Source organism: Acidovorax sp. GW821-FHT10E04, assembly GCF_059415185.1.
Genome location: NZ_JBWKMT010000005.1, coordinates 339,249 through 453,269, shown reverse-complemented (window position 1 = coordinate 453,269; position 114,021 = coordinate 339,249). Strand labels below are relative to the sequence as shown.

101 protein-coding genes and 2 tRNA genes (2 of these 103 running past the window's edge) are annotated in these 114,021 nt (G+C 67.6%); 44 read left to right on the top strand and 59 right to left on the bottom strand.

Features of this window, described 5'->3' with window-relative positions; all coding sequences use genetic code 11:
* Positions 1-440: the beginning of a LysR family transcriptional regulator gene (locus tag AC07OC_RS18315; protein ID WP_494601879.1), read on the bottom strand. The gene continues 472 nt to the left of window position 1, outside the view; only the first 440 of its 912 coding nucleotides appear in the window; its start codon is at positions 438-440; its stop codon lies off the left edge, out of view.
* A 127-nt stretch (positions 441-567) separates the two neighbouring features.
* On the opposite strand from AC07OC_RS18315, the gene AC07OC_RS18310 reads away from it, so the two are divergent.
* Positions 568-1,170, top strand: a complete 603-nt coding sequence (locus AC07OC_RS18310; protein WP_218339581.1) for a short chain dehydrogenase — start codon at positions 568-570, stop codon at positions 1,168-1,170.
* Positions 1,171-1,284: 114 nt separating this feature from the next.
* Here the strand turns inward: AC07OC_RS18310 and AC07OC_RS18305 are convergent, their stop codons facing one another.
* The 5 genes from AC07OC_RS18305 to AC07OC_RS18285 form a co-directional block, all read right to left on the bottom strand.
* A complete protein-coding gene (locus AC07OC_RS18305) occupies positions 1,285-2,298 on the bottom strand; it encodes a Bug family tripartite tricarboxylate transporter substrate binding protein (protein WP_494601878.1) in 1,014 nt (337 codons plus the stop codon).
* Positions 2,299-2,444: 146 nt separating this feature from the next.
* Positions 2,445-3,176 (bottom strand): SDR family NAD(P)-dependent oxidoreductase, encoded by a 732-nt coding sequence (locus AC07OC_RS18300; protein ID WP_218295968.1) that lies wholly within the window; start codon positions 3,174-3,176, stop codon positions 2,445-2,447.
* Positions 3,177-3,190: 14 nt separating this feature from the next.
* Entirely contained in the window at positions 3,191-4,396 is a 1,206-nt protein-coding gene (gene pcaF, locus AC07OC_RS18295) for a 3-oxoadipyl-CoA thiolase (RefSeq protein WP_492246401.1), read from the bottom strand.
* Positions 4,397-4,468: 72 nt separating this feature from the next.
* The gene (locus AC07OC_RS18290) at positions 4,469-5,119 is read right to left on the bottom strand and encodes a 3-oxoacid CoA-transferase subunit B (RefSeq protein ID WP_218339585.1); all 651 of its coding nucleotides are present in this window, start codon (positions 5,117-5,119) and stop codon (positions 4,469-4,471) included.
* 29 nt (positions 5,120-5,148) lie between these two features.
* Positions 5,149-5,850, bottom strand: coding sequence for a 3-oxoacid CoA-transferase subunit A (locus AC07OC_RS18285; RefSeq protein WP_218295971.1), 702 nt, complete (start codon positions 5,848-5,850; stop codon positions 5,149-5,151).
* Positions 5,851-5,941: 91 nt separating this feature from the next.
* Here AC07OC_RS18285 and AC07OC_RS18280 point away from each other — a divergent pair, with 91 nt between their 5' ends.
* Positions 5,942-6,751: an IclR family transcriptional regulator domain-containing protein gene (locus AC07OC_RS18280; RefSeq protein WP_218295972.1), complete on the top strand. Its 810-nt coding sequence runs from the start codon at positions 5,942-5,944 to the stop codon at positions 6,749-6,751.
* A 102-nt stretch (positions 6,752-6,853) separates the two neighbouring features.
* On the opposite strand, the gene AC07OC_RS18275 is transcribed toward AC07OC_RS18280, so the two are convergent.
* On the bottom strand, positions 6,854-7,075 hold the full coding sequence (locus AC07OC_RS18275) for a hypothetical protein (RefSeq protein ID WP_029413244.1): 222 nt from the start codon (positions 7,073-7,075) through the stop codon (positions 6,854-6,856).
* Between the two features lie 219 nt (positions 7,076-7,294).
* Between AC07OC_RS18275 and AC07OC_RS18270 the strand changes: the two genes are divergently transcribed.
* Positions 7,295-7,729, top strand: coding sequence for a DUF1841 family protein (locus AC07OC_RS18270; RefSeq protein ID WP_218295973.1), 435 nt, complete (start codon positions 7,295-7,297; stop codon positions 7,727-7,729).
* A gap of 125 nt (positions 7,730-7,854) precedes the next feature.
* Here the strand turns inward: AC07OC_RS18270 and AC07OC_RS18265 are convergent, their stop codons facing one another.
* From AC07OC_RS18265 to AC07OC_RS18255, 3 genes are all read right to left on the bottom strand, one after another.
* Positions 7,855-10,623: an Ig-like domain repeat protein gene (locus tag AC07OC_RS18265; protein ID WP_218339587.1), complete on the bottom strand. Its 2,769-nt coding sequence runs from the start codon at positions 10,621-10,623 to the stop codon at positions 7,855-7,857.
* Between the two features lie 27 nt (positions 10,624-10,650).
* Positions 10,651-11,376 carry a helix-turn-helix transcriptional regulator gene (locus AC07OC_RS18260; RefSeq protein ID WP_218339588.1) on the bottom strand — a complete coding sequence of 242 codons (726 nt, stop codon included), beginning with the start codon at positions 11,374-11,376 and terminating at the stop codon, positions 10,651-10,653.
* Positions 11,377-11,520: 144 nt separating this feature from the next.
* Positions 11,521-12,183 carry a c-type cytochrome gene (locus tag AC07OC_RS18255; RefSeq protein ID WP_218339589.1) on the bottom strand — a complete coding sequence of 221 codons (663 nt, stop codon included), beginning with the start codon at positions 12,181-12,183 and terminating at the stop codon, positions 11,521-11,523.
* A 106-nt stretch (positions 12,184-12,289) separates the two neighbouring features.
* Here AC07OC_RS18255 and AC07OC_RS18250 point away from each other — a divergent pair, with 106 nt between their 5' ends.
* The 9 genes from AC07OC_RS18250 (at position 12,290) to AC07OC_RS18210 (ending at position 23,006) form a co-directional block, all read left to right on the top strand.
* Positions 12,290-13,144, top strand: a complete 855-nt coding sequence (locus AC07OC_RS18250) for an AAA family ATPase (RefSeq protein ID WP_218339590.1) — start codon at positions 12,290-12,292, stop codon at positions 13,142-13,144.
* A 10-nt stretch (positions 13,145-13,154) separates the two neighbouring features.
* Positions 13,155-13,391 (top strand): hypothetical protein, encoded by a 237-nt coding sequence (locus tag AC07OC_RS18245; RefSeq protein WP_218339591.1) that lies wholly within the window; start codon positions 13,155-13,157, stop codon positions 13,389-13,391.
* A gap of 16 nt (positions 13,392-13,407) precedes the next feature.
* A complete protein-coding gene (locus AC07OC_RS18240; RefSeq protein ID WP_218295979.1) occupies positions 13,408-14,010 on the top strand; it encodes a GNAT family N-acetyltransferase in 603 nt (200 codons plus the stop codon).
* 18 nt (positions 14,011-14,028) lie between these two features.
* Positions 14,029-15,216, top strand: coding sequence for a vWA domain-containing protein (locus AC07OC_RS18235; protein ID WP_218295980.1), 1,188 nt, complete (start codon positions 14,029-14,031; stop codon positions 15,214-15,216).
* Between the two features lie 126 nt (positions 15,217-15,342).
* Positions 15,343-17,268, top strand: a complete 1,926-nt coding sequence (locus AC07OC_RS18230; RefSeq protein ID WP_494601877.1) for an autotransporter assembly complex protein TamA — start codon at positions 15,343-15,345, stop codon at positions 17,266-17,268.
* Positions 17,269-17,279: 11 nt separating this feature from the next.
* A complete protein-coding gene (locus AC07OC_RS18225) occupies positions 17,280-21,623 on the top strand; it encodes a translocation/assembly module TamB domain-containing protein (protein ID WP_218339593.1) in 4,344 nt (1,447 codons plus the stop codon).
* Between the two features lie 50 nt (positions 21,624-21,673).
* Positions 21,674-21,748 (top strand) — tRNA-Arg (locus AC07OC_RS18220).
* Positions 21,749-22,097: 349 nt separating this feature from the next.
* Positions 22,098-22,433 carry a hypothetical protein gene (locus tag AC07OC_RS18215; RefSeq protein WP_218339644.1) on the top strand — a complete coding sequence of 112 codons (336 nt, stop codon included), beginning with the start codon at positions 22,098-22,100 and terminating at the stop codon, positions 22,431-22,433.
* Between the two features lie 120 nt (positions 22,434-22,553).
* Positions 22,554-23,006: a GFA family protein gene (locus AC07OC_RS18210; RefSeq protein WP_218339645.1), complete on the top strand. Its 453-nt coding sequence runs from the start codon at positions 22,554-22,556 to the stop codon at positions 23,004-23,006.
* Positions 23,007-23,261: 255 nt separating this feature from the next.
* Here AC07OC_RS18210 and AC07OC_RS18205 read toward each other — a convergent pair whose 3' ends face one another.
* Entirely contained in the window at positions 23,262-23,462 is a 201-nt protein-coding gene (locus AC07OC_RS18205; protein ID WP_218339646.1) for a hypothetical protein, read from the bottom strand.
* 290 nt (positions 23,463-23,752) lie between these two features.
* Between AC07OC_RS18205 and AC07OC_RS18200 the strand changes: the two genes are divergently transcribed.
* Complete coding sequence (locus tag AC07OC_RS18200) at positions 23,753-24,586, top strand: hypothetical protein (protein WP_370627770.1); 834 nt, start codon at positions 23,753-23,755, stop codon at positions 24,584-24,586.
* Positions 24,587-24,638: 52 nt separating this feature from the next.
* On the opposite strand, the gene AC07OC_RS18195 is transcribed toward AC07OC_RS18200, so the two are convergent.
* Together AC07OC_RS18195 and AC07OC_RS18190 are read right to left on the bottom strand one after the other, a co-directional pair.
* A complete protein-coding gene (locus tag AC07OC_RS18195) occupies positions 24,639-24,854 on the bottom strand; it encodes a hypothetical protein (protein WP_218295993.1) in 216 nt (71 codons plus the stop codon).
* 330 nt (positions 24,855-25,184) lie between these two features.
* The gene (locus AC07OC_RS18190; protein WP_218295994.1) at positions 25,185-26,075 is read right to left on the bottom strand and encodes an EamA family transporter; all 891 of its coding nucleotides are present in this window, start codon (positions 26,073-26,075) and stop codon (positions 25,185-25,187) included.
* Between the two features lie 88 nt (positions 26,076-26,163).
* Here AC07OC_RS18190 and AC07OC_RS18185 point away from each other — a divergent pair, with 88 nt between their 5' ends.
* A complete protein-coding gene (locus AC07OC_RS18185; protein ID WP_218339647.1) occupies positions 26,164-26,649 on the top strand; it encodes an Lrp/AsnC family transcriptional regulator in 486 nt (161 codons plus the stop codon).
* 4 nt (positions 26,650-26,653) lie between these two features.
* On the opposite strand, the gene AC07OC_RS18180 is transcribed toward AC07OC_RS18185, so the two are convergent.
* The 3 genes from AC07OC_RS18180 to AC07OC_RS18170 form a co-directional block, all read right to left on the bottom strand.
* On the bottom strand, positions 26,654-27,646 hold the full coding sequence (locus AC07OC_RS18180) for a 2-dehydropantoate 2-reductase (RefSeq protein WP_218339648.1): 993 nt from the start codon (positions 27,644-27,646) through the stop codon (positions 26,654-26,656).
* A 196-nt stretch (positions 27,647-27,842) separates the two neighbouring features.
* Positions 27,843-29,228 carry an ATP-binding protein gene (locus AC07OC_RS18175; protein WP_218339649.1) on the bottom strand — a complete coding sequence of 462 codons (1,386 nt, stop codon included), beginning with the start codon at positions 29,226-29,228 and terminating at the stop codon, positions 27,843-27,845.
* Positions 29,225-29,884 carry a response regulator transcription factor gene (locus tag AC07OC_RS18170; protein ID WP_218295998.1) on the bottom strand — a complete coding sequence of 220 codons (660 nt, stop codon included), beginning with the start codon at positions 29,882-29,884 and terminating at the stop codon, positions 29,225-29,227. The genes AC07OC_RS18175 and AC07OC_RS18170 overlap by 4 nt, the downstream gene beginning before the upstream one ends.
* 187 nt (positions 29,885-30,071) lie before the next feature.
* On the opposite strand from AC07OC_RS18170, the gene AC07OC_RS18165 reads away from it, so the two are divergent.
* On the top strand, positions 30,072-31,100 hold the full coding sequence (locus tag AC07OC_RS18165) for an ABC transporter substrate-binding protein (protein WP_218295999.1): 1,029 nt from the start codon (positions 30,072-30,074) through the stop codon (positions 31,098-31,100).
* 51 nt (positions 31,101-31,151) lie between these two features.
* On the opposite strand, the gene AC07OC_RS18160 is transcribed toward AC07OC_RS18165, so the two are convergent.
* From AC07OC_RS18160 to AC07OC_RS18115, 10 genes are all read right to left on the bottom strand, one after another.
* Positions 31,152-32,675 (bottom strand): DegQ family serine endoprotease, encoded by a 1,524-nt coding sequence (locus AC07OC_RS18160; RefSeq protein ID WP_218339650.1) that lies wholly within the window; start codon positions 32,673-32,675, stop codon positions 31,152-31,154.
* A 204-nt stretch (positions 32,676-32,879) separates the two neighbouring features.
* A complete protein-coding gene (locus tag AC07OC_RS18155) occupies positions 32,880-33,869 on the bottom strand; it encodes a catalase family protein (RefSeq protein ID WP_218339651.1) in 990 nt (329 codons plus the stop codon).
* A 76-nt stretch (positions 33,870-33,945) separates the two neighbouring features.
* Positions 33,946-35,058 (bottom strand): aldose epimerase family protein, encoded by a 1,113-nt coding sequence (locus tag AC07OC_RS18150; protein WP_218339652.1) that lies wholly within the window; start codon positions 35,056-35,058, stop codon positions 33,946-33,948.
* A 21-nt stretch (positions 35,059-35,079) separates the two neighbouring features.
* Positions 35,080-36,018, bottom strand: coding sequence for a DMT family transporter (locus tag AC07OC_RS18145; protein ID WP_218339653.1), 939 nt, complete (start codon positions 36,016-36,018; stop codon positions 35,080-35,082).
* A gap of 263 nt (positions 36,019-36,281) precedes the next feature.
* Positions 36,282-37,856, bottom strand: a complete 1,575-nt coding sequence (garD, locus tag AC07OC_RS18140) for a galactarate dehydratase (RefSeq protein ID WP_255591065.1) — start codon at positions 37,854-37,856, stop codon at positions 36,282-36,284.
* 45 nt (positions 37,857-37,901) lie between these two features.
* The gene (locus AC07OC_RS18135; protein WP_218296005.1) at positions 37,902-39,194 is read right to left on the bottom strand and encodes a TRAP transporter large permease; all 1,293 of its coding nucleotides are present in this window, start codon (positions 39,192-39,194) and stop codon (positions 37,902-37,904) included.
* Positions 39,195-39,411: 217 nt separating this feature from the next.
* Positions 39,412-39,900 (bottom strand): TRAP transporter small permease, encoded by a 489-nt coding sequence (locus AC07OC_RS18130; RefSeq protein ID WP_218339655.1) that lies wholly within the window; start codon positions 39,898-39,900, stop codon positions 39,412-39,414.
* Between the two features lie 71 nt (positions 39,901-39,971).
* Positions 39,972-40,949, bottom strand: coding sequence for a TRAP transporter substrate-binding protein (locus tag AC07OC_RS18125; RefSeq protein WP_218339656.1), 978 nt, complete (start codon positions 40,947-40,949; stop codon positions 39,972-39,974).
* 57 nt (positions 40,950-41,006) lie between these two features.
* Positions 41,007-41,903: an SMP-30/gluconolactonase/LRE family protein gene (locus AC07OC_RS18120; RefSeq protein ID WP_218339657.1), complete on the bottom strand. Its 897-nt coding sequence runs from the start codon at positions 41,901-41,903 to the stop codon at positions 41,007-41,009.
* 8 nt (positions 41,904-41,911) lie between these two features.
* Positions 41,912-42,730: an NAD-dependent epimerase/dehydratase family protein gene (locus AC07OC_RS18115; RefSeq protein WP_218339658.1), complete on the bottom strand. Its 819-nt coding sequence runs from the start codon at positions 42,728-42,730 to the stop codon at positions 41,912-41,914.
* Positions 42,731-42,858: 128 nt separating this feature from the next.
* Between AC07OC_RS18115 and AC07OC_RS18110 the strand changes: the two genes are divergently transcribed.
* From AC07OC_RS18110 to AC07OC_RS18100, 3 genes are all read left to right on the top strand, one after another.
* Positions 42,859-43,587, top strand: a complete 729-nt coding sequence (locus tag AC07OC_RS18110; RefSeq protein ID WP_218296010.1) for a FadR/GntR family transcriptional regulator — start codon at positions 42,859-42,861, stop codon at positions 43,585-43,587.
* A 337-nt stretch (positions 43,588-43,924) separates the two neighbouring features.
* A complete protein-coding gene (locus AC07OC_RS18105; protein ID WP_218296011.1) occupies positions 43,925-45,364 on the top strand; it encodes an aldehyde dehydrogenase family protein in 1,440 nt (479 codons plus the stop codon).
* A 366-nt stretch (positions 45,365-45,730) separates the two neighbouring features.
* Positions 45,731-46,048, top strand: coding sequence for a hypothetical protein (locus AC07OC_RS18100; protein ID WP_218296012.1), 318 nt, complete (start codon positions 45,731-45,733; stop codon positions 46,046-46,048).
* 94 nt (positions 46,049-46,142) lie between these two features.
* Here the strand turns inward: AC07OC_RS18100 and AC07OC_RS18095 are convergent, their stop codons facing one another.
* Entirely contained in the window at positions 46,143-47,777 is a 1,635-nt protein-coding gene (locus AC07OC_RS18095) for an ABC transporter permease (protein ID WP_494601876.1), read from the bottom strand.
* Between the two features lie 125 nt (positions 47,778-47,902).
* Here AC07OC_RS18095 and AC07OC_RS18090 point away from each other — a divergent pair, with 125 nt between their 5' ends.
* Positions 47,903-48,967: an ABC transporter ATP-binding protein gene (locus tag AC07OC_RS18090; RefSeq protein WP_494601875.1), complete on the top strand. Its 1,065-nt coding sequence runs from the start codon at positions 47,903-47,905 to the stop codon at positions 48,965-48,967.
* A gap of 24 nt (positions 48,968-48,991) precedes the next feature.
* Here AC07OC_RS18090 and AC07OC_RS18085 read toward each other — a convergent pair whose 3' ends face one another.
* The 9 genes from AC07OC_RS18085 to AC07OC_RS18045 all read right to left on the bottom strand — a co-directional run bounded on the left by AC07OC_RS18085 (position 48,992) and on the right by AC07OC_RS18045 (position 56,346).
* Positions 48,992-49,381 (bottom strand): thiol-disulfide oxidoreductase DCC family protein, encoded by a 390-nt coding sequence (locus AC07OC_RS18085; protein ID WP_494601874.1) that lies wholly within the window; start codon positions 49,379-49,381, stop codon positions 48,992-48,994.
* Positions 49,378-49,938, bottom strand: coding sequence for a DUF4166 domain-containing protein (locus tag AC07OC_RS18080; protein WP_494601873.1), 561 nt, complete (start codon positions 49,936-49,938; stop codon positions 49,378-49,380). The genes AC07OC_RS18085 and AC07OC_RS18080 overlap by 4 nt, the downstream gene beginning before the upstream one ends.
* Positions 49,939-50,148: 210 nt before the next feature.
* On the bottom strand, positions 50,149-51,381 hold the full coding sequence (locus tag AC07OC_RS18075; RefSeq protein ID WP_494601872.1) for a Yip1 family protein: 1,233 nt from the start codon (positions 51,379-51,381) through the stop codon (positions 50,149-50,151).
* Between the two features lie 218 nt (positions 51,382-51,599).
* Complete coding sequence (locus AC07OC_RS18070; protein WP_218339665.1) at positions 51,600-52,337, bottom strand: lysophospholipid acyltransferase family protein; 738 nt, start codon at positions 52,335-52,337, stop codon at positions 51,600-51,602.
* Positions 52,338-52,475: 138 nt separating this feature from the next.
* The gene (locus AC07OC_RS18065) at positions 52,476-53,765 is read right to left on the bottom strand and encodes a dihydroorotase (protein WP_218296019.1); all 1,290 of its coding nucleotides are present in this window, start codon (positions 53,763-53,765) and stop codon (positions 52,476-52,478) included.
* A gap of 79 nt (positions 53,766-53,844) precedes the next feature.
* The gene (locus tag AC07OC_RS18060) at positions 53,845-54,807 is read right to left on the bottom strand and encodes an aspartate carbamoyltransferase catalytic subunit (protein WP_218339666.1); all 963 of its coding nucleotides are present in this window, start codon (positions 54,805-54,807) and stop codon (positions 53,845-53,847) included.
* A gap of 2 nt (positions 54,808-54,809) precedes the next feature.
* Positions 54,810-55,334: a bifunctional pyr operon transcriptional regulator/uracil phosphoribosyltransferase PyrR gene (gene pyrR / locus AC07OC_RS18055; RefSeq protein ID WP_218296021.1), complete on the bottom strand. Its 525-nt coding sequence runs from the start codon at positions 55,332-55,334 to the stop codon at positions 54,810-54,812.
* Positions 55,331-55,750: a Holliday junction resolvase RuvX gene (gene ruvX / locus AC07OC_RS18050; RefSeq protein ID WP_010459507.1), complete on the bottom strand. Its 420-nt coding sequence runs from the start codon at positions 55,748-55,750 to the stop codon at positions 55,331-55,333. Before ruvX ends, pyrR begins: the two co-directional genes overlap by 4 nt.
* Positions 55,747-56,346, bottom strand: a complete 600-nt coding sequence (locus AC07OC_RS18045) for a YqgE/AlgH family protein (RefSeq protein WP_218296023.1) — start codon at positions 56,344-56,346, stop codon at positions 55,747-55,749. The genes ruvX and AC07OC_RS18045 overlap by 4 nt, the downstream gene beginning before the upstream one ends.
* Positions 56,347-56,367: 21 nt before the next feature.
* Between AC07OC_RS18045 and AC07OC_RS18040 the strand changes: the two genes are divergently transcribed.
* On the top strand, positions 56,368-57,858 hold the full coding sequence (locus tag AC07OC_RS18040) for a cryptochrome/photolyase family protein (protein ID WP_218339667.1): 1,491 nt from the start codon (positions 56,368-56,370) through the stop codon (positions 57,856-57,858).
* A 201-nt stretch (positions 57,859-58,059) separates the two neighbouring features.
* Here the strand turns inward: AC07OC_RS18040 and AC07OC_RS18035 are convergent, their stop codons facing one another.
* The 6 genes from AC07OC_RS18035 to AC07OC_RS18010 are packed head-to-tail and all read right to left on the bottom strand — an operon-like array spanning position 58,060 to position 68,121.
* The gene (locus AC07OC_RS18035) at positions 58,060-64,224 is read right to left on the bottom strand and encodes a hybrid sensor histidine kinase/response regulator (protein WP_218339668.1); all 6,165 of its coding nucleotides are present in this window, start codon (positions 64,222-64,224) and stop codon (positions 58,060-58,062) included.
* A 47-nt stretch (positions 64,225-64,271) separates the two neighbouring features.
* Positions 64,272-66,560, bottom strand: coding sequence for a methyl-accepting chemotaxis protein (locus AC07OC_RS18030; protein ID WP_218296026.1), 2,289 nt, complete (start codon positions 66,558-66,560; stop codon positions 64,272-64,274).
* 21 nt (positions 66,561-66,581) lie between these two features.
* Positions 66,582-67,109, bottom strand: coding sequence for a chemotaxis protein CheW (locus AC07OC_RS18025; protein ID WP_218296027.1), 528 nt, complete (start codon positions 67,107-67,109; stop codon positions 66,582-66,584).
* A 15-nt stretch (positions 67,110-67,124) separates the two neighbouring features.
* Entirely contained in the window at positions 67,125-67,490 is a 366-nt protein-coding gene (locus AC07OC_RS18020) for a response regulator (protein ID WP_010459520.1), read from the bottom strand.
* Positions 67,491-67,889: a response regulator gene (locus AC07OC_RS18015; protein ID WP_005796099.1), complete on the bottom strand. Its 399-nt coding sequence runs from the start codon at positions 67,887-67,889 to the stop codon at positions 67,491-67,493.
* Positions 67,890-67,947: 58 nt separating this feature from the next.
* Positions 67,948-68,121 carry a rubredoxin gene (locus tag AC07OC_RS18010; RefSeq protein WP_082836248.1) on the bottom strand — a complete coding sequence of 58 codons (174 nt, stop codon included), beginning with the start codon at positions 68,119-68,121 and terminating at the stop codon, positions 67,948-67,950.
* A gap of 94 nt (positions 68,122-68,215) precedes the next feature.
* Between AC07OC_RS18010 and thiD the strand changes: the two genes are divergently transcribed.
* Positions 68,216-69,175, top strand: a complete 960-nt coding sequence (gene thiD, locus AC07OC_RS18005; RefSeq protein ID WP_218296028.1) for a bifunctional hydroxymethylpyrimidine kinase/phosphomethylpyrimidine kinase — start codon at positions 68,216-68,218, stop codon at positions 69,173-69,175.
* Positions 69,159-70,469, top strand: coding sequence for a glutamate-1-semialdehyde 2,1-aminomutase (gene hemL / locus AC07OC_RS18000; protein ID WP_218296029.1), 1,311 nt, complete (start codon positions 69,159-69,161; stop codon positions 70,467-70,469). Before thiD ends, hemL begins: the two co-directional genes overlap by 17 nt.
* An 81-nt stretch (positions 70,470-70,550) precedes the next feature.
* On the opposite strand, the gene AC07OC_RS17995 is transcribed toward hemL, so the two are convergent.
* A complete protein-coding gene (locus tag AC07OC_RS17995; RefSeq protein ID WP_218296030.1) occupies positions 70,551-71,330 on the bottom strand; it encodes an IclR family transcriptional regulator domain-containing protein in 780 nt (259 codons plus the stop codon).
* A 210-nt stretch (positions 71,331-71,540) separates the two neighbouring features.
* On the opposite strand from AC07OC_RS17995, the gene pobA reads away from it, so the two are divergent.
* Positions 71,541-72,725: a 4-hydroxybenzoate 3-monooxygenase gene (gene pobA / locus AC07OC_RS17990; RefSeq protein WP_218339669.1), complete on the top strand. Its 1,185-nt coding sequence runs from the start codon at positions 71,541-71,543 to the stop codon at positions 72,723-72,725.
* Positions 72,726-72,807: 82 nt separating this feature from the next.
* Here the strand turns inward: pobA and purH are convergent, their stop codons facing one another.
* The 4 genes from purH to AC07OC_RS17970 form a co-directional block, all read right to left on the bottom strand.
* Positions 72,808-74,421 (bottom strand): bifunctional phosphoribosylaminoimidazolecarboxamide formyltransferase/IMP cyclohydrolase, encoded by a 1,614-nt coding sequence (gene purH, locus AC07OC_RS17985; protein ID WP_218339670.1) that lies wholly within the window; start codon positions 74,419-74,421, stop codon positions 72,808-72,810.
* Between the two features lie 95 nt (positions 74,422-74,516).
* On the bottom strand, positions 74,517-74,750 hold the full coding sequence (locus AC07OC_RS17980; protein ID WP_218296033.1) for a Fis family transcriptional regulator: 234 nt from the start codon (positions 74,748-74,750) through the stop codon (positions 74,517-74,519).
* A complete protein-coding gene (dusB, locus tag AC07OC_RS17975; RefSeq protein WP_218339671.1) occupies positions 74,747-75,793 on the bottom strand; it encodes a tRNA dihydrouridine synthase DusB in 1,047 nt (348 codons plus the stop codon). The genes AC07OC_RS17980 and dusB overlap by 4 nt, the downstream gene beginning before the upstream one ends.
* A 151-nt stretch (positions 75,794-75,944) precedes the next feature.
* Positions 75,945-76,526 (bottom strand): M15 family metallopeptidase domain-containing protein, encoded by a 582-nt coding sequence (locus AC07OC_RS17970; protein WP_218339672.1) that lies wholly within the window; start codon positions 76,524-76,526, stop codon positions 75,945-75,947.
* Positions 76,527-76,676: 150 nt separating this feature from the next.
* Between AC07OC_RS17970 and AC07OC_RS17965 the strand changes: the two genes are divergently transcribed.
* Complete coding sequence (locus AC07OC_RS17965; RefSeq protein WP_255591034.1) at positions 76,677-77,159, top strand: YqaA family protein; 483 nt, start codon at positions 76,677-76,679, stop codon at positions 77,157-77,159.
* 97 nt (positions 77,160-77,256) lie between these two features.
* Here AC07OC_RS17965 and AC07OC_RS17960 read toward each other — a convergent pair whose 3' ends face one another.
* The 4 genes from AC07OC_RS17960 to AC07OC_RS17945 form a co-directional block, all read right to left on the bottom strand.
* Positions 77,257-78,492: a GGDEF domain-containing protein gene (locus tag AC07OC_RS17960; RefSeq protein WP_218339673.1), complete on the bottom strand. Its 1,236-nt coding sequence runs from the start codon at positions 78,490-78,492 to the stop codon at positions 77,257-77,259.
* 228 nt (positions 78,493-78,720) lie between these two features.
* Positions 78,721-79,599, bottom strand: a complete 879-nt coding sequence (gene rarD, locus AC07OC_RS17955; protein ID WP_218339674.1) for an EamA family transporter RarD — start codon at positions 79,597-79,599, stop codon at positions 78,721-78,723.
* A 130-nt stretch (positions 79,600-79,729) separates the two neighbouring features.
* On the bottom strand, positions 79,730-80,824 hold the full coding sequence (gene ychF, locus AC07OC_RS17950; RefSeq protein WP_218296038.1) for a redox-regulated ATPase YchF: 1,095 nt from the start codon (positions 80,822-80,824) through the stop codon (positions 79,730-79,732).
* Positions 80,825-80,906: 82 nt separating this feature from the next.
* On the bottom strand, positions 80,907-81,776 hold the full coding sequence (locus AC07OC_RS17945; RefSeq protein ID WP_218339675.1) for an MOSC domain-containing protein: 870 nt from the start codon (positions 81,774-81,776) through the stop codon (positions 80,907-80,909).
* Between the two features lie 89 nt (positions 81,777-81,865).
* On the opposite strand from AC07OC_RS17945, the gene AC07OC_RS17940 reads away from it, so the two are divergent.
* From AC07OC_RS17940 to mdoH, 12 genes are all read left to right on the top strand, one after another.
* On the top strand, positions 81,866-82,999 hold the full coding sequence (locus AC07OC_RS17940) for an FAD-dependent monooxygenase (RefSeq protein WP_218339676.1): 1,134 nt from the start codon (positions 81,866-81,868) through the stop codon (positions 82,997-82,999).
* 52 nt (positions 83,000-83,051) lie between these two features.
* Positions 83,052-83,780 (top strand): DsbC family protein, encoded by a 729-nt coding sequence (locus tag AC07OC_RS17935; RefSeq protein ID WP_218296041.1) that lies wholly within the window; start codon positions 83,052-83,054, stop codon positions 83,778-83,780.
* A gap of 76 nt (positions 83,781-83,856) precedes the next feature.
* A complete protein-coding gene (locus AC07OC_RS17930) occupies positions 83,857-85,668 on the top strand; it encodes a M61 family metallopeptidase (RefSeq protein ID WP_218339677.1) in 1,812 nt (603 codons plus the stop codon).
* A 105-nt stretch (positions 85,669-85,773) separates the two neighbouring features.
* Positions 85,774-86,553, top strand: a complete 780-nt coding sequence (locus tag AC07OC_RS17925; RefSeq protein WP_218339678.1) for an enoyl-CoA hydratase — start codon at positions 85,774-85,776, stop codon at positions 86,551-86,553.
* A 25-nt stretch (positions 86,554-86,578) separates the two neighbouring features.
* Positions 86,579-86,655 (top strand) — tRNA-Met (locus AC07OC_RS17920).
* A gap of 199 nt (positions 86,656-86,854) precedes the next feature.
* Complete coding sequence (locus AC07OC_RS17915; protein WP_218296044.1) at positions 86,855-87,292, top strand: hypothetical protein; 438 nt, start codon at positions 86,855-86,857, stop codon at positions 87,290-87,292.
* Positions 87,293-87,387: 95 nt separating this feature from the next.
* Positions 87,388-88,731 (top strand): tRNA (N6-isopentenyl adenosine(37)-C2)-methylthiotransferase MiaB, encoded by a 1,344-nt coding sequence (gene miaB, locus AC07OC_RS17910; RefSeq protein ID WP_218296045.1) that lies wholly within the window; start codon positions 87,388-87,390, stop codon positions 88,729-88,731.
* Positions 88,732-88,753: 22 nt separating this feature from the next.
* Positions 88,754-90,214 carry a sensor histidine kinase gene (locus AC07OC_RS17905; RefSeq protein ID WP_218339928.1) on the top strand — a complete coding sequence of 487 codons (1,461 nt, stop codon included), beginning with the start codon at positions 88,754-88,756 and terminating at the stop codon, positions 90,212-90,214.
* A 55-nt stretch (positions 90,215-90,269) separates the two neighbouring features.
* A complete protein-coding gene (locus AC07OC_RS17900) occupies positions 90,270-90,902 on the top strand; it encodes a hypothetical protein (RefSeq protein ID WP_218339679.1) in 633 nt (210 codons plus the stop codon).
* Between the two features lie 18 nt (positions 90,903-90,920).
* Entirely contained in the window at positions 90,921-92,336 is a 1,416-nt protein-coding gene (locus AC07OC_RS17895; protein ID WP_218339680.1) for a sigma 54-interacting transcriptional regulator, read from the top strand.
* 238 nt (positions 92,337-92,574) lie between these two features.
* Positions 92,575-94,086, top strand: coding sequence for a glucan biosynthesis protein G (locus AC07OC_RS17890; protein ID WP_494601934.1), 1,512 nt, complete (start codon positions 92,575-92,577; stop codon positions 94,084-94,086).
* A complete protein-coding gene (gene mdoH, locus AC07OC_RS17885; protein ID WP_369643322.1) occupies positions 94,059-96,077 on the top strand; it encodes a glucans biosynthesis glucosyltransferase MdoH in 2,019 nt (672 codons plus the stop codon). Before AC07OC_RS17890 ends, mdoH begins: the two co-directional genes overlap by 28 nt.
* Positions 96,078-96,206: 129 nt before the next feature.
* On the opposite strand, the gene ffh is transcribed toward mdoH, so the two are convergent.
* Positions 96,207-97,586: a signal recognition particle protein gene (gene ffh / locus AC07OC_RS17880; protein WP_218296048.1), complete on the bottom strand. Its 1,380-nt coding sequence runs from the start codon at positions 97,584-97,586 to the stop codon at positions 96,207-96,209.
* Positions 97,587-97,685: 99 nt separating this feature from the next.
* On the opposite strand from ffh, the gene AC07OC_RS17875 reads away from it, so the two are divergent.
* From AC07OC_RS17875 to ampD, 5 genes are read left to right on the top strand one after another with little or no spacing between them, the layout of a single operon-like run.
* A complete protein-coding gene (locus AC07OC_RS17875) occupies positions 97,686-98,483 on the top strand; it encodes a cytochrome C assembly family protein (protein ID WP_218339681.1) in 798 nt (265 codons plus the stop codon).
* A complete protein-coding gene (locus AC07OC_RS17870; protein ID WP_218339682.1) occupies positions 98,480-98,701 on the top strand; it encodes a PP0621 family protein in 222 nt (73 codons plus the stop codon). Before AC07OC_RS17875 ends, AC07OC_RS17870 begins: the two co-directional genes overlap by 4 nt.
* An 8-nt stretch (positions 98,702-98,709) precedes the next feature.
* Positions 98,710-100,413 (top strand): two-component system sensor histidine kinase NtrB, encoded by a 1,704-nt coding sequence (locus AC07OC_RS17865; protein WP_218339683.1) that lies wholly within the window; start codon positions 98,710-98,712, stop codon positions 100,411-100,413.
* A gap of 11 nt (positions 100,414-100,424) precedes the next feature.
* Complete coding sequence (locus AC07OC_RS17860; protein WP_218339684.1) at positions 100,425-101,942, top strand: sigma-54-dependent transcriptional regulator; 1,518 nt, start codon at positions 100,425-100,427, stop codon at positions 101,940-101,942.
* Positions 101,926-102,558 (top strand): 1,6-anhydro-N-acetylmuramyl-L-alanine amidase AmpD, encoded by a 633-nt coding sequence (gene ampD / locus AC07OC_RS17855; RefSeq protein ID WP_218339685.1) that lies wholly within the window; start codon positions 101,926-101,928, stop codon positions 102,556-102,558. The genes AC07OC_RS17860 and ampD overlap by 17 nt, the downstream gene beginning before the upstream one ends.
* Before the next feature lie 21 nt (positions 102,559-102,579).
* On the opposite strand, the gene AC07OC_RS17850 is transcribed toward ampD, so the two are convergent.
* Entirely contained in the window at positions 102,580-102,753 is a 174-nt protein-coding gene (locus AC07OC_RS17850) for a hypothetical protein (RefSeq protein WP_218296054.1), read from the bottom strand.
* A gap of 174 nt (positions 102,754-102,927) precedes the next feature.
* Here AC07OC_RS17850 and AC07OC_RS17845 point away from each other — a divergent pair, with 174 nt between their 5' ends.
* From AC07OC_RS17845 to AC07OC_RS17835, 3 genes are all read left to right on the top strand, one after another.
* A complete protein-coding gene (locus tag AC07OC_RS17845) occupies positions 102,928-105,870 on the top strand; it encodes a ribonucleoside-diphosphate reductase subunit alpha (protein ID WP_218296055.1) in 2,943 nt (980 codons plus the stop codon).
* A gap of 134 nt (positions 105,871-106,004) precedes the next feature.
* Positions 106,005-107,201 (top strand): ribonucleotide-diphosphate reductase subunit beta, encoded by a 1,197-nt coding sequence (locus AC07OC_RS17840; protein ID WP_218339686.1) that lies wholly within the window; start codon positions 106,005-106,007, stop codon positions 107,199-107,201.
* 183 nt (positions 107,202-107,384) lie between these two features.
* Positions 107,385-107,969, top strand: a complete 585-nt coding sequence (locus tag AC07OC_RS17835) for a histone (RefSeq protein ID WP_218296057.1) — start codon at positions 107,385-107,387, stop codon at positions 107,967-107,969.
* Positions 107,970-108,103: 134 nt separating this feature from the next.
* Here the strand turns inward: AC07OC_RS17835 and AC07OC_RS17830 are convergent, their stop codons facing one another.
* From AC07OC_RS17830 to AC07OC_RS17805, 6 genes are all read right to left on the bottom strand, one after another.
* Complete coding sequence (locus AC07OC_RS17830) at positions 108,104-109,000, bottom strand: carbohydrate kinase family protein (protein ID WP_218339687.1); 897 nt, start codon at positions 108,998-109,000, stop codon at positions 108,104-108,106.
* Positions 109,001-109,030: 30 nt separating this feature from the next.
* Entirely contained in the window at positions 109,031-110,470 is a 1,440-nt protein-coding gene (locus tag AC07OC_RS17825) for a zinc-ribbon and DUF3426 domain-containing protein (protein ID WP_218339688.1), read from the bottom strand.
* 55 nt (positions 110,471-110,525) lie between these two features.
* Complete coding sequence (prmA, locus tag AC07OC_RS17820) at positions 110,526-111,440, bottom strand: 50S ribosomal protein L11 methyltransferase (RefSeq protein WP_218339689.1); 915 nt, start codon at positions 111,438-111,440, stop codon at positions 110,526-110,528.
* 79 nt (positions 111,441-111,519) lie between these two features.
* Positions 111,520-112,869, bottom strand: a complete 1,350-nt coding sequence (gene accC / locus AC07OC_RS17815; protein ID WP_218296061.1) for an acetyl-CoA carboxylase biotin carboxylase subunit — start codon at positions 112,867-112,869, stop codon at positions 111,520-111,522.
* A gap of 7 nt (positions 112,870-112,876) precedes the next feature.
* The gene (accB, locus tag AC07OC_RS17810; RefSeq protein WP_218296062.1) at positions 112,877-113,332 is read right to left on the bottom strand and encodes an acetyl-CoA carboxylase biotin carboxyl carrier protein; all 456 of its coding nucleotides are present in this window, start codon (positions 113,330-113,332) and stop codon (positions 112,877-112,879) included.
* A 150-nt stretch (positions 113,333-113,482) separates the two neighbouring features.
* Positions 113,483-114,021, bottom strand: the 3' portion of a protein-coding gene (locus AC07OC_RS17805; RefSeq protein ID WP_218339690.1) for a TlpA family protein disulfide reductase. 46 nt of this gene lie beyond the right edge of the window; 539 of the gene's 585 nt are visible here — the last part of the coding sequence; its start codon lies beyond the right edge, outside the window; it ends in the stop codon at positions 113,483-113,485.

Here is a 114,021-nt window from a genome sequence, read left to right as displayed (position 1 = left end):
TGGCCGATGCGCACGGCCACGTCGAAGCCCTCGCCCGTGAGGTCCACCACGCTGTCGGTGAGCTGCAGGTCCACGCGCACCTGGTCATAGCGCTGCAGGAAGTCGGCCACCAGCGGCGCGATGACGTGGTTGCCCAGCGTGAACGGCGCGCTCACGCGCAGCAGGCCCTGCGGCACGGCGCGGCTGCGCTCCACGGCGGACTCGGCCCAGCGCACCTGCTCCAGCACGCGCTTGCTGTCTTCGTAGAACGCGGCGCCCACCTCGGTCAGGCTGTTCTGGCGCGTGCTGCGCTGGAACAGGCGTGCGCCCAGGTGGGTTTCGAGCTGCTGGATGTGCTTGCCCACCATCACGGCCGACACCTGCAGCTGGCGCGCGGCGGCGGCGAAGCTGCCGGCTTCGACCACGGCCACCATGACTTCCATGTTGCGCAGTTTGTCCATGGGCTGATTCCTAATCAATGGTTAGCACAAGAAGAACTTCAATGTACTTTATGCATTGATTGATTCGCAAAAGAATCGGGGCCTGTCTGTTCCTCCACCCGTTCTTTTTCAAGCAAAGGAAAACACCATGTCCAAGATTCTTCTCATCGGCGCGAGCGGCACCATCGGCCAGGCCGTGCTGGCCAACCTGGGCGCGCGCCACGACGTGATCACCGTGGGCCGCAGCAGCGGCACGCACCGCGCAGACTTTTCCCAGCCGGGCTCGGTCGCCAGGCTGTTCGAGGCGGTGGGCCAGGTCGATGCCATCATCAGCACCGCCGGCAACCTGCACTTCGGCCCGCTGGCCGACATGACGCCCGAGCAGTTCAACCTGGGGCTGCAGGACAAGCTGCTGGGCCAGGTGCAATTGGCTTTGATCGGCCAGAAGTACCTGGCCGATGGCGGCTCCATCACGCTGACCGCAGGCATCCTGTCCATCGAGCCCATCCGCAACGGCGCCAGCGCCACGGCGGTGAACGCCGCCATCGAGGGCTTCGTGGCCGCCGCCGCCATCGAGCTGCCGCGCGGCCTGCGCATCAACGCCGTGAGCCCCACCATCCTCACCGAATCGGTGGGCGTGTACGGGCCGTTCTTCCCCGGCTTCGACACGGTGTCTGCCGAGCGCGCCGCGCGCGGCTACCAGCGCAGCGTGGAAGGCGCGCAGACGGGGCGGGTGTACCGCGTGCAATGATCACGGCCACCTGCACCCTACCCGTCTGGGCATGAAAAGAAAATAGCTGCTGCCGCTTGTCCAGCAAGCGGCAGAAGCTATCAATTTAGTAGCATCAATGATCGAAGGCGCAGATCAGTCCAGACTCGCGCCGGATTCCTTGACGACCTTGCCCCACTTCACGGACTCGGCCTGGATGAAGGCGGCAAACTGCTCGGGCGTTTCGCTGTACGTCTCGGCGCCCTGCTCGTTGATCTTCTTCTTCACCTCGGCCTGGTTCAGCACCTTGGCCAGCGCGGTGTTGAGCCGGGCCAGCACCGGTGCGGGCGTGCCGGCGGGCGCGAACATGCCGAACCAGGACGTGGCCTCGTAGCCGGGCACGCCGGCTTCGGCGATGGTGGGCACATTGGGCAGCTCGGGCGAGCGCTTGGCCGTGGTCACGGCAAGCGGCACCAGCTTGCCGCTGCGCACATGCTGGATGGCCGAGGGCATGTTGTCGAACATGATGCCGATCTGGTTGCCCAGCAGGTCGGTCACCGCCGGTGCGCTGCCCTTGTAGGGCACGTGCACCATGTCCACCTTGGCCAGGCTCTTGAACAGCTCGCCCGACAGGTGGATGGAGCTGCCGTTGCCCGACGAGCCGAAGTTCACCTTGCCGGGGTTGGCCTTGGCGTAGGCGATCAGCTCCTTCACGCTCTTGTAGGGCTGTGCGGGGTTGGCCACCAGCAGGTTGGGCACATTGGCCACGCGCGTGAGCGGCGCGAAGTCCTTGATCGGATCGAAGGGCATCTTCTTGTACAGCGCGGCGTTGATGGCATGCGTGCCCACCGTGCCCATGAAGAGCGTGTAGCCGTCCGCCGGGGCCTTGGCCGCCAGCGCGCCGCCGATGTTGCCGCCCGCGCCCGCGCGGTTGTCCACGATGACCGACTGGCCGAGTTCCGTGGTCAGCGCCTGGCCGATGATGCGCGCCAGGATGTCGGTGGTGCCGCCGGCCGCGAAGGGCACGACGATGGTGACGGGCTTGGTGGGATAGGCCTGGGCCATGGCTGCGCTGCTGCCCAGCAGGCCACCAGCGGCGATGGCGGCGATGCCCGCGCAGGCAGCGGCCGACAGCGCGAAGCGGCGGGTGGTGTGGATGGAACGGGTCATGGTTTGTCTCCTTCAGGAAGGTGGATGAAATGGGTGTCACGAGCGCGGCATCCGCCGCGCCATGGCCTCAACCGGGCGCCAAGGCCTCCGGGCGAGAACAGGGGGTGCGCCCCTTTCAGGGCTGCAGTGAAAATGCGTTCAGGTGGCTAGACAGGTGCCACGCCGAGCGTGGTACCACCGCACACGTACAACACCTGCCCGGTCACGAAACCGTTGTCGGGCGAGAGGAAGAACAGCGCCGCGCGCGCCACGTCGTCGGGCGTGCCCATGCGGCCCACCGCAATACTGTTCAGGATGCGCTCGGTCTGCGGCGCGCCCTCGGGGTTGCTCTGGCGGAACAGTTCGGTGGCGATCGGCCCCGGGCCGATGGCGTTGACGGTGATGCCGTCGCGCCCCAGTTCCATGGCCAGCGTGCGCGTCATGCCGATCATCCCGGCCTTGGTGGCCGAGTAGACGACGCGGTCGCCCTTGCCCAGCGCGGCGCGCGACGACATGTTGACGATGCGGCCCTGGCCGCAGGCCCGCAGCGTGGACAGAAAGGCCTGCACCAGCAGCATGGGCGCGCGCAGGTGCAGGCCCACCACGTCGTCCAGCTGCGCGGTGGTGGCGGTGTCGATGGTGCCGGGGCGCGTCGCGCCCGCGTTGTTCACCAGGGCGGTCACGTTGTGCCTGGCGGCGATCTCTGCCGCGCGCTCGCGGGTCGATGCCTCGTCGGTCAGGTCGCCCTGGTACGAGGTGAGCAGCGGGTGGCTCCACGTGGGCAGCGCGTAGTCCAGATTGACCACGGCGCGGCCCTGGGCGAGCACGGCTTCGGCAATGGCGCGGCCGATGCCGTTGCTGGCACCGGTGACGACGGTGACGGGGGTGGAGGAAGTCACTGCAGAGGCCACGGTCACACGCGCTCCAGGATGATGGCGATGCCCTGGCCCACGCCGATGCACATGGTGCACAGCGCGTACTGGCCCGCATGCTCGTGCAGGCGGTTCACGGCGGTGGTGACCAGCCGCGCGCCGCTGGCACCCAGCGGGTGGCCCAGCGCAATCGCGCCGCCCCAGGCGTTCACCCGCGCGTCGTCGTCCTTGAGGCCCAGGGCGCGCAGCACGGCCAGGCCCTGCGCGGCAAAGGCTTCGTTGAGTTCGATCACGTCCATGTGGTCGATGGTCAGGCCCGTCTGCGCCAGCACCTTCTGCGTGGCGGGCGTGGGGCCAAAGCCCATGATGCGCGGCGCCACACCGGCCACGGCCATGCCCACCACGCGGGCGCGGGGCTTGAGGCCGTACTTGGCGGCATGGGCTTCATCGGCCAGCAGCAGCGCGCAGGCGCCGTCGTTCACGCCCGACGCGTTGCCCGCTGTCACCGTGCCATCGGGCCGCACCACGCCCTTGAGCCTGGCCAGCGCTTCCAGGCTGGTCTCGCGGGGGTGTTCGTCCTGGCTGACGACGATGGCGTCGCCCTTCTTTTGCGGGATATGCACCGGCACGATCTCGCGCGCCAGGTGGCCGTCCTTGATGGCCGCCACGGCGTTGAGCTGGCTGCGCAGCGCCATGCGGTCCTGCGCCTCGCGCTCGATGCCGAAGTCGGTGGCCACGTTCTCGGCGGTTTCGGGCATGGAGTCCACGCCGTACTTTTCCTTCATCAGCTTGTTGATGAAGCGCCAGCCGATGGTGGTGTCGTACACCGCGTTGTTGCGGCTGAAGGCGCTTTCTGCCTTGGGCATGACGAAGGGCGCGCGGCTCATGCTCTCCACGCCGCCCGCGATCATCAGGCCCGCCTCGCCCGCCTTGATGGCGCGCGCGGCGGTGCCCACGGCGTCCAGCCCCGAGCCGCACAGGCGGTTGATGGTGGCGCCGGGCACGTCGATGGGCAGGCCCGCCAGCAGGCTGCTCATGTGGGCCACGTTGCGGTTGTCCTCGCCGGCCTGGTTGGCGCAGCCGTAGAGCACGTCGGTCACCGCGGCCCAGTCCACGCCGGGGTTGCGGTCCATCAGCGCCTTGATGGGGATGGCGCCCAGGTCGTCGGTGCGCACGCTGCTCAATGCGCCGCCGTAGCGGCCGAAGGGGGTGCGGATGGCGTCGCAGATGAAGGCTTGGGTGGTCATGTTTTTTGTCTCCTCGGATCTCGGTGGATCGGCTCGTTGAAAAGGGAAGGGATTCGGGGCGCCCGCGGGTGCTCAGGCCGCCGGACGGATGGGCTGGCCCACCAGGCTTTCGAGTTCGGCGTGGGAAAGGCCCGGCACGGTGTCGATGAGCTGCAGCCCCGTGGGCGTGCAGGCCAGTGTGCACAGATCGGTGTAGATGCGCTTCACGCACGCGACACCGGTGAGCGGGTAGCTGCAGCGCTCGACGATCTTGCTCGCGCCCTGCTTGGTCAGCAGGTCCATCATCACCCAGGTCTGCTTGGCGCCGATGGCCAGGTCCATCGCGCCGCCCACGGCCGGGATGGCGCCGGGCTCGCCGGTGCTCCAGTTGGCCAGGTCGCCCGTGGCGCTGACCTGGAAGGCGCCCAGCACGCAGATATCGAGGTGCCCGCCGCGCATCATCGCGAAGCTGTCGGCGTGGTGGAAGTACGCGCCACCGGGCAGCAGCGTCACCGGCTGCTTGCCGGCGTTGATGAGGTCGTAGTCCTCCAGGCCTGCGGCGGGTGCTGGGCCCATGCCCAGGATGCCGTTCTCGCTTTGCAGGATGACCTCGCGGCCCGCGGGAATGTGGTTGGCCACCAGGGTGGGCTGGCCGATGCCCAGGTTGACGTAGGCGCCGTCGTGGATGTCTTGCGCCACGCGTTTTGCCAGTTCTTCTTTACTACGCTTTTGATAGCTGCTCACGCTTTATCCTTGTGCGGTAGGGGCCGATTTCATGCCGATTTCTTGAAACCGCCCGCCTGCGTGGCCGTGCGGTCGATCTTGACCACATGGCTCACGTAGATGCCGGGGGTGACGATGGCCTCGGGGTCCAGCGCGCCCAGCTCCACCACCTCGTGCACGGTGGCGATGGTGGTCTTGGCGGCGGTGGCCATCACCGGCCCGAAGTTGCGGGCCGACATGCGGTAGGTGAGGTTCCCCCAGCGGTCGCCCTGCTCGGCCTTGATCAGCGCCACGTCGCCGTGGATGGGGAATTCGAGCACGTAGTGCCTGCCGTTGATCTCGCGCGTTTCCTTGCCGGCGGCCAACTCGGTGCCGTAAGCCGTAGGGCAGAAGAAGGCGCCGATGCCCGCCCCCGCCGCCCGCAGGCGCTCGGCCAGGTTGCCCTGGGGCACGAGCTCGAGCTCCAGCTTGCCGCTGCGGTACAGGTCGTCGAACACATAGCTGTCGACCTGGCGCGGAAAGCTGCAGATGATCTTGCGCACCTGCCCCGCCTTGAGCAGCGCGGCCAGGCCCTGGTCGGCATTGCCGGCGTTGTTGTTCACCACCGTCAGGTCCCGGGCGCCCTGGGCGATGAGCCCGTCGATGAGCTCACCCGGAATGCCCGCCGTGCCAAATCCGCCTATCAACACCGTGGCACCATCCTTCACCCCTTGCAGGGCCTGGGCCACCGAGTCCGCCAGTTTGTTGATCATCGAAACGCTTTCGTGATTTGCTTGATCTTCGGTTTCAATTTGTTCGCTTATAGAACAAATGTTCGCATAAAGAATTATAGTAGGCGCACGTATGAATATCCAAACCCCTGACGCCAAAGACCCCAAGCCCAGCGACAGCTATGTGCAGTCGTTCGCGCGCGGGCTGGAGGTGATCCGCTCGTTCAGCGCGGCCACGCCGCAGCAGACGCTGAGCGAAGTGGCGGCCCGTGCGGGCCTCACGCGCGCGGGTGCGCGCCGCATCCTGCTCACGCTGCAGACGCTGGGCTATGTGGAGACGGACGGCAAGCTCTTTCGGCTGAGCCCGCGCATCCTGGACCTGGGATTTGCGTACCTTTCATCGCTGCCGATCTGGAACCTGGCCGAGCCGGTGATGGAGGACCTGGTGGAAGAAGTGCGCGAGTCGTCCTCGGCCGCCGTGCTCGACGGCCTCGACATCGTCTACGTGCTGCGCGTGCCCACGCACAAGATCATGCGCACGAACCTGGGCGTGGGCTCGCGCCTGCCCGCGCCCTGGACCTCGATGGGCCGCGTGCTGCTGGCCGGGCTGCCCGATGAGGAGCTGGAGGCCCGCCTGGCGCAGCATCCGCTGGAGCGCTTCACCGCGCACACCACCACCGAGCTGCCCGCGCTGCTGTCGCGCATCCGCGAGGCACGCCAGCAGGGCTGGTGCCTGGTGAACCAGGAGCTGGAGGAAGGATTGATCTCGATCGCCGCGCCACTGGCCGACCGCACGGGGCGGACGGTGGCGGCGCTCAACATCAGCGGGCAGGCCAACCGCACCAGCGCGGCCATGATGCAGGAGAGCCTGCTGCCCGCGCTGCTGCGCGCCGCGAAGACCATCTCGCGCATGATGGGTGCGCCGCGCGGCCGGGGCGAGTGAAGCCCGGGGCCCGGCGGCCGCCGGGCGGCTTCACGCCGGTGCCAGCCCGGCACCGGCACGGGCATTGCGCGCACAGGGCGCCCACGCTGGGGTGGTGAAGGCTCAGTTCTTGCGAAAGCCCAGCACCAGCACCACGCCGCCCAGCACCATCGCCCCCAGGCTCATCCACTGGGGAATGTTGACGGACTCTTTTTCCTTGACCGTCAGTTCCAGCGGGCCCAGCTTGGCCTGCGTGGTGTCCTTGGTGAAGCTGAAGCCCCCCGTCAGAAAACCTGCCAAGCCCAGCACCAACAAAAGCACACCAACGATTCGCATTGCATTCATGACAGATCTCCCAACACCGGGTATTCAGGGACTGCGGCAGAGCGGGCCCGGCTCCCTGTCCCTGCGCATCGCCAATGTAGGGCAGCTCCCGCCGCGCCCGCGTAGGACACCGCCGCTGCCGCGCGTCGCGCACCCGCCCCGGCGCGCCAGCCGCACTCCGGCGCCGCGTGCAACCCTGCACGCCCTGTGCGCCAGGGCTGCGTGCTACGCTCACGCCCCATGTTCAGCCCCTCCCAAGCCGACGTGCGCCGCTTTCTCTGCGGGGTGCACGCCAAGACCCAGGCCGGCGCGCCCATGGAAGCCATCGAGACGCTGGCCAGCCTGTGGATCGCCGAGCACCCCGAGTACCACACCGACCTGTCCGACGCCGATGCCGCCGTGGCGCGCAACTACGACGAGACGCCGGGCCAGACCAACCCCTTCCTGCACCTGTCCATGCACCTGTCGATCAGCGAGCAGTGCAGCATCGACCAGCCGCGCGGCATCCGCCAGGCGGTGGAGCTGCTGACCGCGCGGCTCGACTCGCTGCACGATGCGCACCACGCCGCCATGGACTGCCTGGGCGAGATGCTGTGGGAAAGCCAGCGCGCCGGCCGCCCGCCGGACGGCGAGGCCTACATCGCCTGCGTGCAGCGGCGGGCCACGCGGGACTGAGACGGATTGGCCTCCAACCGCATGACGTCGTTGGTTCACCTCGCCATGCTGCAGCCCTGTCCTGGGCTTCCCGCCTGGTTGCCCGGCTGCATGCAAATTCGCATGCGGCGCTGAACCCTCCCCGCTCAGCGCCCGGGCTTGCGCGCCTTGTGCGCCAGCGCGGTGCCGGCCAGCAGCAGCACCAGCAGCCCGAGCCCTTCCCGCGAGAACAGGGGCACCGGCACAGGGGTGGGCGATGCGCTCACGACCAGGGTCCCCGCCGCGCTGCTTGCCAGGAAATTGCCGTCGCCGGAGTAGCTCGCGGTCAGCGCCTTCGTGCCAGAGCCCTTCGGCCGCAGTGAGCAGCCTGGCGCCGCCGCGGCCGCCGCGTAGCTGCAGCTCAGGCCGTCGGTGGTGTTCGTGATCGTGATCGTTCCCGTCGGCGTGCCGCCCCCCGGCGCGGCCACCGCCAGCGTCGCCCACACCGTCACCGAACCGCCCAGACCGACCGGCCCCACCGCCCCCAGGGCGATACCCGTCGAAGCTGGCAGGACCTCGATGGCCACCGGATTGGACACCGAAGGCAGCGTGAAGCTGGCGATGTCGCCTGCATAGGCCGCCTGGACGTCGTGCCGTCCAACGGGCAACTGGCGCGCGAGAGCCGCCCTGGCGGAGGCATCAAGCCCCTCATCGCCAAGGTCCGTCGCCGCGCCATCGGAAAAGTGCACGCTGCCGGCCGGCGGCCCCGCTCCCCCCGTCACTTCGGCCAGGAGCGTGATCGCCTGGCCGTAGACGAACGTGGCTCCGGCCAGCGGCTGAGCCAGGCGCACGCTCGACTGCTGTTGCACCGTCGTCTGCATCGATGCCCGGACCGAGGCATCGCCCTGGCTCGTCACGGTCAGCGTCCGCGGCCCGGCCGAGGCAAAGCCGATGGGCCAGCCCACGCTGCCATCGCTCTGCGCGATCACGCCAGGCAGGACGTCGCCCGCCACCGAGCTCGTGATCCTCCATTTCGTCGTGTTGTCGATATGGGCGTTGACGACGGCATCGTCCACCGCCAATACGAATCCTGCGGCAGGATCGGCCGGGGCCGTCGCAGGCAGCGAAACCGCCGTTTGTCCCGCGGGCAGCAGCACGGTGGACGGCCCTTGCAATGCGGGCACCGGAAGCGGCAGGTTGTGAAACTGCAGATCAAAGCGCGCGTTGTGCCCCGGCATCGTGATGTGCACGAGGTAGCTTCCGACGACACGATTGGCCGTGGGCACGACGGGGGTCCAGTTGTCGGAGCCCATCGTCTCGAAGGTATTCCTCCCGGAAGGGAAGGTCGCGCTCGCGCCCGTGCCGGGCGCTGCAACGTTGACGGGCACAGAAAGAAAGCCGATGGCATGGGTGTCGCTCCACACCGTTTGCGGCCGCACTCCAAACGGAGAGGAGGGCTGGCCGATGCGCATGCTGAACGACTGCGAGGCCGGCATGTAGGCGGTCTCCCAGCCCCAGGGGCCCGCGTCGCCGGGATCGAAGAGTCTCACGCCCTGAAAAATAGCCAGCGGACCCTGGAGCGCCTCGGGCGTCTTGTACACCAGTGTTGCCCGCGGCGCGCGCGCAGTGGTGCTGTTCGGCACACCATCGACGGTGGCGAGAGCGCCGGCGTCCGGCTCGAGTGCGGCCGCATAGCCTGGCAGCGCGGAATCCGTCGTGCCGGGGTTCGCATTCTGTTCGTCCGCCAGCAGCTCCGCGTAGTTGCGGCTGAAATCGAACACGCTGACCGCGCCCGGTCCCGCCACAGGCGCCGTCGCCGCCCGGGCGCCGTCCCACGCGGGCTGGGTGTTCCAGGAGACGGTGCCCGCGTCGAAGTCCTCGGCCGGGGAGAGCCGCAGCGTGGCCGGTTGCGAAACGCTGCTGGCATAGGTCACGAGGCTGGCCTGCAGCGGCGTGGAGGAATACTGCATGATGCTGCGGACCACAAAAGGAAGCTCCGGCGTCTTGAGCAGCGCGACGCCGCGGCTTCCGGCCGTGCCGCTCAGCCGCAGATCGGCACTGCCCGCATCCGCCGCACCGGGAGCGTTCTCCTGGATCTGGGACGACGATGCGGCATTCGATGACACCCCCGTCAAATCCGACAGCGTGATCAACAACTGGACGGAATGCGGCACCAGCGTCTTGCCCGGGCTCGATTCCTTCGCCGCGACATCGAAGTCGGCATGGGACGCATCGGCACCTGGGACGCTGACGATCTTGATGCCGTTGTTGGCACGGCTGCCGTCCACCCACGACTTGACGATGTCGGTGGCGTCGAAGCTCCGAAAGCCCGGTTGGCGAATGGCCACCGGCTTGCGCACGCTGCTTCCGGCCTGGTAGTCCGGGTCGACGCCAGGCGTCGGCGGGCCCTCCACGCATGCAGGCGCCACGCTTTCCTGCGGCCAGCAGCCATTGCCTTCGAGGGGAACCAACGCAACGCTGCCGGCCACCCGGACGTTCTGGACATAGACGACGATCCTGGCCCTGGCGATCTTGTCCGCGGTCAGCGCATAGGCGGACGGCCCCACCTGGAGCGGCTGACCGGAGCCCGCCCGCGACACCAGGACCATGTTGCCGTTGGGAAGCGTATCGAGCGAGAAGCGGACGACCGCCTGCTGATGTTCATTGATCCGCAGGCCATCGGGATTGCTCGGTGCGTAATCCGATCCCTGCAGACTCGCGTCCGCGACCAGCGGCGCCTCGATCCATTGCGTCTGCACGACGATGGCACAGCCCCCCAGGACCAGCGTTGCGCACACGGCGGCGAACAGGCACAACGCGCCCTTCAGGTGCCAGACACTCCTGCCCATCTCATCCCCTGTCTTCGGTTTTGGCAGCGGATCACGGCCCGCCGCAGCATCGCGATGGATCGTAGGGGAGGAAAATTCACAGGTCATGTGCCGACGGCACACGACCGCGCGCGCCTATTCGTCAGCCAGCCAACCGGCGAGCTGGTGCCGGCTGCCGACGCCTGTCTTGACGTAGATGTCTTCGAGATGGCGCTTGACGGTACCCGGGCGAATGCCGAGCCTTGCCGCGACTTCGGCGTTGGTCGCGCCATGGGCCACCGCCACGAGCACTTCGCGCTGGCGCTCGCTCAAGGCGCGATCGTGCAGCCGGTGCGCGATGTGGCGGCGCCTGCTGCGGGCCTGCAGGCGGCCCAGCGTCTGGCGGATGTGGCCTTCCAGCAGCGCGAGCGACGTGCGCTCGGGGTCGCCGAAGCCGCGCGTTGCGCGCGTGACATTGAGCGTGAGCATGCGCCCTTCGCCAAGGTCGATGTCCAGGCCCAGCCCATCCTTCTGGCCGACGCGGCCATAGGCCTCCGCGTTCAGCGCACACCGGCTCCACGCCGTCGGCGAGAGTTGGTCGGAAATGCTCATCGGCACGCGGCGCTTGCCGTAGCCGGGATTGTCGCCAAGGTGCTGATGGACGGCCTCGTTGATTTCGCGCGACACGGCGCGCTCCGGCGCATACAGGGTGCGCAGCGTCGGCGTGCAGTTGCGCCAGTCGACAACGAAGATGTCTCCGCCCACCACGCTGCGCAGCGCCTGGAGCAGGTTGTTCGACAGGTCGTTCGGGTCCCGTGTCGAATGCACCAGCAGCGTCGCGTGGCTCAGCCGGTGCAGAGAATGCGAGTCGAGATAGCCCATCGTGTCTCCGCCTGGATCGATGCAACCGTTCAAAAATACCAGCATCCCGTGCCGAAGCTGACCCTCAGCCGCCCGTCATGCCCCGCCACCAACAAAAACGCCCCTCGCAGGAGGGGCGTCTTCTTGGTGGCACACCGCAGCGGCTCAGCGGAAACGCGATTGCGGCACCACGTGCAGGTCGCCGTCGATGCCGCTGATGTAGCCCGACAGCGCCTTCAGCTCCGCATTGGTGAACTGCTTGGCCACGCCGCCCATGATGGCGTTGCTGCGGCCCACGTTGGGGTTCTTCTCGGCCTTGTAGGACTTGAGGGCCACGAAGAGGTAGTCCGCGTGCTGGCCCGCGATCTTGGGGTACGAAGGGTCGATGGGCTTGGCGAAGTTGTCGCCGTGGCACGAAACGCAGGCGCCCTTCTTCAGAAGCTCGGCCACCTGCACGCTGGGTTCGCGGCCGGGCTTGGCGGGCAGTTCGGCCCCCGTCTTGCCATGCTGCTCATAGTAGGCGGCCACGTCGGCGATGTCCTTTTCGCTCAGCGAATCCGCGATGCCGCGCATGGTGGGGTGCTTGCGCTCGCCCTTCTGGTAGGCGACGAGCGCCGAGGCAATGTACTTGGCGCTCTGGCCCGAGATCATGGGCACCTTGTGCACTTCGGGAAAGCTGGCCTGGTAGCCCGGAATGCCGTGGCAGCCAATGCACATGGCAATCTTCTGCTTGCCGGCTTCCACGTCGCCTTTGGCTTCCTGGGCATGGGACAGGGCGGTCACGGAAGCGACAGCCAGGGCAAATAGCATGGTCAGCGTTTTGTTCATTTTGCGCGCACAATCTCGTGGAAGTTCAGCTCTGGGCTCTGATCAACCGCCGATTATAGCCAGCGCCTGTCAAGCCCATTCATCAACGATCCGGTGATTCGCCCCCATGAAATTCCAAGGCTCCCAGAACTACGTCGCCACCCAAGACCTGATGCTCGCCGTGAATGCGGCCATCACCCTGCAACGCCCGCTGCTCATCAAGGGGGAGCCGGGCACCGGCAAGACGATGCTGGCCGAGGAAGTGGCCCAGGCGCTCGACATGCCGCTGCTGCAATGGCACATCAAGTCCACCACGAAGGCGCAGCAGGGCCTGTATGAGTATGACGCGGTCAGTCGCCTGCGGGACAGCCAGCTGGGCGATGGCGACAGCGCCGAGCGCGTCAAGGACATCCGCAACTACATCATCCAGGGCGTGCTGTGGCAGGCCTTCACGGCCGACCGCCCCGTGGCGCTGCTGATCGACGAGATCGACAAGGCCGACATCGAATTCCCGAACGACCTGCTGCGCGAGATCGACCGCATGGAGTTCTACTGCTACGAGACGCGCGAGCTCATCAAGGCCAAGCACCGCCCGCTGGTGTTCATCACCTCCAACAACGAGAAGGAGCTGCCCGACGCGTTCCTGCGCCGCTGCTTCTTCCACTTCATCAAGTTCCCCGAAGCCGAAACGATGCGCCAGATCGTCAACGTGCACTTCCCCACGCTCAAGAGCGAGCTGCTGGGCGTGGCGATGAAGACGTTCTACGACGTGCGCAACCTGCCCGGCCTGAAGAAGAAGCCCTCGACCAGCGAACTGCTCGACTGGCTCAAGCTGCTGGTGGCCGAAGACATTCCGCTGACCGCGCTGCAAAGCGCCGACAACAAGGTGGCCGTGCCGCCGCTGGTGGGCGCGCTGCTCAAGAACGAGCAGGACGTGAGCCTTTTCGAAAAGCTGGTGTTCATGAACCAGCGGAACCGGTAGTCCCCCCGCCATGGCCGCACCCACCACCCCCTCCCTCATGGACGGCATCGCCGACGCCATCGGCTTTGTCGGCGGCGCCCTCGCCGGTTTCTGGCTGGGCCAGTGGCTGGGCCTGGACATCTTCGCGCCGGGCTACGGCAACAAGGCGCTGGGGGGCATTGCCCTCGTGGGCCTGGGCGGCGGCCTGGGCCTGCATGCGGCACGGCGCTGGCAGACGCACCGGCGCAACAAGCCTTCCAAGGACTGATGAAGGGCAACGACACATGGCCTTTGTAGAACCCGTCACCCTGCGCGACCGCGGCATCCGCCTGGAACCCCTGGCGCTGTCCCACGAACACGGCCTGGCCGCCGCCGCCGCCGATGGCGAACTGTGGAAGCTGCGCGTCACCTCGGTGCCCGAGCCCCAGGACACGCGTGCCTACATCGAGACGGCGCTCAGGATGCGCGAGGACGGCAACCGCTTCGCGTTCGCCGTGGTGGAGGATGCCAGCGGCAAGGTCCTGGGCTCCACGAGCTACCACGACATCCTGCCCGCGGTGAAGCGCGTGGAGATCGGCTACACCTGGTACCGCCAGAGCGTGCAGCGCACCCACGTCAACACCACGTGCAAGCTGATGATGATGGGCCACGCCTTCGACACGCTGGGCAGCCATGTGGTGGGCTGGCGCACCGACAACTACAACTTCGCCTCGCAAAAAGCCATCGAGCGCCTGGGCGCCAGGAAGGACGGCGTGATCCGCGGCCACGCCCTGCGCCGCGACGGCACCGTCCGCGACACGGTGATGTACAGCATGCGCTCGGGCGAATGGCCCGAAGCCAAGGCGCAGCTGCTATACCTTTTAGAGCGCCACACGCTTTCCCAGTAACCGCTGGAGGCCAGAACCATGCTCATCGACTTCTTCTACACCCTGCGCTCGGCCAAGCTGCCGGTATCGGTCAAGGAATACCTCACCCTGCTCGAAGCCCTGCAGGCTGGCGTGGTGGGCCCCAAGTCCGACGATGCCTGGAGCCTGGACGACTTCTACAACCTCTCGCGCCTCACGCTCGTGAAGGACGAGAAGCACTACGACAAGTTCGACCGGGCCTTCGGCGCCTACTTCAAGGGCGTGGAGATGGTGGCCGACTTCACCAAGGAGATCCCGGCCGACTGGCTGCGCAAGATCCTGGAGAACGAGCTCACGCCTGAACAGAAAGCAGCCATCGAGAAGATGGGCTGGGACGAACTCATGGAGACGCTCAAGAAGCGGCTCGAAGAGCAGAAGGAACGCCACGAGGGCGGCAGCAAGTGGATCGGCACGGGCGGCACCAGCCCGTTTGGCCACGGCGGCTACAACCCGCAGGGCGTGCGCATTGGCGGCGCGGGCAAGAACAAGAGCGCCGTGAAGGTGTGGGAGCAGCGCGCCTACAAGGACTACGACGACCAGCAGGAGCTGGGCACGCGCAACATCAAGGTGGCCCTGCGCCGCCTGCGCAAGTTCGCGCGCGAGGGGCACGAGCTGGAGCTGGACCTGCCCGACACCATCCGCAGCACGGCCGCCAACGCGGGCTACCTCGACATCAAGATGGTGCCCGAGCGCCACAACAACGTGAAGGTGCTGCTGCTGATGGACGTGGGCGGCACCATGGACGAGCACATCCAGCGCGTGGAGGAACTCTTTTCCGCCGTGAAGACGGAGTTCAAGCACCTGGAGTTCTACTACTTCCACAACTGCGTGTACGACTTCATGTGGAAGAACAACCGCCGCCGCTTCGCGGAGAAGTTTCCCACCTGGGACATCATCCGCAAGTACAACAAGGACTACAAGCTGATCTTCGTGGGCGACGCGACCATGAGCCCCTACGAGATCCTGCAGCCCGGCGGCAGCGTGGAATACAACAACGAGGAGGCGGGGGCGGAGTGGATCCAGCGCCTCACGCACGCCTTCCCCAAGCACGCGTGGATCAACCCCGAGCCCCAGGGCGTGTGGCAATACCGGCAGAGCATCAGCATCATCCAGCAGCTCGTCGGCAACCGCATGCACCCGCTGTCGCTCAAGGGGCTCGAAGAGACGATGCGGCTGCTGTCCAAGTAGGCAGGGGCGCCCGCGGCGCGCACCGGTCCATCGCGCGTAACTGTCTGACACAGGCGGTCTTATTTTCGGTGCATAGTGGCGGGGCAAGGCCTGCGGGCCACGTTCCACTCCATATACCGTCCTGTCGTGCATTTCAGCATCCCGCGCCCTACCGCCACATCTCCAACGCCGGCCCCGTGGCCGGCGTTGCTGCTTTTCGGAGCGCTGGCCCTGCAGGGCTGCAGCCTGCTGCCCCGCGCGGAGGAACGCGACGCCTCGGCGCCCGCGCCGGTCATCGCCGCATCGGATGCGCCGTCGTTCAACGTGCAGGTCAAGGCCCCGGACAGCGTGCGCGAGACGCTGGAGCGCCACCTGGAGCTGCAGCGCTTTCGCAATCTGCCCGACCTGCACGCCAACGAGCTGCAGCGCCTGCTGGGCGCGGCCGACGCCAATGCGCGCGAACTGCTGGGCACCATGGGCTACTTCGCCCCGACCATCACGGTGGAGCTGACCGACACCCCCGACAGCAAGACCGCGCCGCGCACAGTGACGGTGACCGTGGAGCCGGGGCCCCAGACCCGCATCGCCAGCGCGGACATCGACTTCGCGGGCGCCGCCATCGCTGGCACGCAGGCGCAGGAAAACGACGCTGCCGACACGAAAGCCAGCCTGCGCCAGCAGCAGCGCGTGCAGCGCGACTGGTCCCTCTCGCCCGGCCAGCCATTCACCCAATCGGCCTGGGATTCGGCGAAGACCGACGGCCTGCGCCAGCTTCAGGCCCGCCGCCACCCCACCGCGCGCATTGCCAGCAGCCGCGCGCAGGTGGATGCCGACAAGCACGAAGCCAGGCTCAGCGTGATCTACGACCCCGGGCCGGTCTACCGCTTCGGCCCACTGCGGGTCGATGGCAGCCAGCGCTACGACCCTGACGGCGCCCGGCGCCTGGCGCGGCTGCCCACGGGCGCGGTCTATGACGAGGCCGAACTGCTGGACGCCCAGCTGCGCCTGGCCAGCAGCGGCTACTACGACGCGGTGTTCCTCACGCTCGACACCGAGGGCACCGACCCCCAGGCCGCGCCCATCGTTGCCCAGGTGCGCGAAGCCCCGCTGCAAAAGCTCGTGTTCGGGCCCGGCTTCTCCACCGACAGCGGCGCACGCCTGTCCCTGGAGCACATCCACAACCAGCTGCCCGGCTTGGGATGGCGCGCCGTGAGCAAGCTGTCGCTGGACCGGGAGACCAAGCTCGCGGGCACCGAATGGACCGACCTGCCAGACAACCGGGGCTGGCGCTGGTTCGCGGGCGGCCAGCTGCAGCGTGAATCGACGGGCGACTACGAAGTCAACAGCGGGCGCCTGCGCTCGGGGCGCAGCAAGAGCACGAAGCACATCGACCGCAACTACTTCCTGCAGTACGACTACGCCAACAGCCAGGGCCTGAACGCCCCGCCATCGGGCACGGCCGTCAGCGTGAACTACGGGTGGACAGGCCGCTACTTCAACAACCCCACAGCCCCCACGCGGGGCCACGGGATTGCCGTGGAACTGGGACTGGGCACCACGCTGCGGCCCGAGCGCGACCCGTTCGTGCGCACGCTGGTGCGGTGGCAATCGTTCCTCCCGGCGGGGCGCGTGCAGGACGCGGCGGGCGTGGCCCGCAGCGCCCGTGTGGCGCTGCGGGCGGAAGCCGGCGCCGTGGTGGCGCGCGATGGCGCGCAGATTCCCGTCACCCAGCTTTTCCTGACCGGTGGCGACACCACCGTGCGCGGCTACGGGTACCGCAGCATCGGTGCGCGCACGGACAACGGCCAGCTCTATGGAGGCCGCTACCTGGCCGTGGGCAGCGTCGAATGGCAGCGGCCCATCGTCTACGGCGGCGCCATGACCGACTGGGAAAGCACCCTGTTCGTGGACGCGGGCGCCGTGGCGGACCGCATGGGGGACCTGGACCCGCGCGTGGGCGTGGGTGCCGGCGTGCGCTGGCGCAGCCCCGTGGGCCCCTTGCAGGCCGATCTGGCCTACGGCGTGAAAACCAAGGAACTGCGGCTGCACCTGCGGCTGGGTTTCAGCTTCTGATGGCCAAGCGGATGCACCCCGACACCCCCAAGCCCCACGCCCGCTCCTCGGACTTCAGCGCCGGGGCGTCGTCTTCCGGGCCGCGCCCGCCAGCCCGGCGCGCGCGCCGCGCCGCGCGGGCCGCGGGCTGGCTTCTGGTGGCCCTGGTGGCGTTGATGATCGCCGCCGTGGCGGCGGTGTGGTGGTGGACGGGCAGCGGCACCTCGCTGGCCACGGCGCTCGCGCGGGCGGCCCGCTACCTGCCGGCCGGCCAGCAGCTGGAAAGCCGCGAGGTCACCGGATCGCTGCGCCAGGGCGGGCACATCGGCTGGCTGCGCTGGAGCAGCCCGGCCCTGGCCGTCGAGGTCACCGACATCCGCCTGGGCTGGCAGCTGGCCCCCCTGCTGCAGCGGCGGCTGGAACTGGGCGAAGTGCATGCCGCGCGCGTGCAGATCACGCCGCAGGGCAGCCAGCCCGATGCCGAACCCGCCACACCCCTCACGCAGCTTGTGCTGCCGCTGCACATCGGCGTGCCGTTTCGTGTCGACCAGTTGCAATGGGCCGGATCGCCCGCCGTGCAAGCGCTGGGCCTGGCGGGCGACTACCGGTTTGACGGCCGCGAGCACCGCCTGAACATCGACAGCGTGGAGCTGGCCCAGGGCCGCTACAGCGCGCGGGCCACCCTGGGCGCACAGGCCCCCATGGCACTGGATGCCAGCGTGGATGGCACCGTGCACACCGCCGTGCCTGGCGGCGAACCCGCCATGCAGGTGCAGGCGCACGCCACGCTGCAGGGCACATTGGCCACCGCTGCGGCGCGATTGCAATTGCAAGCGCGTGTAAGCCCCTCCCCCGGCACCTCCACGCCCGCGCCAGCCCCGGGCACGCGGGGGCCCCGGGCTCCAGCGCCGTCCACCAAGGCGCCCGCCCCCGCCCCAGCGCAACCCATGCAGGCCGATGTGCAGGCCACGCTCGCGCCCTGGGCGACCCAGCCCCTGCAGGCGGCCAGCGCCACGCTGCACGCCATCGACCTCGCGACGCTCTGGCCCCAGGCGCCGGCGACCCAGTTGCACGGCACCGTGCAGGCGGGGCCAGGACCGGCAGGCGGCGGCACCCACTGGTCGGTGCAAGCGCAGCTACGCAACGAGCTCCCAGGCCCCTGGGACCAGGCCCGCCTGCCCTTGACGGCCCTGCGGGCCGATGCCCGCTATGACGGCACCCGCTGGACCGTGCCTGCCGCCACGGCCTCGGCCGGCGATGGCACGGTGACGCTGCAGGGCCACTACACCCCGGCCACCCACGCGATGGAAGGCGAGGCCCAGGTGCGCAACCTGCGCCCCGATGCACTGCACACCGCCTTCGCGGCCGCCCCTTTGGCAGGCCGCCTCAGCGCGCAGACGGCGCAGGGCGACACCGTGCGCTTCACGGCGGACATCCGCGCCGCCGCGGCGGGCAGCCGGGCGGCGGGCGGCCGGGCTTCCGCCCTGCGCATCAACACCTTCACCGCGCAAGGCCACTGGCAGCCCGCCCCGCCCCCGCAGGCCGGCACTGGCGGCACGTTGCGGCTCGAACGCCTGCTGCTCGACGCCCTGCAGGCGCGCGCCGAGGCCACCGACCTGCGCATCGCGCTCGGCGGGCCGCCTTCCGTGCAGGGCCAGATGGTGCTGACAGTGCCCGGCGCCACCGCCCGTGCCCAGGGCCATGCCGCGCCGCTCGCCGGTGGCGGCGACCTGCAGGTGCAGTGGAGCGACATCGACACCACCCAGCGCTGGCTGGCCAGCCTGCCGCTGGCGGGCGGCACGCTGCAAGGCGCCATGCAGGGCATCTCCGCCAAGGGCGCGGGACAGCTCACCGCCCGCTGGAAAGGTGGCTGGCAGACGCTGGTGCGCCAGCTGCAGGCGGCCGGCGGCGGCAGTGCGCCGCCAGCGGGCAAGGACACCTTCGAGCTGCAGGCCACCCTTGGCACCGCGCACATGGAACTGTCGCTGCCGCCCGCCCCAGGTACCGGCCGGGGCGCCACCGCGGTACAGCTGCGCGCCGTGAAGGCCGAGCTTTCCGGCACCATCGCACAGGCCGCGCTGTCGCTGCAAGGAGAGGCCCGCATGGATGCACCCCAGAGCGCACAGGCCCACCGCGTTGCACTGCAGACCCGCCTGACCGGCGGGCTGGCCGCCCCCGCGCAGTGGCAGGTACAGGTCGGCGAGATGCGCCTGCAGGCACAGGACACACAGCTCCCCGGGCCATGGACCCTGCAGCTGTCCGAACCACTGCACATCACCGCACGAACCCCGGGCACCGCCCCGTTGTCGGTGGAAACCTCCGCAGGCCAGGCCCGCCTGAACGGCCCGCTGCCGGGCACCGTGGTCCTGCGCTGGCAGCCCGTGCGCGTGGCCTCCGGGCCCGCGCTGCGGGTGCAGACCCAGGGCACGCTGCAAGGCCTGCCCATGGCCTGGGTCGACGCGCTGGGCGCGGGGGACACCCCTGCCGCCGCGGGCCGCCCGGCCCAGCCCCTGCTGGCCCGCATGGGCCTGGCCAGCAGCATCGTGCTGGACGGCCAGTGGAACGTGGACACCACCACGGCCAACCCGCGCGCCAGCGCCAGCCTGCGCCGGGCCAGCGGCGACCTGCGCATCCTGGCCGGAGACCCCACCGCCGTGACGGCCGTGCAGAGCAGCGGCCAGGGCAAGGGCGCGGGCGCCGCCACCGCGATCGCCACCGAGGCCTCGGCAGCACCGGCGGGAGCGGGCACGGCAGCGGGTGTGCGCGAGGCCGAGGCCACCCTCGATCTGGAGGGCGAAGCCCTGCGGGCGCGTGTGCGGTGGATGAGCGAGCGCGCCGGAGAGATCGACGCCAGCGTGAACACCCGCCTGTCACTCGCGGGGCCCGCGGCCGCCTCGCCCCCCGCACCCGCTCGGCCGGGCGCGGCAGACGCACCACAGCGCACCGGCACCGCAAGCCTTGCCTGGGCACCGGATGCGCCACTGGCTGGCACGCTGCGCGCGCGCCTGCCCGACGTGGGCGTGTGGTCGGCCCTGGCCCCGCCCGGCTGGCGCGTGCGCGGCACGCTGGACGCGAGCGCCACCCTCTCGGGCACCCGCAACGCGCCGCGCTGGTCGGGAACCCTGGGCGCGGACGACCTGGCGGTGCGGTCCGCCGTGGACGGCGTGGACCTGCAGGGCGGCCGCCTGCGTGCCACGCTGCAAGGCAACCAGCTCGACATCACCGAGTTCCGCCTGCAGGGCGGGCGCGGCAGCGGCGCGCGCATCGCGGGCTTCAGCGGCAACCGCACGGCCGCGCCGCAGGACGGCGGCACCCTCACCGGCACCGGCCGCATCACCTGGGGCGATGCCGCCAACGGCCTCTCGGGCATTGCCATGGGATTTCAGGCGGAGGCCAAGGCCCTGCAGGTGCTCGTGCGCGCAGACCGGCAGATCAGCGTGTCGGGCCAGCTGCAGGCCCAGCTGCAGCAGGGCCAGATCAGCCTGCGCGGCAAGCTCACCACCGACCGGGCCACCATCATCCTGCCCGACGAAAACGCCCCCAGCCTGGGCTCGGACGTCGTCGTGCGCTCGGCCGCCAAGGACCGCGAGGACCAGGCCAGGGCGCAGGCCGCCGCGAAGGCCAGCCAGGTGGCGGCGCAGGCAGAAACCGCCAAGCCGCCCGACATCGCGGTCACCCTCAACCTGGGCCGCGACTTCGCGCTGAGCGGCCATGGCATCACCACCCGGCTGACGGGCGAGGTGGACATCCGCAGCAGCGCCGTGCCCGGCGCCCCACCCCGCGTGACGGGCGAGGTGCGCACCGAGGAAGGCCGCTACCGGGCCTGGGGACAGATGCTGGACGTAGAAACCGGGCTCATCCGCTTCAACGGCCCATACAACAACCCGTCGCTGGACATCCTCGCGCTGCGCCCCAACATCAGCGTGCGCGCGGGCGTGCAGGTCACGGGCAGCGCCCAGGCCCCCCGCGTGCGCCTGTATTCCGACCCCGAACTGCCCGACGCGGAAAAACTCTCGTGGGTGGTGCTGGGCCGCAACGCAGCCGCGGGCGGCGCCGAGGCCGCCGTGCTGCAGCAGGCCGCGCTGGCGCTGCTGGGGAGGGGCGGTAACAACAACACGGCGGCCAACATGGCCAGCCGGGTCGGCCTGGACGAGATCGGCTTCAAGGGCCCCGGCTCCGGCGAAGACGCCAGCGCCGCCGCCCTCACCTTCGGCAAGCGCCTGTCCAAGGACCTGTACGTGACCTACGAACGCAGCCTGTCGGGCACGCTGGGCACGCTGTACATCTTCTACGACCTCTCGCGCCGCCTCACGCTGCGCGGGCAGACCGGCGAGAAGAGCGCGGTGGACATCATCTACACGGTGAAGTACGACTGAGGCCCCACCTCCGGGAAGGCACGCGCGGCCCCACTACAATGCGCGGCTGCCTCCTCGTAGTTCAATGGATAGAACGAGTGCCTCCTAAGCGCTAGATACAGGTTCGATTCCTGTCGAGGGGACCACGAGCCCTTTACGAATCAACGACTTACACCCAACGATCCGTTCCCGGGGACATTGTGGGAGCACGGTACGGCAGGGTGATCGCCCCGTAACCTCCCACCGCTGCAGCCCGCTTGCGCCTGCCCTCGCCGCTTGGCTGGCCCCGCGCCTACGGGCATTGAGACGGCGCTCCTTCCCCCAGCCCGCCATGGATTCATGCGGCGTTGTCTGACAAAAGCAGGCCGTCAGCCCCCGTACGATTGCTCCGTCGCCCTCCTCTGCGACAACCCTCCCCTCCTTGCCTTGAGCAAGTTAAAGCCCGCTGAGTGCGGGCTTTTTTTTCTTCCGGGTTTCATGGGCAAAATCGAACCCATGGCAGCCCAGAACATTGTTGACCTCCCCCCTTATCGCCCAGGCATGCTGGATGTATTCCGCCGCCTCTCGAACGCGTTCCGCACCCACTGGCGTGACCACGAAAACAAGTACCCCCAGAAGATCATCCTGACAGCCCAGCAGGCAGAGGACTTGTACATCACCCGATGCTATGGCGCCGTTGCGGACCAGAATCGGAAGGAGCCACCTCCCAAGACCGAGTTCTGGAGCCGTCCGATTGAGATTTCCGATTCCACGGCAGGCGTGGTGGTCGCTCATGACGGGACGGAAATGCCGCTCTCGGCTTTCGACCAGATGCCGCCAGCTCGAACCTAGGCACGCGGGCGCCGCACCGTTCGTCATCGGGCAGAATCCGGCCAGGAGCGGACCTGGCGTTGCGCCAGTCGATCCGGATGGCTCATCTGTTCATGTGCTGATTCGTTAGTGGAGGCGATTTTGACCCCAGCTGATTTCGACGGCCGCAAAGAGCTTCACGCCAGTTGCCATTGCGGCGCCGTGAAGTTCACTCTGCTGTTGACCGATGGATTGCGCAGCGCGCGCCGGTGCAACTGCTCGTATTGCGGCATGCGGGGCGCGGTAGCAGTCTCTGTCAACCTGGATGACGTTCATGTGCATGCGGGTGAGGACAAACTGACGCTCTATCAATTCAACACCGGACAGGCCAAGCACTATTTCTGCTCCGTGTGCGGGATATACACCTTTCACTCCCGGCGTTCCGTGCCCACGCAGTATGGTGTGAACGTCGCCTGCATCGATGGGCTCAGCCCGTTCGACTTTGACGAGGTGCCTGTGCTGGAAGGTCGCAGCCATCCAAAAGATCGTCCGGGCGGCGTGCCGACCACCGCGGGCTGGATCACTTACCGCGCCAACGCCGATCACCACAGCTGAAGGCCTGCCCCTGCATCAGCCGCCTGGCAGCTGACAGCCCGCCATTCTTCGAGAGCGGGGCCGCTCCCTGCCGCGGTCTACGGTGCAAGATTGCTTTAGGCCTCACCGTACGCATGGCGTCGCCCACACCCAGCGTCACAGTCGCCCGAAGAGAGGCATGTGCCCTGGTTGCCGAGATACAAGCGCCGTCAGGGCTGCGCAGGCTTGGTGGAGCCGGCCCCCTCGCTCAGGCGGAGCGCCAGGGCGGCTATCGGCTCACATCCTCGGCGGCTTGCCGACCGGGTCATCGTCCTCGTTCTCAACTTCGCCCTGGTAGGGATCTGGACCGGAGCCATCGGGCAGCTGCGGTTGTGGTGGCAGGGTCGGCGGTTCGGTGCTGGGCGGCAGATCGCCCGGGGGCAGAGGAAATTCCTCGGGGACTCGGTGGGCGGGGTGTTCGTTGGGGTCTGTGGCCATGGTGCGCTCCTTGGGCAGAAAGCCCATTGGGCGCCGTACCGTGGCCTGCTGCCGTAGGAGGCGGGCCACAAACCAAGCCCGCCAGAGGATGCACTCCGATGGGAGAGCCGTAGCTGAAAGCACCACGCGCCAGGCCGGATGCCGTGCTCGACCCGGCCCATCGCGCGCATTTGAACCCGGACACTCGCAACCAAGGCACGGCCCCAGGCGTGAAAGACGTCCGGGCGGGGGCCGATCTTGGACCACCGCGCCCTGCTTCCGGCCACGAAGGCGTCCTCTAAGATAGCCGCGTGTCCACACCGCCACCATCCCCTCCTCTGCCCGCCGCTTCCTTTTCAGAGCCTTCCGCCAGCGTGCTGGCGCAAGCGCTCGGGTTGCCCGTCTTCACATCGCCCTGGCACACGCCGCACTACCCTGATGGTGCCGTGGGCCCCTGGCGGATCAGGCGTGGCGGCGTCGGGCTGGACTGCGGCTACCACAGCGGCCCGTGTGTCGCCTCGGGTTCAGCCGTGCTGATGCGCGAGAACGACGAGGGCGGGTGGGACACCTGGATGTCGCTCTCGCCCATGGAAATCGAAAGCCAGGAGCTGCCCTTGCGCCATGTCCGCGGCCACGTCGTCGTGATGGGGCTGGGCATGGGCTGGGTTGCGGCCAACATGGCGCTGCAGCCGGCGGTGGACCGCGTGACGGTGGTCGAGCGGGACCAGGACGTGCTGCAGCTGTTTGGCCTGTGCCGTGTGCTGGAGGGGCTGCCCGATGCCGCCGCGCGCAAGGTGGCACTGGTTCAGTCCGATGCGCTGCAATGGCAACCCCAGGGCGCGCCCGTCGATTTTCTGTATGCCGACATCTGGCTCGGGCTGGCCGAACCCCAGGCCCTGGCGGATGTGCAGCGCATGCAATCGAACGTGCACGCGCAGCAGGTGTACTTCTGGGGCCAGGAACTGGTGCTGGCAAAGATGGCCCGCAGCCAGGCAGAACCTGGAACCCCGCAGTGGGCCCCGGCAGTCGGGCACGCGGTGCGAGAGACGGGCTTGCCCTTGCTGGCGCACGCCGAGCCCGGCTATGCCGAACTGGTGGCGCGTGTGCTGCAGTGGCGCGAAGGCCGGGGTTCGGCCACCGGGTGACCGGCGGGCAGGCAGGCCCACCGCAGGCCACCCATCTCCTGGGGCGTGGTCGTCATTTGAGCCACTTGCGCCGGGCACGCGGCTGGACGGTGATGTCCACGGTCTGGTGCACGGCGGGTTTGCCGCTGGCGGTATCGGTTTCCACGACGTCTTCCAGGTCGATGTCCTTGACATCGGAATCGGTGGTTTCTTCGAGGTCTTCCAGGATGGCGCTGACCTTGCGTTCAGCCTCGTCGACTTCGGATTGGGGCAGCGGGGGAATGCGCATGGGCGACTCCTGTAGGGGCTGTGGTGGGTATATCGATCGGTGCAGCGTCCAGCGGACGGCCACCGCTCCTGCCCCCGGCGCGGGGCCGCGCCCGGGCGGGCATCGGGGATGCCAGCGTGCCATCCCTCCATGGCTTCCACGGTAGAAAAGGCGGCGGCGCGATGACGTAGGCCGCCGCGAGGTTCGGGTGTGGGAATCGCGGTAGCACAACCCAGGCATCGCCCGCGCCGGGCCGCCATCGGGTGGGCAAGGGATCGGAGAGAGGGGCCGCGCCCGCCAGACTGGAGCCTGTCCGCGACGGAACCGTCGCGGCGGGCATCGCCCGCCGTGTCAGGCCGGATGCGGCGCGGCGTGCCCCGGTGCGGCGGACCGCCCCGCCGTGAACGCGCTTCCCATCGACGCCGCCACGATGCAGCCGATGGCCAGCCATTGCAGCAGGCTCAGGTGCTCGTCCAGCAGGCCCACGGCCAGCACGGCGGCCACGGCGGGCTCCATGCTGATCATGATGCCGAAAGCCTCCTTGGGCAGGCGCTTGAGCGCCATCATCTCCAGCGAGATCGGAATGGCGCTGGAGACCGCCGCCACCGCCACCCCGATGAGCAGCAAGGCCGGCGACAGCAGCGCAGCGCCCGCATGCGCCACGCCCACCGGCACCACCACCAGCGCCGCCACCAGAAGACCCAGCGATACCGAATGCCCCGCGTGCAGGTGCCCGGCGCGCTTGCCGAACACGATGTACAGCGCCCAGAACACGGCCGCGCCCAGGGCATACAGCACCCCCACCGGGTCCAGCGTGCTGCCGTTGAGCCCCAGCGGCAGCAGCATGCCCAGCCCGGCCATCGCCAGGGCCACCCACACGAAATCCACCGCGCGGCGCGACGACCAGATGGCCACCGCCAGGGGCCCCGAGAATTCGATGGCCACGGCCAGGCCAAACGGCAGCGTGCGCAGCGACATGTAGAACATCAGGTTCATCCCCCCGAGCGCCGCGCCATAGCAGGCAAGGGCTGCGGCATCCGCGCGCGACAGCCGCCAGCGCCACGGCCGCCACAGCAGCAGCACCAGCACGGCGGAAAAACCCACGCGCAAGGCGGTCGTGCCCTGCGCGCCCACGGCGGGAAACAGCAGCTGCTTGGCCCAGGACGTGCCAATGCCCAGGGCGGTGACGGAGCCCAGAACAGCCAGGAAGGGAAAGAATCGTTGAAAGCGCGACGCGGTCATGGGTAAAAATATAGTTCGACCCGTGCGTGCTTTTTTCTCTTATTTCGGGCCGTGCACGCAACTTTCGCTCGCTGCTTGAGAGGATTCCATGCCCACCCCGCCCCCGCTCGACCGCTTCGACCTCGCGATCCTGGACATCCTGCAGACCGACAACACCACGCCCCAGCGGGTGATTGCGCAGGCGGTGAACCTGTCGGCGCCCGCCGTGCAGCGGCGCATCCGGCGGCTGCACGACAGCGGCGTCATCCGCGCCAACGTGGCCGTGCTCGACCCGGTGAAAGTGGGCATGCCGCTGACCATCGTGCTGGAGGTGCACCTGGAGAACGAGCGCCCCGACCGCACCGCCCCGCTGCGCGCGCGCATCGCGGCCGAGGGCGCGGTGCAGCAGTGCTACAGCGTGACGGGGGAGGCCGACTACCTGCTGGTGGTCACCGTGGCGTCGATGGCGGACTACGAGGCCCTGACGCAGCGGCTGTTCGAGGGGGATGACAATGTGCGGCGCTTTCGCACCTCGGTGGCGCTGGGCAGCCTCAAGTCGGGACTGCGGGTGCCGCTGGACAAGGCGCTGGCCTGACTGGTCACAGCCCCAGCGCCTGCCGCATCTGCTTGCCGCTCAGCCGCTGGCGCGGGCCGCCGAGCAGTTCGCACATGCGCGCGTTGAGCGGTGCCCGTGCCCCATGCTGCGCCGCCAGCCGCACCACCGCGCCGCTGAGCGCATCGATCTCGGTCACGCGCCCGGCTTCCAGGTCGTCCCACATCGACGAGCGCGCCTTGGCGTCGATCTGCAGCATGCGTTTGGCCAGCCGGGTGAACAGCCAGTTGGGCAGGCGCAGCACATGGGGCAGCAGCGTGGGCGACACGGCGGTGACCTGGGCGGGGGTGATGCCCGCGCGCGCCATCACGCGCAGCGCCTCGGTCTGCAGGGCGGCGAAGACGCGGCGGCAGTCGCGGTCGAGCAGTTCCTGCCGCAAGGGCAGGTCCGACAGCGCATTGACCGGGTTGTTCAGGTTGAGCAGCAGCTTGCCCCACTGCACCGCGCGGATATCGGCGGGCAGCACGGTGGCCAGGCCCGCCGCATCGAACACCGGCGCGATGCGCTCGGTGGCGGCGTCGCGCTGCAGCTGCAGATGCCCCGCGGTGGCGCGGTGCACCTGGGCGCCACGCAGCACCACGTTGTACGGCACCATGCCCGCCAGCACGTTCAGGCCGGGGGCCAGCGCCGCCACGCAGGCCACGTTGTCCACGCCGTTCTGCAGCGAGATGACGGGGGTGCCGGGCGCGCAGGCCGCCGCCAGTTCGCGCGCGGCGGACTCGGTGGCGCCGCTCTTGACGCACAGCAGGATGATGCTGTCGGCACCGGGGGCGGCGTCGGCCAGCGTGGAGGCCAGCCGCAGCGCAGACACGGGCACGGTGCGGTCGAACCCGTCCAGGTCCGTCACCTTCAAGCCCTGCTGGGCGATGGGCTCCAGCGCATGCGGGCGCCCCACCAGGCAGACCGGCTGGCCGTGCGCTGCCAGGCGCCCCCCCACATAACAGCCAATGGCGCCTGCGCCGAGAACGATGAAGTGCATGCGGGTGCTTCCTTGGGCAATGGGAGACAGGGCGCCACAGTGGGTGCGGCGCCTGCGCATTGTGCGGCGGCGCGCCCACGGGGCCTGGCGCAGAGGCGACGGTGTCTGCAGACACCTCCAGCCTTCAGATTTTGAGTGTTTTTGGCCTCCAGCGCTTATCCACCAAGCGCCAACAGCTATTAAATTTGAAGCACCATCAACCCATGGCGCCTGCGACCAGGGGGTTTGCCGCCAGCTGACCTGCACCAAACCGCACGGTCACCAGCAAGCCGCCCAGGCGCGGCGAGGCCCCCAGTTGCACGGTGGCGCCATGGCTTTGCGCGATGGCCTGCACGATGGCCAGGCCCAGGCCGCTGCCGGGAGCGCCATCGGCGGTTTCGCGCACAAAACGCTGCATCACGCGCTCGCGGTGTTCGGGGGCGATGCCCGGGCCGCTGTCTTCCACCGTGAGCACGGCATGGCCGTTGTCGGCGCGCACCTGCAGGTCCACCCGGCCGCCGGGCGGGGTGTACTTGATGGCGTTGTCGAGCAGGTTGCGCGCCAGCATGCGCAGGGCCTCGGCGTTGCCGGGCACGGTGGCGGCGTCGGAATCGAGCAGGCCCACATCCATGCCGCGCACCTGGGCGGCGGGGGCCACGTCGGCCAGGGCCAGCTGCGCCACGGCGCGCAGGTCTACCGGGTCGGTGGCGGCCGTTCCGGCCTCTTGCCGGGCGAGGGTGAGTAGTTGCTCCACCAGGCGCGTGGCACGGTCGATGCCGGCGGACAGGCGTTCGATGGCGGCGGCGCGCGCCACATCGTCGCCCGCGCGCTGCAGGCCCTGCAGCTGCAGGCGCAGCGCGGCCAGGGGCGAGCGCAGCTCGTGCGCCGCATCGGCCACAAAGTGCTGCTGGGCGGTGAAGGCGCGCTGCACGCGTTCGAACAGCAGGTTGAGTTCGCTCACCAGCGGCTGCACTTCGTCGGGCAGCTGCGCGTCGTTCACCGGCGAGAGATCGTCGGCCTGCCGCTGGGCCAGCTGCCGGCGCACGCGCTCCACTGGGGCCAGCGAGCGGCTCACGCCCCACCACACGGCCAGCACCAGCAGCGGCGCCATGATGGCCAGCGGCGCCAGCGTGCGCAGCGCCAGGCTGCGGGCCATGTCGCGCCGCGCGGCCATGTTCTGCGCCACCTGGATGACCTGCGAGCGCGTCTGCATCGAAAACACCCGGTAGGTGCCGCCGCGCGCCTGCACGTCGGTGAAGCCCAGCACGGCGATCTGCGGCAGGGCCGCGCCCACGGCCGATTCAAAGATGCGCAGGCCCTCGTTGGTCCACACCTGCACGATGAATTCGTGGTTCTCGTCCTCGGGGTCCAGGCCCGGCCCCAGGCCCTGCGCATCCACCGGCAGGCCCGAACGCAGGGCCAGCGCGGTCTGCTGCATGTGGTAATCGAACAGCGCATCGGCCTCGGCCAGCGCGCCCCGGTAGGCCAGCGCGCCCTGCACCGCCCCGGCCAGCACGATGGCCGCGAGCAGAAACACCAGCAGCCGCATGCGCAAGGATCGGGGAAGCAGCCCCTGGAGGGCCTGGGTGAGCTTGCGGGTCATGCCTTGGGTACGAGATAGCCGACGCCGCGCACGTTGAGCAGCACCTCCGCGCCGAGCTTCTTGCGCAGGCCGTGGATGTAGACCTCCACCGCGTTGCTGCTCACCTCGTCGCCCCAGCCGTAGAGCTTGTCTTCGAGCTGCTGGCGCGACAGCACCATGCCGGGCCGGGCGATGAGCGGCTCCAGCACCGCCCATTCGCGCGCCGAGAGCACGACGGGAACACCCTGCACCGTGGCCTCGCGCGTGGCGGGGTTGATGCACACGCCCTTGTGCTCGTACACCGGCTCGGCCCGCCCGGCGGCGCGGCGCAGCAGCGCGCGGATGCGGGCGAGCAGCTCGTCCAGGTCATAGGGCTTGAGCACGTAGTCGTCGGCCCCGGCGTCGAGCCCTTCGATGCGCTGGGCCACGGCGTCGCGCGCGGTGGCCACCAGCACGGGGGTGCGGTTCTTGCGGGCCCGCAGGTCGCGTAGCACGGCCAGGCCGTCGCGCTTGGGCAGGCCCAGGTCGAGCAGCACAAGGTCGTAGGGCTGGGTGCGCAAGGCGGTGTCGGCCGCATCGCCGTCGCGCGCCCAGTCCACGGCGTAGTGCTCGGCGCGCAGCAGGTCCTGCACGGCTTCGCCGATCATGGGGTCGTCTTCAACAAGCAGGAGGCGCATGGCAATGGGTTCAATGGATCGAGGGGAATCGCCCCTCAAAGGATAGCGGTGGCGCCACGGCCCACCGCAATGCGGAGCATCCCGTTCGCCGTTTTTCTGTCACATCACTGTCACAATCATCGTGCGTCGGGCCCACTGCCCGACCCTCAGTTCGATCCATACCAACAGAGAACAAGGAGCAAGATCGATGGCATTCCACAAGATTCGGTTCATTTCCGCCGCGGCCGTGCTGGCCGCGCTGTCGGCAGGCGCCCAGGCACAGGGCGCGGTCAACGCGCTGTGCAGCACCGACGCCCCCTGGTGCGAAGCCGCCGCCAAGGAGTTCACCAGGAAGACCGGCATCAAGGTCAACCAGGCCCACAAAGGCACGGGCGAGATCGCGGCCCAATTGCGCGCCGAGGCCAACAACCCCAAGACCGACATCTGGTGGGGCGGCACGGGCGACCCTTTCCTGCAAGCGGCCGAGCAGGGCCTTCTGGCCGAATACCGCCCGGCCTACCTGCATGACCTGCACGGCTGGAGCGTGCGCCAGTACGCGATGTCGGGCCACCAGGTGGGGGGCTTCTACAGCTCGGCCATCGGCTTTGGCTACAACACCGAGACGCTCAAGAAGAAAAAGCTGCCCGAGCCGCAGTGCTGGGCCGATGTGATCAAGCCCCAGTACAAGGGCGAAGTGGAAATCTCGCACCCTGCTTCCAGCGGCACGGCCTACACGGTGATCGCGGGGCTGGTGCAGCTCATGGGCGAGGAGAAGGCCTTCGACTACCTCAAGGCGCTGCACAAGAACACCACCACCTACACCCGCAGCGGCCAGGCGCAGGCACCCAACGTGGCCAAGGGCGAGGTGGGCGTGGGCATCACCTTCATGTTCAACTTCGAGAAGTGGAAGGCCGACAAGTACCCGGTCAAGACCCAGGCGCCTTGCGAAGGCACCAGCTACGAGGTGGGCGGCATCGCGCTGGTGAAAGGCGCGCGCAACATGGAGAACGCCAAGAAATACTACGACTGGCTGATGAGCCCCGAAGGCCAGGCCGTGGGCGCCCAGGTCGGCAGCTACCAGGTGCCCGCCAACAAGAGCTTCAAGATGGACCCGCGCATCCCGACGCTGGACAACGTCAAGCTCATCAAATACGACTTCGAGAAATACGGCAAGGCCGCAGAGCGCAGGCGCCTGATCGACCGCTGGACCAAGGAAGTGGAGGCGCTGCCGCGCTGATGCGCGCAGCCCGCCGCAGGATCTTTTCCGACGGCGGGCCTCCCCCACGGCTTACCCCAGGCGCACCGGCACGAAGATCTTGTCGCCGTTGCGCTCGATGAGCAGCGCCACCGACTTGCCCGCCTTGGCCATGGCCGTGCGCACCTGCTCGATGTTCCGGGCCGGCGCGCCGTTGATGGCCAGCAGCACGTCGCCCGGCTGCACACCGGCCGCCGCGGCGGGGCCCCGCGCCTGCTCGATCACCAGGCCCTCGCTCACACCCACCTCGCGGCGCTCCTGCGGGTCCAGCGGGCGCAGCGACAGCCCCAGCTGGCCCTTGCCCACGGCATCGTCGTTGCGCGCCTGCTTGCTGGCCTTGTCGCTGGAATCACCCAGCGTGGCGGTCAGCTCCAGCGGCTTGCCCTGGCGCCACACCGAGAGCCTGGCCTGCTGGCCCGGCTGCGCCTGCCCCACCCAGGCGGGCAGGTCGCCCGAGGCCACGATGGGCTGGCCATCCACCTGGCGGATCACGTCGCCGGCCTGCAGGCCCGCCTTGTCGGCCGGGCTGCCCTTGCTGACGCTGGCGACCAGGGCGCCCTCGGGCTTGTCGAGCGCGAACGATTCCGCAAACGCCTGGTTCACCTCCTGCACGGCCACACCGAGCTGCGCGTGGCGCACCTTGCCGGTGGCGACGATCTGGTCCTTGATCTTGGCCGCCAGCTCGATGGGGATGGAGAAGGACACGCCCTGGTAGCCGCCCGAGCGGCTGTAGATCTGCGAGTTGATGCCCACCACCTCGCCGCGCGCATTGAACAGCGGCCCGCCCGAGTTGCCGGGGTTCACGGCCACATCGGTCTGGATGAAGGGCACCAGGCTGTCGTCGGGCAGCGAGCGGCCCTTGGCGCTGACCACGCCCGCCGTCACGCTGTTCTCGAAGCCGAAGGGCGAGCCGATGGCCAGCACCCATTCGCCCACCTGCAGGTCGCGCGTGCTGCCCAGGCGCACGGTGGGCAGGTTCTTGGCGTCGATCCTGAGCACGGCCACGTCGGTCTTGGGATCGGAGCCCAGCACCTTGGCCCGGAACTCGCGCCGGTCGGTGAGCTTGACGATGACCTCGCTCGCGCCCTTGACCACATGGGCGTTGGTCAGCACCAGGCCGTCGGGGCTCACGATGAAGCCCGAGCCCTGGCCGTGCGTGGGCACGTTGGGCTGGCCCTGCGCACCCCCGCCGGGAAAACCGAACTGGCGGAAGAACTCGTAGAACGGATCGTTCGGGTCGATCTGCGGGCCCCGGCGCTGGCGCGCTGTGGGCTGCCCTTCGTCATCGTCCTCGTCGTCATTGGCCATCGCCGTCTTGGTGCTGCCCGTCACGCTGATGTTGACGACGGCAGGGCCGTTCTGCGCGGTGATCTGCGCGAAGCTGGGCAGCGCGCCGCCCGGGGCCGCCGGGGTCTGGGCCACGATGGGCGCGGAGGGGGTCAGGGCCCGGGCCTGGTGCCCCGTGATGAGGCCCGCGCCGGTGGCACCCACCGCGCCTGCGGCCACCAGGGCCAGGATGAGGCGGCGGGGGGTGGAGGTCAGCGTCGTGGTGTTCATGGTGTGGTGCCTTTCCCATCGGAGTTGCGATGGAGGGCAGTGTGGGCACCAACACTTAGACCAAACTTAGAGCCGGGAACGCGCCAGGCTCGGCGCGTCGAACGTTGCCGCCTGTTGTGGTGCTCCTCCTCGTGCTGCCTGCGACACGGCGCCCGGCCAGAACCGCTTCGGCGGGCTTTGCGAGCCGCTTCGGGGCGACCCAGGCTACACCGCCCCGCGCCCCTTCTGGCTCTCGAAGTACACCACCTTGCGGGCGCGCATCACGTCGCCCAGCGGCCGGTGCGCCGCCAGTGCCTGCCAGGGGTCGAACACGGCGGCCTCCACCTCGGCGGCCAGCGCGGGGTCGGCCGCAGGATCCTGCCGGGGCAGGGTCAGCCGGGCCACGGTGGTGTAGGGTGTGGGCCAGTCCACGCTGGCATCTTCGATGGGGGTGGTGGCCTCGTCCACGAAGGGCTGCAGTTGCAGGTCCCACACCAGGTCCTGCTGGCGCAGGCGGGCCGAAAACTCGGCGTTCCAATCGTCCTGCACCTGGGTGACCGGCGCGCCGTTGGAGGCATGGGGCAGCAGGCGCACACGCACCGCATAGGGCCCACACGCGATGGGCGCGGCACTGTGCACGGCATGGGCGGCAAAGCCCCCGAAGGGCCGGCCGAAGGTCTTGACCGTCTTGGCGATCTGCCTGGCGGCCCCCAGCAGCCCGTGGCGCTGCACCAGGAACTTGATCAGCGCGCCGCCGCCATGCGAGGCAGCCACCACAAAGTCCACGAACTCGCCGCTTTGGGGAAAGGCGAACTTCTCCTGGTTGATGAGCGTGAAGTCCTGGCTTTTGGCGGGCCCGTTGCCCAGGGCGGAATCGCCCTTCACCCCCAGCACGCTGAACGAAAAGCCCCGGATGTCGGGCTTGCGGTCGGAGGTCTTGTCCATGCCGCCATTGCTCAGCCGCACCCGCACGTCGTACTGTGCGGGCTGGGCAAACAGCCCGTGGGACGCAAACGCAGGCAGATCGCCCAGCACCTGCAGCTGGCCCCGCGCGGCGGTGAGCTGCTTGCGGTGCAGGCCACGGCCATTGCCGTACTTGTGCGACTTGCGCGCCTGTAGTTCGGCGAACTGGCGGGCATACCCGGCAAAGCGCCGGGCTTCGTCGGGCGCCACCACTTCCTTCCAGTCAGTGCTGGGTGCAACGGTTGTATCCATGAGCGACCTCGGTTGAAAGCCAGGTGGCATGGTAGCGCGACCTGCCGAAAATCGGGACCCTCGCCGGCCACCGCGCTCAGCGGCTGCGAAACCGGTACACGATCGCGCCCCGCACCACCTCCCCGGGCGCCAACCAGCGCATGGGAAAGGCGGCGTGGTTGGGCGCATCGGGGTACTCCATGGGTTCCAGGCAGATACCGTCACCCGGCTGCCAGAGCCAGTTGCCCTGCCGCGCGCCACGGCCCCGGTCCCGCGCCGGGTCCGCCTTCAGGCCATGGCCCGCATAGACCTGCACGCCGGGCGCTGTGCTCCAGACCTCCATCGCACGGCGGCTGACGGGCTCGCTCAGCAGCGCGGCCAGCCGAAGGCCCGACGGGGTGATGGATGACACGGGCGGCGCACGGGATGCATCCGGCTCGTCCAGCACCAGGTAGTGGTCCAGCCCGCCGGCCTGGGCCAGTTGTTCGCTGGGCACCGCCACAGCATCGCCCACGCGGCGGGCCTCGCGGAAGTCGAATGGCGTGCCCAACACGCCAGCCAGCGCGCCCGTGGGGCACACGTCGGCGGCCAGCGGCACATAGCGGCTGGCGGGCACCTGCAGGGTGTGGCCGTGGGTACTGCCACGGCCCGCCAGGTTGAAGAACGCATGCCCGGTGAGGTTCAGCACGGTGGGTGCGTACAGCGCCTCGGCCGTCCAGGCCATGTGCAGCGCGTTGTCGGCCGTGACCTGCAAGCGAAGCTGCAGGCGCACCGTGCCCGGCACACCGTCGTCTTCGGTGCGAAAGGTGTGGCCCAGGGTGAGCGCATCGTCCCGCACCTCCTCCACCGCAAACACCTGGAAGCGGCTGCCCCGTGGCCCGCCATGGTGGTGGTGGGGACCGCTGTTGGTGGGCAATTGCAAAAGCGAACCATCCGGCAGGGTCAGCTTGCCTGCGCGCAAACGCCCGGCCCAGCGCCCGATCAATGCGCCCATGGAGAGCTGGCCGTCCAGGTAGCCCTGCAGGCTGTCGTAGCCCAGCGCCACATCGGCCAGGCCACCCTGCCCGTCGGGCACCGCCACCTGCACCAGGCGGGCGCCGTAGTTGCTCACGGCCACCTGCAGCCCGCCCGCGCCACGCAGGGTGAACAGGTCGGTGCGCTGGCCGTGGAGCTCTTGTTGAAACGCTTCGCGGGAAAGGGAGTAAGCCATGGCCGCAAGTTTAGGGGGCCTCTATTTGGCGGCGGGTGGCGCGGCTGGCGCATCGCGCGTCACCAGCCAGATGCCCGCGCACACCAGCACCAGGGCCAGCAGGTTCTTCCACTCCCACAGCGCCTCGCCCAGGAACAGCGCCGACAGCGCCGCGCCAAAGATCGGCACGGTGAAGTTGAACACCGTGACCTGGCTCACGCGGTTGTGTTTGAGCAGGATGCTCCACAGCGAGAACGCGGCCGACGACAACAGCGCCAGGTACACCAGCAGCGCGGTGGAGCCCCACGTGAAGCCCGTGAGCGACCCGCCCAGACCCCAGCCGATGGCCAGCAGCGCCACGCCACCCAGGCCCAGTTGCCAGCCGGTCATCACCACCGAATCCATGCGCTGCGAAACCTGTTTACCGTAGATGCTGGCGGCAGCCAGCACCAAGGCAGCGATCACCACAAAGCCTTCGCCCAGCAGCGTGAAGTCCATGTCCAGCGTGCCGCGCCCCAGGTTCACCACCATCACGCCCACGAAGCCCACCACGCAGCCCCAGAGCTTGGCGTGGCTCAGGCGGTCGTTGTGATAGACCCAGTGCGCCAGCAGCACGCTGAAGAAGGTGCCGGTGGCATTCATGATGGAGCCCTTGACCCCCGTGGTGTAGGCCAGCCCCACGTAGAAGAACACGTACTGCAGCGTGGTCTGGGACAGACCCAGCACCACCAGCTGGCGTGCGCTGCCCGCCCCCAGGTTCACGATGGGCTTGCGCTGCGCCAGCGCCCAGGCCAGCAAGATGAGCCCCGCCCCCAGAAAGCGCCAGCCGGCGAACACCAGCTGCGAGGGAATGTCGCTCCTGGCAATGCCGAACCAGGCGTAGCCGGTCTTGATGGCGGGATAGGAGCTGCCCCAGAGCAGGCAGCACAGCAGCGCCAGCGCCACCAGGACCTTGCGGTCGGAAAAACGGGTGTGACCCATGTGAGTTCAGCTCTCTCTAGTGACACAGCCCGTGCAAGGACGGGCTGTGTGGGAGGAGGCTCGCAGCTCCAGGACGCAAACTGCAAGACCACGGTTTCTGCTATCCATTGCGCTACGCACCACCCCCAACGCATGCAAAGGGCGCAGCCCAGGCGAGGGCAGCCGCGCAAGGGCCGCCCCGCCGCGCTGGCTGCGTCCCACTCCCGTAGCGCGCAGCGCGTAGAGAGACGGGGAAGGCGCGAAGCGACTCAGGGGGTGTCACTTCAAGTCACCGGCGCGGGGTTGAACAGCACCAGCGCGTTGTGCAGCTTCCACTGCTCGGCCCAGGTCTTCTTGCGGCCGCTGGCCACGTCGAGCAGCAGGTGGAACATCTCCCAGCCCAGGTCTTCAATGCTGGCCTCGCCGTCGGCGATCTTGCCGGCGTTGATGTCCATCAGGTCATTCCAGCGGCGGGCCAGGTCGGTGCGCGTGGCCACCTTGACCACGGGGCATTCGGCCAGGCCGTAGGGCGTGCCCCGGCCGGTGGTGAACACGTGCAGGTTCATGCCAGCGGCCAGCTGCAGCGTGCCGCAGATGAAGTCGCTGGCGGGCGTGGCGGCGTACACCAGGCCGCGCTGGTCACGGTGCAGCTTCTCGCCCGGGGCCAGCACGTGCGAGATCGGAGCAGTGCCGCTCTTGATGATGGAGCCCATGGCCTTTTCGGCGATGTTGGACAAGCCACCGGCCTTGTTGCCCGGCGTGGTGTTGGCGGCGCGGTCCACGCGGCCCCGGTCGAGGTACTGGTCGTACCAGCCCAGTTCGCGCACGATGGACTGGGCCACTTCGGGCGTGGCGGCGCGGCTGGTGAGCTGCTCCACGGCATCGCGCACCTCGGTGTTTTCACTGAACATCACGGTGGCGCCGGCGCGCACCAGCAGGTCGGCGCAAAAGCCCACGGCCGGGTTGGCGGTGACGCCCGAGAACGCATCGCTGCCACCACACTGCACGCCCAGCACCAGCTCGCTGGCGGGGATGGTCTCGCGGCGGCGGGCGTTCAGCCGTGTGAGGTGCGGGCGCGCGCTTTGCACGATGTGGTCGAGCATGGACATGAAGCCCACATGCTCTTCGGCCTGCAGGCACACGGTCTCCGGGCCCAGCGCCGCATCACGCTCGTCGGTGATGGGAAAGCTGCCCGGGGGCAACAGGCGGTCGGGCTGAAGCTTTTCGCAGCCCAGGCTCACCACCATGACCTCACCCCCAAAGTTGGGATTGAGGCTGATGTTGCGCAGGGTGCGGATGGGGATGATGGCGTCGGGCGCATCGATGGCCACGCCGCAGCCATAGGTGTGCTCCAGGCCGATCACGTCATCCACCTGCGGGTACAGCGGCAGCAGCTCCGCCTTGATGCGGCGCACCGCCAGGGCCACGACCCCCGCCACACACTGCACGGTGGTGGTGATGGCCAGGATGTTGCGCGTGCCCACCGAGCCGTCTGCGTTGCGGTAGCCCTCGAAGGTGTAGCCCGTGAGCGGTTCGAGCACGGGCGGCTTCACGGTGGCCATGGGCAGACCTTCGAGCGCGCGGGCCGAAGGCATCTGCAGCAGGCGCTCGTGCACCCAGCTGCCTGCCGGGATGGGCTTGAGCGCGTAGCCGATGGGCACGTTGTAGCGGCGCACCACCTCCCCTTCGGCCATGTCCGTCAACGCCACCTTGTGGCCTTGGGGCACCTTGTCGCGCAGGGTGACGCCCGCGCCCGGCACGCCCTCGGGCAGCACCGTGCCTGCGGGCAGGCCACCGTCGTTGGCGACGATGGCGACGTTGTCGTCCGCGTGCATGCGGATGGTGAGGGGTTCTCGCATCGGGTCGTTCACTTCATGTCCGCTTCGTGTTTTGCACGGCCGTGCTCATCCACCGGCCTTCAGCACCAGGTCCGGCAACCACATCGAAAACTGTGGCACGTAGGTCACCAGCATCAGCGCCACGATGAGTGCGCTGTAGAACGGCCAGATGGTCTTCATCACCTCGCCCACGGAGATGCCGCCGATGGTGCAGCCGATAAACTGCGTGGTACCCACCGGCGGCGTGTTCAGGCCCAGCGCGCAGTTGATGAGCATGACGATGCCGAACTGCTCGGTGGTCATGCCGAATTGCTGGCAGATGGGCAGGAAGATGGGCGTGCAGATGAGGATGGTGGCCGCCATGTCCAGGAAGGTGCCGAGCACGAACAGGATGATGTTCACGCACAGGAAGATCACCCAGGGCGAGGTGCTCATGGACTTGAGCGCATCGCCCGTCAGCTCGGCCACGCCGTACAGGCCGATCAGGTAGCCGAACATGGACGAGATGCCGATCAGCAGCAGCACGGTGCCCGTGGTCTTGACGGCCTTGGAGGCGGCCTTGAGGAACTGTTCGCGCGTGAGCTTCTTGTAGACGAAGACCGACAGCACCAGGGCCCACACCACGGCCACCGAGGCTGATTCGGTGGCCGTGAACGCCCCCGACAGAATGCCCGCGATGATGATGACCACCACCGCCAGCCCGGGGACTGACGCTCTGAAGGAGATCCACACGATCTCCCAGCCGGGGAAGGTGCCCGCAGGGTAGCCGCGCTTGACGGCCACCAGGTAGGCCGCCAGCAGATTGCACACCGTGAGCAGCAGCGCCGGCACGATGCCCGCGAGGATCAGCGCCGCGATGCTCACCTTGCCGCCGGCGGCCAAGGTGAAGATGATCAGGTTGTGCGACGTGGGCATGAGCGCGCCCACCAGCGAGGCGTGCGTGGTCACGTTCACCGCGTAGTCAGCGTGGTAGCCCTCTTTCTTCATCTGCGGGATGAGCACGGCGCCCATGGCGGACACGTCGGCCACGGGCGAACCCGACACACCGCCGAACAGCGTGCAGGCGAGCACATTGCTCATGCCCAGACCGCCGCGCACATGGCCGGCCACGCTCTTGGCAAAGTCCACGATGCGGTCGGCGATGCCGCCGTACATCATGATCTCGCCCGCGAAGATGAAGAACGGGATCGCCAGGAACGAAAACGGATTCATGCCCGAAATCATCTGCTGGAAGCCCACGGCCAGCGGCAGGCCTTCATACAGGATGGTGGCCAGCGACGACAGGCCGATGGAAAACGCCACGGGCACGCCCAGCAGCAGCAGGAGCGTGAAGGTCACGCACAGAATGGTCAACGCCATGATGGTGGAATCTTTACAGGAACGTTAGGGTGCTGGGCGGTACGCAGGGATTGCTTCGATCGTCCCCGGGGCGCTCCGCATGCGGCGGGCGTGACCCAGGCCAGGGCAGCCGAGCCAGGGCCGCCCCGCCGCGAGGGCTGCGTCCCCCTGCTCGCGTGGCGCAGCCATGCGAGAGCGGGGGGAAGCGCTGAAAGCGCTCAGGGGGGTGTGCTTCATCTCAATGCCAGGCGGGCTCGACCTCTGTCCCGCGGACCAGGGCAATGATGTGCTCCAGGGAGAACATCGCCACCAGCACGCCAGCGAGCGCGGGGGGAACGTACTTGAACGCTTCGGAGATGCCGAGCGTGGGAATCTTGTAGGGCGCCACGGACTCGGCCAGCACGCCGCAGTTCCAGGCCATGACCACGCCGAAGACCAGCACCAGCACGTGGATCACGATTTCCAGCTTGTGGCGCAGCCAGTCGGGCGCCAGTACCAGGAACGATTCGAGGCCGATATGGCCCGCGTCACGCACACCCACCGCCATGCCCAGCATGGTGACGTACAACACCAGCAGCACCGCGCCGCTTTCGGCCCAGGTCGGCGTGTTGTTGAAGATGTAGCGGCCGATGACCTGGTAAAGCACGGCGCAGACCAGCAGCACCAGCCCCGCCGCCCCCAGTTGCAGACAAGAGCGCGCGATGAAGGCGCAAAGACGCGTGTACATAGAGAACATTCAGAAGACGGAAGGAGGGACCCGCCACAGGACGCACGGCCCTGCGGCATGGAACGCCAGGATTACTGCACCGCGTCGATGCGCTTGACCATGTCCTGGAGCTTGGGGTCCTTCAGGAACTTGTCATACACCGGCTTCATCGCGGTCTTGAAGGCCGCCTTGTCGATCTCCACGATCTGTGCGCCGCCGGCCTTGACGGTGGCCAGGGACTTTTCTTCACGCTCGTCCCAGATCTTGCGCATGAAGCCCACCGATTCCTTGGCGGCGGCGCGGATGGCCTTCTGGTCGTCGGCGCTCAGCGTGTCCCACACGCGCTTGCTGAACAGCAGGATCTCGGGCGCCATCGAGTGCTCGGTCTTGTTGAAGTACTTGGCCACTTCGAAGTGGCGCGAGCTTTCGTAGCTGGGGTAGTTGTTTTCGGCGGCGTCCACCAGGCCGGTCTTGAGCGCGGTGTAGACCTCGCCGAAGGGCATGGGGGTGGCGTTGGCGCCCATGGCCTCGAGCAGGGACACCCACAGGTCGCTCTGCTGCACGCGCACCTTCAGGCCCTTGACGTCGGCCAGGGTCTTGACGGGCTTCTTCACGGTGTAGATCGAGCGCGCGCCGCTGTCGTAGAAGGCCAGGCCCACGAAGCCCTGCGATTCGCAGTCCTTCAGGATCTCGTCGCCGATGGCGCCATCGAGCACCTTGCGCATGTGTTCCTTGTCGCGGAACAGGAAGGGCATGGTGGGCACCATGGTGGCGGGGCAGATGTTGTTCATGGGCGCGACGTTCACGCGCGTCATGGCGATGGCGCCCAGCTTGGTCTGCTCGATGGTGTCCTTCTCGATGCCCAGGGAGCCCTTGGCGTACACCTTGATGCCGTGCTTGCCGCCCGTGGCCTTGGACAGCGTCTCGCCCATGTGGCGCACGGCCAGCACGGTGGGGTAGTCCTCGGGGTGGATGTCCGACGAGCGGAATTCCGTGGCCTGCGCGGTGAGGCCGCCGAGCACGATGCTGGCGGCAAACGCCACGCGGCCCATCAATTGGGGAATTTTCATGGTTGTCTCCTGGGTTGAAGTGTTGTGAATGGGGGAGAGTTCCGAAGCCTGTTGTCTTCAGGCGCTCCGATAGGGTGTTTCCGGCAACCCCGCCACGCCGGGGCGGGTGGCAAAAATGGCGCCGCCCAGCGCCACGTCGTCGCCCTGGGGCTGCCCGGGGCGGATGGAGGTGATGAACAGCACGTCCAGCCCCGGGCCGCCGAAGCTGCACATCGAGGGCTTGCTGGTGGGCACGGCGATGGACCGGTCCAGCCGGCCGTCGGGCGTGAAGCGGTGCACCACGCCAGCGTCGTTGCCGCAGATCCAGTAGCAGCCGTCGGCATCCACCGCGCCGCCGTCGGGCCGGCCGGGCAGATCGCGCATGTCCACGAACAGCGAGCGTTCGCCCAGGGACCCATCGTCGTGCAATGGCAGCTGCCAGATCTGCTGCACGCTCGGGTGGCTGTCGCTCAGGTACAGGGTCTTGCCGTCGGGGCTGAAGCCCAGGCCGTTCTGCGTGACCAGTCCCTGCACCTGCGGTGCCGACAGGCCGCGCTGTCCGTCCATGCGGTACAGGCTGCCCGCGGCCTGCGCCAGCGACATGTCGCGCACCATGGTGCCCGCCCAGAAGCGGCCCTGGCGGTCGCAGCGGCCGTCGTTGAAGCGCATGCCGGGCCGGGGGTGGTCCACGCCGGCCAGCAGGGTGGCGGCCAGGGTGCCTCCCACTTGGGGCTGCAGGTGAAAGACGCCCGTGTCCATGCCTGCGATCAGCCCGCCGGCCGCATGCAGCGCGATGCAGGCGGGGCGCTCCACCGTCTCCCAGCTTTGCACGCGCTGGTCCGCATAGGTCCAGCGGTGCAGCTGGCGGCCTTCGATGTCCACCCAGTAGAGCGCCTGCTCGGCGGGGTTCCAGACGGGGCTTTCGCCCACCTGGTCGCGGTGGTCGGGCAGCAGCAGGTCCACGGGGGGCGTCATCGGGGCGCTCATTCGAAGGGACCCGTGCGCACGAACGGGCCGCCCTGGTAGATCACGGCGGGGTCGGTCAGGTCGGGGTGCGGGTCGGCCGCCTCGACCTTGGCGCGGAAGGGCTCGGAGCTGTCCTGCGGCCGGTAGCCGATGTGGCGCGCCAGCGTGTTGTCCCACCAGGTGGTGGTGTTGTCGCCCATGCCGTAGATGGTGCTGTGGCCCACCACCGGAGCGGTCAGGCTGGCGACCACCAGGCGCTCCAGGTCGTCATAGCTCATCCAGGTGGCGAGCATCCGGCGGTTGCGGGGTTCCGGGAACGAGGAGCCGATGCGCAGGCACACCGTCTCGATGCCATGGCGGTCGAAGTAAAAACGGGAGAGGTCTTCGCCAAACGCCTTGGACAGGCCGTACAGGCCGTCGGGCCGGGCCGGGTCCTTGAGGCCCACCACCTCGTCTTGCCGGTAGAAGCCGGTGACGTGGTTGGAACTGGCGAACACCACCCGCTTGACGCCCTGCTTGCGCGCCGCCTCATACAGGTTGTAGGCACCGATGATGTTGGCCTGCAGGATCGGCTCCCAGGGCTGTTCGGTGGACACGCCGCCCAGGTGCACCACGGCATCGACCCCCTCCAGCAGCGCGAGCATGGCACCGGCATCCTCCAGCCGCGCGGGGCGCACCTCTTCCCCCGCGCCTTCCTGGCCCAGGTCGGCCACGTCGGACAGGCGCAAGGTGCCGCAGTAGGCCTTCAGGCGCGTGCGCAGCTCGCGCCCCAGCCCCCCGGCCGCCCCGGTCAGTAACAAGCGTTGGAAACGGATGGCGGTGGGATGGCAAGGCATGGCGGTTACAAAGGCGGGGGTTCTTGGTACAGTGGCAACAGATTCTGTTGAACGTCATCAGTTGTCGTACAACAAAAATGCAATGTACTGCTTCTCCCCACGGCGCCACATAGGGATAACACCAAGAGATGAACACCGATACCGCGCTTCGCCGCAAGCCTCGCACCCTGGCCCTGGAACTGGTCGATTCCCTGGGGGACCGCATCCGCGATGGCAGCCTGGCACTGGGCGACAAGCTCCCCACCGAAGCGGCCATCATGGCCGAGTTCAGCGTCAGCCGCACCGTCGTGCGCGAGGCGATTTCCAAGCTGCAGGCCTCCGGCCTGGTGGAAACACGGCACGGCATCGGCACCTTTGTGCTGGGGCTGGGGCAGGCACCGGGCTTCAAGATCACCCCCGACCAGTTCAGCACGCTGCGCGACGTGATCGCGGTGCTGGAGCTGCGCATCGGCGTGGAAACCGAGGCGGCCGCATTGGCCGCCCAGCGCCGCACCGAGGCCAACCTGAAGGCCATGCGCGAGGCGCTTGATGCGGTGGCCGCCGCCGTGGATGCCGGCCGCGACGCGGTGGCGGCGGATTTCCAGTTCCACCTGGAAATTGCGCGCGCCACGCAGAACAGCCATTTCGCCGAACTGATGGGCACGCTGGGCAGCATGATCATCCCGCGCGCGCGGCTGGCCTCACCGGATTCGGGGGACGATGAACGGCGCCAGTACCTGCGCCGCGTCAATGGCGAACACGAAAGCATCTACGACGCCATCGTGGGCCAGGACCCCGACGCCGCGCGGGCCGCCATGCGCACCCATCTGGCCAACAGCCGCGAGCGCAGGCGGCGCGCGCAGGCCGAGGCGAGTTGACGCGCCCGCGCCGTGGGCATCGGCCCTCTCGCCTGTCTGATGCGAAGTATCCGGTTGTCTCATCAGTACTAACCCGCAGGTCTGAGAGGTCTCAAATGTTGTACGATGACATACAACAAGGCTTTCAAGCCCGTTTGCCGCACGACGGCAGATGGCGGCGGGCACCTGCGGGCGAGCTGCCCGCGCCGCGCCACCGCCACCCGGCCTTGCGGTACGCTGCGCAGCCACAGCCCGTCGGCGCCCCGCCACGGGCCCTGGGCGCGGCGCGGCATTCCGCCGAGGGCAGGCACTGCCTTCCGCACACCCTTTTCACTTCACTCACCAACCCACCACAGCCATGCATGCAAACCTGATCGGCGGCGCCTGGACAGACGGCGTCCGCACCTATAGCAACACCAACCCCTCGGACACCCGCGACGTGATCGGCGACTACGCCGTGGCCAGTCGCGAGCAGGCGCTGGAGGCCGTGTCGGCAGCCCACGCGGCCTTCCCGGCCTGGAGCGTGTCCACGCCCCAGCAGCGTTTTGACATCCTGGACGCGGTGGGCAACGAGATCATCGCCCGCAAGGCCGAGCTCGGTGACCTGCTGGCACGCGAAGAAGGCAAGACCCTGCCCGAGGCGATTGGCGAAGTGGGCCGCGCGGCCGCCATCTTCAAGTTCTTCGCCGGCGAGGCGCTGCGCCCCGGTGGCGAAGTGATGCCGTCCGTGCGCCCCGGCGTGGGCATCGAGATCACGCGCGAGCCCCTGGGGGTGATCGGCATCATCACGCCGTGGAACTTCCCCATCGCCATCCCGGCCTGGAAGATCGCCCCGGCACTGGCCTATGGCAACTGCGTGGTGTTCAAGCCCGCCGAAGTGGTGCCCGGCTCCGCCTGGGCGCTGGCCGACATCCTGCACCGCGCGGGCCTGCCGGCCGGCGTGTTCAATCTGGTGATGGGCCGCGGCTCGGACGTGGGCCAGGTGCTGCTGGAAGATGAGCGCATCGCGGGCGTGAGCTTCACCGGATCGGTGGGCACGGGCCAGCGCGTGGCGGCGGCCTGCGTGCCGCGCGGCGCCAAGGTGCAACTGGAGATGGGCGGCAAGAACCCCTTCGTGGTACTGGACGACGCCGACCTGGCCGTGGCCGTGGGCGCTGCGGTGAACAGCGGCTTCTTCTCCACCGGCCAGCGCTGCACCGCCAGCAGCCGCGTGATCGTGACCGAGGGCATCCACGACCGTTTCGTGGCCGCCATGGTCGAGAAGATGAAGACCCTGAAGGTGGACGACGCGCGCAAGGCCGGCACCGACATCGGCCCCGTGGTGGACGACCGCCAGCTGGCGCAGGACCTGGAATACATCGGCATCGGCCGGCAGGAGGGGGCCAAGCTCGCCTACGGCGGCGAGGCCCTGGAGAAGAACGCCGACGGCGCACCCGGCTTCTACCTGCGCCCGGCCCTGTTCACCGAGACCACGCCTGGCATGCGCATCAACCGCGAAGAGATCTTCGGCCCCGTGGTGAGCGTGTTGCGCGCGAAGAACTACGACGAAGCGCTGGCCCTGGCCAACGACACGCCCTTCGGCCTGGCCAGCGGCATCGCCACCACCAGCCTCAAGCACGCCACGCACTTCAAGCGCCACGCGCAAGCCGGCATGGTGATGGTGAACCTGCCCACGGCGGGCGTGGACTACCACGTGCCCTTCGGCGGCCGCAAGAGCAGCAGCTACGGCCCGCGCGAGCAGGGCCGCTACGCCGCCGAGTTCTACACGACGGTGAAGACCGCCTACACGCAGGCCTGAACCGGGGGCCTTCCCGCATCACCGGCCCTGCGGACGGTGGTGCGCGGGCACGGCGCACCACCCGCCGGGTTTTGAGCAAAATGGCTCGCAAGCGCTCATGGGTAAAACGCCGACAGCTATTCTATTGATAGCAACCAATGCCTATGCTGGTGGTGGTGTGCCCGGCAACCGGGAGCGAGAACATGCCAGGGGCGGCACGCCCACCGTCCGCGAGCCGCCACGCGGCAGGGCCCGGCAAAGATAAAGCCGCAGGGCGGACTCCAAAAATGTATCCAATGGTTACACTGACGATGCCGCCTTGTTTCACGGGCGGCAGTGTCCATCCCTGCCCTCTCTTCTTCATCCCCCGCACGGGGAATCTGCGCCATGAAAATCTCCCCCCTCTTCGCCGCCCTGGCCCTTGTTCTTTCGGCCAGCAGCGCGGTGCACGCCGCAGATGACTACAACCGCCCACCCGCGGGCGACGCGCAGTTTCGCCAGTGCCTGAGCCATTCCGCCAAGGTCTACCAGGGCGGCAACGAAGCCAGCCCCATCAAGGGCCAGACCAAGGCCCAGGCGTGGTGCACCTGCATGTGGAACGAAACGCCCGAGGACTTCAAGGGCAACCTGGTGACCTTCTCCGAAACCCGCAAGGGCAAGGAAACCAACAAGCTGTGCGAGAAGCACGCCGACTGGAGCGAATGAACGAGCGCCCGGGCACTGCTCACAGGCCCCATGAACAAAGCCGCCCTCGGGCGGCTTTGTTCATTGCGCAGATGACCGGAACATGCTGACGGTCTCAGGCCCGGCTGCGCAGGGTGCGGCTGAGCAAAATCACGGGAACCAGCCCCACCGCCACCAGCGCCAGCGACGGCAAGGCCGCCTCGCCCAGCCGCTCGTCGCGCGCCAGCTGGTAGGCCACCACGGCGAGGGTGTCGCTGTTGAAGGGGCGCAGCACCATCGTGGCGGGCAGCTCCTTCATCACGTCCACGAACACCAGCAGCGCGGCGGCGGCGGTGGAACGCTTGAGCAGCGGCCAGTGCACGCGCGCCAGCAGCCCGCGGCTGCCGACACCCAGCATGCGGGCCGAGTCGTCCAGGCTGAGCGGAATGCGCGCGTAGCCGCTCTGCATGGACTGCAGGGCCACCGCGCAGAACCGCACGAGGTAGGCCCAGACGATGCCAAACGCCGTGGCGGTGACGAGCGCGCCCACGCCCCACTGCGGCATGGCCGCCTGCAGCCAGCCCACGGGCAGCAGCAGGCCCACCACGATGACGGCGCCCGGCACCGCATAGCCGACGCTGGCCAGCTGCACCACGCCGCGCGTGACGGGGTCGGGCTGGCGGCGCACCGCAAAGGCCAGCGCCAGCGCGATGGCCACCGCCAGCGCGGCCGTGATGCCGCCCAGGCGCACGCTGTGCCAGGCCCATTCCATGAAGCGCTCCCACGGCAGCACCGACCAGTCGGCCGCCAGCGGCCGCAGCATGAAGGCCACTGGCGCCACGAAACCCATGACCACCGGCACCGTGCAGACCGCCCATGCCGCCCAGCGGCGCGCTCCGCGCAGCGCCAGGGGCTGCGCCTCGGCCGAGCCCGCTCGCCCGCCGCCGGTGGCAAAACGCATGCGCTTTTGCGCACGGTGCTCCATGTGCAGCAGCACCATCACCACCACCAGCAGCATGGTGGCCAGTTGCGCGGCCGCCAGGCGGTTGTCCATGGACAGCCAGGCCTTGTAGATGCCGGTGGTGAAGGTCTGGATGCCGAAATAGCTCGCCACGCCGAAGTCGGCCAGGGTTTCCATCAGCACCAGCGCCACGCCGGCGGCGACGGCGGGGCGCGCCAGCGGCAGGGCCACCGCGCGGATGCGGCGCGGCAGCGGCGCGCCCAGCAGGCGCGCGGCCTCCATGAGGTGCGCGGCACGCTCGCCCAGCGCCGTGCGCGCCAGCAGGTAGACATACGGGTACAGCGAGAAGATGAACACCCACACCGCGCCGCCCAGGCTGCGCACTTCGGGCAGGAGGCGGCCTTCGAGGCCAAAGGTGCTGCGCAGGCCCACCTGCAGGGGGCCGCTGAACTGCAGGAAGTCGGTGTACGCGTAGGCCGTCACATAGGCGGGCATGGCCAGCGGCAGCAGCAGCAGCCACTCCAGGGTGCGGCGGCCGGGAAAGTCGAACAGCGTCACGGCCGCCGCGGCGCTGGTGCCCACGATGGCGGCGCCCAGCGCTACCATCACGCTCAGCTGCAATGTGGTCCACACATAGCCGGGCAGCACGGTGGCGGCCATCTCGCGCAGGATGGCCCCGGCCTGGGCGTCGCCCTGGCCCGAGGGCGAGAACGGAAACCACGAGGCCAGCACCGCCAGCACGGGCAACGCCAGAAAGCCTGCGAACAGGACCAGGGGAATGGTGCGAAAGGCGAAGGGCGTGCGACGCAAGGGGCGGGAGCTCGGCAGAGGGGGTGGGAAGAAAACGCACACCCGCACGGACGGCAACCGGGCAACGCTCAGGAATGCAAATGCGAATTTTAAGCATTCACTCCCCTACCCCATAAAATGCAGACATGTTTCTTGAGGTCTCCCAACTCGAAGTGCGCTATGCGGGCCGTGCGCAGGCCGCGGTGCAAGGTGTCACGCTGGGCCTGCACGCAGGCGATATCGGCGTGCTGATCGGCCCCTCGGGCTGCGGCAAGACGACGCTGCTGCGCGCGGTGGCGGGGCTGGAGCCGGTGAGCGGCGGCGAAATCCGGCTGACCAAGGGCCTCGTGAGCAGTGCCGCGCTGAGCGTGCCGCCCGAACTGCGGCGCATCGGCATGGTGTTCCAGGACTACGCCCTGTTTCCGCACCTGTCGGTGGGCCGCAACGTGGCGTTCGGCATCCACGCGCTGCCCCGGGCCGAGCAGGCCGCGCGCGTGACCGAGGTGCTTCAGCTGGTGGGGCTGGAAGGCAGCGAGAACCGCTTTCCGCACGAACTCTCCGGAGGCCAGCAACAGCGCGTGGCGCTGGCACGCGCCCTGGCGCCGCGCCCGCAGCTCATGCTGCTGGACGAGCCCTTCTCCAACCTCGACGTGGACCTGCGCGAGCGCCTCGCGCACGAGGTGCGCGGCATCCTCAAGGCCGCGGGCGCCACGGCGCTGTTCGTCACGCACGACCAGTTCGAGGCCTTTGCCATCGGCGATGTGATCGGCGTGATGCACGAGGGCCGCCTGCACCAGTGGGACGACGCGTACACCCTGTACCACCGCCCCGCCACGCGCTTCGTGGCCGACTTCATCGGGCACGGCGTGTTCGCCCCCGCCACGCTGGTGCAGCGCGGCAACAACGTGGTGGCGCAAACGCCCCTGGGCGAACTGACCGACCTGGACGAATGCCCCCTGCCCGCCAGCTACCCCGGCGGCGAATGCGATGTGCTGCTGCGCGCCGACGACATCGTGCACGACGACGATGCGCCGGTGCAGGCGCAGATCGTGCGCAAGTCGTTCCGGGGCGCCGAATTCCTCTACACGCTGCGCCTGGCCAGCGGCCAGACCATGCTGGCCCACGTGCCCAGCCACCACGACCACGCCCTGGGCGAATGGATCGGCATCCGCGCGCAGGTGGACCATGTGGTGACCTTTCCCCGCGAGTGACGGCGTGCGCGGCCCGATGCCGCGTCAGTCCAGGAACCGTGCGGCCATCCCGGGCACGGGCACCAGGCAGGTCTCGGAGCGCCCCCATATCCGGTAGCGGTTGCGCGCCACCCGGCGGTATATCGCGTCGCGCACGGGCGCGGGCACCAGCCATCCCAACCAGGCCAGGCGCCAGGGCCACCCCAGGCGGTGCAGCACGCGCAGGATGGCCGCCGTGTGCTGCCAGCTGCGGCCATCCTCCATGACGAGCAGGGTCTGCAGCCCATCCACCTGCAGGCCCGCGCCGGCCAGCAGCCGCCGGCCGGTGGCGCCCTGCATGGAGGCGAAACGGATGCGCCCCGCGCGGTCGTGCCGCAGCAGGAACCGCACCCAGCCGTTGCACAGCAGGCACTGCGCGTCGAACACCACGATCATGGAGGAAGCCCCTCTGTGGCTGGCACGACCAGGTGGCCCCGGTAGTGAACCACCCGCCCCACCCACGGCATGGTGGCCTGCACGTGGAAATGCAGGGTATCGCCCCGCCCGGTCTCCTCGGCCACCACGCGCGGGCGCAGCCACGCGGGGCAAGGGATGCCCAGGAAATGCAGGTGCTGCAAGCGCATGACCAGCCGGCCCTGCTGTTCATCGAGCACGAAGCCCAGCCGCGCGGCCCCCAGATGCTCCACCACCCGGCCGCCGGATTCGCGCAGGGTGGAGCGCATGGTCCGCGCGGGGAAGCAACGCGTCCACACCTCGGCGCCGGGAGTGGCATCCAGCTCGAAGACGATGTCGCCCTGGACCGGGCGCAGTGGCGCCCCCAGCGCCCACGCGAGCAGGCGGCCCATCGCGCCCGCCGGAGCCTCGACCACCACCTTGCCCCGAAGCCTGTGCCGGCCCGACAGGCTGTGAAACCGCGCCAGCGCAGGCGCCAGGCGCCCGAAGGCCGGGCCCATGGCGCGCTGGTACAGGGAAGCAGGGGTGGGAGCAGGCATGGGAAGGGGCAGGAAGATCTGGCGGCGCGCAGCGTCCGGCCGCACCGGCAAGGGAAACGAACCGGCAGGGCCCGCGCCTGCCCGCCAGTCTAGCGCGCGGACACCGGTTGCTTCGCAGGCCCGGACACGAAAAAAAGCCGGCGCGTGCCGGCTTGCCTGTGCAGGGGCACGGTGCCCATGCCCGGGGCGTGGGCCGCGTACGCCGGGGCGTCAGGACTTGCCCTTGCGCTGCAGGCCCTCCAGACCATTGAGGTCCACCTGGCCCAGGATGCCCCGCAAGTCCTTGACGCCCATGTGGTCGCCCTCGACGCTGACCACCAGCCCGTTCTTCAGGATGGCCTTGAACTCGGCATGGCTGCCGTCCTTCTCGTAGCGCTGGTGCAGCGTGCGGCCGCCCTCCTGCCACGTCTTCTCGGCGCTGATCTGGTCTTCCTTCTCGCCCTGGGCCATGCCCATGGCCATCACCGCCATCTGGCCCAGGCCGCCGATGTCGGTGATCTCCAGGCGGACCTGCTTGCTGCCGCTGCCGTATTGCGCGCTGGCCTGCCTGGTGGGCAGGCCCAGCGCCGCGCCGTCCTGCACGTCGAAGCCGGTGCGCGGCAGGCCCGCCAGGCTTTCGGGCAGCGCGGCCTTGAGCGATTGCGCGGCAATGGCCTGGCCGCCCCCCAGCGCGCCCGCCGCGGCCGCTGCGGCCTTGCCGGTGGCGGCCGCGATGGCGGCGGGGTCCTGGCCCTTCTGGGCCTGCTCCAGCTGGCGCGCGGCTTCTTCCATCTTCTTGCCGGCAGCTTCCAGGCCGGCGGTGTCGATGGACACCTGCCCCTTGGGCGTGTTCAGGGTGACGGCAGGCGCCGCGGCGCCGCCGAACAGGCTTCCGCCACCGGGCATGAAGACCGAGCTGACGGCACCGATGACCACGCCCATGACGATGGCCGCGATGATGACGACCACGGTGTATGCCACCGACTTCTCCGGTGCGCTCTTCATCAGCACGGGCAGGCCGGTGTAGAGCAGGTAGATGGAATACAGCGCCGCCAGCAAACCCAGCATGGCCAGCGCCGGCAGCAGGCTGAACACCCCGCCCAGCATGGCGGCCGTGCTGGCATAGACCGCCACCTTGAGGGCCTGGATCTGGTTCTTCTGCCCCCCGAACGCAGGGGCGAGCGCATCAATGATGAGCGCGAGCACGAACACGCCCACCAGGCTAAGCACGTACGACACCACCATGTTCACCAGGCCGGAAACCAGGGGCACGCGAACGGTCACGCCAAAGCCGCCGAAGCCGATCAGCGACAGGCCGATGAAGCCGCAGACCACCGGGATCGCGGCCAGGATCATGTAGTAGCGGGTGAACAGGGTCGCCGCATCGGTGGATTCGGATTCGATGGCGACCCAGGTCTCCTTGGGTTGCAGAAGAATGCTCTTGGCGCGCTCAATCAGGTTCATGGTGCCCTCCCGGCAGTGTGAGTGGTGCCTGCTGCCGCCGTGCCGCAGGCCGAAAGACGCGGACGATACGGGAAATTGCCCGCAATTGGGCGCTGTTGCCACACCGTCGCCGCCGCAAACGTGGAATATGCACGTTTTTGGGCCGCAGAACCACCCCGCTTGCGCGCCGCGCACGCGGGAGGAGCGGCGCGCCTGGCCCGCCCGCCGCTGCCGCCGCCTCAGGTTTTCCGCAACTGGTCGACGGTGTCGTGCAGGTGCTGCGCCCATGCGCGCCGGTCGCGGCCTTCGGCCGGCTGCGGGTCGCCGTAGTGCACCACGGCGTCGATGGACGGCGCGCACAGCGTGCGCCAGATCGAGCCCACCAGGGTCTCGTCGCCGATGTAGCTGGGCGCGAAACTGGTGGCGCCGGTGGCCCTGTCGGCAAAGCGCAGGCCCACGGGCTGCACCGGCGCGCTGGCGGTGACGGCGGCCTGCAGCAGGTTGGCATGAAACGGCAGCATCTCGCGGCCATCGCCCGTGGTGCCCTCGGGAAACACCGCGAGCACCTCGCCGCGCTCCAGCGCCTCGTGCATGGACCGCACCATGCGCAGCGCATCGCGGCGCGAACTGCGCTCGATGTAGAGGGTGCCGGCGGCGGTGGCCAGCGTGCCGATCAGCGGCCAGCCCTGCACGTCGGACTTGGACACGAAGCGGCAATGCCGGGCCGCGTGCATCACGGGAATGTCAAGCCACGAGATGTGGTTCGCGACCAGCATCACCGGCCCCGCCACTGGCGGCTGCCCCACGATGCGCAGGCTGATGCCGGCATGGGCCAGCAGTTGCAACGACCACACCTGCACCCGCGCGTGCTGCTGATCGGGTGACAGCGCCGGAAAACGCAGCGCCACGATGGCCAGCCCCTTGGCGATGTGGCCCAGCAGGCGCAGCAGGCGCCAGCAGGCGCGCAGATGCCTCATCTCAGCCGTCCGTGGCGATTCGCCATGTCCACGGCCCACGCAACGGGCCTGGCCGATACGGGTGCCACCGTGGAACCGGCCCTGCCGGACCACCGGTGGCGTCCCCCTCGGGGGATGGCGCGAAGCGGCACAGGGGGGTCACCCGTACGCTACCTGCCCGCCCACCAGCGTCATGCGCACCCTGCCTGGCAGCTCGTAGCCGGAAAACGGCGTGTGCTTGCCCTGGCTGCGCAGCGCATCGTCCTGCACGGTCCACGCAGCCTGGGGGTCGAAGATGCACAGATCGCCCACGCCGCCTTCGACGATCTGGCCCACGCTGGCCTGCAGCGTGCCCAGGGCACTGCCCAGCACGCGCGCGGGTTCGGACGTGACCGTGGCCAGCGCGCGCACGAGCGGCACGCCGCTGTCCTGCGACCACTTGAGCGCCAGGCTCAGCAGCAGCTCCAGACCCGTGGCACCGGGTTCGGCCTCGGCGAACGGCAGGGTCTTGGCGTCTTCATCAACAGGGGTGTGGTCGGACACCAGCGCATCGACGGTGCCATCCAGTAGCGCCGCGCTCAGGGCATCGCGGTCGCGCTGCTGGCGCAGCGGGGGCGTCAAGCGCGCACGGCTGTCGAAGAAGCCAATGTCGTTTTCGGTCAGGTGCAGCGTGTTGATGCTGATGTCGCAGGTCACGTTGAGTCCCTCGGCCTTGGCCCGGCGCACCAGCTCGACACCGGCCGCGCTGCTGAGGCGGCACAGGTGCACGCGCGCACCAGTGGTCTTGAGCAGCTCGAAGATGGTGTGCAGCGCAATGGTCTCGGCTGCCACGGGCACGCCCGACAGGCCCAGGCGCGTGGCCAGCGCACCGCTGGCGGCCACGCCTTTGCCGAGGTGCATTTCCTGCGGGCGCAGCCACACGGTGTAGCCAAAGGTGGCGGCGTACTGCAGCGCGCGCTGCAGCACCTGGGTGCTGGCCAGGGGCACTTCGGCCTGGCCGAAGCCCACGCAGCCCGATTCGGTCAACTCGGCCATCTCGGTCAGCACCTCGCCGGCGAGGCCACGCGTGAGCGCACCCAGCGGGAACAGGCGCGACTGGTGCAGCTTCTCGGCACGGAACTTGAGCATCTCCACCAGGCCCGGTTCGTCGAGCACGGGGTCGGTATCGGGCGGGCACACCAGGCTGGTCACGCCTCCGGCCACGGCGGCCGCCATCTCGGATTCGAGCATGCCCTCGTGCTCGTGGCCGGGCTCGCGCAGGCGCGCGGCCAGGTCCACCAGGCCGGGCAGCACGATGCAGCCCGTGGCGTCCACCACGCGCTTGGGCGCAAAGTCGGGCGGCACGCGGTTGACGCCGACGATGCGGCCCGCCGCGATGGCGATGTCACAGGTCTGGTCGAGGCCCGAAGCGGGGTCGATCACACGGCCGTTCTGGATCAGTATCTTCATGATTTGAAGCCAAATTGGCTGCTAGCGCTTATTGGATAAGCGCTAGAAGCTATGAAAACAGGAGCATTCATTCCGGGCATCACGCCTCGTTCCCCGCCACTATGGACATGACGGCCATGCGCACAGCGATGCCGAAAGTCACCTGCGGCAGGATCACGCTCTGCTTGCCATCGACCACGGCGGAGTCAATCTCGACCCCCCGGTTGATGGGGCCGGGGTGCATCACGATGGCATCGGGCTTGGCCAGCTGCAGCTTGTCCTGCGTGAGGCCGAAGCTCTTGAAATACTCCTGGCTCGACGGCAGCAGCGCGCCGCTCATGCGCTCGTTCTGCAGACGCAGCGTGATGATCACGTCCGCGTCCTTGATGCCTTCTTCGAGCGTGTGGCACACACGCACGCCCATCTGCGCCATGTCGGACGGCACCAGGGTGCGCGGCCCCACCACGCGCACTTCGGCGCAGCCCAGCGTGGTCAGGCCGTGGATGTCCGAGCGCGCCACGCGCGAGTGCAGCACGTCGCCCACGATGGCCACGGTGAGGTTGGAAAAATCCTTCTTGTAGTGGCGGATGGTGTACATGTCCAGCAGCCCCTGCGTGGGATGGGCATGCCGGCCGTCGCCCGCGTTGATCACGTGCACATGCGGTGCCACGTGCTGGGCAATGAGGTAGGGCGCGCCCGATTCGCTGTGCCGCACCACGAAGATGTCAGCCGCCATCGCGCTGAGGTTGGCGATGGTGTCGAGCAGGGATTCGCCTTTGCTGGCCGAGCTGCGCGCGATGTCGAGGTTGATCACGTCGGCCGACAGGCGCTTGGCCGCGATCTCGAACGTAGTGCGCGTGCGCGTGCTGTTCTCGAAGAACAGGTTGAACACGCTCTTGCCGCGCAAGAGCGGCACCTTCTTGACCTCGCGGTCGTTGACGGAGACGAAGTTGGCGGCCGTGTCGAGGATGTGCGTGACGATGTCGCGCGGCAGGCCCTCGATGGACAGCAGGTGGATGAGTTCGCCGTTGCCGTTGAGTTGGGGGTTGCGCTTCTTCAGCACGGTCAGGCCTCTTTGACTTGGAAGTGGAAGGTACCGCTGTCGCCACGCGCCAGGGCCAGCGACTGGGCGGCGGGCAGGGCCACGCGGGCCGCGGCGAAGTCGGCCTGCACGGGCAGCTCGCGCCCGCCCCGGTCCACCAGCACGGCCAGGCGCACGCTGGCGGGGCGGCCGTAGTCGAACAGCTCATTGACCACCGCGCGGATGGTGCGGCCCGTGTAGAGCACGTCGTCGAGCACCAGCACGTCGGCGCCGTTCACGTCGAACGGCAGCGAGGTCTGCGCGCTGGCCGAGAGGCCGCGCTGGGCGAAATCGTCGCGGTGCATCACGGAAGACAGCACGCCGGGCGCGCCCTCCAGGCCCAGGTCCTTCTGCAGGCGCTCGGCCAGCCAGGCACCGCCCGAGGCGATGCCCGCCAGGCGCGTCGTGGGGGTCCACAGGCTGCGCACGCCGCGCAAAAGCTCGCGGTACAGGGCCTCGGCATCCAGCACGAGACTGCCGGACGCGCCGGGGGATGGGTTGCTGCTCATGGGAGGTTCCTCAAAAACTGTTCCAGGATGATGCAGGCCGAAGCGGCGTCCGCATCCTTGGCACCGCCGGCGATGGCCTCGGTGGTGCTGTAGCGCTCGTCCACCTCGAACACCTGCAGGCCGAAGCGGCCGCGCAGCTGGCGCCCGAACTTGAGCGCACGTTCGGTGTTCTCGTGGCTCGCGCCGTCGGGGTGGTAGGGCACGCCGATCACCAGCGCGTCGGGCTGCCATTCCTTGATGCGCTGCGCGACCTGAACGAAACGCGCGTCGCCTTCGGCCTTGATCGTGGCTTGCGGCGTGGCGCTGCGCAGCATGCGGTTGCCCGTGGCCACGCCCGTGCGCTTGAGGCCAAAGTCGAAAGCAAGAAAGGTCTGGAAGTGCGCGGGAACGGCGGGCTGAGCGGGCAAGCCGGTCATGCGTGCCCCGCCTCGGGCGACAGCATCCAGGCCTTGAGGCCCAGCAGCGACAAGGCGCGGTCGTAGCGCTCGGGCACCGGGGTGTCGAAGATCACCGACAGGTCGGCCGCCACGGTGAGCCAGGCGTTTTCGGCCAGCTCGGACTCGAGCTGGCCCTCGCCCCACGACGAGTAGCCCAGCGTGATGAGCACCCTGCGGGGCCCCGCGCCCGTGGACAGGGCCTCGAGCACGTCCTTGGAGGTCGTCATCTCCAGCCCGCCCGGAATGGTCATGGTGGAAGCGTAGGCGGATTCGTCCGTTTCGGCCGTGTCCATGAGCATGGGCTCGTGTAGCACGAAGCCGCGCTCGGTCTGCACGGGGCCGCCTTGGAACACGGGTTCCCGGCTCAGGTCCTCGCGCCGCAGGGACAGGTCGACCTTGTCGAAAAGTCCCTTGAGCGTGATGTCGGTCGGCTTGTTGATGATGAGCCCGAGCGCGCCGCGCTCGCTGTGTTCGCACAGGTAGACGACGCTGCGCGCAAAAGACTCATCCTCCAGACCGGGCATCGCGATCAGGAAGTGATGCGTCAGGTTGATGGGCGCAGAATCGGAAGACATCTGCCAATTTTAACGGTGAACATGGCGCACTCTCCAGAGCCTTCCTACCCCAGCGGCCTTGTCTGGTTCCGGCGCGACCTGCGGGCCCATGACCAGGCGGCCCTGCACCACGCGCTGACGCAGTGCCGGCAGGTGCATTGCCTCTTCGTTTTCGACCGCGAGATTCTCGATGCCCTGCCCCGGGCCGACCGGCGCGTGGAGTTCATCCGGGAGGCGCTGGTGGAGCTGGACGAGGCCCTGCGCGCGCTGTCGGGCCACGCGCAGGGAGGGCTCATCGTGGCCCACGCGGCGGCCAGCGAGTCCGTTCCCGCATTCGCGCGCGCGCTGAACGTGCAGGGGGTGTTCGCCAACCACGACGACGAGCCGCAGGCGCTCGCGCGCGACAGCCTCGTGCGCACCCGGCTGGCGGCCATGGGCAAGGCCTTCCACACGTCCAAGGACCACACGATCCTTGAGCGCAGCGAGGTGCTGACACAGAGCGGCACGCCCTACAGCGTGTTCACGCCCTACAAGAACGCCTGGCTCAAGAGGATCGACGCCTTCCAGCTCAAGAGCTACCCCGTGGAGCGCCACGCGCACCGGCTGGCGCCCCGGCCCGCGGAACACTGCAAGCCCATTCCCGGCCTGGCGGCACTGGGCTTCGTGCCCGCCGCAGGCACAACAGCGCAGCCAGGGCTGCCCACCGGCGCCAGCGGGGCCCGGCAGCTGTTCGACGACTTTCTGGGCCGCATCGCGCGGTATGGGGCCACCCGCGATTTCCCGGCGGTCAAGGGCCCGAGCTACCTGAGCGTGCACCTGCGGTTTGGCACCATCTCGCCGCGCCTGCTGGCGCACGCGGCCCACCAGCTCGCGGCCCAGGGCAATCCGGGCGCCGCCACCTGGCTCAACGAGCTGATCTGGCGGGACTTCTACTTCCAGATACTGCACCACCACCCGCACGTGGTGGGGCATGCCTTCAAGCCGGCCTACGACGCCATCGACTGGGAAACCGGCCCCCACGCGGACGCCCTGTTCGCGGCCTGGTGCGCGGGCCGCACCGGCTACCCGCTGGTCGACGCCGCCATGGCGCAGATCAACCAGACGGGCTACATGCACAACCGCCTGCGCATGGTGGTGGCCAGTTTTCTGGTGAAGGACCTGGGGATCGACTGGCGCCGGGGCGAGGCCTATTTTGCAACCCACCTCAACGACTTCGACCTGGCCGCCAACAATGGGGGATGGCAATGGGCCAGCTCCAGCGGCTGCGATGCGCAGCCGTACTTCCGGATCTTCAACCCTGTCAGCCAGAGCGAAAAGTTCGACCCGCAGGGCAAGTTCATCCGCCGCTACCTGCCGCAGCTCGCCGGATTGCCCGACAAGGCCCTGCATGCGCCCTGGACGGCGCGGCCCCTGGAGCTGCAGGAGGCGGCCGTGCAACTTGGCCAGAATTACCCCCTGCCGATCGTGGACCACGCGGCGGCACGCCAAAGAACGCTGGAGCGCTACGCAATGGTCACCTCGGCGGCGGCCTGAGAGGCCGCCCCGCGCCAGCGCGGCCCAGCCCCCGCGCGGCGTGGCGTGGCATAGCGCACACGGTCGGCTCTGCCATGTTCAGGGGGTGCAGCGCTCTGCCGGGCGCCGCGGCTGCCCCGGAAGAGGCAGGAAGTGCGCCACGGGCCCGCCCCGGGAAGGGCAGGCCTGCCCGCGGCCACAGGCCGCGAGACGCGCGATGGGTCAGGCCTCCACCGCGGCTGCGATGCGTGCGTAGTGCTGAATGAGGCTCAGCAACTCTTCGTCGGAGTACGGCTTGCCCAGGTAATGGTTGACGCCCAGCTCCATGGCATGTTCGCGGTGCTTCTCGGCGATGCGCGACGTGATCATGATGATGGGGAGGTCGCGCAACGCACCGTCCGCGCGGATGTTGCGCGCCAGGTCGAAGCCGTCCATGCGGGGCATTTCGATGTCCGACAGCACCACCGTGGGACGCTCTTCCTGCAGCCGCTCGAGCGCCTGCAGGCCGTCGGCGGCCAGCGCCACACGGTAGCCTTCGCGCTGCAGCAGGCGCTGCGTGACGCGGCGCACCGTGATCGAATCGTCCACCACCAGCACCAGGGGCACCTGGCTGGGGCCCGCCAGCTGGAGCGACACCACGGATTTGCCGCCAGCGCCCGAACCATCGGCCTCCAGCACGGGAGGCAGATCCACATGGGCTGCCCGCACCTGATCGCCGTACACCGTGGCCAGCGCCACGGGGTTGTAGATCAGCACCACGGCACCCGAGGCGAGCACCGACATGCCCGCCAGGCCCGGCAGGCGGGACAACTGGGGCCCGAGGTTCTTCACCACGACTTCCTGGTTGCCCAGCACTTCGTCCACGTGCATGGCGATGCGCTGCGATGCGCTGCGGAAAATCACCACAGGTCGCGTCTTGCCAGCCGGCTCGTTGCTGCGCGCAGAAGCCTGCAGCAGCGCCCCGGCCCAGAAGAACGGCAGCTGCTCCGTGCCATCGTCGAAATGGCCGGTACGGTATGCAACTTCAAGGTCTGCCGCCGAGGTGCGCCGCACGATCTCGACCACGTTGGCGGGCACGCCGATCGCCAGATCGCCGGCACGCAGCATCACCACCTGCGTCACCGCCGTGGTCAGTGGCAGCACCATGCGGAAGGCAGCGCCCTTGCCGGCCTCGGTCGAGGTCTCGATGCGCCCGCCCAGTGCATTGATCTCCGAGCGCACCACGTCCATGCCGATGCCCCGGCCCGCCAGGCCGGTCACTTCGCTGGCGGTACTGAAACCGGGCGTGAAGATCAGGTTGGCCGCTTCGGCATCGCTCAGCTGCGCATCAGGTTCGATCAAGCCCTGGGACAGTGCCTTTTCCCGGATGCGCGGCAGGTTCAGGCCAGCGCCATCGTCACGGAACTCCACCGACACGTCGTTGCCTTCGTGGTGCAGATCCACCGTGATGGTGCCGGACGCCGGTTTGCCCGCGGCGACCCGGTCCTCGGGGTTCTCGATCCCGTGGGCCACGCAGTTGCGCAGCAGATGTTCGAACGCCGGGGTCATGCGGTCCAGCACGCCACGGTCCATCTCGATGGAGCCGCCGGTGATATCGAGCTTGATCTGCTTGCCGGTTTCCTTGGAGGCCTGGCGCACCACGGCGTACAGGCGCTCGGCAATGCCTTCGAACTCCACCATGCGGGTGCGCAGCAGGTCGCGCTGCAGTTCGCGCGCCTGGCGGCCCTGGGCGATCAGGTCGTCTTCGGCGCCTTCCATGGTGCGCTGCAGGTTGCGCTGCACGGTGGCCACGTCGTTCACCGACTCGGCCATCATGCGCGTGAGTTCCTGTACGCGGGTGAAGCGGTCGAACTCCAGCGGATCGAAACCAGCGGCCGAATCCTTGGACAGGGCCAGGCGCGACTGCATCTGCGATTCGGCCTGCACCTCGATGTCCCGCAGCTGCTGGCGCAGGCGGTCCAGATTGCCCGACAGGTCGGCCAGCGAACTGCGGAACTGGCCCAGCCGCACGTCCAGGCGCGATCGGCTGATCATCACTTCGCCCGCCTGGTTCACCAGGCGGTCCAGCAGCTGCGCACGCACACGCACCGACTGGTTGGACGCCACGCGCAGCGGCGCAAGCTGGGAGGGTGCCGGCAGGCGCACGGCAGGCGCCGATGGCGGCGTTGCCAGCGCCTGTGCCGGCGCATCCACCGGCACTGCCGACAGGTCCACCGGGGAACTGGCGCGCACGGCCTCGACCGGCAGCGACACCACCGTGTCGGCGGGGCTCTGCCCAATGGTCCGCAGGGCTTCGAAGTTGGCCTGCAGGCCGTCAAAGCTGGCCTGCAGGGGCTCGATCTGGTCGGAGGTGACGGTCTCGGCGTCCAGTTGCTCGATGGCGGATTCGAGGCGGTGGGCCATTTCGCCCAAACGCATGGCACCCGCCAGGCGCGAGCTGCCCTTGAGGGTGTGCAATGCCCGCAGCACCTCGCTGCGTGCACCCAGGTTGTCCGGGCGCGAAGCCCACTGGCGCAGGGCTCCACCGAGCTGCGGCAGCAGTTCCGCGGCCTCTTCCTCGAAGATCGGGAACAGGTCCGGATCGATGACGTCGATCGCATCGATGTCGTCATCCACGTCCGAACCCAGCGCCACGGCATGGGCAATCGCGTCGTCGACCATCTGGTCGTGGTCGTGCACCACGGCGGACAACGCGGGCGCCACATGCCCCTTGGGAACCGGCACGGGCGTCAGCTCGGCGGGGACATCGGGTACGGGTTCGGCTGGGGGCAGCGGCTGCGCGGCTTCCGCGCCGATCGGTGCCACCGGCTCCACCGCCAGCCCGTCTGCGGCTTCCGCATCTTCTTCGGGCGGCGACAGGGTGTTGTCCACCTCGGTCTGCAGGATCTGGCGCAGTTGCTCCAGCACTTCCTGGCTGGGCTCCTTGAGGAAACCGGCCGCGAACTGGTGCAGCAACCGGCGGATATCTTCCGCCGCCGCCATGAAGGCCTGGGCCTGTTCCTGGGTGCCGCCAGACTGCAACGTCACGTGCTGGAGCGCATGCTCCAGTACGCGCGCCATTTCGGACAGGGCATTGAAGCCCACGGTGGCGGAGCTGCCCGCGAGCGAGTGCGACAACGCCACCGCGATGTCCGGCAGGGGCTCGTGCAGTTCCAGCGACCATTCCTGCAGGCAGGTCACCAGGCGGCGGGACCATTCATCGGCTTCGTTCAGATAGACGTTGTAGAGCGGAATGCCAATGCGCAGCGTGTCAATCACCTTGACCGCTTCGTCGCTGCTGCTGTCTTCCAGCGGCAGGGCCTCGGCCAGTTCCGGCGTTGCAGCAACGGGCTCGGGGTCCACGGTTTCCACCGCTTCGGCAGGCACGAGGGCTTCGGGCTCGGGCGCACCGGCCTCCGGCAATGGCTCCAGCGCCTCCAGTTCCACCGGCTCCGGTGCTTCCAGCGGCTCGGCGGCATCCAGGGATTGCGCCGACAGCAGCCCGGCCACTTCGTCCTCAGTCAGTTCGTCGGACAACGCGGTCGCTGGCGCCGGAAGTTCGGCTTCAGGCGCCGCCACGGCGGGTTCCAGGTCGGGCAGTTCGAGATCCAGCACGAAGTCGGCACTGGAAGGATCGATCACCGCGGCGTCTGCGGGCGCTTCGTCCAGCGCGGCTGCAAACACGGAGAAATCGATCTCCTCGGCCACCTCGGGGGAGGCCACGGCCTGATCCGCCGGCACTTCGGGTGCGTGGTCGAAGATTTCGGTGGCTTCGAAGTCGGGGATGGCCAGCGCCTCTTCCACCGCCTGTGGTGCGTCTGCAGCTTCTGGCTCCAGCGATTCGATGGGCACGCCGTCCAGGGCCGCAGCTTCCTGCATCTGCTCCTGCACGGGCGCAGCCTGCGGGGGGCTGTCCTCGCTGGCGAACGGGGTGGCCAGCGGCAGCAAGGTGCCGTCGAGCCGCATGGCATCCGCGGACTTGCGGAATGCGTCTGGCTGCCAGCCCGAAGCCTGGCCCGCGGCGATATCGTCCGCCCAGCGGCTGAATGCCCGCAGCGCGTCCGAGGACAGCTGCAGCAGGCTGGGCTGCATCGGCTTTTGCTCTGCCAACCAGGCGTTGAGGACCTGTTCCATGGACCAGGCCGCTTCACCGAAATCGTTCAGCCCGACCATCCGCGAACTGCCCTTGAGCGTGTGGAAGGCACGGCGCAGCGTGGTCTGTTCGCTGAGGTTGCCCGGCTCATCCTGAAGCACGTCGATGGCGGCCAGGCCATTGACCACCACTTCGCGGGCCTCCTCCAGGAAGACCTCCAGCAGTTCATCCTCGATCTCCGGTGCCTGCGCCGCTGCGGGCGCGGGCGCTGCCGCCTGGGGCACCGGCGCGCCGCCGCCCTCTGTGGCGACGGGCAGATCAAAGGAAATGTCGGGTGCGAGCGACCCCGGATCCACCGGCGCCAGCTGCGCAGGGGCCACCTCGGACGGCATGTCCGGCAGGGAAGGCAGGGATCCGAAATCCGTGGGCTCGCCGAAGGGTTCCGGCACGGGAAAACGTGGCACCACGTCGGGCAATGGGATGGCGGCCCGCTCTTCCAGCTTGGCCGGCGCCTCTTCCACGGCATCCGACGCACGCGGACGGGTCTTGCCCATGAGGATGCGCAGTTCACCGAGCTCTTCGTCGTACACGAACAGCTTGCGGGCCATGGTGCGCTGGTAGCTGAGCATGTCGATCAGGAACCCCAGCGCGCCGAGGCTGTTGCCCAGCTTCTCGAAGACACCCTGGCGATCGGCCTCGGGCACCTCGTTGATGAGCAGGCGCTCCACCATGTCGCGCATGCGAACCACCGCGAGCGACGCCTGGTCCAGGCCCAGCACGGACAGCACACCGCGCATCTGCGCGAGATGGCCGGGGACGGTCGCCAGGACCGCCGTGTCCTGCGGATTGCGGAAAAACTGATCCAGCGCCTTCTCGGCTTCGCCGAGCGTGGAGCGCAGTTCGTCGACAACGCTGCCCATGGTCTGGTTGTCGCTGACCCGGCGGTACAGCTCCTCCATCCACTGTTCCAGGGGCTCGGGCTCCGCGCCCGCGCCGACGGCATCCAGGCGCTGCGCGAGCCTGCCCGCGCGGATTTCCATCTGGTCGTCGCCCGCATCCAGCTCTTCAAAGGCCGCCTGCAGGTACAGGACCGAGGTTGCCACTTCCATGGCCAAGGCGGCCGAGGGCGGTTCGCCGGAACGGGTGGTGGATTCCAGTGCGCGCGTCAGGGCCTGCGCAAGGCTTTCGCTTCCGGGATGCAGCTTGCGCAGCGAGTCGCACACCAGGCTGAATTGATCTGCTGCGGGCTTGAGCTTGTTGCGGTCCCCGCCGGCCAGCGCGGACCAGGTCTCGGTGGCCGCGGCGATCCGCTTGCGTGCCTGCGCCAGCATGGCGGGGTCAAAACGGCCGAACCGCGCAGCTTCATAGTCGACCGGCTTGAACCGGTCCAGCGCGAAGGCCTGCCGCACGGCCTGCAGCGAGGGCACGTCGCTGGCGGCCGCATCGGCCGGCCTGGCCTGGGAACAGAAGAACAGCAGGTCCTGCACCAGGCGGTCTGCAATGGTCGTGTCGCCCTTGGCCAGGGTGGCGTACTGCATCAGCACACGGGACGCCACGCGCTTGACGTAGACATCCGCGGGCAGCAGGCCGGAGCCAAAGGCCTCGAAGAAGCCCGCGCAGATCTTCCAGAAAGCGCGGGACTGGCGGTCCGGCTGGGCCGCCACGAAGCCCAGGCAGGTGTCCCTCAGGCTCAACGAGGCCCGCAGATCACCGGATTTGACGATTCGCAGCACCGCGGCGTCCAGGCGCGCGCGCGCTTCAGGACCGTACGGCAGCGGCGTGACCGACACTGCACCCTCGGGCTCGCGAAACCTGCGCTCCACAGGCCACAGGTCGGCAGGATGGACGCGGTCCGCGCCGGCCAGCGCCTGCGCGTCGCGGTACTGGGGGAACAGCGCAACAGGCGAAGCCGCCTTGCCAGCCAGAACGGTTTCCAGGTATTCGATCAGCGCAAAGCTCGCACGCTCGATGACGGCCGCGGCGTCGTCGCTGCAGGTCTCGGGCCGCTGCACGAACTTCTGGACGGCAGACTCCATGGCCCGCAGGACCAGCGCCGGCGGGCCCATGCCCACCATTTCCAGGGCGCCGCACGCCTGGTGCAGCTGCTGCCGGGCAATGCGCAGCGGGCCGGCATCGAGCGCCGCGAGATCCGACTCGCGGGCGGCTTCCGCATCGCGCACAAAGCGGCGCATGGCCTTGACAGCACCGTCAAGGGATTTGCGCAGTTCGTCAAGCACCCACGCCAAAGGACCCAGGTCCTGATCTCCCTGGGTCCCATCCGCGGCCGGTGCATTGTTGACATCAATAGATGACATGGATTCGTCCCCGGCTGCTATGAGCCAGCTGGTTGATGACTACAGCGTCAGGCGATCTTGAACCGTGCCACCGATTGGCGCAGTTCTTCAGCCATGTGCGAGAGCTCGCGCACCTGCTGCGCTGTGGTTCGGGTACCTTCACCCGTTTGCTCGGTCACCGCAAAAATGTGCTGGATGTTGTCGGCCACTTCGTTGGCCAGAACGGCTTCCCGGGATGTTGAGGACGAAATCTGCTCAATCAGTTCGGCAAGGCGGCGCGACACGCGGTCGATCTCGGTCAGTGCGGTACCGGCGCTGTCGGACAGGCGCGCCCCTTCCACCACACCCTGCGTGGAGCGTTCCATAGCGGCCACGGCATCCTGCGTGTCGGTCTGAATCGCCTTCACGAGCGCCGAGATCTGGCGCGTGGCGTCTGCGGAACGTTCAGCCAGCCGCTGCACTTCTTCGGCCACCACCGAGAAGCCTCGGCCGGCTTCACCGGCGGACGCTGCCTGGATGGCGGCGTTCAGGGCCAGAACGTTCGTCTGCTCGGTAATGTCCGAAATCAGTTCGGTGATTTCACCGATCTCCTGCGAGGATTCGCCCAGGCGCTTGATCCGCTTGGAGGTGTCCTGGATCTGGTCGCGGATGGAGTTCATACCGCCGATGGCGTTCTGCACGGCCTGCAGGCCCGAGTCGGCAGCTTGCAGCGATTGACGGGCCACCGTGGCGGACTCTTGCGCTTGTGTGGACACCTCGTTGATTCGGGTGGCCATGTCGAGCACCGAGCGGCCGGTTTCGCGAATTTCGCGCAGCTGCTCGGTGGATGCCGCCAGCAGCTCCGTGGACGTGTTGTCCACCTGGGCCGTCGTCTGCGCCACCCGCGTGGCCGTGTTCTGCACGCTGCCCACCAGCTGGCGCAGTTCTTCCACCGTGTAGTTCACCGAGTCGGCGATGGCGCCCGTGATGTCTTCCGTCACGGTGGCTTCCTGGGTCAGGTCACCTTCAGCGACCGACTGCAGTTCGTTCATCAGCCGCAAAATGGCGGCCTGGTTGGCGTCATTGACGCGCTTGGCTTCCTGCTCCTGGCGCTTGGCGTCCTTCTGCTGCATTTCGGCAGCAGCCTGGCGGCCACGGCTGTCCAGCAGCTGCACGCGCGAGATGCCCACGCCGCAAAAGATCACGAACAGGCCGGCGAGGGCCAGGGCAGCGAGCTGTCCACCGCCCACACCCGTCTGGGCGGACAGCTTGCTCTGCAGGCCTTCGAGCTGGCGGCGCAGGGGCTCGCTGTCGGCAATGATCGCCGACTGGGCTTCACGGGCAGACACCAGACCTTGCAGGTTGCCCAGAATGGCGCTGGCTTGCGTGCGGGTCTGCTCATAGAGCTTGACCAGGGCTTCGAGCTGTTCGCGGGTCTGGGCATCCTTGGTGGCGGCCAGGCGCAGTTCAGGGCTGCCATCGAGCAGGCCCTGGGCGATTTCCTTGAACGAATTCAAGTCCTTGCCCAGCAGGAACACGGCCTCGGGGCTCACGCCTTCCATGGTCTGGAATTCGTTGGCCGACTTGCCGATACGCTGTGTCAGCATCACGAGCTGGCCGGCGGCGGAGATCTCGGCGGCAGGCGCGTTCTGCTGCAGCTTGAGGGACGACACCGTCTCGGCGATTTCCAGCAGGTCGGACGATTGGCGGTTGATGGTGCGCAGAGCGTCCCCCACCTGCGTCAGGATCTTCTGCTGGCCCATCACCACGCTGGCATTGCGCTCGGCGCGTTCCATGAGCGGGTTCACGGCGTCCAGATCGGGCTTGTAGGGCTCGCCCAGCGATTCCACGCCGAGTTCGCCATCACCCGCATTCAGGGCGCGCACATTGCGCGCCAGCACGCCGGAGCTTTCCACCACGTCCGGGAAGGCCTGCGGACTTCCCACCAGCGCCTGCGACACCGACTTCGCCAGGCGCTGCGACTGCATGAGGGACTGGCCCGTTGCAGCAAGCTGCTGCGCGGAGCGGTCGGCCTGCCGCAACACCCAGGCAGCGATCAAGGCCAGGACGATCACGCCCACAGCCAGCAGGCCGAGCAGGCGGCGCTGGTGGGCTGCAGCGGTCGAGCGGCCCAGCAGTGGCAGGGAGATGAGGTCTTCCTCCGCGTCCTGGGCAGACTGCTCGGGGGCATAGCCGTCCGGGTCACCCTGAACACTGTTCATGGCTTCGGCCTGGTACGCGTCGCGCAATTGCGCGCCGTCCAGCGAACCCGTGGCAAGAATATCCTGCCCGTCGTCGGCCGTGCCGGCAATCGCGCCTGCATCCGGTGTGGCAGGTTTCCGGTTGAACAGTTTTCCAAATTGATTGACGACGGACATGGTGCAGCCTTACAGAAAAACTCAAGCACTGATGCTCAGGAAAGCGGGATGTTGGGACAGGATCTGCAAGTTCAGTTCCTGCCAGCGCGCGCCGCTGGAATCGATATACGTGGTGCCGAAGAATGCAGGGGAATCCTCGGCCGGAGGCTCGGAGGACACGAACGCATCGGTCCCGCGCAGGCCGGCCAGGCGGTCCACCAGCAAAGCGGCATTGACTTCGAGGGCCGCGTTGAAAGCCAGGAGGCTGGCCTCCGACAGGGCCTGTTCGGTACGGGGCGCCGCGGAGCCCAGGAGCCCCGCGAGATCCACCACGCCGACCAGCCCGCCGCGCAGGTTGGCAACGCCCAGGAACCAGCTTTGGGTATAGGGCACCGCCTGGATCGAGACCCAGGGGAAAATCTCCCCCGACTGTCCAAGGGGCAGCAAATAGAAACTCCCGGCGGACTCGACAGCCAGCCAGGATGACACAGAGGTCCCTTCGGTTCTTGCGGCCTGAAGGCGGCTGGCAAGTCGGGTCTGGAGCTCTCGCAGGGCTTCGCGGTTGGCCATGAACGCGCCGCAGCCTCAGTTCAGGGCGTCGATTTTGGCCTGCAGTTCGGCGGGATCGACGGGCTTGGTGATGTAGCCCCGCGCACCCTGCCGCATCCCCCAGACGCGATCCGTTTCCTGGTTCTTGCTGGTGCACATGATGATGGGCACGTCGGCATACAGCGGGTCGCGGGTGATGGCGCGCGTGAGTTGAAAGCCATTCTGGCCGGGCATCACGACATCCATGAGGATCAGATCGGGCTTTTCTTCCGCCAGGCGGCGAAAGGCTTCATCGGCATTTTCAGCGGTGCGTACCTGCATGCCTTTTTTCTGAAGCAGGTCCGTCAAAAACATCAACTCGGTCTTCGAGTCGTCGACGACCAGTACTTTCTGGATGGGCATTTACATCGCTCCTTGTTGGGAATTGCCAAACTGCTGCACTGCTTGCAGCAGCTGGTCTTTGGTAAACGGTTTGGTGAGATATTCCTGGCAGCCGACCATGCGCCCGCGCGCCTTGTCGAATACGCCGTCCTTGGAAGACAGCATTACCACCGGAGTATCTGCAAAACGGGCGTTGCGCTTGATGATGGCGCAGGTCTGGTACCCGTCGAGCTTGGGCATGAGGATGTCGCAGAAAATCAGCTGAGGCTGGTAATCGTTGACTTTGGCCAAAGCATCAAAGCCGTCGTCGGCCAACAAGACTTCGTGCCCCCCCTGCTTGAGAAAAATCTCGGCGCTTCGACGGATGGTGTTGCTGTCATCCACCACTAGCACTTTGAAAGATGCGCCTGTTGTAGTCAATTGTTACTGCTCCCGATGGAAAAATAAACAACGCGGCAGCACATGATGCTGGTGCGCCTCAAATCTGAACCATCTCGAAGTCTTCCTTGCGGGCGCCACATTCAGGGCAGGTCCAATTCATGGGAACCTGATCCCATGGAGTGTTGGGTGCAATGCCGTGCTCAGGTGAACCCTCTGCTTCGTCATAAATCCAACCGCAAATCAAACACATCCAAGTTTTAGAGTCGGTCACAGCTTAAAGGGCCTTCACATAGAATGCAACGATTGTATCTAGTCATCTCCGCGGGCCACGGCGCCGGTGCCGCCCCTCAAGCAGGATCTGGTCCATGACCGCCAAAGCATCCCCTCCCCCCCCAGAAATCATAGATCTCGAAGATGACGGTTCGGAGGACGCAAGCCCTGCGTGCGTGCTCGTCTTCAACGCCAGCGACCCCAGCGGCGCCGGCGGACTGACGGCCGACATCACCACCATCGCCTCCGTGGGCGGGCACCCGATCGCCGTGGTCTGCGGCGCGTACGCCCGCGATACCGCGGAGATTTTCGACCACTTCAGTTTTGACGACGAGGCCGTGGCCGAGCAGGCCCGCGCCGTCCTGGAGGACCTGCCGGTACAGGCCATCAAGGTCGGTTTCGTGGGCAGCCCGGAGAACATCAGCACCATCGCCGAGATCACGACCGACTACGACGAAGTGCCCGTGATCGCCTACATGCCCAACCTGTCCTGGTGGCGCGACGAGCTGATCGACGAGTACCTGGACGCCTTCCGGGAATTGTTGTTACCGCAGACCTCGGTGTTGGTTGGAAACCACAGCACCCTGTGGCGCTGGCTGCTGCCGGACTGGACCAGCGACCGCAGCCCGACCGCGCGCGACATCGCCCGGGCCGCCTCCGAGATGGGTGTTCCCTACACCCTGGTCACCGGTATTCCGCTGCCCGAACAGTTTGTCGAGAACGTGCTGGCCTCGCCCCAGACCGTGCTGGGCAGCGGCAAGTTCGAACTGTTCGACGCCACCTTCTCCGGCGCTGGCGACACCTTGTCCGCCGCGCTCACCGCCCTGGTGGCCAGCGGCAACGACCTGGGCGAGGCCACCAGCGAGGCCCTGGGCTACCTCGACCGCTGCCTGGACGCCGGCTTTCGCCCCGGCATGGGGCACATCGTGCCCGACCGCATGTTCTGGGCCCAGCCCGACGATGACGAGGCCGACGGCGATGAAGAAGAACCCCCGATTGACGAAGCACAGGCCCTCGAAGGCTTTGTGATGCCACCCCATGACACCAAGCACTGACCTCAACATCCCCCTGTTCGAACGCGCCAAGGCGCTGATCCCCGGCGGCGTGAACTCGCCCGTGCGGGCCTTCAAGGCCGTGGGCGGCACGCCGCGTTTCGTGAAGCGCGCCCAGGGCGCCTACTTCTGGGACGCCAACGACCAGCGCTTCATCGACTACATCGGCTCCTGGGGCCCGATGATCCTGGGCCACGGCCACCCCGCCGTGCTCGAAGCCGTGCAGAGCGCAGCGCTCGAAGGCTTCAGTTTTGGCGCGCCGACCGAGCGCGAAGTGGAGCTGGCCGAGGAAATCCTGAGCCTCGTCCCTTCGATGGAGATGATCCGCCTGGTCAGCTCGGGCACCGAAGCGGGCATGAGCGCCATCCGACTGGCGCGCGGTGCCACGGGCCGCAGCAAATTCATCAAGTTCGAGGGCTGCTACCACGGCCATGCCGACTCCCTGCTGGTCAAGGCCGGTTCGGGCCTGGCCACGTTCGGCAACGCCACCAGCGCAGGCGTGCCGCCCGAGGTGGTGCAGCACACCCTGGTGCTCGAATACAACAACGTCGCCCAGCTGGAAGAAGCCTTTGCCCTGCATGGCAAGGAACTGGCCTGCGTGATGATCGAGCCCATCGCGGGCAACATGAACCTGGTGCGCGCCAGCGTTCCGTTCATGAAGCGCTGCCGCGAGCTGTGCACCGAATACGGCGCGCTGCTGGTGCTCGACGAGGTGATGACGGGCTTTCGCGTGGCCCTGGGCAGCGCCCAGAGCGTGTACGCCCGGAGCATCCCGGGCTTCAAGCCCGACATCACGGTGCTGGGCAAGGTGATCGGTGGCGGCATGCCGCTGGCCGCCTTTGGGGGCCCGCGCGCCATCATGGAACACCTGGCACCGCTGGGGGCCGTGTACCAGGCGGGCACGTTGTCGGGCAACCCGGTGGCCACGGCCTGCGGGCTGGCCACGCTGCGCGAGATCAGGAAGCCGGGTTTCTTCGACGCCCTGTCGGCCACCACGCGCTCGCTGGTCGATGGGCTGGCTGCCGCGGCGGCGGCCGAAGGCGTGCCCTTCAGCACCGACAGCGAAGGCGGCATGTTCGGCTTCTTCCTGATGCCCGAGCTGCCCCAGAACTACGCCCAGGTGCTCAAGACCGACAGCGCGCGTTTCAACCAGCTGTTCCACGGCCTGCTCGATCGCGGTATCTACATCGCGCCGGCGCTGTACGAGGCGGGCTTCGTGAGCGCGGCACACACCGCCGACGACATCGCCGCCACCGTGGCAGCCGCCCGCGAAGTCTTCAAGGAACTATCAAAATAATAGCTACCAGCGCTTACCCATCAAGCGCTATCGGCCATTTTTATGAATATTCCTGCTTGCTAACTCGACGTTGGCATTCGTTCACAGCAGCCCCCGCAGCTCGCGGGCGGCCTCCTGCAGCAGTGGCAGCATGTCGCGTTGCAGGCTGCGCTCGTCCACCTGCTTGGGCGACGCCACCACATTGAGCGCGGCCACCGTGTCACCCTGCAGATTGCGCAGGGGCACTGCCAGCGCGTGCACGCCCAGCTCGTGCTCCTCCACCGCCAGGCAATGGTCGTCGCGCCGCGCCTTGGCAATCACCTGCCGCAGCGGGCCGACCTGGGTGATGGTGTGGGGCGTGAGCCGGTGCAGCGGGCAGGCCTTGAGCCACGCCGTCAGCGCTGCCGGTGGCAACGCGGCCAGCAGCACGCGCCCCGTGGACGTGGGGTGCGCCGGCAGCCGCGCCCCCAGGTGCAGGCCATAGGCCAGCACGCGCGAAGGCGCGCCGTACACGCCGCTGCGCGCCACGATCACCACCTCGCCGCCATCCAGCACCACGGCCGAGAATGACTGCTGCGTCTGTGCCGCCAGCCGGTTGAGCGTGGGCTGCAGCACCCGCGGCAGCCGGGCCGATGCCAGGTAGCTGCCCGAAAACCGCAGCACCTTGGGCGCCAGCCAGAAGTAGCTGCCATCCGTCTCCAGATAACCCAGGTGCGCCAGCGTGAGCAGGTGGCGGCGCGCCGCCGCGCGCGTGAGGCCGGTGCGCTGCGCGGCCAGCGTGGCATTGAGCCGCTGGCGCTCGGTGTCGAAACTCTCCAGCACCGCCAGGCCCTTGGCCATGCCTTCGATGAAATCTGCCTTGGCGATGGGAACGGTGGTCATGCGGGGGTCCATGGTCGGCCGGTCGATGCCCGGGGTGCGGGCGCCCGATGCGCCGGGGCTGTGGAAGATTGCGCGATGATCGCACATCACGTCCACCCACCGCGCGCCAGGGCGCCGGGCGGGCGCCGCATTGACATGGATCAACCTACGCTTGGCGCTGTTGTCTTAGCGCTTTCCAGCGCCCTTGTTTGCTTTGTGAGGTTGTCCACCATGCGTACCCAGGTTGCCATCATCGGCGCAGGCCCCGCCGGCCTGCTGCTCGGCCAGTTGCTTTACAAGTCCGGCATCGACGCCGTCATCATCGAACAGCGCAGCCCCGACTACGTGCTGGGCCGCATCCGCGCCGGCGTGCTGGAGCAGGTCAGCATGGACCTGCTGGACCAGGCGGGTGTCGGCGCCCGCGCCCATGCCGAAGGACTGCCACACGACGGCATCGAGCTGCTGTTCAAGGGCGCGCGGCACCGCATCGACCTGCACGCGCTGACCGGCGGCAGCCGCGTGACGGTGTACGGCCAGACCGAAGTGACCCGCGACCTGATGGACGCCCGCGCCGCCGAAGGCCTGACCACGGTGTACGACGCCCAGAACGTGAGCGTGCACGGCTTCGACGGCCAGCAGCCGCGCGTGACCTACGAGAAGGACGGCCAGACGCACGAGGTGCTGTGCGACTTCATCGCAGGCTGCGACGGCTACCACGGCGTGTGCCGCGCCAGCGTGCCCGAGGGTGCGCTGCGCACCTACGAGCGTGTCTACCCCTTTGGCTGGCTGGGCGTGCTGGCAGACGTGAAGCCCGTGTCCCACGAGCTGATCTACGCCAACACCGAGCGGGGCTTTGCGCTGTGCAGCATGCGCAGCAACACGCGCAGCCGCTACTACCTGCAAGTGCCATCGACCGACAAGGTGGAGCAGTGGAGCATCGAGCAGTTCTGGGCCGAACTGGGCAACCGCCTGGACCCCGAGGCGCGCGAGAACCTTGTCACCGGCCCGGCGCTGGAGATGAGCATCGCCCCGCTGCGCAGCTTCGTGGCCGAGCCCATGCGCTTTGGCCGCCTGTTCCTGGCGGGCGACGCGGCCCACATCGTGCCGCCCACCGGCGCCAAGGGCCTGAACCTGGCGGCGAGTGACGTGGGCTACCTGTGGAATGCGTTCGCCGACTATTACGGCGAGAAGTCGAGCGCCGGCATCGACACCTATTCCGACCGCTGCCTGCGCCGCGTGTGGCGCGCCGAGCGCTTCTCGTGGTGGTTCACCTCGTTGATGCACCGTTTTCCAGAGACTGGCGAATTCGGCCAGAAGATTCAGGAAGCCGAGCTGGAATACCTGGTGCACTCGCGCGCAGCCTCGGTCTCACTGGCCGAGAACTATGTAGGGCTGCCGATGAACTTCGGAACCTGACTCTCTCCCCGTTCCGAGAGTACCTCCCAAAAAAAGCGGCTTCCCAGGAAGCCGCTTTTTGCATGGCGCCCCGCCGCCCGAATCAGTGGCGGAAGTGGCGCACCCCGCTGAACACCATGGCCACGCCGCGCTCGTTGGCGGCATCGATCACTTCGTTGTCGCGCATGGAGCCACCGGGCTGGATCACGCAGGTCGCACCTGCATCGACCACCACATCGAGGCCGTCGCGGAAGGGGAAGAATGCGTCGCTGGCCACCACGGTGCCCTGCAGCGTGAGGCCCGCGTGGCCCGCCTTGATGCTGGCGATGCGGGCCGAGTCCAGGCGGCTCATCTGGCCGGCGCCCACGCCCATGGTCATGCCGCCCTTGCAGAAGACGATGGCATTGCTCTTGACGTACTTGGCCACCTTCCAGGCGAACAGCAGGTCTTCCATCTCTTCCAGCGTGGGCTGCTTGTGCGTGACCACCTTCAGGTCGATGAGCGACAGCTCGTGGTTGTCCGCGGTCTGCAGCAGCAGGCCGGAGCCGATGCGCTTGGCATCCATGGCGTTGCGGCCCCGCTGCCAGTCGGTGAGCTGCTGCGCCTTGCCGGCATGCGGCGGCAGGGCGATCTTGAGCAGGCGCACATTGGCCTTGGCCTTGAACACCTCCAGCGCCTCGGGCGTGAACTCCGGCGCCATCAGCACTTCGACGAACTGCTTGGCGATCTGCTGGGCGGCGGCGCCATCCACCGTGCGGTTGAAGGCGATGATGCCGCCGAAGGCGCTGGTGGGGTCCGTCTGGAAGGCCTTGCCGTAGGCATCGAGCGCGTCCAGGCCCACAGCCACGCCGCAGGGGTTGGCGTGCTTGACGATGACGCAGGCAGGCGCCTCGAAGCTCTTGACGCATTCCCACGCCGCATCGGCGTCGGCGATGTTGTTGTACGACAGCTCCTTGCCCTGCACCTGCTCGGCCGTGACCAGCGAGCCGGGCGCGGGGTACAGGTCGCGGTACAGCGCGGCCTGCTGGTGCGCGTTCTCGCCGTAGCGCAGGTCCTGCACCTTGGTGAAGATGCCGTTGCTCTGGCCGGCGAACTGGGCACGCGCGGGCACGTAGGTTTCGGACAGCTTTTCCTCTTCGAAGGTGACGGACGAGAGGTAGTCGCTGATGGCGCCGTCGTACTGCGCGATGCGGTTGAACGCGGCCACCGACAGCGCGAAGCGCAGCTTGTCGGAAAGCTTGCCGTTTTCCTTCAGCTCGGCCAGCACGGCGGGGTACTGCGAGGCGTCGGTCAGCACGCCCACGTCCTTCCAGTTCTTGGCGGCACTGCGCACCATGGCCGGGCCGCCGATGTCGATGTTCTCGATGGCGTCGGCCAGCGTGCAGCCCGCCTTGGCCACGGTGGACTCGAAGGGGTACAGGTTGACCACCAGCAGGTCGATGGTGTCGATGCCATGCTCCTGGAGCGCGGCCATGTGCTCGGGCAGCTCGCGGCGCGCCAGCAGGCCGCCGTGCACCTTGGGGTGCAGCGTCTTCACGCGGCCGTCCAGCATCTCGGGGAACTGGGTGACCTCGGCCACCTCGGTCACGGGCAGGCCCTGGTCGGCCAGCAGCTTGGCGGTGCCGCCGGTGGACAGCAGCTTGATGCCCAGCGCATGCAGGGCCTGTGCAAATTCGACGATGCCGGTCTTGTCGGAGACGGAAAGAAGTGCGTTCATGGCAGTGGTGGTGGGGAGAGTTTGAATAAAAACAGGGCCTGGCGCTTTATGGATAAGCGCCAACAGCTATACATTTAATAGCAATCGTGCGCCGGTCAGAGCAGCTTGTGCAGGGCCAGCTTCTTGCGCAGCGTGTTGCGGTTCAGGCCCAGCCATTCGGCGGCGCGGGACTGGTTGTTGTCGGCATGGGTCATCACCACTTCCAGCAGCGGTTTCTCGACCACGCGCACCAGCATGTCGTACATGCCGTCGGGCGTCTCTCCGCCCAGGTCGCGAAAATAGCCTTGCAGGCTCTCGCGCACGCATTCTTCTATGTGTTTCTTGCTCATGCAGCCATTCCCTCTTGTTCTTCTGGTTCTGCGTCCGTGCCGGTGGCGGCGGGCAGCCGGTCCATCTGTTGCGCAAGGGCATCCAGGTGGTCGGCCACGGCCTGCCACTGCGCGGCGCAGTCCTCGATCGTATTGATGTGTTGCCTGAAGGCCTCGCCGCCGGGCAGCGCACGCAGGTACCACGCGATGTGCTTGCGCGCACTGCGCACCCCGGTCAGCTCGCCATACAGGCTGTAGTGGTCTTGCAGGTGGTCCAGCAACAGGCGCCGCACCTCGGCCACCAGCGGTGGCGCCAGGTGCTCGCCCGTGGCCAGGAAGTGGCCGATCTCGCGGAAGATCCACGGCCGGCCCTGTGCGGCACGGCCGATCATGATCGCGTCGGCCCCGGTGGCGGCCAGCACGTCGCGCGCCTTCTCGGGCGAAGTGATGTCGCCATTGGCCACCACGGGCACCCTCACCGCCGCCTTCACCGCCGCGATGGTGTCGTACTCCGCATGGCCCTTGTAGCCTTGCTCGCGCGTGCGGCCGTGCACGGTGAGCATCTGGATGCCCACGCCCTCGAACGCGCGGGCCAGCGCCACGGCGTTCTTGTGCTCCTGGCACCAGCCGGTGCGCATCTTCAGCGTGACGGGCACGTTGAAGGGCGCGCACGCCTGTACCACGGCCTCGGCGATCTCCACGGCCAGCGCCTCGTTCTGCATCAGGGCGGAGCCCGCCCACTTGTTGCAGACCTTCTTGGCCGGGCAACCCATGTTGATGTCGATGATCTGCGCGCCGCGCTCCACGTTGTAGACCGCGGCCTCGGCCATCATCGGCGCATCGGTGCCTGCGATCTGCACGGCGATGGGCCCGGGCTCCCCTTCATGGTTGGCCCGGCGCGAGGTCTTGAGGCTGTTCCACAAGTCCTTGCGCGAGGTCACCATCTCGCTCACCGCGTAGCCCGCGCCCAGCGCCTTGCACAGCTGGCGAAACGGCCGGTCCGTGACGCCCGCCATCGGGGCGACGAACAAGCGGTTCGCCAGAGGAATGTGGCCGATGTGCATGAAGGGGCGCGGTAGGTGCAGCAGCGAATGCTGAAAAAGGAGGCAGGATTGTACCTGCTCAAAATTTCAGCAAATGAAATGTTCCGCCCACTGAAATGACGCCCCTGTCCACCCCGATGCTCTCCGGCGCGGCGACGCGCGGCCGCCACGGTCAGCGCGCGGCGAGGTCGGTTTCCGCCGTCGGTGCAGGAACCCGGGCACGTTGCGCAAAGCGCCACCAGGCATCGGCGGCATTGTCGAATTCATGGCGCGCCATCAGCGTGCGCAGCCACTGGCGGTTGTGCAGCACATCCGGCGAGAAGCCCCGCGCGGCCAGCTCCGCGCCCCCCTGCCTCACGCCGGCGGGCGTGCCCATGTCCACATCGTGACCATCGGCCAGGGGGCCGCGCACGACCTTGCTGGCCTTCATGCCGTCCACCACCCGCACCCGCACCACCCATTCGCCGGCGGCGACGGGGCAGGTGGCTTCAAGTGCCATGCCTTGCGCCTGCAGCTCCCGGGCCACGCCATCCAGCGCGGCGCGCCCACCGGGCATCTCGCTGCAGCCGCTACCGCTGCCGGCATGCGCGTGCGGAGCCGGCGGCAGCGAAGAAGACACAGGGGGCACCGCCGCCTGCGGGCTGTGCACGCAGGCGGCCAGCAGCAGCGCCAGGGCCGCTGACGACCAGCGGGTGCCCACCGGCACGGCGGCAGGTGCCGGGCGGGCGATGGCAGGGATTGCGAAACAATGCATGAAGCCTCCCGGGGTAAGTTCATTCAGGGACGGTGTTGCTTCACGATACAAATAGGCGCCGCCCACGGCCATGCGCGGATGGCGCACCCCTGCGTAGGACAGCGCCCCCTGGCATGAAAGCGATGCCGCCGCCGCCCTACACTTCCTCCCATGGAAATCTGGATGCACCAGCTGCTGGAATGGCTTGCGCTGCCGCAGTTCGGCCTGAGCACGGTCTTTGTCGTTTCGTTCATCTCGGCCACGCTGCTGCCGCTGGGCTCGGAGCCGGCGGTGTTCGGGCTGATCAAGATCAACCCCGAACTGTTCTGGCCCGCGATCCTGGTCGCCACGGTCGGCAACACGCTGGGCGGTGGGGTGAGCTGGTGGATGGGCCTGGGGGCTCACAAGGTCGTGGACAAGGCCCGTGGCAATGCCACCGACGTGCGCGCGCTGCACTGGCTCCAGCGCTTTGGCGCACGCGCCTGCCTGATGAGCTGGCTGCCCGTGGTGGGCGACCCGCTGTGCGCCGTGGCCGGATGGCTGAAACTGCCGTTCTGGCCCTGCCTGGCCTATATGGCCGTGGGCAAGTTCTTCCGCTATCTGCTGATGACGAGCGTGCTGCTGCACTTCATGCCGGGGCACTTGGCGCTGTGACTTCTCACCCGGTGTTTCGTTGAGGCCGCTTGGCGCCAGCAATGACAAGGGTGTGCAACTGCCGTCCCCAGGCGCCCCTCTCCCTCATGCCCACGTCTCACGACAGCGGTGCGTGTGCGCCGATGTCGGACAACAGCGAATCGCCACGGGCCACCGGCTCCTCGACCACCACCTGGTTGCGCCCGCCTTCCTTGGCCATGTACATCGCGGTATCGGCCCGCGAGAAAAACTCCAGCACCGACTCTCCCAGCACGTACTGGGTCACGCCGATCGACACCGTCACCCGCCCCTTGAGAAGCCCGGCCCATGCATGGATCTCGACCTGGGCGCGGATGCGCTCGCAGGTATTGAGCGCAGGCAGCAGGGATGTGGCGGGAAAGATGAGCAGGAACTCCTCGCCCCCATAGCGCCCGAACACATCGCCTGCGCGCACCCCCTGCTGTGCCACGCGGGCGAACGTGCGCAGCACCTCGTCACCCCCCAGATGCCCCAATTCATCATTGATGCGCTTGAAGTGGTCGATATCCACCACGGCGAGGCACAGGGGAATGCCGCTTTCATCCGCCAGCTGCTTTTGCTCCTCCAGCGCGGCCAGCACGTAGCGGCGGTTGAAACATCCGACCAGGGGGTCGCGCTGGGCGTCTTCCTGGATGTTCTTGATCTTCCGGCTGGCGTGGTACAGGCTGCGGTAGAGGCGCTGGACCCTGCCCATCAGGAGGATGTAGGTGGGCAACGATAGCGCCAGGGCCAGCCAGTGCAGCGCTTCCAGGCGCAGCAGCGCGTCATTTTTCTGCTCCACGTAATGGAGCCCCACCACCACGGCGTACAGGCACAGCATGCAGGCCGCCAGCGCCAGCAGCGCGGGCCGCGGCACGGTGAAGATCCCGTAGGCCACCGCCACGAAGGTGAACGGAACCAGCAGGATCTGCGTGACCGGCGCCAGATAGAACACCCCGACCATGCAGGCCAACGCCGTGGCCACAATGGCCAGCTTCAGGTGCCTGTGCCGCACCTTCTTGTGCAGGCCCGAACTGAAAATCCCCCAGAAGGCCCCGCATCCCAGCACCACCAATACGGCCAGGACGGCGAGCACCTGCACATCCACCATGCCCAGCGCATAGAACCCGGCCATCGCCAATACATACAGGCCGATCAGCCCCCCGGCCAGCCGCCATTTCTGCCCCGCGCTGCGCCCGCTTCGCGGCCCCAGGCCATCCATGGCCCTGCGCGCGGGACGCGCCATGGCCGACGATGAGTCATCGAATTCCATGACGGCGTCGGACAGCGGAAAGGCGTCCGTCGCCGAAAACGGATTCTTGCGGCCAAAGAACATGCGGAGGCAGGCGTGGGCCCGGGTTCGTTCGGGTGACAGGTTCACCGAAATACACAGTCCGCCAGCGCTGACGCCCGGCAGACGGGCCCGCGCATCTTACGCAGAACTGACACGGAAGCGCTCCGTGTTTTCCAGTAGCTCGCGCGCTGCAGCGCACCCTGCGGGCGGCGTTTGGCGCCGCGCACCCCGCCTTGCGGCCACTGTTTGCGCCCGGAAAAAGATGCCTCTTCAGGCCGCCGCAACCTGCCGGCGTGTCCACCAGCCTTCCAGGCTGTAGACCAGCAGCGCAGTCCAGATCAACACAAACCCCACGAGGCGCGCAGGCTGGAAGGGTTCATGGAACAGCCACACGCCCAGCGCAAACTGCAGGCTCGGGGAGATGTACTGCAGGATGCCCAAGGTGGACATCGGGATCAGGCGGGCACCCGCGGCAAACAGCAGCAGCGGAACGGCCGTCATGGGGCCCGCGAGCAACAGCCATCCCACGGCGGCTGGCGACCCCTGGACCAGTGCGCCCTCGCCCTGCCAGGCCCACCAGCCCAGCATGATGGCGGCCACCGGCGCGAGCACCAGGGTTTCCAGCGCCAGCCCCTCCAGCGCGCCCAGCACGGCAAGCTTGCGCAGCAACCCGTAGAAGCCAAAGCTCAGGGCCAGCACCAGCGCAATCCAGGGCAGGCGGCCCGCCTGCACCGCAAGCCACAGCACTCCCGCGGCAGCCACGGCCACCGCAAGCCACTGGCCCGGGCGAGGCCGCTCTTTCAGGAACACGAAGCCCAGCGCCACGTTCACCAGCGGCAAAATGAAATAGCCCAGGCTGGCATCCACCACATGCTGGTTCTGCACCGCCCACACATAGGTGAGCCAGTTGCCCGACAGCAGCATCGCCGACAGCGCGAACGCGCCCAGCACACGGGGCTGGCGCAGCACGGCGCCCATCCAGGACCATTGCCTGCGCACCATCAGCACGCCAAAGACAAACACCAGCGACCACACCGTGCGGTGCATCACCACCTCCAGCGAGGGCACATCCGCCACCTGCTTGAAATACAGCGGGAACAGGCCCCAGGCGGCATAGGCCAGCGCGGCGTAGAGGATTCCAGTGTTCATAGAAATCGGTGGTGCCAGGGGCGCGCAGGCCCCTTCGAACGGTCGAAAAAAATCCCTGCATGCCAGGGGCCGTGCAGGGATGCGATGCCATCGGGCCCATGGCCCGGCGGAGCTTTCAGCCTCCCAACCCCTAGACGTTGAACAGGAAGTTCAGCACGTCGCCATCCTTGACCACGTACTCCTTGCCTTCGGCGCGCATCTTGCCTGCATCCTTGGCGCCCTGCTCGCCCTTGAGCGCGATGAAGTCCTCAAACGCAATGGTCTGTGCACGGATGAACCCGCGCTCGAAGTCGCCGTGGATCACGCCGGCCGCCTGGGGCGCCGTGTCGCCGATGTGGATGGTCCAGGCGCGCACTTCCTTCACGCCCGCGGTGAAGTAGGTCTGCAGGCCCAGCAGCTTGAAGGCGCCGCGGATCAGCCGGGCCAGGCCGGGCTCCGTCTGGCCCATCTCGGCCAGGAACATGTCGCGGTCCTCGTCGCTCATCTCGGCCATCTCCGCTTCCATCTTGGCGCAGATGGCCACCACGGGCGCGTTCTGGCTGGCGGCGTATTCCTTCAGGCGGTCCAGGAAAGGGTTGTTCTCGAAGCCGTCCTCGCTCACGTTGCCCACGAACATCGCGGGCTTGGCGGTGATCAGGCACAGGGACTTGAGCAGGGGCTGCTCTTCCTTGGTGATCTCCACCGAGCGGGCGGGCTTGCCCTCGTTGAGCGCGGCCTGGATGCGCGTGAGCAGCGCCACCAGCTTGGCGGCATCCTTGTCGTTGCCCGACTTGGCGGCCTTGGTGTAGCGGTTGAGCGCCTTCTCCACGGTGCCCATGTCGGCCAGGCACAGCTCGGTCTGGATGACTTCGATGTCGGAGATCGGGTCCACGCGGCCGGCCACGTGGATCACGTTGTCATCCTCGAAGCAGCGCACCACGTTGACGATGGCGTCCGTCTCGCGGATGTGGGCCAGGAACTGGTTGCCCAGGCCTTCGCCCTGGCTGGCGCCCGCCACCAGGCCGGCGATGTCCACGAACTCGACGATCGCAGGCACGATGCGCTCGGGCGAGATGATGCTGGCCAGCTGCTGCAGGCGGGGGTCCGGCACCTCCACCACGCCCACATTGGGCTCAATGGTGCAGAAGGGATAGTTTTCGGCGGCGATACCGGCCTTGGTCAGCGCGTTGAAAAGGGTGGACTTGCCGACGTTGGGCAGGCCCACGATGCCGCATTGGAGGCTCATGGCAGGGCTTTCTGGAATTCGGAGACAAACCGCCGATTTTACGGGCCCGCCGGCAACCGCCGTTCGGGGGCCGGTTCACGCCTCAATCGAAGCGCAGATCCGCCCCCACCCGCTGCCCCACGCGCAGCATCTGGCCCGCGCCCCGGGCCACGATGGCATTCATGCCGAAGGTGATCGCACCATCGAGGCGCTTGTCCTGGCGGTAGGTCCGCAGCATGTCGCCCACCGCGGGGGTGCTTTCGGCCGTGGCGGGGTCGATGTCGGGGATGGGGCATCGTGAACACGGCTTCACGGGCTGCAGGTGGATCCCGCCTTCCGGGGCCTCCACCCGAATCATGTCCACACGGTCTTCGTCATGGGCATCCACGCCGGCCAGCACCACATTGGGCCGGAACCGCTCCATCCCCACGGGGGCATGGCCTGCCGCCTGCAGCCGCGCATTCAGCTCCTGCATGGAAGCCTCGCTGGCCACCAGCACGGGAAACCCGTCGGCGAACTGATTGGGCGCCTCGATCCCCCCCGTCCACTCCATGCTGGACAGGCGGCGGTGCTCAGGGTCGAAACGGACAAGCCGGCACGGCTGACCCAGGAAATCCGTGAACCACTGGGCGGCCACCGCGCCCATGTCCCAGGCGGGCACCGTATCCCGCCACACGGTCACGGTGGCAGGCGCCTCGACCGCATCGATGGACACGTGCAGGGCCAGCATGCCGGGCGCGCGCAAAACCATTTCGTCGCTCTTGAGCTGCGGCCGGATGAGCGCCATGCGGGGCAGGACGCGCTGGGTCAGGAACATGCCCTTGGCATCCACCACCATCCAGGCGCGGTCCAGGTCCAGCCCGGTCTCCGTGAGCAGCGCCTCCTGCACTTCAATGCCGGCGCACGACTTGACGGGATAGACGAACAGCCGTGCGATGGTGCCCGACAGATCGGAATCAGGGTTGAAGCTCACGCCGGGGTACTCCTTGAAAAACGGGCGGGGATGCGGGCCCCGATTCTGCACTGCGCGCGCGGGCACAAGCCCCCTCCTACAATGCCGCCATGGCCCAAACCTTTGATATCTGTATTCGCGGCACCGGCATCGTGGGCAAGACCCTGGCGCTGCTGCTGGCCCGCGAACGGCTGAAAGTGGCCCTGCTGCCGGCCCCCGGCCCCAGAGGCGCCGCAGCCGCCGATGTGCGGGCCTACGCGCTGAATGCGGCCTCGCGCCATCTGCTCGAATCGCTGCGCAGCTGGCCGGACGAGGAACACGCCACGCCGGTGCGGACCATGCAGGTGCAGGGTGACCACGACGGCGCCGTCCATTTCGACGCGGCCACCCAGGGGGTGGATGCCCTGGCCTGGATCGTTGACGTGCCCGCCCTGGAAGCACGCCTCACGGAAGCCGTGCGCTACCAGCCGCAGGTGGAATGGGTGGAGTCGCCCGTGCCCGCGGCGCTGACGGTGGTGTGCGAGGGCCGCGCCAGCAGCACGCGGCAAGAATTTGGCGTGGATTTTCAGGTGACGCCCTATCCCCAGCACGCCATCGCCACCCGCTTGGAGTGCGAACGTGCGCATGGACAGGTGGCGCGCCAGTGGTTCTTGCCCGACGGCATCCTGGCTTTTTTGCCCTTGGGCGGCCCCCAGGGGAACTCCGTGGCGGTTGTATGGTCCGTCTTGCAGGACCAGGTAGCGCCGCTGATGGCCTTGCCGCCTGAACAATTCGCGAAAAAGCTCCAGGCGGCCAGCCAGGAGGTGCTGGGAAAGTTGGTGCTGAGTGCGGAGCGCGCAGCCTGGCCCCTTCAGCTTGCCAAGGCGGACCGCTGGTGCGGGGCCCTGCCCGCCAGCGGCAAGAACCCGCGCAGCTGGGTGCTGGCCGGCGATGCGGCGCACAACGTGCACCCGCTGGCGGGCCAGGGGCTGAACCTGGGCCTGGCCGATGCGCAGGCCCTGGCAGGCATGCTGCAGGGACGCGACTACTGGCGCAGCGTGGCGGATGTGCGGCTGCTTCGGCGCTATGAAAGGGAGCGCAAGGCCGCGCTCCTGCCGATGGGTTTGGCGACGGACGGGCTGCAGCAGCTTTTCTCCCGCCACGAGGGCCCCCTGCAGGCATTGCGCAACTGGGGAATGAAGGGCTTTGAGCTAAGCGGCCCCTTGAAGAACTTCGTGGCCCGCCAGGCCATGGGAATACATTGACCACATTGCGGCCTCCACCGGGAGGCCGACAGATCTCCGGAACAAGAACACCATGAAACTGATTCCCACCCTGCTCGCCGCAGCCGCCCTGGCTTCAGGCATTGCCGCCTCCGCGCAGGAGGCAGATATCCGCAAGGCCCTCGCCGAGCGCATTCCGCAAATGGACAAGATCGACGAAGTGCGCCCCACGCCCATGAAGGGCCTGTACGAAGTGCGCATCGGGACGGATCTGTTCTACACCGATGCCAAGGGCAACTATGTGATCCAGGGCGAGCTGATCGATGCGAAGGCGCGCCGCAACCTGACGGAAGACCGCATCGCCAAACTCACCGCGGTCGAGTTCTCCGCCCTGCCCCTCAAGGATGCCTTCACCATCGTGCGGGGCGACGGGAAACGCAAGGTGGCCGTTTTTGAAGACCCCAATTGCGGGTACTGCAAGCGCTTCGAACGCGACCTGCAGAACGTGGACAACGTGACGGTTTACCTGTTCCTGTACCCCATCCTCAGCCCAGACTCCGCCGAAAAATCGCGCAACATCTGGTGCGCCAAGGACCCTGTGACCGCCTGGCAGGACCTGATGGTGCGGGACAAGCCCGCGGCTGCGGCAAGCTGCGACACCAGTGCCTTGCAGCGCAATCTGGCCTTTGGGCGCAAGCACAAGATCACGGGCACCCCCACGCTGATCTTTGCCAACGGGGCCCGCGTGCCGGGCGCGATCGGTGCGAAGGAAGTGGAAAAGCGCCTGGCCGAGGCCAGCAGCGAACCCTCCGCAGCGAACTGACCCGCGTTGCGCCGCCGTTGACGCCCTCTCCCACGGGCTGTGCCATCTGCCCGCAAGCCTGAACCTGCAGCTGCCCATGCCCTCTTCCCGCACGCCAGAACCCGCCGCCATCCACTACCGCGTCGAGCCCTCGGACCTGTACGCCCATCTCTTTCGCGTGGCACTGACGGTCACCCGTCCCCAGGCCCTGCAGGAGGTCTCGCTGCCGGTCTGGATTCCGGGGAGCTATCTGGTGCGCGAATTCTCCAAGAACCTGCAGGAGCTCAAGGCCCACCAGGGCAAGCGCGAGGTGGCGCTGATCCAGTTGGACAAGCACCGGTGGCAGGCGGACTGCAGCGTGGACAAACCCCTGGTGCTGACCTATTGCGTCTGCGCCTACGACACCTCCGTGCGCACGGCCTGGCTCGACACATCCCGGGGCTTTTTCAATGGCACCAGCCTGTGCCTGCGCGTGCATGGACAGGAAAAGCAACGCCACACCCTCGACATCGCCAGCACGCCCGCCACGGCCGGATGGTCGGTCGCCACCGGGCTTGCCGCGCTCAAGGCCGACAAAAAGGGCTTTGGCCTGTATGCCGCCCAAGACTACGACGAGCTGGTCGATTGCCCGGTGGAGATGGGCATGTTCTGGATCGGCCGGTTCACGGCCGGCGGCATTGCGCACCGCTTTGTGGTGGCCGGGGCGGCGCCATCGTTTGATGGCAAGCGCCTGCTGGCGGACACCCAGAAGATCTGCGAAACCACGATCCGCTTCTGGCATGGCGATGGCAAGGCTCCCTTCAGGAGCTACCTGTTCATGCTCAATGCCGTGGGGGACGGCTACGGGGGGCTGGAGCACCGCAACTCGACCGCGCTCATCTGCGGGCGCCGCGACCTGCCGCGGCTCGGGGAAACACGCGCCGCGGAAGGCTACACCACCCTGCTGGGCCTCATCAGCCATGAGTACTTCCACACCTGGAACGTCAAGCGGCTGCGCCCGTCCGAGTTCACCGAGCACGACTACTCGCGGGAGAACTACACGCAGCTGCTCTGGTTCTTCGAGGGCTTCACCAGCTACTACGATGACCTGCTGCTGCGCCGCGCGGGGCTGATCGATGAGTCCACATACCTGAAGCTCGTCACCAAGACCATCAACCAGGTACTGCAGACCCCCGGCAGGGCCGTACAGACGGTGGCACAGGCCAGCTTCGATGCCTGGGTCAAGTACTACCGCCAGGACGAGAATACGCCCAACGCGACCGTCAGCTACTACACGAAGGGCTCGCTGGTGGCCCTTTGCCTGGACCTCGCCCTGCGCCGCGAAAGCAAGACCAGCCTGGACGAGGTCATGCGCGCGCTCTGGACACGCTGCCATGGCGGCCCCATGGCCGAGGACGATCTGCGCGCGGTATTGGAAGAGCTGGCCGGCCGATCCTTTGATGCTGAACTGGCGCAGTGGGTGCATGGCACCACGGAGCTTCCGCTGACGGAACTGCTGGCGGCCCACGGCGTGCACCTCAAGGCCGAAACACCCCAATGGGCCCAGCGGCTCGGGCTGCGGGTGGGAGAAAGCCACAGCGTGCACATCAAGACCGTATTGCGCGGCGGTGCCGCGGAAAAGGCGGGCATGACGCCAGGCGACGAATGGCTGGGCATCGAGGTGAACCAGCAGGGATGGCGCATCAGCAAGCTGGAGGACGTGGCGTTCTATGCAGGCACCGAGACGGCATTGACGGCCCTGGTGGCGCGCGATGGCCGCCTGCTGCGCCTGGCGCTGGAACTCCCGTCCCGGGGCCCGTCCTCCGCGCCCAGAAAAACCGCCCGCGGCCCCGTGCCAGCCCCTGCCGTTCCTGACACGATCAGCCTGTCGGTTGCCAACGCGGCCGCGGTGGGGCGCTGGCTGAACTGATTCCCGCTGCGCGGTACGGTGTTCTACCTACCTCCGCGCGCTGCAGCCTCGCTTGGGTATATTCGTTCACGCCGTCATAACCACCTATAAATCCAGGAGATTTCCATGTCCTACGAAACCATCGAGGTCCGCACCGAGGCGGACAAGGTTGGCATCATCACGCTCAACCGCCCCAAGCAGCTCAACGCGCTGAATGACCAGCTCATGAACGAACTGGGCACCGCGCTGAAGGCCTTCGACGCGGACGAGAAGATCGGCTGCATCATCGTCACGGGAAGCGAAAAGGCGTTCGCGGCGGGCGCGGACATTGGAGCGATGGCGAAGTACAGCTTTGCGGACACCTACAAGGGCGACTACATCACCCGCAACTGGGAGGCCATCCGGTCCATCCGCAAGCCCGTGATCGCCGCCGTCAGCGGCTTTGCATTGGGGGGCGGCTGCGAGCTGGCCATGATGTGCGACTTCATCATCGCCGCCGACAACGCCCGGTTCGGCCAGCCTGAAATCAAGCTGGGTGTGATCCCTGGCGCGGGTGGCACGCAGCGGCTGCCGCGCGCCGTCGGCAAGGCCAAGGCCATGGACATGGCCCTGACGGGCCGCATGATGGACGCCGCGGAAGCCGAGCGCGCCGGGCTGGTCAGCCGCGTGGTGCCCTACGACAAGCTCATGGACGAGGCGCTGGGCGCCGCGATCATCATTGCAGGCTTCTCGCAAATCGCCGTGATGGCGGCCAAGGAGTCCGTCAACCGCGCCTTCGAAGGCAGCCTGTCGGACGGCGTCATGTTCGAGCGCCGCCTCTTCCACGCCCTGTTCTCGACCCAGGACCAGAAGGAAGGCATGGACGCTTTCATGAACAAACGCACAGCGAACTTCACACACCAATAATTTTTGTTCTATAATCTGGGGCTACGGTCGTATAGCTCAGTTGGTTAGAGCGCAGCATTCATAATGCTGATGTCGGTGGTTCAAGTCCACCTACGACCACCACATCCAACCCACAGTGCGGCAACCCACTGTGGGTTTTTCTTTGGTGCCGGGCTTTCGTGTTGCCTGGGCTGGCCCTGACAATGCGCAGGCCCCTCCACAGCCGATGGGGTCATTTCCCGCCTCGGACGGTTTGCTGGCTCACGCACCCCCAACGGCAGGTCCGCCCTAGAATTCTCCCTTCAGCCCCTGGATGTAAACCATGAATCGCTGCACTGTTCCCCACCGCGTTCCCGCACGGAACCTACGCCACCACATCGTCGCCGGGCTCGCTTGCGCCCTCGTGTACGCCGCTCTGCCCGCCACCGCCCAGGTACAGCCTGGCCTCGGAGGCATGCGCACGTTCCCTGATGCGGCCCTGCGCGGCACCTTGACCCTCAATACGGTGTCGGAAGCCACGCTCAACGGCCGCACCATCCGCATGGCACCCGGCATGCGCCTGCTGAGCCCGCAGAACACGCTGGTGATGGCGCACACGGTGCTGGGCCAGAGCTACAAGGTGAACTACGTCATCGAAAACAGCACCGGCATGCTGATCACCGCCTGGATCCTGACCCAGGGTGAAGCCGAACAACCCCGCAAGGGCAGTGACACGGTCGAGCGCAACTACCGCGCGGAATCCGACCCCATCAAGAAGTAACACGGCGGCTGCGCCCTGCGCAACCGCGCAGCCGAATGCATGCTTGCGGAGCGCCGGGCGCCCCGCCTTATCCCTTTCCTGATCGCGAGCCCGCCATGGCCAAAAAAGTCTTTATCAAAACCTTCGGCTGCCAGATGAACGAGTACGACTCGGACAAGATGGCCGACGTGCTCAATGCCGCCCAGGGCTACGAGCCCACGCAGAACGTGGACGAAGCCGACCTCATTCTGTTCAACACCTGCTCGGTGCGCGAGAAGGCGCAGGAGAAGGTGTTCAGCGACCTGGGCCGCATCAAGCACCTGAAGGCGCGCGGCGTGAAGATCGGCGTGGGCGGCTGCGTGGCCAGCCAGGAAGGCGCCGAGATCATCAAGCGCGCGCCCTATGTGGACGTGGTGTTCGGCCCGCAGACCCTGCACCGCCTGCCCGAGATGCTGAACCAGCGCGAACGCCTGGACAAGCCCCAAGTGGACATCAGCTTCCCCGAGATCGAGAAGTTCGACCACCTGCCCCCGGCGCGGGTCGAGGGCGCGAGCGCCTTTGTCTCCATCATGGAAGGCTGCAGCAAATACTGCAGCTACTGCGTGGTGCCCTACACGCGCGGCGAAGAGGTGAGCCGCCCGTTCGACGATGTGCTGGTGGAAGTGGCGGGCCTGGCCGACCAGGGCGTGAAGGAAATCACCCTGCTGGGCCAGAACGTGAACGCCTACCTGGGCAAGATGGGGGGCACGGCAGAGATCGCCGACTTCGCGCTGCTGCTCGAATACGTGTCCGACATCCCGGGCATCGAGCGCATCCGCTACACCACGAGCCACCCCAACGAATTCACGCCCCGCCTGATCGAGGCCTACGCCAGGCTGCCCAAGCTGGCCAGCCACCTGCACCTGCCCGTGCAGCATGGCAGCGACCGCATCCTGATGGCCATGAAGCGCGGCTACACCGCCATGGAATACAAGAGCACGGTGCGCAAGCTGCGCGCCATCCGCCCCGACCTGGCCATGAGCAGCGACTTCATCGTGGGCTTTCCCGGCGAGACGGAGGACGATTTCAACAAGATGATGAAGCTCATCGACGACATCCACTTCGACAACAGCTTCAGTTTCATCTTCAGCCCGCGCCCCGGCACGCCCGCCGCCGGCCTGCACGACGACACGCCGCACGACGTGAAACTGCGCCGCCTGCAACACCTGCAAGGCGTCATCAACGCCAACATCAAATCCATCAGCGAAAGCCGCGTGGGCTCGGTGCAGCGCATCCTGGTGGAAGGCGCCTCCAAGCGCGACGCCACCGAGCTCATGGGCCGCACCGAATGCAACCGCGTGGTCAACTTTGTGGGCCAGCCCCGCCTGGTGGGGCAGATGGTGGATGTAACGATCACCGAGGCCAAGGCCTATACCCTGCGCGGCGAAGTGCGCACCCACGAGGCGGCATACGCCGCCTGAGACGCAGCAGACACCCGTGGCAATGCCTGAACACCTGCCACACGCGGATTCGCAGAAGGTCGACGGCCCTCTGCATGGCCTCTCGTTTCAGCAACTGCTGCTCCTGGCGTTCCTGCTCATAGCGGGCCTGCTGGGCGTGAGCTCCCTGCGGGCGCTCTATACGCTGGAACAGCTCATGGTGCAAAGCCGCCACGGCGGCGCGGAGGCAACAGCCCTGAGCACGGCCGCCCAGGCGCTGAACCAGCGTGGGCAGGCGCTGGAGCGCGCGGCCCGCCAGTCCCTGGTGCTGCGGGATGCGCCGCTGCGCCGCAGCTTCAACGAGATGTCCGTGGAGGCGCTGGCCGTTCTCGACCAACTGCACAAGGGCGGACTCCCCGAAGAGCAGTCCGCGCAATGGCGCAGGCATCTGGACGCCGTCAAGGATCTGCTCGATGCCCCGCCAGAGCGGGCGCTGGAGAACGAGCGGCTGGTGGCGGAAGAATTCATCACGCTGGAGGCGCTGCACACCACCATTGCGCAATCGGTGCAGGACATCAATGCCCAGCGCAACCGTGAACTGCAGGACCGGGTCGAGGCGAGCCGCCGCAGCGTGACCCACCAGGTGGTGGGGGTGATCGTCCTGGCCCTGGTGCTGGCCCTGGCGCTGGGCATCTGGCTCGCCCGCCCCTTCAAGCGGCTCGAAGGCACGATCCGGCGGCTGGGAGAGAACCAGCTCGAGGCGCCCGTGGTGATCTCGGGCCCCGACGACGTGCGCCGGGTCGGTCAGCAACTGGAATGGCTGCGGCTGCGGCTGCTGGAGCTGGACGCCGACAAGGCCCGCTTTCTTCGCCATGTCTCGCACGAGCTCAAGACCCCCCTGGCCGCGCTGCGGGAAGGCGTGGCGCTGCTGCAGGACGGCGTGACCGGCGAGCTCAACGCCGGCCAGCGCGAAGTGACGCAGATCCTGCACCACAACACGCTGGTGCTGCAGGGGGAGATCGAAGCCTTGCTGCGCTTCAATGCCGCGGCGTTCGAGGCACGCCAGCTGCAGCGGCGCGACACCGATCTGCTTGCGCTGCTGGAGGCCCAGGTGGAGGCCCAGCGCCTGCAATGGCAGGCCCGTGGCCTGCGCGTGCTGATGGAGGGACCGGCTGTGTCCCTGCAGATCGATGCCGACAAAATCGCCTCGGCCGTCAGCAACCTGCTGTCCAACGCCATCCGTTTCTCCCCCAAGGGCGGAACGGTGCGGCTGTCCCTCTCGCGCCACGCCGACCACGTGCGCGTGGATGTCTCCGACCAGGGGCCCGGGGTGGCCAGCGCCGACCGCGACCGCGTGTTTGAACCCTTTTACCGGGGCATACGCCAGCCCGACGATGCAGTGCGAGGCACCGGCATCGGGCTTTCGATCGTCCACGAGTACGTTGTTGCCCACGGTGGCCGCGTGCGGCTGGTGGAAGACGGCGTCCACTCCTTTTTTCGCATGGAACTACCACATGCCGCCTAGTTATGTCCCTTGCCGCCCTGCCGGCCAGCAAGCCCTGAATTCCCCTGCATGGATCTTGCCGCTGGCCGCAGCGCTCGTGCTGACGGGCTGCAATGCCACCTCGCCCAAGGCGGCAGCAGCGGCGGCAGGAGCGCCCGCCCCCGTCGTGGCGGTTGCCGCCCCGGCCCCGGACGCACCGGAGTCCTTCCCGGCGGGCGAGGCCGCGGCCGCCGGCACAACCCAGGCCGCCGAACCGGTGCTGCAGGTGCTGGCCCAGGCCGACCGGACGCTGCGCATGCCCGCTGCAGAACTGGCCAGGGAAATCGCCCGCCTCGGCGAGGCGGAAGACGCGACGGCGGAAACCCCGCTTCTCCTGGCTGTTGCGCTTGCGCAGACACGCCAGCCCGTCGATACGGCACGTGCCCTCGGGCTGGTGCAGCGCGTGATGGGCAACACCGCTGCCGCGGCGCAGCCCCTGCATCCCCTGGCGCGCCTCATGGAGGCACGGCTGCTGCAGCAACGCCGGCTTGAAGACCAGCTGGAGCGGCAGGCACAACAACTGCGCGATGCACAGCGCCGCAACGACCAGCTCAACGAACGGCTGGAGGCCGTGCGCGCCATCGAACGCAGCCTGACCACGCGCCCCGCCCCGCTTCCTGCCACACCGGCATCAACCCCGGGCAGCAGCCCGCAGCGCCCGGCCCCCTGAGCTTGCGAGACAACGACCATGGCAGCCACTCCCCGCCCCTCCCGCGCAACGCCCGCCGCCCGCATTCTTGTGGTGGACGATGACGCCGACATGCTGCGGCTGCTGTCCCTGCGGCTCCATGCCGCCGGATACGACGTGGTGGCCGTGGGCTCGGCCGAGGCCGCGCTGGCCCAGCTCGACATGGCGCGCCCCCAGCTCGTGCTGAGCGACGTGCGCCTGCCAGGGCGCGACGGACTCGCGCTGTTCGACGAAGTGCGTGCACGCCACCCCTCGCTGCCGGTCATCCTGCTCACCGCCCACGGCACCATTCCCGATGCGGTGGAAGCCACGTCGCGCGGGGTGTTCACCTACCTCACCAAGCCCTACGACGGCAAGGAGCTGCTCGAGAAAATCGCCCAGGCCCTGGCGCTCAGCGCCCCTGCGGTGGCACATGCCCATGCCAACGAGGCATGGCGCGCCGAGATCGTGAGCCGCTCCAACCGCATGACCGACCTGCTGGCCGAAGCCTACATGGTGGCCCAGTCGGATGCGAGCGTGCTGTTGCTGGGCGACAGCGGCTCGGGCAAGGAGCTGCTGGCCCAGGCCATCCACCGCGCCAGCCCCCGTGCGAGCCACCCCTTTGTGGCGGTCAACTGCGGCGCCATCCCCGAGGCCCTGCTGGAGTCCGAACTGTTTGGCCACGTCAAGGGCGCCTTCACCGACGCGGTGAGCAACCACAAGGGGCTGTTCCAGGCCGCCGAAGGCGGCACCTTGCTGCTGGACGAGATCGGCGACATGCCCCCCGCACTGCAGGTCAAGCTGCTGCGGGTGCTGCAGGAGCGCGCGGTGCGCCCCGTGGGGGCCAGCCAGGCGATCCCGATCAACGTGCGCATCATCTCGGCCACGCACCGCGACCTGGAGGCGGCGATGGCCACGGCCCAGTTCCGCGAAGACCTGTACTACCGCCTGAACGTGGTCACGCTGATGCTGCCCACCCTCGCAGACCGGCGCGAGGACATCGCGCTGCTGGCCAACCACTTTCTGGACAAGCTGGCGCGCAAGTACGACAAGCGCCTGTCAGGCTTTGCGCCCGAGGCGCTCAAGGCCCTGACCCTGGCCGCCTGGCCCGGCAATGTGCGCCAGCTCTACAACGTTGTCGAGCAGGTGTGCGCGCTGTCCACCACCCCTCTGGTGCCCCTGACGCTGGTGCAGCGCGCACTGCGCACGCCGTCCACCCAGGTGCTGAGCTTTGCCGAAGCCCGGCAACGCTTCGAGCGCGAGTACCTGGTGGGCCTGCTCAAGATGACGGACGGCAACGTGGCCGATGCGGCGCGCCTGGCGCAGCGCAACCGCACGGAGTTCTACCGGCTGCTGCAAAAACACGCGCTGACCCCCGGAAACTTCAAGAATGACGCCACGGACAACGACGACGTCGCCGATGGGCGACACGACTAAGTATTTGATTTATCTTGGTTTTTTAGCAGCGACCCCATTCGCTGTCGCCAGATGGCGACAAAAAACCGGTATTTCGGCTCCCATGGCGGGGCTGCACATCTGCTTACATGCAGTTGATGGCCTAAGCATTTGATTTAGAACAGTTTTTTCAAGCTGGCACAGGGTTTGCCCTAGTTCCAGCATGCAAGCTGTTTTTTCTCTCCGTTCACGCGCCATCGGCCGCCTCCCGCGGGCCGTGATGGCGCTGGCCGCCGCCCTGCTCGCAGGCACTGCGCAGGCGCAAGGCTTCGATTTCGACAGCGTCACCCGCCTCGCCCGGGAGCGGGCACAGAAGCCGTATCGCGCATCCAGCGACAAGCTGCCCGCCGACCTCGCAAAACTCAACTACGACCAGGTGCGCGACATCCGCTGGCGCCCCGACCGTGCCCTGTGGCGCACCGAGAAGCTGCCGTTCGAGGCCATGTTCTTCCACCTGGGCCTGTACCAGAAAGAGCCGGTGCTGATCAACGAAGTCACGCCGCAGGGCGCGCGCCACATCGGCTACAGCCGTGCGGACTTCGACTATGGCAAGAACCAGGTGCGGCCTGAGGCCTGGGGAGACCTGGGCTTTGCGGGCTTTCGCCTGCACAACCACCTCAACTCCAGCGCCTACAAGGATGAGCTGGTGGTCTTCCAGGGCGCGAGCTACTTCCGCGCGCTGGGCAAGGGCCAGCAGTACGGCCTGTCGGCCCGGGGGCTGGCCATCGACACCGTGGGCGGCAACGGCGAGGAGTTCCCGCGCTTCACCGAGTTCTGGCTGGTACGGCCCGACCCCTTGTCCACACAGGTCACGGTGTACGCGCTGCTGGATTCGCCGCGCGCCACCGGCGCCTACCGCTTCGACATCCAGCCCGGCGCGCAGACCACCACCACCGTGCGCAGCCGCATTTTTGTGCGGCCCGGCTCCGGCAAGCCCATCGCCACGCTCGGGGTCGCGCCGCTGACCAGCATGTTCTTCTTTGGCGAGAACCAGCCCCGCAAGGACGACTTCCGGCCCGAAGTGCATGACTCCGACGGCCTGATGATCGCCACGGGCGAGGGCGAATGGCTGTGGCGGCCGCTGCAGAACCCCAGGCAGACACTGGTCACATCGTTTGCCACCCAAAACCCCAAGGGCTTTGGCCTGATGCAGCGCGACCGCCAGTGGTCGAACTATGAGGACGTGGAAGCCCGGTATGAGCGCCGCCCCAGCGCCTGGGTGCGCCCCCTGCACGACTGGGGCGCTGGCCGCGTGGAACTGGTGCAGCTCCACACCCCCGACGAAACGCATGACAACATCGTGGCGTATTGGGTTCCGGCCCAGATGCCGGCCCCCGGCCAGCCCCTGGAATTTGCCTATGAGCTGAGCTGGCAGGGCGACGAGCAGCAGCGCCCCCCCGGGGCCTGGGCCACGCAATCGCGCCGGGGCATGGGCTACACCAAACAAACCGCCGAGGCCCTGCGCCAGCAGGCCCAGTACGTGGTCGATTTCGACGGCCCCGCCCTCAAGGCCCTGCCCGCCGACGCCACCGTGAAGGCCGTGGTGACCAGCGACGCCAACGGCAAGGTGCTTGAAAACATCGTCTACCGCAATCCCGCCACCGAGCAGTGGCGCATGACCGTTCGCGTACAGCGCCAAAAGGCCGATCGCCCGATCGAGCTGCGCGCTTTTCTTCAACACGACAACCACGCTGTGAGTGAAACATGGACGCACATCATTCTTCCCGAGTAAGCCCCCTACAGCAGCACCGGACTGTCGGCATCCCCCGCAGCACGCTGCGCGAGGAACGGCACCCCAATGCCGTGACCGCGCCCCCGGTCAACCGGGGCTCCATGGCACCGCTTCCCTGGCGCGGCTTCTGGAACAGCATGGGCACCGCCCTCCTGCTGCGCCTGACAGGCCGCAGCGCAGCGCCCCACCCGGCCCTGCCCGCGGCCCCCGCCGTGGCCCAGGCCTGGGAGGGCGCCGCGCAGCGCCGCCGCTGGACCTTTGCCGTGCTGACCGCGTTGACCACGGCCCTGGCCAGCTTTCTGTTTGCGGGCGTGCAGCCCGACTATGAAAACGCCTGGCTGGGGTACGGCCAGATCGCGCTGTTTGCGCTGCTCTCCGCCTGGGTGGTCACCGGTTTCCTTACCGGCCTGATGGGTTTCTGGGTGATGCTGCGCGGTGACCGGCACGCGCTGTCCGTGCGCAGCGTGCTGGAGCACGAACTGGCGCCCGACGCACGCACGGCCATCATCATGCCGATCTGCAACGAAGATGTGGCCACGGTGTTTGCCGGGCTGCGGGCCACGTGCGAGTCGGTCGCATCCACCGGCCACGGTGCCACCTTCGACGTGTTCGTGCTGTCCGACAGCTACGACCCCGCCATCGCCCAGGCCGAGCGTGCCGCATGGGAGGCGCTGCGCGATGCCCTCGCCCAGCACGGCCAGCAGCCGCAAGTGCAGGTGTACTACCGCCTGCGCACCCGCCGCACGCACCGCAAGGCCGGCAATGTGGCCGACTTCTGCCGCCGCTGGGGCAAGGACTACCGCTACATGGTGGTGCTGGACGCCGACAGCGTGATGAGCGGCGACTGCATCGTCTCGATGGCCAAGCTGATGGAAGCCAACCCGGGCGCCGGCATCATCCAGACAGCCACGCAGGCCATCGGCCACGTCACGCTGCACGCCCGCGCGCAGCAGTTCGCCTCGCGCGTCACAGGCCGCCTGTTCACCCTGGGCATGCAGTACTGGCAGCTGGGCGAATCCCACTACTGGGGCCATAACGCCATCATCCGCGTAGCTCCTTTCATGGAGCATTGCGCACTCGCACCCATCAAGGGCAAGGGCGGTCTGGCGGGCGGCATCATGTCGCACGATTTCGTGGAAGCAGCCCTGATGCGCCGCGCGGGCTACCACGTGTGGCTGGTGGCCGACCTGGTCGGCAGCTACGAGCAACAGCCTCCCGACCTGCTGGCCGAACTGCAACGCGACCGCCGCTGGTGCCAGGGCAATCTGCAGAACGCTCGCCTCATGGCCGAGCCCGGCCTCCACGCCGTGCACCGCTCGATGTTCATCACGGGCGCCATGGCCTACCTCTCGGCCCCATTGTGGCTGGCCTTCCTCACCCTGGGCACGGCGCTGTGGCTCTCGGGCGCCAAGCTCGTGGCCGACTGGCACATCCTGCCGGCCGAACTGCTCTCGCTGTGGGCATGGACGCTGTGCATGCTGTTCCTGCCTCGCATCCTGGGCGTGGCCGCGGTGTTCATGCGCCGCGAGCAAAAGGAGTATGGCGGCGCCTTCAGCCTGCTCAAGAGCGCCGCGCTCGAAAGCGTGCTGGCCATCCTGCAGGCCCCCATCCGCATGCTGGCGCATTCGCTGTTCGTACTGATCGCGCTCACGGGCCTGAAGCTGGAATGGAAATCGCCTCCGCGCGAGGCCCACGCCGTGCCCTGGCTCCATGCCGTGCGCCAGCTGGCCCCCATGAGCGTGGTGATCGGCCTGCTGGCGCTGGGTGTTGCGCTGATCGACAGCAGCGCCCTCCTGTGGCTGATGCCCGTGGGCCTGCCGCTGGCGCTGGCGATTCCGCTGGCCGTGCTCACCAGCCAGATCGCGCTGGGCAAGGCGATGCGCGCACAGCGCCTGCTGCTGATTCCCGAGGAGTCCTGGTCGCCCCCCGTGCTGCGCCGCGCATGGCTGCATGCCAGCCGCCTGGCACAGCCGATGCTGAAGGCAGCCTAGTCCGTCGCCTCCTCGCGATCACATCGCCCACAAAAAAAGCCGGCATGCATGCCGGCTTTTTATTTTGCTATATTTTTTATAGCTTTTCGCGCTTTATCCATCAGCGCCAGAGGCCAAAATTTCTCTATCTCAGAAGGGCATCTTGGGCATGCCGCCCCCGCCCAGGCCCTTCATGCCGCCCATCTTCTTCATCATCTTCATCAGGCCGCCGCCCTTCATCTTCTTCATCATGCCCTGCATCTGCTCGAACTCCTTGAGCAGGCGGTTGACTTCCTGCACATGCACGCCCGCGCCGTTGGCGATGCGTTTCTTGCGCGTGGCCTTGATGAGGTCGGGCTTGCGCCGCTCCAGCGGCGTCATGCTCTGGATGATGCCCTCCTTGCGCTTGATGTCCTTCTCGGCCTTGTCCATGTCCATGGCGCCGGCCTTGGCGGTGAGCTGGGACGGGAGCTTGTCCATGAGGCTGGAAAGCCCGCCCATCTGCTTCATCTGCTGGATCTGGGAAAGAAAGTCGTTCAGGTCGAAGCCGTCACCGCTCTTGACCTTGGCCGCCAGCTTTTGCGCTGCCTCCATGTCCACGCCCGCCGTGACCTGCTCCACCAGCGCCACGATGTCGCCCATGCCCAGGATGCGGCCCGCGTGGCGCTCGGCATCGAACACCTCCAGGCCGTCGAGCTTCTCGGACACGCCCGCGAACTTGATCGGCGCGCCCGTGATCTGCCGCACCGACAGCGCCGCACCGCCGCGCGAATCGCCATCGAGCTTGGTGAGCACGATGCCGGTGAGCGGCAGCGCCTCCTTGAAGGCCTTGGCCGTGTTGATCGCATCCTGGCCCTGCATGGCATCGACCACGAACAGGGTCTCGACCGGGTTCAGCGCCGCATGCAGGTCCTTGATTTCCTTCATCAGGGCTTCATCGATGGCCAGGCGGCCAGCGGTATCGACCAGCAGCACATCGAAGTAGTGCTTCTTGGCGTAGTCGAGCGCGGCATGCGCGATATCGAGCGGCTTCTGGTCCGGTGTGCTCGGGAACCACTCGGCACCGGCCTGCTTCGTCACCGTCTTGAGCTGTTCGATGGCCGCCGGGCGGTACACGTCGCCCGAGACGGTGAGCACCTTCTTCTTGCGTTTTTCGATCAGGTGCTTGGCCAGCTTGGCCGTGGTGGTGGTCTTGCCCGCCCCCTGCAGGCCGGCCATCAGGATCACGGCCGGCGGCTGCGCAGCCAGGTTGATGTCGGCCACGCCTTCGCCCATGGTGGCGGCGAGTTCGCGGTTGACGATGCTCACCAGCGTCTGGCCCGGCTTGAGCGAGCCCAGCACCTCCTGGCCCAGTGCCTTTTCCTTGACGCGCGCGATGAAGTCGCGCACCACGGGCAGGGCCACGTCGGCCTCGAGCAGGGCCATGCGCACCTCGCGCAGCATGTCCGTGACGTTGGACTCGGTGATGCGGGCCTGGCCACGCATCTCCTTGACGAGGCGCGTGAGTTTGTCGGTAAGGGCGGAGGCCATAGGAGAAGTTCCGGTATTGCCTGCGCGCCATCAACGCTGTCGTTGTGCACGCGGGCCCGCCAGGGCGCTGGCGGTGGGGCGAAAGGCTAAACTGTACCCATGATTTTACCCAGTGCTTCCCCCGTCAGCTGGCTGCTGGCCCTGGCCGCGGCCGTGGCATACGCCGTGCCCGCCGCAGCCGCCTCGCGGCTGGGGGCCGCGGCAGCACGCAATGCGCTGCTGGTCGCCTGGATACTGCATGGCGCGGTGCTGGTGTGGGGGCTTTGGGGCGAGGCGCCCCGCTTTGGCTTTGCCCCGGCCCTGTCGATGACGGCCTGGCTCGTGCTCACGGTGTATGCGGTGGAACGGCAGCTGTTTCCGCAGATGCAGGCCCGGTGGATCCTGGCCGCGCTCGGCGCCATCGCCGTGGTGCTGGCCTTGGTTTTCCCGGGCCAGCCCCTGCATGTCGCGGCCTCCGCCTGGCTGCCCCTGCACCTGGCGCTGGGCATCGCCTGCTACGGCCTCTTTGGCGCCGCCGTGGTGCATGCATGGCTCATGACCCGCGCCGAGCGCCATATCCGGCAGGCCGAAGACCCGCACAGCGGCATTCCGTTGCTGACCCTCGAACGCCTGACCTTTCGCTTCGTGACCGCGGGCTTCATCCTGCTGACCGCGACCCTGCTGGCGGGCTGGCTGTTTGGCGACACGCTGTATGGAAGGGCCTGGCGGTGGGACCACAAGGCTGTGTTCTCCCTGCTGTCCTGGCTCACGTTCGCCACCCTCCTGGTGGGGCGTGCGCGCTTCGGGTGGCGGGGCCGCAATGCGGTGCGCGTGCTGTACGCAGGCTCGGCGTTGCTGCTGCTGGCCTACGTGGGATCCCGCTTTGTCATGGAAGTCGTTCTGGGCCGCAACGCATGAAATACCTGGTCTTGCTGGTGGTGCTGGTCGTTGCCATCGGTATCTGGCGCGGACGCCGCGCGACCGGCGCGGAGTCTTCCAGACCCCCGCCCCTGGCGCTTCCGCAAGACATGCTTGCCTGTGCCCACTGCGGCGTTCACGTTCCCCAGGCCGAAGCGCTGATGGTCGGCCCCCAGGCCTACTGCTGCGCCGAGCACCGGCGCTTGGGTCCGGCCTGAGACCGGCCATGCCAGCGCTGTCCGCCAGCACCTTCACATCCGTGGTCGAGGCGCCGTTCGTGCGGCTGTGGCGGGGATTCCTGACCGGCCGCGTCATGGTGGCTCTGGCTCTCCTCGTGCTGCAAGGTGCGGGCCAGGCCATCAACCAGGCCACGGAGCCGGTCGTGCTGGTGGTGTGTGCGCTGTATCTCGCGGCCACCACCTTGCTGCGCATCCTGGCAAGGCACCGCCCGCCGTCGCCGGGGGCCGGCCCGCAATGGCTGCCCTCCATCGGGGTGGACCTCGCCGCCATCGCCGCGCTGCAATTGCTGCATGCGGGCACCATGAACTACACCCCCCTGTTTGGCCTGCCCATCCTGATGGCGGCCGTGCTGGGGACCCTGACCCTGGCACTGGGCACCACGGCGGGCGTGACGCTGCTGCTGCTGGGCTGGGCCTGGTGGATGGGCTCCGGCACCGCGGGCGACGATGCGCCGCGCTACCTGCAAAGCGCGCTGACTGGCACGGGCTACTTCATCGTGAGCTACCTCGTGCACCAGCTCGCGACCCGCCTGGCCCGCGAGCAGGAAGTGGCGCAGCAAAGCCAGGTCGCCGCCCGGGTGCAGACCCAGGTCAGCGCGCTGGTCATCCAGAACCTCACCGACGGGGTCCTGGTGGTGGACGAAAGCGATGTGGTGCGCATTGCCAATCCCGCCGGGCTCCAGCTTCTCGGCGGCTCGGCCCTGCCCGAACTGCCCTTCATCCTGTCGTCCGAGACGCCCTGGAACCCGCTGGTCACGCTGGCACGGAGGACTTTCCGCCAGGAACATTCCCAGACCGCGGACGTGGACCTGCTCCATCCTGGACAGAGCCCCACCGGACTGCATGTGCGCACCTGGCTGACCTCGACGCGCGAAGCCGCGCGCCAGGCGCAGACCGAGCGCCTGTGCGTGATGTTCCTGCACGATCTGCGGGAGATGGAAGCCCGGCTGCGCACGGAAAAGCTCGCCGCCATGGGCCGCATGTCCGCCGCCGTGGCGCATGAGATCCGCAACCCGCTGGCCGCCATCGTGCAGGCCAACGCCCTGCTCGAGGAAGACCTGCACGACCCCGCCCAGAAACGCCTGGCGCGCATGGTGCAGCAGAATGCGGACCGCCTGGCCCGCATCGCCGAAGAGGTGCTGGACATCGCCCGCGTGCAGCACCAGATCAGCCACGCGCCGGCATCCACCTTACCGCTGGACGAAACCGTGGCGCTGGTCTGGAATGACTGGCAGGCGCAGGACCCCCTGCAGCGCCGCGCGGTGGTGATGCTCGAAGCGGGCAATACCCAGGTGGAGTTCGACACGGAGCATCTGCGCCGCGTGCTCGTGAACCTGCTGGACAATGCGCTGCGCTACATGGGCCAGGAGCCCGATTCGCTCACGGTGACCACCCGGGCCCTGCCGTCGGGACAGATCAGCCTGCAAGTCTGGAGCGACGGCGCCCCCATGGACAAATCGGTGGAGCGCCACCTGTTCGAGCCCTTCTTTTCATCCGAAAGCCGCTCCAGCGGCCTGGGCCTGTATATTTGCCGCGAGCTGTGCCAGCGCCATGGGGCGTCCATCAGCTACCAGCGGCTTACCCGCACCACCCTGCGGGGCGAGGTGGGAGGCAACGCCTTCACCGTGGGCTTTCGCCGCACCACACGCCCCACCGAAGCCGCCACGCTGTTTGACACCATCGTGGTCTGAAACGCATTGCCATGAACGCCCCTGCCGCCTCCATCCTCGTCGTGGACGACGAACCCGACCTGCGCACCTTGTACGAGCTGACGCTGCTGCGCGAAGGCTATCGTGTGGAGACTGCGTCCAGCGTGCAGGAGGCACGCGAGCAGCTCAAGGCCCACCGGTTCGATGCCGTCATCACCGACATGCGCCTGCCCGACGGGTTCGGCATGGAACTGCTGCAGGACCTGCGCGACCAGCAGCGCCGCGAACGCTGCGTGGTCATGACGGCCTACGGGTCGGCCGAGAACGCCGTGGAAGCCCTGCGCTCCGGCGCGTTCGACTACATGACCAAGCCGGTGGACCTCAAGCAGTTCCGGTCGGTTGTCGCCTCCGCGGTGCAGGGCACGGGTGGTGTCCCCGCGCCCCGGGCCGCGCGCAGCGGTGGAGTGCAAGGCCGGCCGGCGCCGGCCGGCGCGGATCCCCTGGCGGCGGGCACCGCCCTGGACCGGCTGGTGGGCACCTCCGAGGCGATCCGCAACGTCAAGCAGCGGGTGGCCAAGGTCGCGCGCGGCATGGCGCCCGTGCTGATTCACGGTGAATCAGGCACGGGCAAGGAACTGGTGGCGCAGGCCCTGCATGCCAGCAGCCAGCGCGCGGATGGCCCGCTGGTGGCCGTGAACTGTGGTGCCATTCCCGAGAACCTGCTCGAGGCGGAGTTCTTCGGCGCCCGCAAGGGCTCCTACACCGGCGCCGCCCAGGATCGCGACGGCTACTTTCAGGCAGCCCGTGGCGGCACGCTGTTTCTCGACGAGATCGGCGACCTGCCCCTGGCCATGCAGTCCAAATTGCTGCGTGCGATCCAGGAGCGCAGCGTGCGGCCCCTGGGCTCGACGCAGGAGGAGACGGTGGATGTGCGCATCGTCAGCGCCACGCACCGCGACCTGGCCGCCGATGTGCAATCGGGCCGCTTCCGGCAGGATCTGTACTACCGGCTCAACGTGATCGAGATCCTGATCCCCCCTTTGCGCGAGCGGCGCGAGGACCTGCCGGTGCTGTGCGCCGCGCTGCTCTCGCGCATCGCGCAGGAATCGGGCATGCCGGTCCCCCCGCTGACCGACAGCGCGCTCCACGCCATCGCCGCGCACCCGCTGACCGGCAACGTCCGGGAACTTGAAAACCTGCTGCACCGGGCCGTGGCGCTCAGCGATGGGGAAGAGCTGCATGTGGACGGGCCCTCGGGGGGGACCGCCGAGTCCCCGAGGACACGGGCGGCGCCAGCGCCCGCGATGCCGTCCCCCGCCGACCCGCAGAGCACCTACCCGGCCGCGCCGCCGCCCGGCGCGGGCAGCCTGGTGACGCTGCCCAGCGATCTTCAGGCATGGCTTGACCAGCAGGAGCGCGACATCCTGATCCGCGCCCTGCGCGAGGCGGGCTTCAACCGGACCGCCACCGCCGCCCGGCTGGGCATCAGCCTGCGCCAGATACGCTACAGGATCGCCCGGCTGAACATCGCCGTGCCCAACGACCAGGACCCGCATGACGACGTGGGCTGAGGAGGCAGCGCCGGCGGACCCACCGCCGTGGGACGGCGGATGGCACCGCGCGGCCACGAGGCTCCCATCCCCCAACCATGGCACGCGCCCGGCACCGGCCAGGTCCGCCATCGACCTGATCGTGGTGCATTCCATCAGCCTGCCGCCGGGCGAGTACGGGGGGGGTGCAGTACAACAGCTGTTCACCAACACCCTGGACTGGGATGCCCATCCCTACTACCAGAGCATCCGCGGACTGGCGGTGTCGTCGCATTTCTTCATCGAGCGCACCGGTGCGCTCTGGCAGTTCGTGGATTGCGATCTGCGGGCCTGGCACGCAGGCCAGTCGGCCTACCGCGGGCGCAGCCAGTGCAATGACGACTCGATCGGCATCGAGCTGGAGGGCCTGGAGGGCCTGGCGTTCGAACCCGCCCAGTACCGGACGCTGGCCACTCTCTGCCAGGACATCGCGCGGCGCTATCCCATCGCGCACATTGCGGGACATGAGCACATAGCGCCCGGGCGCAAGCAGGATCCCGGCCCCGGCTTCGACTGGGTGAAGGTACAAAAGGCGTTGCGCTGGCCTCCGCACCGTTTTCCCGCGGCGACCCGGCCCGCCATCCTGGCCGCCAGCTGAACGCGCTGTCGCAGCGCCGCGTCACAGCAACTTTTTCTTTGTGCAACCGCACAAAGCCGCATCGCCAAGCTCCACGCGGCCTCGCGAAGAAAAACCGCCCGAATCGCCCGCCGCGGCGCGGATTCGCTGCTGCTTTTTCGGTGGGACAAGGGATTCCAGCGGGGTCATCGCAAGAACTCGCAGCATTGAAAACATGCTGTTTCCCTTTTCCCAGGGGTTTGGGGCGGTACACTACCGGTAGTGTCTTGAATGCACCTGACACACCATATATAGTGTGCGGCAGACAGAAGTCCGGCCCATCACTCACACCTTGCGGCGGCTTCACGCCCCGCGCCACACATCCCAGACAGCCCACAGAAGAGGACACCCATGCAAGCTGCTTTGACTACGCCTTCCACCACCCACGCCAACCCAGCGCAAGCTCCGGCTTCGCAGCCCGCGCCAACGTCGGCGGCCAACTCGCTGGCGCACTACCAGATCATCCGCCGCAACGGGGCGGTGGTGCCGTTTGAGCCGCAAAAGATCGCGGTGGCGATGATGAAGGCCTTCCTGGCGGTGCATGGCACACAAGGCGCCGCGTCCGCCAGCGTGCGCGAAGTCGTGGACACCCTGACCCAGAATGTCACCCGCGCCCTGGTGCGGTCGCGCCCCGGAGGCGGCACCTTTCATATTGAAGATGTGCAGGACCAGGTGGAACTCGGACTGATGCGTGGCGGCCACCATGAGATTGCCCGCGCCTACGTGCTGTACCGCGAGCGCCGCACCCAGGAGCGTGCACGCCAGGTCGAGCAGCAGGCTCCGTCCGCCCCCGCTCCGCTGCTCCACGTGCTGGACGGCGGAGAACGCGTTGCCCTCGACCTCCACCGGCTGCAGGCATTGATCGAGTCGGCCTGCGTGAATCTTGGCGCGGACGTCAGCGCAGACCCCATCGTTGCCGAAACCATGCGCAACCTGTACGACGGCGTTCCCATGGACGAGGTCTACAAGGCCTCCATCCTGGCGGCCCGCACGCTCATCGAAAAAGACCCCGACTACACCTACGCCACCGCCCGCCTGCTGCTGCACACGATCGTGCGCGAAGTCCTGGGCCGCGAGGTGACCCAGAGCGCGATGGGACAAGCCTATATCGACTACTTCCCCGAATTCATCAAGAAGGGCGTGGAAAACGAGCTGCTGGACGAGCGCCTGCTGCAATATGACCTGCAGCGCCTGGGCGCCGCCCTGCAGGCGGACCGCGACCTGAAGTTCGACTACCTCGGACTGCAGACCCTGTACGACCGTTACTTCCTGCACGTCAAAAAGACGCGCATCGAGTTGCCCCAGGCTTTCTTCATGCGCGTGGCCATGGGCCTGGCCCTCAACGAAGTCGACCGCGAAGCCCGCGCCATCGAGTTCTATGAAGTGCTCTCGTCGTTCGACTTCATGTCCAGCACGCCCACGCTGTTCAACAGCGGCACGCTGCGCTCGCAGCTGTCTTCGTGCTACCTGACCACGGTGCCCGACGACCTGGACGGCATCTACGAGTCGATCAAGGAAAACGCACTGCTGTCCAAGTTCGCGGGCGGCCTGGGCAACGACTGGACCCGGGTGCGCGCGCTGGGCAGCCACATCAAGGGCACCAACGGCGAATCGCAAGGCGTGGTGCCTTTCCTCAAGGTCGTCAACGACACGGCCGTGGCCGTGAACCAGGGCGGCAAGCGCAAGGGCGCTGTCTGCACCTACCTGGAATCCTGGCACCTCGACATCGAAGAATTCCTGGAGCTGCGCAAGAACACGGGCGACGACCGCCGCCGCACGCACGACATGAACACGGCGAACTGGATTCCCGACCTGTTCATGCGCCGCGTGATGGAAAAGGGCACCTGGACCCTGTTCTCCCCTTCCAACGTGCCCGACCTGCACGACCTCTTCGGCGCCGACTTCGAGAAAGCCTACGTGGCCTACGAGGAAAAGGCCGCGCGCGGCGAGATCAAGCCTTCCAAGACGGTGCAGGCCACCGACATGTGGCGCAAGATGCTGACCATGCTGTTCGAGACCGGCCACCCCTGGATCACGTTCAAGGACGCCTGCAACGTGCGCTCGCCCCAGCAGCACGCCGGCGTGGTGCACTCGTCCAACCTGTGCACCGAGATCACGCTGAACACCAGCGACACCGAGACCGCCGTGTGCAACCTCGGCTCGGTCAACCTGCTGCAGCATCTGAAGGACGGCCAGATCGACCATGACAAGCTCAAGAGGACCATCAAGGTCGCCATGCGCATGCTCGACAACGTGATCGACATCAACTACTACGCCGTCAAGAAGGCGCGCGACTCCAACCTGCGCCATCGCCCGGTGGGCCTGGGGGTGATGGCGTTCCAGGACAGCCTGTATGAGCTGCGCATTCCCTACGCGTCGCAAGAGGCCGTGGAGTTCGCCGACAAGTCGATGGAAGCCATCTGCTACTACGCCTACTGGGCCTCCACCGAACTGGCACGGGAACGCGGCCAGTACTCCAGCTACAAGGGCTCGCTGTGGGACCGCGGCATCCTCCCGTTCGACACGCTGGACATGCTGTCGGATGCCCGGGGCGGGTATGTGGAAGTGGACCGCTCTTCCACCCTGGACTGGGACGCCCTGCGCAAGAAGATCGCACAGGACGGCATGCGCAACTCGAATTGCGTGGCCATCGCGCCCACCGCGACCATCTCCAACATCATCGGCGTGGATGCATCGATCGAGCCCTCGTTCGGCAACCTGTCCGTGAAGTCCAACCTGTCGGGCGAATTCACCGTCATCAACGGCGGCCTGGTGCGCGACCTCAAGCGCCTGGGACTGTGGGATGACGTGATGATCATGGATCTCAAGCATTTCAAGGGCTCCCTGCACCCCATCGATCGCGTGCCGCCAGACATCAAGGCGCTGTATTCGACCGCCTTCGAGGTGGAGCCCCACTGGCTGGTGGAGGCCGCATCGCGCCGCCAGAAATGGATCGACCAGGCGCAGAGCCTGAACATCTACATGGCTGGCGCATCGGGCAAGAAGCTTGACGACACCTACAAGCTGGCCTGGGTGCGCGGTCTGAAGACCACCTACTACCTGCGCACGCAGAGCGCCACGCACGTCGAGATGAGCACCGTGAACACGCGCCAGCTCAACGCGGTTTCGTCCGGCAACGACGGCGGTGCGCCACAGGCCTCCGCGTCCCCGCAGGCCAAGCCCAGCGCGCTGGAAGCCGCCGCGGCAGCGGCCGCCGCGCAGGCCGCCGCGCTGCCCGCCACGGACATCAAGTTCTGCGCAATCGACGATCCAACCTGCGAAGCCTGCCAATAAGGACTTCGCGCGCAACGCCTCGACACATCCGAGGCGTTGCGCATGTGCTGTGAAGCAACAAATCGTTGCCACACAACGCTTCAGTGCTTTTCTTTTCGCAGCACTGCTTTCATAATCCGAACACTGGAAAATCTATGTTGACCTGGGACGAAGAAGTCAAGCCCTCATCGCAAAATCAACTGGACGGCGGTCTGCAAAACAACCGCCCGGCGGGGCAACCGCCTCTGTCTTTTCAGTCCCCCTCGCTGCAACCCGTTGCTGCGGCCGCAACGGCCGCGGCCGGCCCGCAAGTGGCGGAGTCCACTGCAGTGCATCGGCGCGTCAATGCCGCCGACAAGCGCATCATCAACGGCCAGACCGACGTCAACCAGCTGGTCCCGTTCAAGTACAAGTGGGCGTGGGAAAAGTACCTCGCCACCTGCGCCAACCACTGGATGCCGCAGGAAGTGAACATGACGCGCGACATCGCGTTGTGGAAGGACCCGAACGGCCTGACCGATGACGAGCGCCGCATCATCAAGCGCAATCTCGGCTTCTTCGTGACCGCCGACTCGCTGGCCGCCAACAACATCGTGCTGGGCACCTACCGCCACATCACGGCGCCCGAGTGCCGCCAGTTCCTGCTGCGCCAGGCCTTTGAAGAAGCCATCCACACGCACGCCTACCAGTACATCGTGGAGTCGCTCGGACTGGACGAGTCCGAGATCTTCAACGCCTACAACGAAGTCCAGTCGATCCGTGACAAGGACCAGTTCCTGATCCCTTTCATCGAAGCGATCATGGACCCCAACTTCCACACCGGCACCCCCGAAAACGACCAGACGCTGCTCAAGTCGCTGATCGTTTTCGCCTGCCTGATGGAAGGCCTGTTCTTCTATGTCGGCTTCACGCAGATCCTGGCACTGGGCCGGCAAAACAAGATGACCGGCGCTGCCGAGCAATACCAGTACATCCTGCGCGACGAGTCGATGCACTGCAACTTCGGCATCGACCTGATCAACCAGCTCAAGCTCGAGAACCCGCACCTCTGGACCGCCGAATTCAAGGCCGAGATCAAGGCGCTGTTCCTCAAGGCGGTCGAGCTGGAATACCGCTACGCCGAAGACACCATGCCCCGCGGCGTGCTGGGCATGAACGCGTCCATGTTCAAGGGCTACCTGCGCTACATCGCCAATCGCCGTGCCACGCAGATCGGACTGGAAACGCTGTTCCCCAACGAAGAGAACCCGTTCCCGTGGATGAGCGAGATGATTGACCTCAAGAAGGAACGCAACTTCTTCGAGACCCGGGTTATTGAATACCAGTCCGGTGGTGCGCTGTCCTGGGACTAGCGCCTTTCGCATCACACCACCATGGATTTTTACACCACGCCCCACACAGACAGCGCCGCAGAGCGTTGCCGTGCGGGGCGTTCCCGTGTTCATGGCGATGGGGGTTTTCTCCATCGCCATGGATCGCTTCGTGTCCACTGCAGACACGAAGTGCTCTTTGCAAATTGACCCAAGGAGAACATGATGGCAACTGCGAAAAAAACGGCCGCCAAGAAGGCAGCCCCAGCGAAAAAGGCCGCATCGGCAAAGCCCGTAGCGGCAAAGAAGGCTGCACCGGCCAAGAAGGCCGCTCCCGCCAAGAAGGCAGTAGCAGCGAAGAAGGCTGCACCTGCCAAGAAGGCAGCAGCGCCAGCCAAGAAGGCCGCGCCCGCCAAGAAGGCAGTAGCAGCGAAGAAGGCTGCGCCCGCCAAGAAGGCAGCAGCACCAGCCAAGAAGGCCGCTCCCGCCAAGAAGGCAGTAGCAGCGAAGAAGGCTGCACCTGCCAAGAAGGCAGCAGCACCAGCCAAGAAGGCCGCTCCCGCCAAGAAGGCAGTAGCAGCAAAGAAGGCTGCGCCTGCCAAGAAGGCAGCAGCACCAGCCAAGAAGGCCGCTCCCGCCAAGAAGGCAGCAGCAGCAAAGAAGGCTGCACCCGCCAAGGCCGCCCCCGCGAAGAAAGCTGCACCGGCCAAGAAGGCCCCCAAGGCGCCTGCCCCTGCGGCCGCTCCTGCAGCACAGACTACCCTGAACCCTCAGGCAGCCTGGCCCTTCCCTACGGGCAACAAGCCGTAATCAGCACGTATTACGCGCTCAACCCGGTGCCGTTGCACCGGGTTTTTTTATGCCTGCCGAGACACGCGCTTCGGGCAAAGCGGCACCTCGAACCGAAGCCGCCCCCACCCGCCTGCCCCGCAGGCACCACCCCCTCACGCGGGGGTGAAATCCAGCGTGTAGTTCTGCGGGCCGCGCTGCGCAATCTTGAGGGCCCCGACCCGGTTGCCCAATTCGGCGCAGCGGGCCAACGGCCAGCCCTTTTCCAGGCCGAACAACAGCGCGCCACGCCAGGCATCGCCACAACCCGTGGGCTCGACCACGGCAGCCGGCTTCGCGGCGGGCACATGCTCGCGCTCGCCGTCAATCCAGACTTCGCAGCCTTCCGCAGCCAGGGTCACGACCAGCCCGCGCACACGCCGGGAGATGTCGGCCAGGCTCCAGCCCGTGCGCTGCGAGAGCATTTTCCCCTCGTAGTCGTTGACCACCACCCAGCTGGCAAGATCCACGAAATGCGCAAGCTCCTTGCCGTCGAACATGGGCAGGCCCTGGCCAGGATCGAACACAAAGGGAATATCCGCCGCCCTGAATTGCTCTGCATGCTGCAGCATCGCCTCACGCCCGTCGGGTGCGACGATGCCAAGGCGGATGTCTCCGCGCGCGGCAACGCGCGTGATGTGCGCCTGCTGCATCGCCCCGGGATGGAAAGCCGTGATCTGGTTGTTGTCACGGTCGTTCATGATCATGGCCTGGGCCGTGAAGCTGTCGTCCACTTGCCGCACAAATTCGGTGCTGATGCCCAGCGTTCGCAGCCGCTGCAAGTAGTCCGCGCCGTCGCTTCCCAATGTCGCCATGGGCAATGGTTCCCCGCCCAGCAGCTTGAGGCTGTACGCGATGTTGCCCGCGCACCCCCCGAAATCACGGCGCAACGAAGGCACCAGGAAAGAGACATTCAGGATGTGCAGCTGGTCCGGCAGTATCTGCTCGGCGAAGCGGCCCTCGAAGGTCATGATGGTGTCGAATGCCAGGGAACCGCAAATAAGGGCAGCCATATCAGAAAAGTAGGTTGGTAGAAATCAGTATCAGGGATAGAACGCCAGCAGCCGATAGCCGGCCACACGCGCCCCGCCAGTGGTCACGATCACCGACACCGAGGCGCTCCATTCACCGCGCGCCGGCAGCTCCATCGGAGCCCCCAGATCGGCCGGCAGCAGGACACGCCGGAGAACGGGCTGGTCCTGCGCGTCCGTCAGGGTCAGCTCCACGGCGGGCATGGCCAGGGGTATCGAGGCCTTGCTCTTCATGGCCAGGGCCAGCTGATAGCTGTCACCCCGGGCCTTGTTGAAGGAGGAGCTGTCGATGACCACATCCGCAATCTGGCGTTGCGGCGCAATCTGGCATTGCAACGGAACGCACAACGCCATCAACCATGGCCTTGTGCGCGGATCCATCGCCGCCACGCGGTCACGCTCCTGAATGGCGACCTGCAGCGCGAGCGCCGCGACCGACAACAACAGCACGAGGGCAAGCCCCACGCGCACCATCGGCTTGCGCCAGAACGCCTTTCGCCGCGCCGCGACGACAAAGCTGACCTCCTGCCCGGCATCCACTCCCTCGTCTTCGTCGTCATCCAGGTCTGGCGCATCCCGGGGCGAATTGCGCGAGGGCGCTAGCAAGACGGCTGCGGGAGAACGGTCCTCCACGAGCGCCAAGGCTTCCGGCCCGGGCACCACGGACTCCCGCACAAACTCCACTGGCGGCAGGGGCTCTGCGGTGCCCTCCGGCGCGGCGGGTGCCACCTCGAAGCCACCGTCATCCTCCGGCGCGGAGGCGGCCGCCGGTTTCACAGGCAACTCGAGCGCTGGATAGCCCATGTCGGTCAGGGCCGCTGGCGAAACCGGTTCAGGCTCCTCCTCGGGGTCTCGCAACGCGGCGTACGGCAATTCATACCCGCCCGGCACGGACTCAACGGCCACATCCGGCCGTGCGGCGGGCAAGGGATCCGAGACCACGGCGGCGGGAGGCGGCACCGGAGCCGGAGCCGCGCCATCGGGACTGCCAGGCGACGAAGAATCTTCCGGACGCCACGCAAATCGCGTCAGGCGCGCCATGCGGGCGTCCTCGCCGTCAGCCACGTCCCCGCTTGCCGCGGCAAGAAAGGCAGGCACCGCCGGCTGAGGGACATCCAGGACAGGGGTCGCGGGCAATTGCGGAAGCGCGGCCGGCGCGGGCCCGCTTGCCGGCGACACCGCCGGAGACGGTGAAGCAGGCGGTGGAGAGAAAGGCTCGCCCCATGCGCGCTCGGCATCCGCCCTGCGCGCCACGGGCACCGGCGGCGGACGCACGTCGGTCAAGGACACATCCGGCAAAAGCGCGGGAGGGGCCGCTGGCAGCAGATGCGCCGACGCATCGAAAACCTCTTTGCATTGGCCGCAGCGCACCCATCCTTCGGAGATGCGCAATTGGTCTGCCACCACCTTGAAGGAGGTAAGACAGGACGGGCAGCGAGTGATCTGGCTCATCAGCGATGGATTGTAGATAGCGGCGCACGCAACCCCGCCGAGCGTGTGGCTCTGCCTACGCCGCCTCGTCGCGCCGTGCGGTCATCAGGATCCAGCCGTCCTCCAGGTCGGCCACCTCGAGCCGAACCCAGGGTGCATAGGCTTCTTTCAGCTCATCGGCCTGGCGCTCCAGGATGCCCGCCAGCACCAGGTGCCCGCCCGGCATCACATGCCCGCACAGGAGGGGCGCGAGCACCCGCAAGGGGGTGGCAAGTATGTTCGCCAGCACGGTCTGGTATGCGCCCCGGGCCTTGTCGGGCAAGCCGGCATGCAGCTGCACCTCATTGGCTTGCGCGTTCAGCGCCGTGGATTCCACGGCGGCAGGATCGATATCCACCGCATCAATGTCCGTGGCGCCAAACTTCGCCCCGCCAATCGCCAGGATGCCGGAGCCGCAGCCATAGTCCAGAACCCGGCCCAGCGGATTGCCCATGGACGACTCGGTGGCACCGTTGCGGGCAATCCAGCGCAGGCACATGCGTGTCGTGGGATGGGTGCCGGTGCCGAAGGCCAGGCCCGGGTCCAGCCGGATGCTGCGCTTCGCCTGCGCCGGCAGTTCATGCCAGGTGGGAACGATCCAGAAGTCCGGGGTGATGTCCACGGGTGCGAACTGCGATTGCGTCAGGCGCACCCAGTCCTGGTCGGCCACCTGGGACACACCCAGGACCTGGCAGCCGGCAAAGAAGTCCTGCACGGCCAGCAGCTGCTGCGCATCGCGCGCAGCCCCCTCGGAGGGGAAGAGCGCCGTCACCCGGCTGCGCTGCCAGCCATCCTTGGGCGGCGGCATGCCAGGCTCGCCGAACAGGGCCTGTTCGGCATCGGTCTGCGCATCGGCATCCTCCACCGACACGCTCAGTGCATCCAGTGCATCCAGGGCATCGCTGACCGCTTCGATCCGGTCCTCGGGGCACATCAGGCTCAGCTCAAACATAGGCGCCTCTCAGAAAAAATGAAATGCTGGCACCCGTCGCCAGGAGCCAGCATGCGAATGACCGTGCGCAGCCGCAATCTCAGCGCTTGTGCTGCGACAGCCACTCTTCCAGATAGTGGATGTTGGTGCCGCCGGCCATGAACTTGGCGTCCACCATCAGCTCGCGGTGCAGCGGCACGTTGGTGTTGATGCCTTCGATCACGGTCTCGTTCAGCGCCGTGCGCATGCGGGCCAGGGCCTGCTCGCGCGTGTCGCCGTGCACGATGATCTTGCCGATCATCGAGTCGTAGTTGGGCGGCACGAAGTAGTTGGTGTACGCATGTGAATCCACGCGCACGCCGGGGCCGCCCGGTGGGTGCCAGGTGGTGATGCGCCCGGGCGAGGGGATGAACTTGTAGGGGTCTTCCGCATTGATCCGGCACTCGATGGCATGGCCCCGGATCTCGATCTGGCGCTGGGTGAACGGCAGCTTCTCGCCCGCGGCGACCATGATCTGCGTCTTCACGATGTCCACGCCGGTGATCCACTCGGTCACGGGGTGCTCGACCTGCACGCGCGTGTTCATCTCGATGAAGTAGAACTCGCCGTTCTCGTACAGGAACTCGAACGTGCCCGCGCCGCGGTAGCCGATCTTCTTGCAGGCCGCCACGCAGCGCTCGCCGATCTTTTCGATCAGCTTGCGGGGGATGCCGGGTGCCGGCGCCTCTTCGATGACCTTCTGGTGGCGGCGCTGCATGGAGCAATCGCGCTCGCCCAGGTAGACCGCGTTGCGGTGCTTGTCGGCCAGGATCTGGATCTCGATGTGGCGCGGGTTCTGGAGGAACTTCTCCATGTACACCGCAGGATTGCCGAAGGCGGCGCCCGCTTCGGCCTTGGTCATCTGCACGGCATTGACCAGGGCGGCCTCGGTGTGCACCACGCGCATGCCGCGGCCACCGCCGCCGCCGGCGGCCTTGATGATCACGGGGTAGCCCACGGCCTTGGCGATGCGGCGGATCTGCACCGGGTCATCGGGCAACTCGCCCTCGGAGCCGGGCACGCAGGGCACGCCCGCGCGGATCATGGCCTGCTTGGCCGAGACCTTGTCGCCCATGATGCGGATGGACTCGGGCGTGGGGCCGATGAACTGGAACCCGCTCTTTTCCACGCGCTCGGCGAAGTCCGCGTTCTCGGACAGGAAGCCGTAGCCGGGGTGGATGGCCTCGGCATCGGTCACCTCGGCGGCGGAGATGATGGCGGGCATGTTGAGGTAGGACAGCGGGGACGGGGCGGGGCCGATGCACACCGCTTCTTCCGCCAGCTTGACGTACTTGGCGTCGCGGTCGGCCTCGGAGTAGACCATCACCGCCTTCACGCCCAGCTCATGGCAGGCGCGCTGGATGCGCAGCGCGATTTCGCCGCGATTGGCAACAAGAATCTTCTTGAACATGAGCGCCTTATTCGATCACGAACAGCGGCTGTCCGTATTCCACGGCCTGGCCGTTTTCGCCCAGGATGCGGGTGACCGTGCCCGACTTGTCGGCCTCGATCTCGTTGAGGATCTTCATCGCCTCGATGATGCAGATGGTCTCGCCTTCCTTGACCTGGCTGCCCACTTCGACAAAAGCCTTCGCCCCGGGGCTGGAGGAGCGGTAGAACGTACCGACCATGGGCGACTTGACGATGTGGCCCGCAGGGGCTGCGGGTGCGGAAGGCGCAGGCAGCTCGGCCACCTGCGCGGCGGCGGGTGCGGGGGCGGCAGGCGCCTGCACCGGGGCGGGCACATACTGCTGAACCACGCCCCCCACGCTCTTGACGATGCGGACTTTGCCCTCGGCCTCCGTGATTTCGAGTTCGGATACGTTCGACTCGGACACGAGATCGATGAGGGTTTTGAGTTTTCGCAGATCCATGGGAGCTCCAACGGCTATAAAACTGAATAGGGCGCGAATTTACTCCAATTTCGGCCTATCACCGTCTTCCACGGGTATTTTTCATGAACTACATCATGCCAATAACCGCCGGATATCCCAGCGGAACCGCCAGACGGCCGGTGCGAGGGGTCAGCGCAAGGCAGCCCAGCGCTGCAGGTCCTGCGGGGTGATCTGCCCCATTTTACGGTGCAGGACACGGCCGCTGCCGCCCAGGACCACGGTGAACGGCAAGCCTCCCGTGAGATTGCCCAGCGATCTGCCCAGGTCCGTGCCGCCCAGGCCGGCCAGCCCCACAGGGAATTCCAGCGGGATGCGCTGCAGGAATTTGCGCACGGCGGACGGCTGGTCGATGGCCAATCCAAGAACTTGCCATCCGTTCGCTCCATGTTCGCGGTAGAAGGCATTGAGCATGGGAAGCTCCTCCACGCAAGGCGGGCACCACGTCGCCCAGAAGTTCAGCAACAAGGGTTTGCCGGCCAGCGACTTGAGCGCCACCGAGCCGCCTTCCGGTTTTTCGAATTCCATGGTCCAGAGCGCTTGCTCGGCCCCCTGCTCCATCGCGTGGGGCTGGAATTTCCACCAGGCCAGGCCCGCGCCGCCCAGCGCGGCGGCGCCCGCCACGCCCGCATAGAGCAGGCGCCTGCGCGAGGCTGCGGGCGCAATGCCAG

Coding starts and splice junctions, on each gene's coding strand:
- AC07OC_RS18180 (WP_218339648.1), bottom strand. CDS start 27,646: ATGCACTTCATCGTTCTCGGCGCAGGCGCCATTGGCTGTTATGTGGGG.
- rarD (WP_218339674.1), bottom strand. CDS start 79,599: ATGAACACTGGAATCCTCTACGCCGCGCTGGCCTATGCCGCCTGGGGC.
- AC07OC_RS18120 (WP_218339657.1), bottom strand. CDS start 41,903: ATGACGCCCCCCGTGGACCTGCTGCTGCCCGACCACCGCGACCAGGTG.
- AC07OC_RS18110 (WP_218296010.1), top strand. CDS start 42,859: ATGAACACCGATACCGCGCTTCGCCGCAAGCCTCGCACCCTGGCCCTG.
- AC07OC_RS18250 (WP_218339590.1), top strand. CDS start 12,290: ATGAAATTCCAAGGCTCCCAGAACTACGTCGCCACCCAAGACCTGATG.
- AC07OC_RS18160 (WP_218339650.1), bottom strand. CDS start 32,675: ATGAACACCACGACGCTGACCTCCACCCCCCGCCGCCTCATCCTGGCC.
- AC07OC_RS18040 (WP_218339667.1), top strand. CDS start 56,368: ATGGCGCACTCTCCAGAGCCTTCCTACCCCAGCGGCCTTGTCTGGTTC.
- AC07OC_RS18125 (WP_218339656.1), bottom strand. CDS start 40,949: ATGAAAATTCCCCAATTGATGGGCCGCGTGGCGTTTGCCGCCAGCATC.
- miaB (WP_218296045.1), top strand. CDS start 87,388: ATGGCCAAAAAAGTCTTTATCAAAACCTTCGGCTGCCAGATGAACGAG.
- AC07OC_RS17845 (WP_218296055.1), top strand. CDS start 102,928: ATGCAAGCTGCTTTGACTACGCCTTCCACCACCCACGCCAACCCAGCG.
- AC07OC_RS18045 (WP_218296023.1), bottom strand. CDS start 56,346: ATGTCTTCCGATTCTGCGCCCATCAACCTGACGCATCACTTCCTGATC.
- AC07OC_RS18260 (WP_218339588.1), bottom strand. CDS start 11,376: ATGGGCTATCTCGACTCGCATTCTCTGCACCGGCTGAGCCACGCGACG.
- AC07OC_RS18100 (WP_218296012.1), top strand. CDS start 45,731: ATGAAAATCTCCCCCCTCTTCGCCGCCCTGGCCCTTGTTCTTTCGGCC.
- AC07OC_RS17825 (WP_218339688.1), bottom strand. CDS start 110,470: ATGAGCCAGATCACTCGCTGCCCGTCCTGTCTTACCTCCTTCAAGGTG.
- pobA (WP_218339669.1), top strand. CDS start 71,541: ATGCGTACCCAGGTTGCCATCATCGGCGCAGGCCCCGCCGGCCTGCTG.
- ychF (WP_218296038.1), bottom strand. CDS start 80,824: ATGAGCCTCCAATGCGGCATCGTGGGCCTGCCCAACGTCGGCAAGTCC.
- AC07OC_RS17995 (WP_218296030.1), bottom strand. CDS start 71,330: ATGACCACCGTTCCCATCGCCAAGGCAGATTTCATCGAAGGCATGGCC.
- AC07OC_RS18035 (WP_218339668.1), bottom strand. CDS start 64,224: ATGTCATCTATTGATGTCAACAATGCACCGGCCGCGGATGGGACCCAG.
- dusB (WP_218339671.1), bottom strand. CDS start 75,793: ATGCACATCGGCCACATTCCTCTGGCGAACCGCTTGTTCGTCGCCCCG.
- AC07OC_RS18170 (WP_218295998.1), bottom strand. CDS start 29,884: ATGCGCCTCCTGCTTGTTGAAGACGACCCCATGATCGGCGAAGCCGTG.
- AC07OC_RS18255 (WP_218339589.1), bottom strand. CDS start 12,183: ATGAACAAAACGCTGACCATGCTATTTGCCCTGGCTGTCGCTTCCGTG.
- AC07OC_RS18090 (WP_494601875.1), top strand. CDS start 47,903: ATGTTTCTTGAGGTCTCCCAACTCGAAGTGCGCTATGCGGGCCGTGCG.
- hemL (WP_218296029.1), top strand. CDS start 69,159: ATGACACCAAGCACTGACCTCAACATCCCCCTGTTCGAACGCGCCAAG.
- purH (WP_218339670.1), bottom strand. CDS start 74,421: ATGAACGCACTTCTTTCCGTCTCCGACAAGACCGGCATCGTCGAATTT.
- AC07OC_RS17830 (WP_218339687.1), bottom strand. CDS start 109,000: ATGGCTGCCCTTATTTGCGGTTCCCTGGCATTCGACACCATCATGACC.
- AC07OC_RS17930 (WP_218339677.1), top strand. CDS start 83,857: ATGCCCTCTTCCCGCACGCCAGAACCCGCCGCCATCCACTACCGCGTC.
- AC07OC_RS18155 (WP_218339651.1), bottom strand. CDS start 33,869: ATGGATACAACCGTTGCACCCAGCACTGACTGGAAGGAAGTGGTGGCG.
- AC07OC_RS18190 (WP_218295994.1), bottom strand. CDS start 26,075: ATGACCGCGTCGCGCTTTCAACGATTCTTTCCCTTCCTGGCTGTTCTG.
- AC07OC_RS18165 (WP_218295999.1), top strand. CDS start 30,072: ATGGCATTCCACAAGATTCGGTTCATTTCCGCCGCGGCCGTGCTGGCC.
- prmA (WP_218339689.1), bottom strand. CDS start 111,440: ATGTTTGAGCTGAGCCTGATGTGCCCCGAGGACCGGATCGAAGCGGTC.
- AC07OC_RS17875 (WP_218339681.1), top strand. CDS start 97,686: ATGATTTTACCCAGTGCTTCCCCCGTCAGCTGGCTGCTGGCCCTGGCC.
- AC07OC_RS18270 (WP_218295973.1), top strand. CDS start 7,295: ATGTTCAGCCCCTCCCAAGCCGACGTGCGCCGCTTTCTCTGCGGGGTG.
- garD (WP_255591065.1), bottom strand. CDS start 37,856: ATGCGAGAACCCCTCACCATCCGCATGCACGCGGACGACAACGTCGCC.
- AC07OC_RS18235 (WP_218295980.1), top strand. CDS start 14,029: ATGCTCATCGACTTCTTCTACACCCTGCGCTCGGCCAAGCTGCCGGTA.
- AC07OC_RS18285 (WP_218295971.1), bottom strand. CDS start 5,850: ATGATCAACAAACTGGCGGACTCGGTGGCCCAGGCCCTGCAAGGGGTG.
- AC07OC_RS18130 (WP_218339655.1), bottom strand. CDS start 39,900: ATGTACACGCGTCTTTGCGCCTTCATCGCGCGCTCTTGTCTGCAACTG.
- AC07OC_RS18150 (WP_218339652.1), bottom strand. CDS start 35,058: ATGGCTTACTCCCTTTCCCGCGAAGCGTTTCAACAAGAGCTCCACGGC.
- AC07OC_RS18085 (WP_494601874.1), bottom strand. CDS start 49,381: ATGATCGTGGTGTTCGACGCGCAGTGCCTGCTGTGCAACGGCTGGGTG.
- pcaF (WP_492246401.1), bottom strand. CDS start 4,396: ATGACCACCCAAGCCTTCATCTGCGACGCCATCCGCACCCCCTTCGGC.
- AC07OC_RS18310 (WP_218339581.1), top strand. CDS start 568: ATGTCCAAGATTCTTCTCATCGGCGCGAGCGGCACCATCGGCCAGGCC.
- ampD (WP_218339685.1), top strand. CDS start 101,926: ATGACGACGTGGGCTGAGGAGGCAGCGCCGGCGGACCCACCGCCGTGG.
- AC07OC_RS17865 (WP_218339683.1), top strand. CDS start 98,710: ATGCCAGCGCTGTCCGCCAGCACCTTCACATCCGTGGTCGAGGCGCCG.
- AC07OC_RS17840 (WP_218339686.1), top strand. CDS start 106,005: ATGTTGACCTGGGACGAAGAAGTCAAGCCCTCATCGCAAAATCAACTG.
- AC07OC_RS17935 (WP_218296041.1), top strand. CDS start 83,052: ATGAAACTGATTCCCACCCTGCTCGCCGCAGCCGCCCTGGCTTCAGGC.
- AC07OC_RS17970 (WP_218339672.1), bottom strand. CDS start 76,526: ATGCATTGTTTCGCAATCCCTGCCATCGCCCGCCCGGCACCTGCCGCC.
- AC07OC_RS18135 (WP_218296005.1), bottom strand. CDS start 39,194: ATGGCGTTGACCATTCTGTGCGTGACCTTCACGCTCCTGCTGCTGCTG.
- AC07OC_RS17980 (WP_218296033.1), bottom strand. CDS start 74,750: ATGAGCAAGAAACACATAGAAGAATGCGTGCGCGAGAGCCTGCAAGGC.
- AC07OC_RS18205 (WP_218339646.1), bottom strand. CDS start 23,462: ATGGCCACAGACCCCAACGAACACCCCGCCCACCGAGTCCCCGAGGAA.
- AC07OC_RS18240 (WP_218295979.1), top strand. CDS start 13,408: ATGGCCTTTGTAGAACCCGTCACCCTGCGCGACCGCGGCATCCGCCTG.
- AC07OC_RS18275 (WP_029413244.1), bottom strand. CDS start 7,075: ATGAATGCAATGCGAATCGTTGGTGTGCTTTTGTTGGTGCTGGGCTTG.
- pyrR (WP_218296021.1), bottom strand. CDS start 55,334: ATGAGCAGCAACCCATCCCCCGGCGCGTCCGGCAGTCTCGTGCTGGAT.
- AC07OC_RS18065 (WP_218296019.1), bottom strand. CDS start 53,765: ATGAAGATACTGATCCAGAACGGCCGTGTGATCGACCCCGCTTCGGGC.
- accB (WP_218296062.1), bottom strand. CDS start 113,332: ATGGATCTGCGAAAACTCAAAACCCTCATCGATCTCGTGTCCGAGTCG.
- AC07OC_RS17940 (WP_218339676.1), top strand. CDS start 81,866: ATGGCCCAAACCTTTGATATCTGTATTCGCGGCACCGGCATCGTGGGC.
- AC07OC_RS17960 (WP_218339673.1), bottom strand. CDS start 78,492: ATGTTCTTTGGCCGCAAGAATCCGTTTTCGGCGACGGACGCCTTTCCG.
- AC07OC_RS18280 (WP_218295972.1), top strand. CDS start 5,942: ATGAATATCCAAACCCCTGACGCCAAAGACCCCAAGCCCAGCGACAGC.
- AC07OC_RS18305 (WP_494601878.1), bottom strand. CDS start 2,298: ATGACCCGTTCCATCCACACCACCCGCCGCTTCGCGCTGTCGGCCGCT.
- AC07OC_RS18245 (WP_218339591.1), top strand. CDS start 13,155: ATGGCCGCACCCACCACCCCCTCCCTCATGGACGGCATCGCCGACGCC.
- AC07OC_RS17890 (WP_494601934.1), top strand. CDS start 92,575: ATGGCGCTGGCCGCCGCCCTGCTCGCAGGCACTGCGCAGGCGCAAGGC.
- AC07OC_RS17965 (WP_255591034.1), top strand. CDS start 76,677: ATGGAAATCTGGATGCACCAGCTGCTGGAATGGCTTGCGCTGCCGCAG.
- AC07OC_RS18145 (WP_218339653.1), bottom strand. CDS start 36,018: ATGGGTCACACCCGTTTTTCCGACCGCAAGGTCCTGGTGGCGCTGGCG.
- AC07OC_RS17915 (WP_218296044.1), top strand. CDS start 86,855: ATGAATCGCTGCACTGTTCCCCACCGCGTTCCCGCACGGAACCTACGC.
- AC07OC_RS18115 (WP_218339658.1), bottom strand. CDS start 42,730: ATGCCTTGCCATCCCACCGCCATCCGTTTCCAACGCTTGTTACTGACC.
- AC07OC_RS18175 (WP_218339649.1), bottom strand. CDS start 29,228: ATGACCCGCAAGCTCACCCAGGCCCTCCAGGGGCTGCTTCCCCGATCC.
- thiD (WP_218296028.1), top strand. CDS start 68,216: ATGACCGCCAAAGCATCCCCTCCCCCCCCAGAAATCATAGATCTCGAA.
- AC07OC_RS18105 (WP_218296011.1), top strand. CDS start 43,925: ATGCATGCAAACCTGATCGGCGGCGCCTGGACAGACGGCGTCCGCACC.
- AC07OC_RS18030 (WP_218296026.1), bottom strand. CDS start 66,560: ATGTCCGTCGTCAATCAATTTGGAAAACTGTTCAACCGGAAACCTGCC.
- AC07OC_RS17870 (WP_218339682.1), top strand. CDS start 98,480: ATGAAATACCTGGTCTTGCTGGTGGTGCTGGTCGTTGCCATCGGTATC.
- AC07OC_RS17850 (WP_218296054.1), bottom strand. CDS start 102,753: ATGTTTTCAATGCTGCGAGTTCTTGCGATGACCCCGCTGGAATCCCTT.
- accC (WP_218296061.1), bottom strand. CDS start 112,869: ATGTTCAAGAAGATTCTTGTTGCCAATCGCGGCGAAATCGCGCTGCGC.
- AC07OC_RS17925 (WP_218339678.1), top strand. CDS start 85,774: ATGTCCTACGAAACCATCGAGGTCCGCACCGAGGCGGACAAGGTTGGC.
- AC07OC_RS18020 (WP_010459520.1), bottom strand. CDS start 67,490: ATGCCCATCCAGAAAGTACTGGTCGTCGACGACTCGAAGACCGAGTTG.
- AC07OC_RS17835 (WP_218296057.1), top strand. CDS start 107,385: ATGGCAACTGCGAAAAAAACGGCCGCCAAGAAGGCAGCCCCAGCGAAA.
- ffh (WP_218296048.1), bottom strand. CDS start 97,586: ATGGCCTCCGCCCTTACCGACAAACTCACGCGCCTCGTCAAGGAGATG.
- mdoH (WP_369643322.1), top strand. CDS start 94,059: ATGGACGCACATCATTCTTCCCGAGTAAGCCCCCTACAGCAGCACCGG.
- AC07OC_RS18025 (WP_218296027.1), bottom strand. CDS start 67,109: ATGGCCAACCGCGAAGCCCTGCGAGAGCTCCAGACCCGACTTGCCAGC.
- AC07OC_RS18075 (WP_494601872.1), bottom strand. CDS start 51,381: ATGAACCTGATTGAGCGCGCCAAGAGCATTCTTCTGCAACCCAAGGAG.
- AC07OC_RS18070 (WP_218339665.1), bottom strand. CDS start 52,337: ATGAGGCATCTGCGCGCCTGCTGGCGCCTGCTGCGCCTGCTGGGCCAC.
- ruvX (WP_010459507.1), bottom strand. CDS start 55,750: ATGACCGGCTTGCCCGCTCAGCCCGCCGTTCCCGCGCACTTCCAGACC.
- AC07OC_RS18195 (WP_218295993.1), bottom strand. CDS start 24,854: ATGCGCATTCCCCCGCTGCCCCAATCCGAAGTCGACGAGGCTGAACGC.
- AC07OC_RS18265 (WP_218339587.1), bottom strand. CDS start 10,623: ATGACCTGTGAATTTTCCTCCCCTACGATCCATCGCGATGCTGCGGCG.
- AC07OC_RS18215 (WP_218339644.1), top strand. CDS start 22,098: ATGGCAGCCCAGAACATTGTTGACCTCCCCCCTTATCGCCCAGGCATG.
- AC07OC_RS17895 (WP_218339680.1), top strand. CDS start 90,921: ATGGCAGCCACTCCCCGCCCCTCCCGCGCAACGCCCGCCGCCCGCATT.
- AC07OC_RS18225 (WP_218339593.1), top strand. CDS start 17,280: ATGCACCCCGACACCCCCAAGCCCCACGCCCGCTCCTCGGACTTCAGC.
- AC07OC_RS18080 (WP_494601873.1), bottom strand. CDS start 49,938: ATGCCTGCTCCCACCCCTGCTTCCCTGTACCAGCGCGCCATGGGCCCG.
- AC07OC_RS18185 (WP_218339647.1), top strand. CDS start 26,164: ATGCCCACCCCGCCCCCGCTCGACCGCTTCGACCTCGCGATCCTGGAC.
- AC07OC_RS17905 (WP_218339928.1), top strand. CDS start 88,754: ATGCCTGAACACCTGCCACACGCGGATTCGCAGAAGGTCGACGGCCCT.
- AC07OC_RS17860 (WP_218339684.1), top strand. CDS start 100,425: ATGAACGCCCCTGCCGCCTCCATCCTCGTCGTGGACGACGAACCCGAC.